105 protein-coding genes and 2 tRNA genes (2 of these 107 cut by a window edge) are annotated in these 115,343 nt (G+C 45.7%); 60 read left to right on the top strand and 47 right to left on the bottom strand.

Features of this window, described 5'->3' with window-relative positions; genetic code table 11:
• Positions 1-1,225, top strand: partial view of an Eco57I restriction-modification methylase domain-containing protein gene (locus FQV43_RS04185; protein ID WP_146339056.1) — the 3' portion only. Its footprint begins 1,070 nt before the window's first position; 1,225 of the gene's 2,295 nt are visible here — the last part of the coding sequence; its start codon lies beyond the left edge, outside the window; it ends in the stop codon at positions 1,223-1,225.
• 368 nt (positions 1,226-1,593) lie between these two features.
• Here FQV43_RS04185 and FQV43_RS04190 read toward each other — a convergent pair whose 3' ends face one another.
• The 6 genes from FQV43_RS04190 to FQV43_RS04215 all read right to left on the bottom strand — a co-directional run bounded on the left by FQV43_RS04190 (position 1,594) and on the right by FQV43_RS04215 (position 7,506).
• A complete protein-coding gene (locus FQV43_RS04190) occupies positions 1,594-1,794 on the bottom strand; it encodes a hypothetical protein (protein ID WP_146338224.1) in 201 nt (66 codons plus the stop codon).
• Positions 1,795-1,961: 167 nt separating this feature from the next.
• The gene (locus tag FQV43_RS04195) at positions 1,962-2,600 is read right to left on the bottom strand and encodes an IS1 family transposase (protein ID WP_146339058.1); all 639 of its coding nucleotides are present in this window, start codon (positions 2,598-2,600) and stop codon (positions 1,962-1,964) included.
• Between the two features lie 509 nt (positions 2,601-3,109).
• A complete protein-coding gene (locus FQV43_RS04200) occupies positions 3,110-4,234 on the bottom strand; it encodes a hypothetical protein (protein WP_146339060.1) in 1,125 nt (374 codons plus the stop codon).
• A 137-nt stretch (positions 4,235-4,371) separates the two neighbouring features.
• On the bottom strand, positions 4,372-6,216 hold the full coding sequence (locus FQV43_RS04205; RefSeq protein ID WP_146339062.1) for an AAA family ATPase: 1,845 nt from the start codon (positions 6,214-6,216) through the stop codon (positions 4,372-4,374).
• On the bottom strand, positions 6,213-6,659 hold the full coding sequence (locus FQV43_RS04210; RefSeq protein WP_146339064.1) for an ABC-three component system middle component 2: 447 nt from the start codon (positions 6,657-6,659) through the stop codon (positions 6,213-6,215). Before FQV43_RS04210 ends, FQV43_RS04205 begins: the two co-directional genes overlap by 4 nt.
• Positions 6,652-7,506 carry an ABC-three component system protein gene (locus tag FQV43_RS04215; protein WP_146339066.1) on the bottom strand — a complete coding sequence of 285 codons (855 nt, stop codon included), beginning with the start codon at positions 7,504-7,506 and terminating at the stop codon, positions 6,652-6,654. Before FQV43_RS04215 ends, FQV43_RS04210 begins: the two co-directional genes overlap by 8 nt.
• An 852-nt stretch (positions 7,507-8,358) precedes the next feature.
• Between FQV43_RS04215 and FQV43_RS04220 the strand changes: the two genes are divergently transcribed.
• From FQV43_RS04220 to FQV43_RS10115, 6 genes are all read left to right on the top strand, one after another.
• Complete coding sequence (locus FQV43_RS04220; RefSeq protein ID WP_146339069.1) at positions 8,359-8,958, top strand: sigma-70 family RNA polymerase sigma factor; 600 nt, start codon at positions 8,359-8,361, stop codon at positions 8,956-8,958.
• 63 nt (positions 8,959-9,021) lie between these two features.
• Complete coding sequence (locus tag FQV43_RS04225; protein WP_146339071.1) at positions 9,022-9,267, top strand: hypothetical protein; 246 nt, start codon at positions 9,022-9,024, stop codon at positions 9,265-9,267.
• A 63-nt stretch (positions 9,268-9,330) separates the two neighbouring features.
• Positions 9,331-9,723: a hypothetical protein gene (locus tag FQV43_RS04230; RefSeq protein ID WP_246846966.1), complete on the top strand. Its 393-nt coding sequence runs from the start codon at positions 9,331-9,333 to the stop codon at positions 9,721-9,723.
• Positions 9,724-10,212 (top strand): DUF2800 domain-containing protein, encoded by a 489-nt coding sequence (locus tag FQV43_RS04235; protein ID WP_146339073.1) that lies wholly within the window; start codon positions 9,724-9,726, stop codon positions 10,210-10,212.
• A gap of 14 nt (positions 10,213-10,226) precedes the next feature.
• Complete coding sequence (locus tag FQV43_RS04240; RefSeq protein WP_146339075.1) at positions 10,227-10,772, top strand: DUF2815 family protein; 546 nt, start codon at positions 10,227-10,229, stop codon at positions 10,770-10,772.
• Positions 10,773-10,789: 17 nt separating this feature from the next.
• Positions 10,790-10,948, top strand: a complete 159-nt coding sequence (locus tag FQV43_RS10115) for a hypothetical protein (RefSeq protein ID WP_168195042.1) — start codon at positions 10,790-10,792, stop codon at positions 10,946-10,948.
• 1,001 nt (positions 10,949-11,949) lie between these two features.
• On the opposite strand, the gene FQV43_RS04245 is transcribed toward FQV43_RS10115, so the two are convergent.
• Complete coding sequence (locus FQV43_RS04245; RefSeq protein ID WP_146339077.1) at positions 11,950-12,918, bottom strand: macro domain-containing protein; 969 nt, start codon at positions 12,916-12,918, stop codon at positions 11,950-11,952.
• Positions 12,919-13,285: 367 nt separating this feature from the next.
• On the opposite strand from FQV43_RS04245, the gene FQV43_RS04250 reads away from it, so the two are divergent.
• The gene (locus FQV43_RS04250) at positions 13,286-14,245 is read left to right on the top strand and encodes an Abi family protein (protein ID WP_146339079.1); all 960 of its coding nucleotides are present in this window, start codon (positions 13,286-13,288) and stop codon (positions 14,243-14,245) included.
• Between the two features lie 6 nt (positions 14,246-14,251).
• On the opposite strand, the gene FQV43_RS04255 is transcribed toward FQV43_RS04250, so the two are convergent.
• From FQV43_RS04255 to FQV43_RS04275, 5 genes are all read right to left on the bottom strand, one after another.
• Complete coding sequence (locus FQV43_RS04255) at positions 14,252-15,160, bottom strand: alcohol dehydrogenase catalytic domain-containing protein (protein ID WP_146339081.1); 909 nt, start codon at positions 15,158-15,160, stop codon at positions 14,252-14,254.
• Positions 15,161-15,177: 17 nt separating this feature from the next.
• Positions 15,178-17,403, bottom strand: a complete 2,226-nt coding sequence (locus FQV43_RS04260) for a hypothetical protein (protein WP_146339083.1) — start codon at positions 17,401-17,403, stop codon at positions 15,178-15,180.
• Positions 17,396-18,073, bottom strand: coding sequence for an ABC transporter ATP-binding protein (locus FQV43_RS04265; RefSeq protein ID WP_146339085.1), 678 nt, complete (start codon positions 18,071-18,073; stop codon positions 17,396-17,398). Before FQV43_RS04265 ends, FQV43_RS04260 begins: the two co-directional genes overlap by 8 nt.
• A 101-nt stretch (positions 18,074-18,174) precedes the next feature.
• Positions 18,175-19,263: a helix-turn-helix domain-containing protein gene (locus FQV43_RS04270; protein WP_146339087.1), complete on the bottom strand. Its 1,089-nt coding sequence runs from the start codon at positions 19,261-19,263 to the stop codon at positions 18,175-18,177.
• A gap of 6 nt (positions 19,264-19,269) precedes the next feature.
• A complete protein-coding gene (locus FQV43_RS04275; protein WP_146339089.1) occupies positions 19,270-20,688 on the bottom strand; it encodes an MFS transporter in 1,419 nt (472 codons plus the stop codon).
• 224 nt (positions 20,689-20,912) lie between these two features.
• Between FQV43_RS04275 and FQV43_RS04280 the strand changes: the two genes are divergently transcribed.
• The 4 genes from FQV43_RS04280 (at position 20,913) to FQV43_RS04295 (ending at position 24,391) form a co-directional block, all read left to right on the top strand.
• Positions 20,913-21,455 carry a hypothetical protein gene (locus FQV43_RS04280; RefSeq protein ID WP_146339091.1) on the top strand — a complete coding sequence of 181 codons (543 nt, stop codon included), beginning with the start codon at positions 20,913-20,915 and terminating at the stop codon, positions 21,453-21,455.
• A 180-nt stretch (positions 21,456-21,635) separates the two neighbouring features.
• Complete coding sequence (locus tag FQV43_RS04285; RefSeq protein ID WP_168195043.1) at positions 21,636-22,289, top strand: ABC transporter ATP-binding protein; 654 nt, start codon at positions 21,636-21,638, stop codon at positions 22,287-22,289.
• Between the two features lie 34 nt (positions 22,290-22,323).
• Entirely contained in the window at positions 22,324-23,106 is a 783-nt protein-coding gene (locus FQV43_RS04290; RefSeq protein WP_146339095.1) for a hypothetical protein, read from the top strand.
• Positions 23,099-24,391 carry a hypothetical protein gene (locus FQV43_RS04295; RefSeq protein ID WP_146339097.1) on the top strand — a complete coding sequence of 431 codons (1,293 nt, stop codon included), beginning with the start codon at positions 23,099-23,101 and terminating at the stop codon, positions 24,389-24,391. Before FQV43_RS04290 ends, FQV43_RS04295 begins: the two co-directional genes overlap by 8 nt.
• Here the strand turns inward: FQV43_RS04295 and FQV43_RS04300 are convergent.
• Positions 24,358-24,798, bottom strand: coding sequence for a hypothetical protein (locus FQV43_RS04300; protein ID WP_146339099.1), 441 nt, complete (start codon positions 24,796-24,798; stop codon positions 24,358-24,360). The genes FQV43_RS04295 and FQV43_RS04300 overlap by 34 nt on opposite strands.
• 201 nt (positions 24,799-24,999) lie before the next feature.
• Here FQV43_RS04300 and FQV43_RS04305 point away from each other — a divergent pair, with 201 nt between their 5' ends.
• The gene (locus FQV43_RS04305) at positions 25,000-25,968 is read left to right on the top strand and encodes an ATP-binding cassette domain-containing protein (RefSeq protein WP_144274779.1); all 969 of its coding nucleotides are present in this window, start codon (positions 25,000-25,002) and stop codon (positions 25,966-25,968) included.
• Positions 25,961-26,833, top strand: a complete 873-nt coding sequence (locus tag FQV43_RS04310; protein ID WP_144274781.1) for a hypothetical protein — start codon at positions 25,961-25,963, stop codon at positions 26,831-26,833. Before FQV43_RS04305 ends, FQV43_RS04310 begins: the two co-directional genes overlap by 8 nt.
• A gap of 159 nt (positions 26,834-26,992) precedes the next feature.
• Here FQV43_RS04310 and FQV43_RS04315 read toward each other — a convergent pair whose 3' ends face one another.
• Positions 26,993-27,397 carry a hypothetical protein gene (locus FQV43_RS04315; RefSeq protein ID WP_146339101.1) on the bottom strand — a complete coding sequence of 135 codons (405 nt, stop codon included), beginning with the start codon at positions 27,395-27,397 and terminating at the stop codon, positions 26,993-26,995.
• Positions 27,387-28,697 (bottom strand): DNA repair protein, encoded by a 1,311-nt coding sequence (locus tag FQV43_RS04320; protein WP_146339103.1) that lies wholly within the window; start codon positions 28,695-28,697, stop codon positions 27,387-27,389. The genes FQV43_RS04315 and FQV43_RS04320 overlap by 11 nt, the downstream gene beginning before the upstream one ends.
• 184 nt (positions 28,698-28,881) lie before the next feature.
• Here FQV43_RS04320 and FQV43_RS04325 point away from each other — a divergent pair.
• Together FQV43_RS04325 and FQV43_RS04330 are read left to right on the top strand one after the other, a co-directional pair.
• Positions 28,882-28,954 (top strand) — tRNA-Glu (locus tag FQV43_RS04325).
• Between the two features lie 230 nt (positions 28,955-29,184).
• Positions 29,185-30,543 (top strand): PHB depolymerase family esterase, encoded by a 1,359-nt coding sequence (locus FQV43_RS04330; RefSeq protein WP_305764147.1) that lies wholly within the window; start codon positions 29,185-29,187, stop codon positions 30,541-30,543.
• Positions 30,544-30,551: 8 nt separating this feature from the next.
• Here the strand turns inward: FQV43_RS04330 and FQV43_RS04335 are convergent, their stop codons facing one another.
• The 7 genes from FQV43_RS04335 to FQV43_RS04360 form a co-directional block, all read right to left on the bottom strand.
• The gene (locus FQV43_RS04335) at positions 30,552-30,863 is read right to left on the bottom strand and encodes an ATP-binding protein (protein ID WP_146339105.1); all 312 of its coding nucleotides are present in this window, start codon (positions 30,861-30,863) and stop codon (positions 30,552-30,554) included.
• Positions 30,864-30,991: 128 nt separating this feature from the next.
• Positions 30,992-31,639: a SprT family zinc-dependent metalloprotease gene (locus FQV43_RS04340; RefSeq protein ID WP_349236856.1), complete on the bottom strand. Its 648-nt coding sequence runs from the start codon at positions 31,637-31,639 to the stop codon at positions 30,992-30,994.
• Positions 31,640-31,697: 58 nt separating this feature from the next.
• Positions 31,698-34,787: a type I restriction endonuclease subunit R gene (locus FQV43_RS04345; protein WP_146339107.1), complete on the bottom strand. Its 3,090-nt coding sequence runs from the start codon at positions 34,785-34,787 to the stop codon at positions 31,698-31,700.
• Positions 34,784-35,965 carry a restriction endonuclease subunit S gene (locus tag FQV43_RS04350; protein ID WP_146339109.1) on the bottom strand — a complete coding sequence of 394 codons (1,182 nt, stop codon included), beginning with the start codon at positions 35,963-35,965 and terminating at the stop codon, positions 34,784-34,786. Before FQV43_RS04350 ends, FQV43_RS04345 begins: the two co-directional genes overlap by 4 nt.
• Complete coding sequence (locus FQV43_RS10195; protein WP_246846967.1) at positions 35,965-36,714, bottom strand: hypothetical protein; 750 nt, start codon at positions 36,712-36,714, stop codon at positions 35,965-35,967. Before FQV43_RS10195 ends, FQV43_RS04350 begins: the two co-directional genes overlap by 1 nt.
• 53 nt (positions 36,715-36,767) lie before the next feature.
• The gene (locus tag FQV43_RS04355; RefSeq protein ID WP_246846968.1) at positions 36,768-38,414 is read right to left on the bottom strand and encodes a type I restriction-modification system subunit M; all 1,647 of its coding nucleotides are present in this window, start codon (positions 38,412-38,414) and stop codon (positions 36,768-36,770) included.
• Between the two features lie 279 nt (positions 38,415-38,693).
• Positions 38,694-39,584, bottom strand: a complete 891-nt coding sequence (locus tag FQV43_RS04360) for a LysR family transcriptional regulator (RefSeq protein ID WP_146339111.1) — start codon at positions 39,582-39,584, stop codon at positions 38,694-38,696.
• 141 nt (positions 39,585-39,725) lie between these two features.
• On the opposite strand from FQV43_RS04360, the gene FQV43_RS04365 reads away from it, so the two are divergent.
• Together FQV43_RS04365 and FQV43_RS04370 are read left to right on the top strand one after the other, a co-directional pair.
• Positions 39,726-40,748, top strand: coding sequence for a zinc-binding dehydrogenase (locus tag FQV43_RS04365; protein WP_146339113.1), 1,023 nt, complete (start codon positions 39,726-39,728; stop codon positions 40,746-40,748).
• The gene (locus tag FQV43_RS04370) at positions 40,745-41,314 is read left to right on the top strand and encodes a sugar O-acetyltransferase (protein ID WP_146339115.1); all 570 of its coding nucleotides are present in this window, start codon (positions 40,745-40,747) and stop codon (positions 41,312-41,314) included. Before FQV43_RS04365 ends, FQV43_RS04370 begins: the two co-directional genes overlap by 4 nt.
• Before the next feature lie 98 nt (positions 41,315-41,412).
• Here FQV43_RS04370 and FQV43_RS04375 read toward each other — a convergent pair whose 3' ends face one another.
• Positions 41,413-42,744, bottom strand: a complete 1,332-nt coding sequence (locus FQV43_RS04375; RefSeq protein WP_144274802.1) for an NtaA/DmoA family FMN-dependent monooxygenase — start codon at positions 42,742-42,744, stop codon at positions 41,413-41,415.
• 18 nt (positions 42,745-42,762) lie between these two features.
• Positions 42,763-43,239 carry a flavin reductase family protein gene (locus FQV43_RS10120; RefSeq protein ID WP_168195044.1) on the bottom strand — a complete coding sequence of 159 codons (477 nt, stop codon included), beginning with the start codon at positions 43,237-43,239 and terminating at the stop codon, positions 42,763-42,765.
• Positions 43,240-43,331: 92 nt separating this feature from the next.
• Between FQV43_RS10120 and FQV43_RS04385 the strand changes: the two genes are divergently transcribed.
• Complete coding sequence (locus FQV43_RS04385) at positions 43,332-43,904, top strand: TetR/AcrR family transcriptional regulator (protein ID WP_146339120.1); 573 nt, start codon at positions 43,332-43,334, stop codon at positions 43,902-43,904.
• Between the two features lie 83 nt (positions 43,905-43,987).
• Here FQV43_RS04385 and FQV43_RS04390 read toward each other — a convergent pair whose 3' ends face one another.
• The 4 genes from FQV43_RS04390 to FQV43_RS04405 all read right to left on the bottom strand — a co-directional run bounded on the left by FQV43_RS04390 (position 43,988) and on the right by FQV43_RS04405 (position 48,765).
• Positions 43,988-44,761, bottom strand: a complete 774-nt coding sequence (locus FQV43_RS04390) for an SDR family NAD(P)-dependent oxidoreductase (RefSeq protein WP_144274809.1) — start codon at positions 44,759-44,761, stop codon at positions 43,988-43,990.
• A gap of 73 nt (positions 44,762-44,834) precedes the next feature.
• The gene (locus tag FQV43_RS04395) at positions 44,835-46,223 is read right to left on the bottom strand and encodes a cytosine permease (RefSeq protein WP_168195045.1); all 1,389 of its coding nucleotides are present in this window, start codon (positions 46,221-46,223) and stop codon (positions 44,835-44,837) included.
• Positions 46,224-46,234: 11 nt separating this feature from the next.
• Positions 46,235-47,722 carry an aldehyde dehydrogenase family protein gene (locus FQV43_RS04400; RefSeq protein ID WP_146339124.1) on the bottom strand — a complete coding sequence of 496 codons (1,488 nt, stop codon included), beginning with the start codon at positions 47,720-47,722 and terminating at the stop codon, positions 46,235-46,237.
• 146 nt (positions 47,723-47,868) lie between these two features.
• Positions 47,869-48,765 carry a LysR family transcriptional regulator gene (locus tag FQV43_RS04405; protein WP_146339127.1) on the bottom strand — a complete coding sequence of 299 codons (897 nt, stop codon included), beginning with the start codon at positions 48,763-48,765 and terminating at the stop codon, positions 47,869-47,871.
• A gap of 201 nt (positions 48,766-48,966) precedes the next feature.
• On the opposite strand from FQV43_RS04405, the gene FQV43_RS04410 reads away from it, so the two are divergent.
• The 9 genes from FQV43_RS04410 (at position 48,967) to FQV43_RS04450 (ending at position 57,886) form a co-directional block, all read left to right on the top strand.
• Positions 48,967-50,223 carry an NAD(P)/FAD-dependent oxidoreductase gene (locus FQV43_RS04410; RefSeq protein WP_146340402.1) on the top strand — a complete coding sequence of 419 codons (1,257 nt, stop codon included), beginning with the start codon at positions 48,967-48,969 and terminating at the stop codon, positions 50,221-50,223.
• 17 nt (positions 50,224-50,240) lie between these two features.
• A complete protein-coding gene (locus FQV43_RS04415) occupies positions 50,241-50,657 on the top strand; it encodes a RidA family protein (RefSeq protein ID WP_144274817.1) in 417 nt (138 codons plus the stop codon).
• Positions 50,658-50,739: 82 nt separating this feature from the next.
• Positions 50,740-51,408 carry a DUF1028 domain-containing protein gene (locus tag FQV43_RS04420; protein WP_146339129.1) on the top strand — a complete coding sequence of 223 codons (669 nt, stop codon included), beginning with the start codon at positions 50,740-50,742 and terminating at the stop codon, positions 51,406-51,408.
• Positions 51,398-52,549, top strand: a complete 1,152-nt coding sequence (locus FQV43_RS04425) for a M20 family metallopeptidase (RefSeq protein ID WP_246846969.1) — start codon at positions 51,398-51,400, stop codon at positions 52,547-52,549. The genes FQV43_RS04420 and FQV43_RS04425 overlap by 11 nt, the downstream gene beginning before the upstream one ends.
• A gap of 186 nt (positions 52,550-52,735) precedes the next feature.
• On the top strand, positions 52,736-53,842 hold the full coding sequence (locus FQV43_RS04430; protein WP_146339132.1) for a hypothetical protein: 1,107 nt from the start codon (positions 52,736-52,738) through the stop codon (positions 53,840-53,842).
• A 15-nt stretch (positions 53,843-53,857) separates the two neighbouring features.
• Positions 53,858-54,739, top strand: coding sequence for a S1 family peptidase (locus FQV43_RS04435; RefSeq protein ID WP_146339134.1), 882 nt, complete (start codon positions 53,858-53,860; stop codon positions 54,737-54,739).
• Between the two features lie 110 nt (positions 54,740-54,849).
• Positions 54,850-56,925, top strand: coding sequence for a hypothetical protein (locus FQV43_RS04440; RefSeq protein WP_146339136.1), 2,076 nt, complete (start codon positions 54,850-54,852; stop codon positions 56,923-56,925).
• Between the two features lie 3 nt (positions 56,926-56,928).
• On the top strand, positions 56,929-57,576 hold the full coding sequence (locus tag FQV43_RS04445; protein WP_146339138.1) for an ABC transporter ATP-binding protein: 648 nt from the start codon (positions 56,929-56,931) through the stop codon (positions 57,574-57,576).
• The gene (locus FQV43_RS04450) at positions 57,569-57,886 is read left to right on the top strand and encodes a lactococcin 972 family bacteriocin (protein ID WP_146339140.1); all 318 of its coding nucleotides are present in this window, start codon (positions 57,569-57,571) and stop codon (positions 57,884-57,886) included. Before FQV43_RS04445 ends, FQV43_RS04450 begins: the two co-directional genes overlap by 8 nt.
• On the opposite strand, the gene FQV43_RS04455 is transcribed toward FQV43_RS04450, so the two are convergent.
• The 4 genes from FQV43_RS04455 to FQV43_RS04465 form a co-directional block, all read right to left on the bottom strand.
• On the bottom strand, positions 57,881-58,762 hold the full coding sequence (locus FQV43_RS04455; RefSeq protein WP_146340404.1) for a dihydrodipicolinate synthase family protein: 882 nt from the start codon (positions 58,760-58,762) through the stop codon (positions 57,881-57,883). The genes FQV43_RS04450 and FQV43_RS04455 overlap by 6 nt on opposite strands.
• A gap of 36 nt (positions 58,763-58,798) precedes the next feature.
• On the bottom strand, positions 58,799-59,704 hold the full coding sequence (locus FQV43_RS04460) for an ATP-binding protein (RefSeq protein WP_246847026.1): 906 nt from the start codon (positions 59,702-59,704) through the stop codon (positions 58,799-58,801).
• Positions 59,589-59,924: an ATP-binding protein gene (locus tag FQV43_RS10200; protein WP_246846970.1), complete on the bottom strand. Its 336-nt coding sequence runs from the start codon at positions 59,922-59,924 to the stop codon at positions 59,589-59,591. The genes FQV43_RS04460 and FQV43_RS10200 overlap by 116 nt, the downstream gene beginning before the upstream one ends.
• A gap of 109 nt (positions 59,925-60,033) precedes the next feature.
• Positions 60,034-60,669: a hypothetical protein gene (locus tag FQV43_RS04465; protein ID WP_146339142.1), complete on the bottom strand. Its 636-nt coding sequence runs from the start codon at positions 60,667-60,669 to the stop codon at positions 60,034-60,036.
• Between the two features lie 117 nt (positions 60,670-60,786).
• Here FQV43_RS04465 and FQV43_RS04470 point away from each other — a divergent pair, with 117 nt between their 5' ends.
• Complete coding sequence (locus FQV43_RS04470; RefSeq protein ID WP_168195046.1) at positions 60,787-62,199, top strand: serine protease; 1,413 nt, start codon at positions 60,787-60,789, stop codon at positions 62,197-62,199.
• 90 nt (positions 62,200-62,289) lie between these two features.
• Here the strand turns inward: FQV43_RS04470 and FQV43_RS04475 are convergent, their stop codons facing one another.
• The 3 genes from FQV43_RS04475 to FQV43_RS04485 form a co-directional block, all read right to left on the bottom strand.
• On the bottom strand, positions 62,290-62,988 hold the full coding sequence (locus FQV43_RS04475; protein WP_146339146.1) for a hypothetical protein: 699 nt from the start codon (positions 62,986-62,988) through the stop codon (positions 62,290-62,292).
• A gap of 122 nt (positions 62,989-63,110) precedes the next feature.
• Positions 63,111-63,797 carry a response regulator transcription factor gene (locus FQV43_RS04480; RefSeq protein WP_144274842.1) on the bottom strand — a complete coding sequence of 229 codons (687 nt, stop codon included), beginning with the start codon at positions 63,795-63,797 and terminating at the stop codon, positions 63,111-63,113.
• A gap of 14 nt (positions 63,798-63,811) precedes the next feature.
• The gene (locus FQV43_RS04485) at positions 63,812-64,570 is read right to left on the bottom strand and encodes a sensor histidine kinase (RefSeq protein WP_146339148.1); all 759 of its coding nucleotides are present in this window, start codon (positions 64,568-64,570) and stop codon (positions 63,812-63,814) included.
• Positions 64,571-64,780: 210 nt separating this feature from the next.
• Between FQV43_RS04485 and FQV43_RS04490 the strand changes: the two genes are divergently transcribed.
• Complete coding sequence (locus FQV43_RS04490) at positions 64,781-65,482, top strand: ABC transporter ATP-binding protein (RefSeq protein WP_144274846.1); 702 nt, start codon at positions 64,781-64,783, stop codon at positions 65,480-65,482.
• A 1-nt stretch (position 65,483) separates the two neighbouring features.
• Positions 65,484-66,905, top strand: a complete 1,422-nt coding sequence (locus FQV43_RS04495; protein WP_144274848.1) for an FtsX-like permease family protein — start codon at positions 65,484-65,486, stop codon at positions 66,903-66,905.
• A 6-nt stretch (positions 66,906-66,911) separates the two neighbouring features.
• Here the strand turns inward: FQV43_RS04495 and FQV43_RS04500 are convergent, their stop codons facing one another.
• The 3 genes from FQV43_RS04500 to FQV43_RS04510 all read right to left on the bottom strand — a co-directional run bounded on the left by FQV43_RS04500 (position 66,912) and on the right by FQV43_RS04510 (position 70,874).
• Positions 66,912-68,258, bottom strand: coding sequence for a PepSY domain-containing protein (locus tag FQV43_RS04500; protein WP_246846971.1), 1,347 nt, complete (start codon positions 68,256-68,258; stop codon positions 66,912-66,914).
• A 106-nt stretch (positions 68,259-68,364) separates the two neighbouring features.
• Positions 68,365-70,077, bottom strand: coding sequence for a dihydroxyacetone kinase family protein (locus tag FQV43_RS04505; protein ID WP_146339150.1), 1,713 nt, complete (start codon positions 70,075-70,077; stop codon positions 68,365-68,367).
• Between the two features lie 17 nt (positions 70,078-70,094).
• Positions 70,095-70,874 (bottom strand): IclR family transcriptional regulator, encoded by a 780-nt coding sequence (locus tag FQV43_RS04510; protein WP_144274852.1) that lies wholly within the window; start codon positions 70,872-70,874, stop codon positions 70,095-70,097.
• A 137-nt stretch (positions 70,875-71,011) separates the two neighbouring features.
• Between FQV43_RS04510 and leuC the strand changes: the two genes are divergently transcribed.
• Positions 71,012-72,484 carry a 3-isopropylmalate dehydratase large subunit gene (gene leuC / locus FQV43_RS04515; protein ID WP_146339151.1) on the top strand — a complete coding sequence of 491 codons (1,473 nt, stop codon included), beginning with the start codon at positions 71,012-71,014 and terminating at the stop codon, positions 72,482-72,484.
• A gap of 35 nt (positions 72,485-72,519) precedes the next feature.
• Positions 72,520-73,110, top strand: coding sequence for a 3-isopropylmalate dehydratase small subunit (gene leuD, locus FQV43_RS04520; RefSeq protein WP_144274857.1), 591 nt, complete (start codon positions 72,520-72,522; stop codon positions 73,108-73,110).
• Positions 73,111-73,172: 62 nt separating this feature from the next.
• Here leuD and FQV43_RS04525 read toward each other — a convergent pair whose 3' ends face one another.
• Complete coding sequence (locus FQV43_RS04525) at positions 73,173-74,183, bottom strand: NUDIX hydrolase (RefSeq protein ID WP_144274859.1); 1,011 nt, start codon at positions 74,181-74,183, stop codon at positions 73,173-73,175.
• 234 nt (positions 74,184-74,417) lie between these two features.
• On the opposite strand from FQV43_RS04525, the gene FQV43_RS04530 reads away from it, so the two are divergent.
• Positions 74,418-75,413, top strand: a complete 996-nt coding sequence (locus FQV43_RS04530; protein WP_146339153.1) for an NAD(P)H-dependent glycerol-3-phosphate dehydrogenase — start codon at positions 74,418-74,420, stop codon at positions 75,411-75,413.
• A gap of 36 nt (positions 75,414-75,449) precedes the next feature.
• Positions 75,450-76,523: a D-alanine--D-alanine ligase family protein gene (locus tag FQV43_RS04535; RefSeq protein ID WP_146339155.1), complete on the top strand. Its 1,074-nt coding sequence runs from the start codon at positions 75,450-75,452 to the stop codon at positions 76,521-76,523.
• A gap of 47 nt (positions 76,524-76,570) precedes the next feature.
• On the opposite strand, the gene FQV43_RS04540 is transcribed toward FQV43_RS04535, so the two are convergent.
• Positions 76,571-77,527, bottom strand: a complete 957-nt coding sequence (locus FQV43_RS04540) for a DUF3515 domain-containing protein (protein ID WP_146340408.1) — start codon at positions 77,525-77,527, stop codon at positions 76,571-76,573.
• Positions 77,528-77,656: 129 nt separating this feature from the next.
• On the opposite strand from FQV43_RS04540, the gene FQV43_RS04545 reads away from it, so the two are divergent.
• The 6 genes from FQV43_RS04545 (at position 77,657) to coaD (ending at position 82,976) form a co-directional block, all read left to right on the top strand.
• Positions 77,657-78,652, top strand: coding sequence for a thiamine-phosphate kinase (locus tag FQV43_RS04545; RefSeq protein WP_144274865.1), 996 nt, complete (start codon positions 77,657-77,659; stop codon positions 78,650-78,652).
• A 6-nt stretch (positions 78,653-78,658) separates the two neighbouring features.
• Positions 78,659-79,327 (top strand): uracil-DNA glycosylase, encoded by a 669-nt coding sequence (locus FQV43_RS04550; RefSeq protein WP_144274867.1) that lies wholly within the window; start codon positions 78,659-78,661, stop codon positions 79,325-79,327.
• 102 nt (positions 79,328-79,429) lie between these two features.
• Complete coding sequence (locus tag FQV43_RS04555; protein ID WP_146339157.1) at positions 79,430-81,580, top strand: ATP-dependent DNA helicase RecG; 2,151 nt, start codon at positions 79,430-79,432, stop codon at positions 81,578-81,580.
• A gap of 63 nt (positions 81,581-81,643) precedes the next feature.
• Positions 81,644-81,862 carry a biotin/lipoyl-containing protein gene (locus tag FQV43_RS04560; RefSeq protein ID WP_144274871.1) on the top strand — a complete coding sequence of 73 codons (219 nt, stop codon included), beginning with the start codon at positions 81,644-81,646 and terminating at the stop codon, positions 81,860-81,862.
• A 10-nt stretch (positions 81,863-81,872) separates the two neighbouring features.
• Complete coding sequence (gene rsmD, locus FQV43_RS04565; RefSeq protein ID WP_144274873.1) at positions 81,873-82,457, top strand: 16S rRNA (guanine(966)-N(2))-methyltransferase RsmD; 585 nt, start codon at positions 81,873-81,875, stop codon at positions 82,455-82,457.
• A gap of 45 nt (positions 82,458-82,502) precedes the next feature.
• The gene (coaD, locus tag FQV43_RS04570) at positions 82,503-82,976 is read left to right on the top strand and encodes a pantetheine-phosphate adenylyltransferase (RefSeq protein WP_185967226.1); all 474 of its coding nucleotides are present in this window, start codon (positions 82,503-82,505) and stop codon (positions 82,974-82,976) included.
• A 17-nt stretch (positions 82,977-82,993) separates the two neighbouring features.
• Here coaD and FQV43_RS04575 read toward each other — a convergent pair whose 3' ends face one another.
• From FQV43_RS04575 to FQV43_RS04585, 3 genes are all read right to left on the bottom strand, one after another.
• Entirely contained in the window at positions 82,994-83,746 is a 753-nt protein-coding gene (locus FQV43_RS04575) for an amino acid ABC transporter ATP-binding protein (protein WP_144274999.1), read from the bottom strand.
• Positions 83,747-83,831: 85 nt separating this feature from the next.
• Complete coding sequence (locus FQV43_RS04580) at positions 83,832-84,734, bottom strand: amino acid ABC transporter permease (protein ID WP_146339159.1); 903 nt, start codon at positions 84,732-84,734, stop codon at positions 83,832-83,834.
• A 33-nt stretch (positions 84,735-84,767) separates the two neighbouring features.
• Positions 84,768-85,703 carry an ABC transporter substrate-binding protein gene (locus FQV43_RS04585; protein ID WP_146339161.1) on the bottom strand — a complete coding sequence of 312 codons (936 nt, stop codon included), beginning with the start codon at positions 85,701-85,703 and terminating at the stop codon, positions 84,768-84,770.
• Between the two features lie 181 nt (positions 85,704-85,884).
• On the opposite strand from FQV43_RS04585, the gene FQV43_RS04590 reads away from it, so the two are divergent.
• Positions 85,885-85,961 (top strand) — tRNA-Leu (locus FQV43_RS04590).
• 92 nt (positions 85,962-86,053) lie between these two features.
• Here FQV43_RS04590 and FQV43_RS04595 read toward each other — a convergent pair.
• Complete coding sequence (locus FQV43_RS04595) at positions 86,054-86,446, bottom strand: MmcQ/YjbR family DNA-binding protein (protein WP_144274881.1); 393 nt, start codon at positions 86,444-86,446, stop codon at positions 86,054-86,056.
• A 92-nt stretch (positions 86,447-86,538) separates the two neighbouring features.
• Here FQV43_RS04595 and polA point away from each other — a divergent pair, with 92 nt between their 5' ends.
• From polA to FQV43_RS04625, 6 genes are all read left to right on the top strand, one after another.
• The gene (gene polA / locus FQV43_RS04600; protein ID WP_144275001.1) at positions 86,539-89,178 is read left to right on the top strand and encodes a DNA polymerase I; all 2,640 of its coding nucleotides are present in this window, start codon (positions 86,539-86,541) and stop codon (positions 89,176-89,178) included.
• Between the two features lie 202 nt (positions 89,179-89,380).
• Positions 89,381-90,847, top strand: a complete 1,467-nt coding sequence (gene rpsA / locus FQV43_RS04605) for a 30S ribosomal protein S1 (RefSeq protein WP_144274883.1) — start codon at positions 89,381-89,383, stop codon at positions 90,845-90,847.
• Positions 90,848-91,016: 169 nt separating this feature from the next.
• Positions 91,017-93,176 carry a glucose PTS transporter subunit IIA gene (locus FQV43_RS04610; RefSeq protein WP_146339163.1) on the top strand — a complete coding sequence of 720 codons (2,160 nt, stop codon included), beginning with the start codon at positions 91,017-91,019 and terminating at the stop codon, positions 93,174-93,176.
• A 41-nt stretch (positions 93,177-93,217) separates the two neighbouring features.
• Complete coding sequence (coaE, locus tag FQV43_RS04615) at positions 93,218-93,811, top strand: dephospho-CoA kinase (RefSeq protein ID WP_146339165.1); 594 nt, start codon at positions 93,218-93,220, stop codon at positions 93,809-93,811.
• A gap of 25 nt (positions 93,812-93,836) precedes the next feature.
• Positions 93,837-95,945 carry an excinuclease ABC subunit UvrB gene (gene uvrB / locus FQV43_RS04620; RefSeq protein WP_144274888.1) on the top strand — a complete coding sequence of 703 codons (2,109 nt, stop codon included), beginning with the start codon at positions 93,837-93,839 and terminating at the stop codon, positions 95,943-95,945.
• Between the two features lie 147 nt (positions 95,946-96,092).
• Positions 96,093-96,533, top strand: a complete 441-nt coding sequence (locus FQV43_RS04625) for a universal stress protein (RefSeq protein WP_144274890.1) — start codon at positions 96,093-96,095, stop codon at positions 96,531-96,533.
• A 67-nt stretch (positions 96,534-96,600) separates the two neighbouring features.
• Here FQV43_RS04625 and FQV43_RS04630 read toward each other — a convergent pair whose 3' ends face one another.
• The 3 genes from FQV43_RS04630 to FQV43_RS04640 all read right to left on the bottom strand — a co-directional run bounded on the left by FQV43_RS04630 (position 96,601) and on the right by FQV43_RS04640 (position 100,775).
• Positions 96,601-98,919, bottom strand: coding sequence for a UvrD-helicase domain-containing protein (locus FQV43_RS04630; protein WP_146339167.1), 2,319 nt, complete (start codon positions 98,917-98,919; stop codon positions 96,601-96,603).
• Between the two features lie 115 nt (positions 98,920-99,034).
• Positions 99,035-99,979: a DoxX family protein gene (locus tag FQV43_RS04635; protein WP_144274893.1), complete on the bottom strand. Its 945-nt coding sequence runs from the start codon at positions 99,977-99,979 to the stop codon at positions 99,035-99,037.
• Between the two features lie 181 nt (positions 99,980-100,160).
• Positions 100,161-100,775 carry an MBL fold metallo-hydrolase gene (locus FQV43_RS04640; protein WP_144274895.1) on the bottom strand — a complete coding sequence of 205 codons (615 nt, stop codon included), beginning with the start codon at positions 100,773-100,775 and terminating at the stop codon, positions 100,161-100,163.
• A gap of 111 nt (positions 100,776-100,886) precedes the next feature.
• Here FQV43_RS04640 and uvrA point away from each other — a divergent pair, with 111 nt between their 5' ends.
• The 12 genes from uvrA to argF form a co-directional block, all read left to right on the top strand.
• Positions 100,887-103,739: an excinuclease ABC subunit UvrA gene (gene uvrA, locus FQV43_RS04645; RefSeq protein ID WP_146339169.1), complete on the top strand. Its 2,853-nt coding sequence runs from the start codon at positions 100,887-100,889 to the stop codon at positions 103,737-103,739.
• Positions 103,740-104,047: 308 nt separating this feature from the next.
• Positions 104,048-104,569: a translation initiation factor IF-3 gene (gene infC / locus FQV43_RS04650; RefSeq protein ID WP_144274899.1), complete on the top strand. Its 522-nt coding sequence runs from the start codon at positions 104,048-104,050 to the stop codon at positions 104,567-104,569.
• Positions 104,570-104,602: 33 nt separating this feature from the next.
• Complete coding sequence (gene rpmI, locus FQV43_RS04655; RefSeq protein WP_144274900.1) at positions 104,603-104,797, top strand: 50S ribosomal protein L35; 195 nt, start codon at positions 104,603-104,605, stop codon at positions 104,795-104,797.
• Between the two features lie 70 nt (positions 104,798-104,867).
• Positions 104,868-105,251, top strand: a complete 384-nt coding sequence (gene rplT / locus FQV43_RS04660; RefSeq protein ID WP_144274902.1) for a 50S ribosomal protein L20 — start codon at positions 104,868-104,870, stop codon at positions 105,249-105,251.
• A gap of 165 nt (positions 105,252-105,416) precedes the next feature.
• The gene (locus FQV43_RS04665; RefSeq protein WP_144274904.1) at positions 105,417-106,238 is read left to right on the top strand and encodes an RNA methyltransferase; all 822 of its coding nucleotides are present in this window, start codon (positions 105,417-105,419) and stop codon (positions 106,236-106,238) included.
• 98 nt (positions 106,239-106,336) lie between these two features.
• The gene (gene pheS, locus FQV43_RS04670) at positions 106,337-107,392 is read left to right on the top strand and encodes a phenylalanine--tRNA ligase subunit alpha (RefSeq protein ID WP_146339171.1); all 1,056 of its coding nucleotides are present in this window, start codon (positions 106,337-106,339) and stop codon (positions 107,390-107,392) included.
• A gap of 84 nt (positions 107,393-107,476) precedes the next feature.
• Complete coding sequence (pheT, locus tag FQV43_RS04675) at positions 107,477-110,002, top strand: phenylalanine--tRNA ligase subunit beta (RefSeq protein WP_146339173.1); 2,526 nt, start codon at positions 107,477-107,479, stop codon at positions 110,000-110,002.
• Positions 110,003-110,073: 71 nt separating this feature from the next.
• Entirely contained in the window at positions 110,074-111,135 is a 1,062-nt protein-coding gene (gene argC / locus FQV43_RS04680) for an N-acetyl-gamma-glutamyl-phosphate reductase (protein WP_144274910.1), read from the top strand.
• A 25-nt stretch (positions 111,136-111,160) separates the two neighbouring features.
• Complete coding sequence (gene argJ / locus FQV43_RS04685) at positions 111,161-112,339, top strand: bifunctional glutamate N-acetyltransferase/amino-acid acetyltransferase ArgJ (protein ID WP_146339175.1); 1,179 nt, start codon at positions 111,161-111,163, stop codon at positions 112,337-112,339.
• An 84-nt stretch (positions 112,340-112,423) separates the two neighbouring features.
• Positions 112,424-113,365, top strand: a complete 942-nt coding sequence (gene argB, locus FQV43_RS04690) for an acetylglutamate kinase (RefSeq protein WP_146339177.1) — start codon at positions 112,424-112,426, stop codon at positions 113,363-113,365.
• A gap of 52 nt (positions 113,366-113,417) precedes the next feature.
• The gene (locus FQV43_RS04695; protein WP_146339179.1) at positions 113,418-114,659 is read left to right on the top strand and encodes an acetylornithine transaminase; all 1,242 of its coding nucleotides are present in this window, start codon (positions 113,418-113,420) and stop codon (positions 114,657-114,659) included.
• Positions 114,660-114,708: 49 nt separating this feature from the next.
• A protein-coding gene (gene argF, locus FQV43_RS04700) for an ornithine carbamoyltransferase (RefSeq protein WP_146339181.1) crosses the window boundary here: on the top strand, positions 114,709-115,343 show its 5' portion. The gene runs 331 nt beyond the window's last position; 635 of the gene's 966 nt are visible here — the first part of the coding sequence; it begins with the start codon at positions 114,709-114,711; its stop codon lies beyond the right edge, outside the window.

The following is a 115,343-nucleotide window of genomic DNA, read 5'->3' on the forward strand; positions in this document are numbered from 1 at the left end:
GCTTCTGAAATCAACGAAGAATCACTCTGGATTCCGAAAGTTTTCAGTTGGAATTTTCCCACAGCCTTACAGAATTGATTTAGTAGAAGATTTTGTTGATGTAAAACCTTTTGAAGGGGTGGCAAATAGGACAATCGTTATATATGGATCAAATGGTAAAGAAACCGAGTATCCCCTTCCATATCGAATCTGGAAGAAAATAAGCCATAAATCTCGCAGTTGTATCTCTAACGATTATCCAATTGATGGCGTCAGAAAAGACCTGATGGCACAGCCCTCAAACATTCAGGATCTAACTTCTGCATGGTCGACTGGTACACGCGAACAGCTGAATATATTCCGTCAACTCGAAGGTACTAATTCCTATCGAGGTCGAACAGGTCTATTTACCGGTGGAGCCAATGCCGTGTTCCATCTGTCTGCCAAATCTCCAGCGGTAGCGAACTCAATCCATGTTGAAAACATTACAGAGCGAGCTAAACGGACAGCTCCTCAAATCACCGCTGAATTGGAAACTGAGTTCATTTACCCTTTTCTACGTGGACGAGACTTAAGGCAATGGTCTTCAGAGGTTGAAGTATTGACCTTGCTTCCACATACTACACTTACAAGGATGCAACCAGTATCTGAAGAAACAATGCATAATGTAGCACCAAAAACCTTAAAATATCTGAATAGTTTTCGCGGTGTCCTTGATGAACGGCGTGGTTTTTCATCTTGGGAGAAACCATTTTTGGAAATTGGTTTCTATGCATGCCAGCGAGTGGGTGACTACACATTTAGTGATTGGAAGGTTAGTTGGAAATATATTTCGAAAAATTTTACTACTGATATTATAGGACCTGTTAGTGTTTTTGGATTAGACACTAAGCCTGTCATTCCTAATGAGAAAATTATGTTTGTTTCTTGCGAGTCCAAGGATGAGGCTTTTTACCTTGGAGGGATATTTGCAAGTGCGCTTATTCGAACACAAGTCGAAAGTCGAATGGTATCTACGCAAGTATCTCCGGGAATAATCGCTGGCTTAAACATCCCTCTTTTTGATAAAACAAATACATTGCATTTAACAATTTCAGATTTATGTTCAGCAGCTTATGACTACGCTAATCACGGCATTTATCCTTCCGAGCTTCTAATGGAACTTGAAGTTGAAGTAGGAAAACTTTGGAATATACCGGAAACTGTAGCTTTAGACATCAATTCGGGTAATCAACTAAATCTATGAATTTTATTGTAAGCTCTAAATCTATACTCATGAAGGGGTGCTCATAAGGTGCTGTGTTCTACCAAAATTGACATAGACTAACAATAAACCCCCTCACCTGCACGAACAGTGATTGAACGAGAAACAATTACCGCAACTGCCCAAGAGTTGCCGAAACCTAATAATATGATTGGTGCTAAAAGGAGGGCATTAAACCCCAACGGTGGGTTGGCGCAGGCACTGTATTGATACTCAATGCTTTAGGCATTCCCTTTTTTCGCATACCTATGATTGCTTCTATAACGTTGTGTAGTTACCACGTATCACAACCATTTATCCCAGCAAGGATTCCTGCACATTAACCAGCTTTGTTTATGGCGTTTTACGTGCTACATCATGCCTGTAATGGTTCGTCGTGTTAGATCATCCATTGGTGGGATATGCTCACTATTCATAGAGCAACGATGAACTGTGTATGTGGATTGGCGTAGAATATCCAGCGTTTCACGTTCTGTGTTGTTGTCGATCCATTCCATCCATGATAGATAGCGGTGTAGGTTCTTGGAGGCGACACTGCTAAAACGCCTCATAAACCGTTTGGTTTTAGAGTGCAGTGCGTTGATTGGCGCAAGTTTGCCGCGGTCATCTTTAGAATGATAAGCCCTGTGGGTAGCACCAAGTTCTTCTAGCGCTGAAACATAGCCTGAACCTTTGTCCGTGATAACAGTGCAACCAGACGTAACAATGTCACCAAGGGCTAGGCGGGCGGTATTTTAGAAATACTACTGTATCCAGCAATTTGATGGAAAATACTTCCCGTAGATGTCACGCCCATAACCACACAAACCAACAACCTTGACTGACTTTTCCCCTTCCTTAACCCGCCGCGCTTTTTAGCTTTAACACCATCAGGCACAGCTGCCCCCTTATAGTTAATAGGGAAAAACGTTTCATCGATATAAGCTAAGTTTCCCCTGTTCACCGTAACTTTTTTAGCATTTTTCTCAACCAGCTCAAGAACACGGTGCCGCATAAAGAAAGCAGTGGCAACAGCAACCCCGCAGCGTTCGGCACTACGACGAACACTTACACCGTCGATAAAACATTCAGCGAACTTCCTCCATGTCTCTAAAGACAGTTTGGAGGTTTTGAGAACTTTGTTTGTGGAGTGTCCAAAGGTGCGCTGGCACCCTTTACACAAATAGCGTTGCCCGCCCTTTGATGTGCCTTTGCGCACAACGGAATCACACTCGCAGCGTGGACATTGTGACAGAATCTCACCATACTCTGGCTCGTGAAACAACTGCTCCAGCTGTTCAATCAAGTGTTGTCGTTCTTCTGGTGTGACTGTGGAAATTATCTCTTTGACTTGGTTAATGATGTCTGTGGTTGTCATGTCTTAAATTGTAAAAACCTCCCCCGACATGAAGAACGGGGTGTTCGTTGTTATGTTCGATGTCAATTTTGGTAGAACACAGCACTCATAAGGGGGAGCGCAGGCTTGGAGAGGCAGGGGTTGTGCTTTCTTCTGAGGGTATGATGGTTAATGCTTACAACAATACGTTGGCCGAAAATGTCAACTGCCCGAATAAGAATGAGCTCACTTATGGTAGTAGCTGGGGGTTTGTTGTAGAGATCCCTAAGTTTGAATTGGAGAGTAAATAAAACGAGAGTAGGTTTCGTTTCATCAAGGGTAAGATTATTGCTGCCAGGTTGAGACGTAGAGGAGGGATTTCAGTGAAATCACTCTGTGCAAGGGATAATTGAAACTTAGTATTTGCTTTGGCGCAAATCGTGGGATACTTCAAAGTGATTCGTTGAAAATCCTCTAGTGTTAGCTTCTCTGTCGGTAAAGGAATTTGCGCCTAAATCCACCTCTAGAAATAATCTCCATACATCCCAATTTTACCTTGCTTCTAACTTTACGTCTGCCCATCCAGCTCGTATTGCATCAGGGTGAAAAGTATCTGAGGGTTGATTATGAAAATTAATCTCGTGGGATGCATATCGTTCATGCATGAATTTAGCGTTTGATGGCGAGTAGTATTTTGGATCGTAGTTAATAGATTCAACCTTGCATAGTCCTAAGCGATGTAGCCCGAGAAATGTCTTATATGCAGAATTGTGCTGAATAAACATATCGAAATTTTCTAGCATTGGGTATATTGTGCCATTAGGATTTTCTGCGTACCCAATTCCATCGATAATTCCCCACATCTCGGGGGCCGCTTCATTGGATTCACGGAACAAGTCTAATTGGCTTCTGATAGCTGCATTTGTTTTTGTTTTATCTACCCCAAACTGACCTGGATCTGATGATTGAACCAAGGCCATGATCATAATTGCAATTTCCCCTTTTACATTAGGGACAAGGATGTCAACACTAAACGATTCATCTCTCGAATGTGGTACCTGTGTAAAAGTAGTAGGTGATATATTTGGGTCATGAGATCCCATGGGATTCCCAGCTTTGTCTTTAGGAATCGTTTCCAGTCCCGCTTTATTGACCAGTAAAGCTATTTCTGCTTCAGCACCATGTCCTCGACGCTTAGCTTCGTTTTGTTGAGCGTCTTTAGGGTAGAGCCAAAGGGATGCAACTTTAGCCTGATCTTGCTTAGTTTGATTAAGAAATAGAATGATAGCATCAATAACTTTTTTTCGATTAAGATAGTTTGCTACAATTCTTGCAATTTCCCTTTTGCGATTATCAGTCCCTTTGCTCATCATTCTTATCAAAGTTTTCGTAGAGTGCTTGAGCATGTTGTCTGGATTGCATCCACATATGGTTTTTGTCCCATCTTCGGGATCTAATGATCGGCTAAAAACATAACTTAAGTCTAAATATAGTCTCTTATCGCTTAGTGAGCCGATTACTCGAAGTGTCTCTAATAGCTCAGGGCACTTAAATAACCATTCGGCTACTTTTGTCACGGAAACCTCTTCTTTATTGTCAATCATTTCACTAAGCTGATCCAATGATTGAAAGGCTTTCGGACTTCCTGCTAGCGGCATCTCATCCTGAGACGCCACATGATACCAGTACTCTTTTTGTGGGGTCCCACACGAGCCGATTGAGAGAGGTGCATCAAAAGTGTTCATTTGTTCATGATGACACAACAGATCTCTTATTGCTGAGCAGCGACACGAGTTTGTACTTGGTGAGAATCTTAGTTGACAGGATGTGTCTTCAACAGACCTGCGCGATCAGCCCCTTCGTCAATTGCACCAAACCTGAGCTCCATAGTGTCTGGCGCAGCGAAATCACTGGTCGGAGTTACCTCAGTGTTGTTCAAGATAATGAGCTGACTTTGTTCTCCGGAGTCAATCATGTGGTCGAAGAGGTTACGCAGTAGCCCCATGGCGGGGCGGCCGGTGTGTTCTTCTCGGCGGGTGACGAGGTTGTCGCCGCTCTTCTGATGTTCGAGCCCCAGGGTCGGAGTATCAAGCACGAATATCCCTGGCTTGTGTTCAGCGTGCTCTGCAAAATATCGTCGTAACGCTAGGAAAACCACTGTGTTGAAGAATGCGCGGTACCCCTTTCCATGTGACCTCTTGGATTTATTTCGCACCACCACATCAAGTGTCTCAGGATCAAAACTGGCAGAGCCTGCATCCTCAAATTGCACCTCTCTGAGGATGTCACGAATGTATTCAGTCATCGAGGTAAAGAAGCTGCTTGCGATGCTCGATGCTGGATCAAAGGTTGAGCTGTATTCTTTGGGACTCCGAACCTCATCAAGCTTGTCACGCATTTCCAAGTATTTTGTTTCAAGGTATGCCAACTCGGCCTGCAACCGTTCGAATTCCTGCACCCCGTTGATGTCGCTTTGCAGCGATTGGATGGCGGGCAGGACTGCATTGCTGAGGTGATCTTCGAGCCTTCGCTGCCTGTCTTTGAGCCCTTCTAGTTGACCTCGCAAAACTTCGATACGAGCGTTATTCCGAGCCTGCACTTCGCCCAGAATAGCCAGTTCATTAATGGTACTCGCGGCTTCTTCCTGCACCGGGCCCGAGTATTCCTCATACTTCTCTGCAGAGAGTTCGTTTTCACAGAATGGGCAGTTAGTTGGGAAGTCAATTTCTTCAGTCGCGGCCTCAGCAGCAGAGACTAGACCTAACCGCGACAAGTTGCCAACATAGATTGACTGCAACTCACCATACTTCACATGCATCATGTGGTGACGTTCCAGCTCAAGATCAGTTTCACGGATAGCAGACATCACGACTGACAGGTCATTCCGTGTTTGATCCTGTCGCCGGACTAGATCGCCTAGCTCAGCTTGGATTTTCTCTTGCTTACTTTGAATTGTTTCAGCGTCCAGATCTTCCAGCTCGTGATGGATTTGTGTCCGACGTTCATCAAGCTTGAGAAGCTGAGAATCTAAGTAAGGAGTCAGCACCTCTTTTGTCCGTTTTTGCTCTGCTGGATCGGGAACCTTCTTAACCAAGGCGAAGTCAGCGTCGTCGAAAAGAACGGCAAGAGCAGATAGGGTCTCGTATTTGTCCTCTTGAAAAATCGACTGTTCAGCAGTGATTTGTGATTCATTGCGGTATAAAGTCCCAGAAAAAGAACGCCAGCTCATCTTTTTCTTGTTGCCATACTGGTTGGTAACGATGTCGACCGGCTGCTTTATTCCGATGAGGTAAAGAAGAATATCTGAAACTGTGAAGTCATCAGGTCGCTTGTCCGTGTTTGCCACAGGGTAGGTGTCTGTGAAGATGCCAAGCGATTGCGCGCCTGACACATCCATTTTTGAGGTGCCCATTTTTCGCTTGAACGTAATCTCGCGTTCACCAGCCTGCACCACCATTTGAATGTGTGTGTAACCGGTTTCTTCGGGAATCGGACGTGTTGCTCCAACAAGCATGTACTCGATTGAGCGAGCAAGGTAGGTCTTGCCGGTGTCTGATGCTCCGTGAATGATGTTGAAGCCCGGTTTGAAGTTAACGGTTGAGGTCTCTACATCTTCACCTGAAAAGGTGATGGATTTGATCCAGAAGCTGGTCGTCATGAGAGGTCTCCTTGGATGTCCATTCTAGTTATGAAATTGAAAACTTGGTCATACGTGTGGGTATCTATGTAGGCAAGCACTGCCGAAAGTTGATGCTCATACTGATCCCGGTAGTAGGTTTCGATCTGCTCAAGGAAACGTTCTCCCTGGTGCGCGAGTGAATAACGGAGCTGCCGCGCCTCAACCTTTGGGGTAAGCAACCCATGAAGTACGGCGAATTTAATGCCTTGCTTCATATGATGAGTGCGGGCAGCCAGCTCTATCGATGGCTTCTCAACATCTCCGTGCAGGTTTAGGTCACCGAGCCCGTAGTGCTGCGCGTGGGTAGCAAGCAGGTCGATAGCAGTGATGACTTTTTCTTCGCGCGTTTGGCTTGACCTAGCGGCCAGAATAATTGCGGCCCTGGTGGCCATTGCTAGAGGCGTGTTGTAGATACTATGCATCGTCTACCCACCTCAGTTTGTTGTCGTTAACAAGCATGTGGGTAGTTCCCTGCCTTTGCTGATTCGAAAATAGGCCCTGCGTGTTGGTGATGTGGGATTGGCTTAGTTGGGCCATGCTTGCTTGTTCGAGTGTGGCCTGCATTCGATCAAAGTCTGAATCGTATCGGCGGCGATGAGTGGGGCGCAGCGCAGCGTACATATCATCCTTGATGCGTGTAAACTCGGCTTCTCCATCAAGGCTCGCGCGAATAAGGGTCATGCGTAGGGATTCGGCGAAGTAATAGCACTCCCTGGCGAAATCGAAGTCATCAAGCTCATCGCCACCGGCATTGCGCAGTTCGCTGAGTACAGGTTTGAGTTGTCGCTTTGTGCACAAAACCTGGATGAGTTGACGAGTGTACTCAGCTTCCTCACGCTCCACCTGCTCAGGAACCGATCGCTCAACCAGTGGAATTGTGTAATCACCGAGATGCAGGGTTCGGCCAATGACTTTGATCTGATCCGGGCCAAGATCGCTAATGCGTGGCTTGGCTGCCATCGGTTTTGCTAATTCTTCAGCAGTGGCATTAATGAGCTGTGGATCCCACTCTCTGTCATTTATCGGCTTCCCCGACGACTGATTTGTTAGACCTGTGAATAGAAGATCACACAAAACTTCGCTTTCGCTGCCATGTGTGACTGGGTAACCGTTGTGTTCAAGGATCGCGTGATAGTTTCCAATCGGCTGAGTGCTTAGATGCCGATCTAGGAAATCCAGACAGCGTTCTTGATCAAAATTCCGCAGCCAGAACTGGGCACATGCTTGCGGAATCTGGCGTTTAGCACCCGTGAACCATTTCTGCCGCAAGTCTCGGTCATTCTTCTGCTGCTTTTTGGTGCGGGTGGAAGGGTCTGCTGTGTTCTACCAAGATTGACATATAGATTTTACCTATAAAATATATAGATATTTTCCTGGTGTTTTACCGATTAGAGAGTGCGTCACCTCCGTCAACAACGTGAAAAAGAGGACACTTTATGCCAGTTTGCGTCCCTGTCTGTGCAGGTGAGGGGGTTCTTGTTAGTCTATGTCAATTTTGGTAGAACACAGCAGGAAGGGTCTGGCGGGTAGAGCTTGTTCTTTCCTGGGCCTTGGAGCTCTCTCTTGATAGTCATGTCCGAGAGCTGAAGCAGAAACTGGCCGCCGCCGTCCTGGTCTGTATCGCAGCAATTTCGGATGAGTTGGAAGAGGTCGCTGAGCTGCATGTGCTTGGCTTACCTCTCTTTCTTGTCCGCCGATGTCCGCTATCTGTCCGCGCTTGTCCGCTGCTCTCTCGTCTTGGTCTGGTTTCTGCCGCAAACTCAAAGTAGTTCAAGTTTTCAGGCGCTCAGATTCAATTTTACTTCGATTTTACTTCGCATAAACACACGAGTGTGGGACTTGCAAAACTTGAGCCGCGGTCAAGTATCAGAGGCCTATGATGCCGAACCGCTGAGCTGCAGTTATCCCTGTTCGCTTGCCTCGATCATCTGGTTGAGGACCTACTTCTAATTCAATACAGGAGACTTCTCGTCGGGCCCGGCGGGTACTCGCACCACTACCAGTCTTGCGCTGGTGGCGGTGCGGGTGCCCGCCTTCATTTTTACCCGGCGAGCTCCTGAACACAAAGGCCTAGCGCAGCAGTCTCCGTGACGCCACTTCGGTGGAGAAACGGAGGCCACGGTGAATAACCACCTTCAGAACAACAACGAAAACCCAGCACCATACTCAGTACGAGTCAAAGCTAGCCACACCCAGATCTACGTGCCATCAATCATCAAGCAAAGTATACAGCAATACGCCTGGATCGAGCTAGTCGATCCGCCCGAAGGTAAACTGCTCGATCTGCTTTACGACCCCTGCTGCATCGCCGACTGGAAGATCGACTACCTGCAACAGGCCTATGAGGAGTTCCGTGATGCTGAGAACGAACGCAAGCGCGGCGGCACCCTCTCATACAGCAACCTCAGCGTGGAGCTGCCCGCACAGACCGGGCTCTACACCACAGTCGCTCTTGAAACCGAAGAACAAGCCGACGCTCGCCTCACTTTGGCTGGTCTTCTAGCTGAGCTCAGACCAGAGCATCGCCGCCACTTCCACCTGCACTTTATAGACAAATACACCTTCGTCGAGATTGCACGGCTAGAAAACCCAGACGCCGACAAGGCAGATATCGACAAACGTGCCAACAGTATCGGCCGGGCGGTAAAGCGCAACTTTGAGAAGCTGCAAAAAAATTCTCAAACCGATTGTCCGGTTCCAGCCCCTCCCACGGGCGGATAGATGCAAAGGCCACTACGGCCACAGCACAAACAGTCCGATCAATTTGAAGTTTTAGGAGGAGCGATGTCAAAGCATCGACTCAAGGTTTCCCTCACTAAGGAACCGGAACGAGACGCCCTGGTCTCAACTAAGCGCATCAGCATCAGTGAACGATTCCTGCGGTTCCTGCTGGGCAACAAGCACGAAGTCACCGTTCTGGTGCCAGGTAACCAGGTCAGCACTTTGGAAATTGTACGGCCTGACGATGACCTGATGGCGTTAGCTGATGCGGTAATGCTTCACCCCGCAGGTAAGAAACAGGAGGCCTAAACCATGAACATCACTGTTTTGAACCAGCTGATCGCTGCCAATAATGACGAGCTGGAAGCCCGCGTGAAGTTTGGCAAGGCTCTTGAGGAGTTTGCTTGGACGCTGATTGAAGATCACGCAGGAATGCCAGGGGCGCGACCGATCGCCGCGGCAGAACTCTACCGCCCAGATTTGGTAGCTGAAGCAGAGGCCTACGAGGCAGCTGAAGCCCAAAATGCACAGGAACAAATCGAAGCTTCCGCATCAGCGGCACCTGCGGCTGAACCGGCAAGCGAGCCAGCAACCACACCTGAGGTAACACTGGTGGAGCTGCGCACCCTGCTATCTGAACTCTCGCAGGCTGGTCTAACTGAGGATGTTAGGGCTTTGCTGGCTGAGTTTGGGTTCGACAAGCTCTCTGCTGTTCCTGAAGACCAGTACGCGGCGCTTTATGCGCGGGCGAAGGAGCTGAAATAAATGGCGCCTGCAGCACACGCAACACTATCCGCCTCAGGTGCCCACCGGTGGATCAACTGCACTCCATCAGCCCTGATCGAAGCAGCAATCCGAGCCGAACACGGCGATGCTTCATCACCTGCCGCAGAGCAAGGAACCATCGCCCACGCCCTAGTGGAGTGGAAGATCCGCCGCCTGGACCACCGGCTACGAGACGGTGCTGGCGAAAAGCCAGTTAGCCCGCTCATTGATGAGGAAATGGAAGATCACACCAGTGACTACGCCACCTTCATTCTGGAACGAGCCACACAAGCCAAAGCCGAAGATCCATCCTTCGTACTGGCTGTGGAGCAGCGACTGGGTAAGAAGCGCTTCACCGAACTTCTTGGCCATCTGGTCCATAAGCCAGCTGGCAAACCTGCACTGGTGCCCGTAACTGACAAACGGCCAGCCCTCACTTTGAGGGATCCAGCCACCGAATTTACAACTATCAACCAGGCGAAAGCCTAGAAAGAAGGACAATCATGTCTGCAACTACTCGTGTTATCACCGGCGTTGTTCGCCTCTCGTACTGCAATATTTGGGAGTCAAAGTCCATCAATGGCTCTGACCCTAAGTACTCAGTGTCCATTCTCATCCCTAAGAGCGACACCGCCACTATTACAGCTATTGAGAAGGCTGTTGAAGCAGCTCTTGCTGCTGGTACTGGCAAGTTCGGTGGCAAGATCCCACCGCGCGGAGCGCTCAAGCTGCCACTGCGTGATGGGGATACCGAGCGTGAAGATGAAGCCTACGCAGGCCACTTCTTCGTCAATGCCAACTCCAAGAACCCACCACAGGTTGTGGACGGAACCCTAGCGCCTGTCTTGGGTCGCGCGGAGGTCTATTCCGGCTGCTACGCACGCGTCAGCATCGAGCTCTATGCCTTTAACACTAATGGCAATAAGGGTGTGGCAGTAGGGCTTGGGAACATCCAGAAGATTCGTGACGGTGAACCACTGGGTGGTGGGAACATCAGTGCCGAGTCCGATTTCGGAGCCTTCACCGCAACCGACGATTTTCTAGCTTAAGAAAGGAGCACAAAACCATGGATACGGGAGTTTACTTGGCCATCGTCGCCGCCTTCTATCCGCTGCTATTCGGCTGGTTCCTCGGTCAAATTTCAGTCTGGGTAACCGAATGGTGGCTGGATCGCAAGCGCGCCAAGCGACTAAAAGAAGCAATTTACCACCTAGCTAAGGAATGACCCTTAGCAGCCGACGGGTGGGAGCAGTCACCACTGTTGGTGGGGCTGCTCCCACCCTTCTCTTTTTTATTAAAACGATTTATGGTGGAACCATTGAAGTAAATGGAACCACCCGGACAATCACGGCTTTTTATGAGCCACAATCAACCTTGTCTTAGTGCATAAACCGCTTCAGAATATGAACCCCAGCTCATAATCAGCGAGTTGGCTGAGTGAAAAGATAACCCACTTAGTCTGAATAAGCACAAAGTTTGCCGGGGCGCTTGGCACGCACAGATCAGCAGTCGTGAATATCAGGGCACATTTCCTTTCTTCGTCCGCGCCTGGGTATAACAAAACACCCGCACCGCCGCAGGCGGGGGTGCAGGCAGGAGATGTTGAGTATATAAAGCTTGGTTAGCTGCGGGCTTTGAGCAGGCGTCTCATTATGTTGTCTGCGAAGTGCGTGCTTGATAGTCGGTGAGGCTGTTTGGTTTCACGATGTCGAAAATTCGTGTCACAGCCTATGTGCCTGTTTACTAAAGCTCTGACTCATTGCTACAAAAGGCACATTATACTCCGATGATGGGGTGTTTGCTGATCGGGTCAAAATTGCTGATTGCTTCCTTATATTGGATAAGGCGAGCAAAAATCTGGGCATAGCCTTAATCAAGCGTGGAGTGACGAAGTTGCTTGCAATCGTGATCTTCAGTCACTCTCATATGTCACGGTAAATCTCGTCCGCGCTGAGCAGGTTGCCGTTGCGTTGCACCGACGCTAGATAAGCGTTTGGTTAGGAATGTGGTTTCTCGACAGGTCACATTGCCAGGGTCGCAGGTTTACGGGTTTTGGGGTGGCGATTTTCAGCATGTGGGCTTCTGTCCCAGCAGTGACCCTGTCCACTGTTGGGGCGGTTTTCGTATTTGTACGTACCCGCAGTTCGCCACGGTTCGTGTTGTCTTTTGCCATAGGTTACGTCGTCTCTTCAAAACGTGTTCCTCTTGGAGGTGACGGACTATATGTTAGTTTCTGAGGTGAGGGGGCTTGGGTGGAGCAGGAAATAAAATGTCTCCGATGCTGAATTTTCCGTCTTCGTCGTAATATTCGGCGTATGCAATCGGTGCAAGTTTCAACCCAGTAGCAACAGCCAGTAATCCTTGGAACCATACCACATACTCACGGTCATTGTCTTTCTTAGCGAGAATTGGCACCTCTTCGAGGATGATATCGGCAGCTTCATCTGGAGTTGTTGCGGCGGTGATGTATCCGCTACCTACCCGTGAGCCAGCAGTCATGGGATATGCCAGCACAGGAGCATCCGACTCGGGAACATATTCACTTTCGCTAAAAGGCCAAGGCTCAAAATACTCTTGTGACGTGATCTGCATACGCCAATGCAATCCAGTTGGCCCCATCCCAGGGTAGATGCGTACACCTTCATAGCCGCGTTGGTGAAGGACACCTACACCTTGGAGAAGACGTAGCCACGTCAACCGCCCAAGTCGATACTCCAGACTGGAACGGATTCGTTCATCCGTCGTGACTATTCTGATCTCTTTGACTCGGGTGGTCGCGGTGGACAGCGTATCTGCTGCCACGTTGATCTCATCGTCTAGTAGCCATTCGTATGAGTCTGTGTTAATCAATGGAAAAGCGATAGATTTAACACCAAGCTCATCTGCTACAGCTAAACAATTCCGATAACTGGATTCCAGCAAACTACGGTCTATTTTCCCAGACTGATAATTTGAGCCTGGAGTGTGAATCACGAATCGGGCGGACAGATTAAAACCGTGCGTCCAACCAGCTTTGCCGGGCTCTAGCCCGTTGGGGAATCGGGCTATACATTCTTCGAGCAGGTCGTGACCTGCTGCCTGATGGATAGCACTATCAACACTGCAACCATCACACGCCTGAGTGTTTGCAGCATTCACGATTGCGTCTACTTCCTGGGTGGTGATATCCCCCTGAACCGCCTTCAAGATTGTCATGTCATACATTCTCCCACATATTGACATCAACAGGGATGTTTTTCTGAGGTAATACCTTGTATGCGCGCGACAGGCTCTAGGCTAACTATGCAAAGATTTCACGGCCCTACGAGGTTTTCAGTGTGCTCGTGTAGCGAAACAACTGCTGAACTCCTGATTAGGGTAGTGTTAAACTTACGAAAAGCAGTGGAATACACCTACACGGGGGTGTTTTATGCTGTTTTCGTGGGGGTATGAATCGATAGTAATAGTTGGATTTAAGCTTTGATGTGATTCTGTGCTACTGTCATCGTAATCGTTCAGCCCGCCCCAACTTTTTGGTTGGGAGTGGGCTGGATCTTTTTCTATAGTTGCAAGGAAGTCTTGAATGTCGAAGGCGGTTAAACCGGCAACCACAATTGTGCAGCAGATCACTTTACTCCGTGACCGGGGTATGGAAGTCGATCGAGATTTAGCTGAGCAATGGTTAGCTAATGTGAGTTACTATCGACTGTCTGCATACTGGTTTCCAGCACGTAAAATTGCGGAATCGGGTGAACGTCTTGACAGTTTCAAGGATGGCATTTCTTTTGCAGATGCTGTTGCGCTTTATGAAGCTGATCGTAAATTGAGAACATTGATCCATGACGGACTTGAGCGTATAGAAGTTACTATGCGTACTAGAGTGGGGGAACAGCTTTGCGTTGTTAATCCCATTTTTTACATGGATTCCGGCAATTTTCGCCCTAATTTCAAGCATGAACGCTGGTTGAGTATCGTACAAAAGCGTATCAAACGAGCTGCGAAACGTAATGAGTCTATCAAACATTATCAAGACAAGTATGGTGCTAATTTTCCATTCTGGGTTCTTGCTGAAGTATTAGATTTTGCTGATATTTCTCGGATGTTTGATGGCATGTTTGCGTCTGATCAGCGTGCTATTGCTGAAGACTTGGGCATACATATTGATTTGGATATATTGTCAGTGAACCAACGACAGAAGGCTAAGAGTAGCCCTCCACTTGCTCGCTGGCTTGAACAGTTAACCATTATTCGTAACTCTTGTGCACACCATAGTCGCTTATGGAATAAATCCTTCACGCCGGCACCGACAGCGGCTTTTAGAACCATAGACGCCTTCGCTGCTTTACCTATTGGTCAGAGTGAGCGAATTTTTGGTGCTATTACTGTGATGTCATACTTGCTGAATGAGACATCACCGGGGACAACATGGCCTGAAAAAGTAACGGATCTCTTGAATCGTGATTTCTTATCGAATCCGATAGTGGAGAAAAATAGTCTAGGGATACCCGATGATTGGAACGGAACTTTCCGATCCTTCATGTGAATCGTGCTACATCCGCAGCAAAATCTTTCCGGGTGTGTGCATTGTCATGCTGGCTTTGAGGGCCTGTTGTACGTCGTCGAAAGCATAATCGGCGGCTATGCGCACCGTGAGTGCGCCTTGGAGCGCATACTCCACGGTGCGCTCAAGCTCATCCTCGGGGTGGCTCAGACCAGGAATTCCGGCGTCGTGAGAATACTGAGTACCCCATACCGTGACAGTGCGCATATCTGGATGCACACTGAGCAGCGCACATGTAGCCTCCGCAGGTTCTTGCCCACCGACGGCGTCCGCCACAGCAGTGGGCTGCGCAATAGCCCGAACATCAGCAATCAGGTTGGGGCCGTACTCAACGGGTATTACCCCTAGCGAGCGCAGAAAATCATGGTTTCTGGCAGATGCGGAACCTATCACCGTCGCACCCTGTGCAATGGCGATTTGCGCAGCAGCTGACCCAACGCTTCCGGCCGCGCCATGAATAAGGAACACATCGTCGGCGGTAATTCCAAGCTGGTGGATGATGGAGTATCCCGCAACTGCTGAGGACGGCAAACCTGCGGCCTGGTCAATCGGTAAACCAGGCGGGAGTGCTACGACGTATCGGGAGTTCACCAGTTGGCGTTCCCTATAACTTCCGGCACGGCTACCGACGATAACTTTTTGCCCTGGTCGGAGATGCTGTACGGATGTGCCAACCTTCTCCACGGTGCCAACACTGGCCCAGCCGGGAACCCCAGGGAAAGGGTGGGGATCCTGGTGCCTGAAAGCCCCAGCAATCATTTTCCAGTCGATAGGATTCACACCAATGACTTCATTGCGCACAATAAGCTCATCGACGCCGGGCTGTGGCAGGCTCTCCTCTTCAATCCGAAGAACCTCGGGGCCACCGTATTCGTAGTAGGCGATTCTGCGGCTCATTTTCCCTCTTTCTTGCACTAATCGCGGCGTAAATCATTAACTTCAGGGTTGGCACGCACAGCTCGCATAGCGATCAGAATATAGAGCGACCCTAAAATACAGGTGATTGATAACGCAATGTTTAATGGTTCTGTATAAGATGACCAACTCATTGAATCGCTTATATCAAGGATATGCACCATAGCTGTATCAGCTACGATAGCAACGATCGCTCCTAGGAGAACTGACGCTAACAGAGGTATGAAGGAATAGAGGATCCATACCCATCGTTGTTGCCATGCACTTACACCGACAAGCCCTAAAGTAGCTACAAGGTTCCTTCTATGAGACGCTGTACTTGCAGCAGCTACAAAGGCAAAAATGGCACACGTTATCACAGTCCACCAGGATACCACACGATAGAGAGAAGCAACTTGATCTGCACTGTATATACGCGCTGCTTTGGCTAACGACGGTGAGTAAATGGGAGCTAATGGTTCAGCAGCGTGTATAGCCTCAATCAGCCCTGGTGTTTCTTTTTCCCACGCAAGATACCAAGTGCTATCAGGTGGTGCTGCAGAAGGGTTACTATTGACTATTTTAGAAATACTGCGGACAAGATTGGGAACCACTAATTGTATGGAAGATTTGTCAATAGTTCCGTCTTTATCGCACGCAATTTTTATTCCAGAATAAGAAGCAAACTTATCACATTCTGTATAAACGTTTCCTTCTTTGTCTTGAGCTAAAAGAAGAGCGTCATATCCAGCTGCAGTGCTTGTTTCTTGATCGTTTGATTGCTTTGTGACGTTATTATTTAGGGAATCGTTGTTATTTAAGGACTCAATAAGCGATTGAGGTTGTGTTGTTTGAGTTAAAACTATATTGCTGCGTTGTTCATCGGATACATTTCCTGTTTGCTCATATGTTATTAACTGCCCTATGAGGGCGGCAGTTAGTGCAGCGGCTAGCACAGCTAGTCCAACAGAGGCAGGTCCTCGAGCGGATTCAGTAGATTCTTCTTCTAGGCGTGCCCCTGCAAGGAGAGGTACGAGGGTACCAGTACGCCGTAGTAGTTTTCCGCTGGAAGAAATGATAAAGGAAAGCATGTGGCGGAAGAATAAAATGCAGATTGCTAATCCAGCCAAACCAAGGAATAGAGTAGCTGCCCGCAAAGAGTGCCGATAGTAGCTGGCTATGGCTATGACGCACAACCCTAGAAAAAACATGAAAGGCGACCATTTAGCGTTACTGTTTTTACGCTGAGTTTTTCGCATAGCGTACACAGTGTTTGCAATGATCATGGCAGCTCCCGCAATAATGACTGGTGCACGTAACACATGGAAGTCATGATTAAACCACTGTGCTTCTGCGGGTAGAGTTGCATTAAGAATGGGGGATGCAATAAATGCCGTAACAGCACCCAGTACCCAACCAAGGGTTGTCATTACACCAATTTCGGTGGCAGATATGATTGATGCTGTTCGTTGTGATAAACCTGCCGAAATCATGGAAGCTAAGACTTTTTTACGGCGCCTTGCCACGATAGAACTAGCAGTTGCCGCCGCTAAAAGACAGGGCAAAGCCGCTACAAGAGCACAGGTGAGTAACAGACCATGAACAGAGGAGTCAATGGTGTGATCGCTTGGTATTTGCGATGTTGCAATTGTTTTGCCCTGCCAGCCAAATCCATGAGCGCGATATTCCCCTCCTGAACTAGCAAAATTTTCAAGAGCTAATTTATTTGAGTTAGTATTTCTGATTTCCTCAGGAGTAACGCCTCTCCAGGCTACAAGTTCATGCGGATTGCGTAGCCCTTCTTCAGAGATAATTCCCTGCGTGGTAGAGGCTGCGGAGGTGTCACTGTGCGAACTTTCAACTACATTTCTTTCTTCCAAGGCAGGAGATATGAATAGTTCCCCTGGTTTAGGTAATCGTTCTAGCCCCGGAGGTGGTGGTACAGCATCCAGTTCACTATTTCCAGAAGCGACGAGGAATTCTGTGTAGGGTTCTCCATCTATAAGGAGAAAACGAGTGTCTGTGAGGACATAGGGTTCTGATTCTGAACTACTAAAGTCATACCGTGGCTGCCGATCCAGATCCCTTATGCCGCGTTCTGTGACAGTGCCAGGTAGAGCCATAGCTATGACAAGGAACATTGAGGCTACTGCAATAGAAAAAATTGCAATGACATGGGACCATGAGCGTCCCCGAAAAGCAATTGTTGCCCCTAGGCTTATGGCTCTGAAGATTGGTTTACTCATAAATTTTCCCACGTTCAATATGTAAAACTCTGTTCATTTTTTCTGCTAAGACACGATCATGTGTGACCGTAATGAGGGCTGTTTTACGTTCTTCAACGCGAGAAAATAAAAGATTGGACACTATATCTGCGGTATCTCTATCAAGCGCGCCAGTTGGTTCATCTGCTAACAGTAGTGGTGGATTACGCAATAAGGCACGAGCAATTGCTGTGCGTTGCTGCTGCCCACCGGATACTTCATGAGGTTTGCGAGAAGCTGTTGCAGGAGAAATCTCCATCTCTGACAATAATTTCAGAGCATTATTCCTTGCTTGTGCTCTATTATCACCAATCAATAAAGAGGGAACCATGACATTTTCTAATAATGTTAGTTCGGGTATAAGTTCGGAGAACTGCATCACGAAACCGACGCTGTTAATGCGAAATTCTCTTTGTTCTTTAGAGGTGAAATTTTTGACAGATTTCCCATTAAAATAAATATCACCAGAATCTGGCTTTAGTAAACCTGCAATGGTATAGAGGAGAGTGGTTTTTCCCTCACCACTTCTCCCTAATATGGCCACTGTTTCCCCGGGCTTAACGTCGAAATTAAGATCAGTGAAAACAGACTCATTTCCTCGACTAACATTTAGATTACGAGCGCTTAGTAGAGGCTGTGTGTGATCATTCATGGAAAGTCTATTCTATTCTTCATTTCATGGTTTGTGCTCGATGTTTTTCTAAAGCGCTTGACTTAAGACTACGTTCCCCAACCACACTATTCAAGTCTATATCAGGAACAATACTCCTCACCCCAGCGCATAATTAGCCGGTCATTACCACAAGCAGCAGATAATGATTCCAGGATTTTCTGTGTAGAAAAACCGCTATTCCTTAGGTCATAAAGAATATGAAAAGCCACATCCCGTGCGCTGCGTTCACTGCTTATGTTCACAGGCTCAGCACCCACCAGCAGGGTAGTGACAGATGTATCCGCGCGCTCACCCTGCATATGACTATCCTGGTTATGTTCCTGAACAGCACTATCCCCGTCGCGCCCATCCCAGCACAGCATCACCTGCGTCGCCAGGCTGATCTCCACCACCTTTGCCCGCCTTAGCGCAGCATGAGCCGCAACTGGCATACCTGCCAATAAATACGTGCCCACCACAATTTCCAGCGCTGTGCGTCGTAAAGCAGCGGGAGCGTGCTGCGTACCAGATAGCGTTTCGACAACCACCTCAGCGGCCTCAGCGCCCGGATTATCTTTCAGCCGCACCACTGCGTCCAGTATTTCCACAGTTTGCGCAGCAACAGGATAAGACACGGTAAGCGAATGAACCGCCAGGTCATCCACCAGATTCCGAAGATTCACAAGGGAAGTAGGATCTGCTAAGGATGCAGCACGCCAGGGGTCGGCATGGTATCCAATGTATTTCGCATGGCTCATCCACTCATTCAGGGGAGAGCCGCCAGAAACCCCAGAGCACCCCGCGGAATGGCCTGCAGAACACCAGCGTTGCGCTCCCTGCACATAAGAATCAGGTGCATAAGAATCCCAAGAAATATGCAGCAGCTCGTCAAAGCTCGCGTCGGATTGCGCAAGACGAGAATCAAAACCCTGCCCGCTCAGAACGTGGGCGTCGATCCCTAAACGCGCAGAAAGACGCAGAATCATCTCCCCACTTGGCGAACTCTCCCCAGATTCCCACCGCGAAACAGCACTGGGGGAGCAGATCCCCAAGGCGAGCGCACGCTGGGATAGCCCACGGTCCAGGCGTGCGTGGCGTAAACGCCGCCCGAAAAACTCAGCATCACCCTGGGCATCCATACTGCTATATGCTAGCCCGTTCGTCTGAAAAGTGCCTATCAACGGGGACATCAGTGCTCATTGCGTACGACGAGCCGCCCGCGCTGTCATCGCAGATAACGCCGCACCACACACTGCGCGCACAGCAAAGACAGCACCCAGACCAGGTGCCGAACCTGCCCACACACCCACCAATACAGTGCCCGACGCCCCACCAAACTGCACCATAAGCCGGCTATGCGCGCTCACCACCGCAGATTCACGCGCATCCACCAGCTCATACCCCGCAGACAACGCCAGGATAGTGCACGCGCCCAACCCAATACCTCGAAGAACACAGCACAGTCCGCACACGATGTAAGTACCCAGTGCGGCGGTACTGCTTATCGACGCAATGGGGAGCGTGCTCAGTGCGGTAATGATAAGCCCAGCGCTGATAATTCCAAACGCATTCTTGCCCTTCAAGCGTCCCACCACAGCTTTGCGCGCATACCACGCACCAACACCCTGCAACGCCAACAGCACACCCGCAATCCACGCTGGTTGGTGCAGATCATGCTGTATGTGTACAGATGTTGCCAAAAGAGTGCCATAAAAAACGGCTCCTACCAGTGCACACAGCAGCATAGCGCTTGCAAAAGGAATGTGCCGATACAACTGCAGGTTGCGGATGAGGGATAGGTGAGGGGTGTGATGAGAGGAGGATTCATCGTGCCGGGAGAGCTGTGGGCGCCGAGGAAGATCCACCAACGCCGCCGGAGCTAACGCAAGAGCTAAAGCAGCAATAGGGACATTGATAAGGAAAAGCCACCGCCAATCAAGAACATCGGCCAGCAAACCACCGCACAGCGGACCTATGGCAGGGGCTATAACAGCAGGTAAACCAATTGTCGCCAAGGCCGTGCGCATATTATTCTTTCCCACCAACTGCGCCGTTGCGTGCTGCACCGTGGGCATAATGAAACCACAAGCAACACCCTGGAGTAAACGTGCGAGGATAAAGAAAGTAGCGTTCGGAGCCAACCCCACGGCAAGAGATGCGAGAGCAAAACCTGCCACAGAAACGTACCAGATAATGCGGCTGCCATAACGCTCAAGGCAACGAGCGGAGAGAATAATACCGACGCCCGCAGCGAAAATATACCCAGAAATTGCGTAGTGAATAGAACCGTAGCCGATAGCGTCTAGGGAAGAAGCTGGTGCTGCTGGGCTTGGGCTTGCCGACGGTGGGCTTGGGCTAAAATCTGCTGCGATATGCGGCAGGAGGATATTGACCAGGCTAGAATCCAGCAACGGCAAAATAGCGGATAAGAGAAAGACAAAGGTTGTTCGAGGGGAGAGCGTACCAGGGGAGATGGGCTGGTGCCGTGGTAGATGAGGGTGTTGGTGATGTGAAGGATTGGGGCGCTGGTGATGTGAGGGATTGGAGGGGCGTCTGGAATTGGCGGGCTGCCTGGTTTTGGAGGGGCGTCGAGAAAAGAAGCGCGAAGCAATCATCAGGTTTTCTTTCGGGCGTTTTAATTTACGATTTTTACTTTGTTCCCTTGATGAAACCTGATTGTGTACGGGGCGGGCAAGTGGTGAGTATCTACCCTTAGGTTATTTCCATTTATGCTGGTAGGTGGTGTTTTTATAGCTTTTTCTCAGTAAAATGTTGCAGGGTTTGCCCCCCATTAGACTTAATGCTGTTGGAGCTGCGCCTAGCTAGATGGTGGTTAATTGTGATCATTCTGATTGCAGAGATTTTATTTTGGGTATTCATCGCCTTGGGAATGACGGCTCGTTATCTGTTTCGTCTCCCTGCGCTTAGTAGATTTTTACTGTGCATGGTTCCGATGGTGGATGTATTCCTGATTATTGTTGTGATTCGTGATCTCCGCCTTGGAGCTCCTGTGGGGTTGGCTCATCAGCTCGCTGGTCTTTATCTTGGTGTTAGTCTCGTGCTTGGTCCAGGAATAATTCGATGGTGTGATGCGAAAATAAGAAGTCTGTCAGGGGGTTACAGTAGCGACGCAGGTTCTAAAACTTTCCGTCAGCAGATGCTTGCCGAGTTGAAGTTTCTTGCTAAATGGTCGCTGGCGATGGGAATCGCATATCTCATAAATCAGTTGTTGGTTTTCTTAGCGGTGAATGAAACTCAAAAGGAAGCTCTGGCAGAGGCTGCTTCTATGCCTTTGAGCTCTATCATTTTTGTGGTTATATTTGGCCCTGGTTGGTTGATTTTATTTGGGAAATCTTCACGTGATCGTGAGAAGAAAAATTAAATAGCACCTTTTATTATTTGGGGAACTACCGACGGCGCATCATAAGAAATCTCATGAACATTATGCGTTTTAGCTCTTTATCTCTTGAGATTATCGTGCGGGGGGGGGGCATAATAGTTTTGTCTGCGCTCATTACATCGTCGTGAGTCTAAGAGTAAACGCAACAGAAAGTGGTGTCTTGTGCTTGAGGTTAAGGATGTAGTTATTCGTATCGGGGGAAAAACTATTATTGAAAAGGCACGTTTTAATGTTGCTCCTGGGAGTCTTATTGCTATTTCAGGGCATTCTGGAAGCGGTAAAACAACATTATTACGTAGCATTATGGGGATTACTCAGCCAGATAGCGGTTGTATTTCACTTGGTGATTTGGTTTATTCTGATCTATCTGCTCAACAGCGTCGAGCTTTTAGGCTAAAAAATATTGGCATTGTAGATCAAACAAGCAGCTTAGTCGAAGAATTAACCTGTGCGGATAATGTTCGCTTGCTTTGTGAAGCAAGCGGGATGCGCTCTCGTGATGCCAAAGATATGGCTTATGATTGTTTATCCAGAGTGGGGATGGCTGATTATGCTTCTCGAGAACCTGAAACACTTTCTGGTGGTCAACGTCAGCGAGTTGCTATCGCTTGTGCGTTAGCGACGAAACCACGTCTTATTGCGGCAGATGAACCGACATCAAGTCTGGATGATTCTTCGACGGAACAAGTTGTGGCTGCTTTGCGGGAAATAGTGGAAAATAGCGACATACCTGGTGTGATTGTGACTCATGATTATCGTGTTAAAGAAAAAGTGGATCAGGTTTTGGAGTTGAGAAATGCTACGATTTGCGGCTAAATTCGCGCAGAAAAACAAAGTGGAAATCATTGTCATGTCTCTTGTGAGTATGAGCGTAGCTCTTTTAGCAGCTTTACCAGTTGCGGGGATTGCAGCGCTATGGTCGCATAATAATCGCATGGAATGGGCACAAAATCTGGAGCAACAACATGGAGGCGTGACTAAGTTTCTGTATGCGGGGAGTTCTCAGGTAACTGTTACGCAGGTCGACCAGGCAACTTTATCCTCGATAGTGGGTAGCTATCCCCAACCATTAAACTGCTTTTTCACTGCCGGAAAAGACATAGATACCATGCAGATAGCGCAGCTACAAGAACGTGGTTGCAAGAATTTATCTACGACGTATTCTGCAGAGGATAACCATACAATTAATCTCGTAGAGTCGAGTGATAACTCAGCATCTGATGAGGTAGCTAATCATTTTATTTCCGAACTTGATGACATAACCCGCTATGTCACCCTTGTCTATTATCTTGTTCTTGTTTTGCCTAGCATTATTGCTTTCTGGCAATTATCAAAGCTTTTCGACGATAACTCACGCTCCATGCGTATGCGGCTCATTATGCGTGGTGTACCAGCTAAAACCATTGGCGTAGTATCGTCGGCAGCAAGTATCTGCGCCCATAGTATTGGCATTATTTTTGCTGCACTTCTTTTGGGAATAATACTGTATTACCTACGAGATATTGAGTGGCTAGCACAAGGTTTCACCGCAACTGACCTCTTCCAAGGCTGGATAAGTGGTTGTGTGATCATCATAGGGATAGCACTATTGCACACAATTCTTGTTACCTACCGGAGGTCAAAGGATGTCTAGTCAAAGAATATCTAGGTGGCAATCATATTCGGGAATACTATTCATTCCATGCGGCATAGTTATCGCCGCAGTATTGCTTTTCCTCTCAGAAATGTATATGGTGCCGATATTGATTCCGCTTAGTTTCCTCGTTGCCTTGGCAGCATTATTGTTGGCAGCACCTGCGATTGCACGTTTGTGCGCGGGACTATATCGGCTTATTTTTAGGACAGGCGTGAAATATGAACTCATGGCTGCTTCTTTAGAGAAAAGGGCACATTCCATTGGGATAAGCGTCGTACTGCTTACTGCTATATCGAGCTGTGCCTCTTTAACAACGGGACTAATACAAACAGGATTAGGTGAAATACCAGAAACAAGCGGATATTGGAAAGCACAGATAAGCACTGCTTCGGTATCACATGGGGTGAGTCGTGAACAAGCTACTGATTTTGTAAAAGATAAAGGGGTGGTACTTGGTGAAGCACGGATTCTGCTTTCTGCATCAGAAACAACGAATGTTTTTATTGGTAGTTGTGCGGATTATGCTGCCTATTCCAATGATGATCCACAGTGCCCTAAGGAAACTGATATGGCACCAGAAACATTGTATGTACCAGCAGATAGTAATAATTCTTATGCGGATGCACAGTTATTCTTTCCGGATATAGATGACACGAAAAAATATGATTTATCCACTGTTCACGTACAAAAAGTACCAGGTTTGACCGAGACTATTTTGTCTACGCATAATCAAGAAATACTTGCGCAAGGACTCCTTTTTGTGCTTGATGAAACTCAGTTTTCTCTGACACAATTCCTAGAGTTTCTATCCCATACTGAGGTGGGGATAACAGACCAGGAGCATATTGACTACACACTGTTTATGATGAAGCATTCTTATGCTGCACTAGGCAAGATATTAGTGATAGTGCTTATGGTTTTTGCCAGTTCGGTAGTGGTTGCGATTGCAGTGTGCGCAGCATTGCGCCGTAGGAAACTCGTGGAGTCTTTAGAATTGCGAGGCGTAAAACCGTCGATAGCAAAAGGAATACTTCGCTTAGAGTGCGTGGGATTAACTTTGCCTTTTGCTTGTGGTGGCATAGCGGTGGGCAGTATTTTTGCCATGCTCATTGCTCAAGCGTCGAGTATGAACTACCGTGATGTTAATCTGCTCTTTTCTCTTGGCGAATGCTTTGTGTTGGTCATTATGGTGTTGGTTGCAACCGAGCTAGTGCTGCGGTTCAGTGAGCGTGCTGTGTCTAAAGGAGATCAGGAACTTATTACTTCTGCAGTGAGCTCATAGCTGCGTAGTTGAGTCTCAAAGTTAATGGTTGTTGTGCCTGCTGAAAGTGATAGTTCTGCTCCTGGCGCCAAGGGGAGTGTAACGTGTTCTTCTGTCCATAATGATTGTGCTGGTAGAAGCAGTGTAACCGGAATATGAGTGCCAACATTATGGATGAACCATTTTCCTTGTACTCCCCAGATTCTTAGTAATCTGCGGTGTAAACCAGGATCGTCGATACCTACCGCAAAATTACCTTGGCGTCCGATAATCACCTCGTTATTTACTTGGCTTTGTTGGCTTCCGACGCTGGCCTCAAAAATCATGCGAGTGCCTTGACGATTATCGAGAATGAGGCGGTGGACAGGTGTATGTCCTGCATCATCGCTACCACTACTTTCAGAAAAACCAGAAAACTCTAAGGACATGATGAGTTGCTCCTTTAGGGTGCGGATTGCTAATAATTTTTTTGCTTATAGGAATTATAGAGAGTGAAAAGATACAAGGTCTACTCCAATATTTTGCCATTGGTTTAAGGGGTTCCGGGGCTTAGCATTGCGTAACGTCGATAAGCAATTGTTATCAAACTGTTAATGCGTAGATTCTTATTTCATGCAACAATAATATGCATGATTACTGTGCAAAACCTTTCTAAACGTTATGGGCGCCAGCAGGTTCTCAACAATCTTTCTTTTAGCATTCCCGACGGTCAGGTCACCGGTTTTTTAGGACCAAATGGAGCAGGTAAATCCACCACAATGCGCTGCATCTTGGGGCTTGATCGTCCAAGTGCAGGAAGCGTCAATTTTTCTGGTGCATATCTGAACGGGCAACCTTATTCAGGTTCTTTTAGCTCTCTGAAACACAAATCCAATGTCGCTGGTGCGGTACTTGATGCGGCGTGGTTTCATCCTAAACGCTCTGGTAAAGGACACTTAAAGGTATTGGCTGACTCTGCCGGGGTACCACGTACGCGAGTAGACGAGTGCCTAGAGATTGTAGGTTTGAGTTCAGCAGCAAAACGTGCAGCTGGGGGTTATTCTTTGGGAATGAAGCAGCGTTTGAGTTTAGCTGCTGCATTATTGGGTAATCCACAACATTTAATCATGGATGAGCCGGTTAATGGTCTAGATCCTGAGGGTGTTACCTGGATGCGCAATATCATTCGCCATCTGGCAAGTGAGGGGCGTTCGTTATTGGTAAGTTCGCACTTGCTTTCCGAGATGCAGATGACTGCTGATCGTCTGGTTGTGATTGCTCGCGGAGAGATGGTAGGCGAGTACAGCATGGATGAGTTTTTGTCCGGCGGAACGTATGTCAGTGTTACTACTGAGTCTCCTGCTGAAAAGTTGATAGAGATATTGCGGGGTTATGGCTATACGAGTTCTATTGATTCTGCAGGAAAAATACGGATCAGCGCTGAGGACAGCCAGCAGTTCGACGAGGCGCAGTTGCGTTATCTTATTGCCCAGATTGCGGTTGAACATCGTTTGTTGATTACTGAGTTGATCACTAAGACTGAAAACCTAGAGCAACGATTCCTTGCCGCTACTTCGGCAAAGCAAGAATATAAGATGGGAGCAACACAAAATGTCTAATACAGCTAACACAGTTACTTCTGATGTTGCAAAGCCTGTGCAGCAGCAGGCACGTGGGCGAATGGTGCCAGCTAACCCTTCTTTTGGCAGTGCTATGAAGGCTGAGTTTACAAAGTTGTTTACCATGCGTAGCACTTTGGTGTGGATAATTCTTTTTTTGGGATGCCAAATAGGAATTTCTGTGCTTAATGTATTTTTCCACCAAATCAATGACATTCCAGCCAGCATAGTTACCTGGTCAGATGCAGCTCAGGGTACATGGATTGCTCAGATTCTTGCGGTTATTTTAGGCGGTGGTGCCAGCGCTGAGATCAGTCATAGGATGACTGCGCATTCATTTTTAACGCAAAATAATCGTTCTAATTGGTTGTGGGCTCGGTTTATTGTTCAGTGGCTTTTTGTATTTGTGCTTAATGCAGTAGCTGTTTTTGGTTCTTTTTTGGTGCTCATTACAGATTTATCGGGTCCATTTGTTTTTGATTCTGCATGGCAGCCGATATTAGTGTCTGTGCTTGGTGTTCCTTTCTATACCACTATTGCGACTGGTTTGGGCGTAACATTACGCAATCGTGTAGCGACAATTGGCTCTTTACTGGTGGTGTTTTTGGTCATTGAACCTATGCTCATTATGTCTGAGAAACTTTCTCCTATTCTTGAGTGGATGCGTAAGCTCAGTGCTGGAACTGTGCTGACCAATATGGGGCAATGGTATGACTCTATGTGGAATGGTACGTTCAATACCGTAGAACAAGGCAGGGAATTGGGATATGTAACTCCAGGTCTTTCAATTCTTGTTCTCGCTGGATGGGTTATTGTGTTTGTTGTGGCGGGACTGTGGTCAAATAAAGCTCACGACGTGCGCTAGGCGTTAAGTATTGTTTGTGGAATAAGCGCGGTGTGCAGTGTAATGCATATCGCGCTTTGTGCTTGTCTGGTGTATGGGTTCGTTGGCCTTGTAGTTTGGTAGTGGTGTCCAGTTCCCGAATCTAGAGGAATGGGGGAAATAGCAACAAGATGTTTATGGTTATGTGCCATTGATGAGGTGCATCTCTTTGATTAGATGAAATGGGATTGTGTGTTCTGCTAGTCGAATGATTTGCAGCGGAATAATTACCTCAACAATTGTATCGCGTATGCTGACATACTTATTTTGGTTACTTTGAGTTTGGGGTGCATAGTAGGTGAGTAGTATCTCATCACCTTTGGTAAGGGTAGTGATGAATTGTGATAGATACCGTGCCTGCTCATCACTGAGTTCTATAAAATGCTCACTGGAGGCTTCTTTGCTTTTTGCTTGTTCATAAAATCCGGCGAGGGCATTAAAAGGCATGAATTGTCGTGCGCGTTGGGCAGAAACGCGTGCGCGGTGTTCTCCATACGTGGCTATGCGTTTATGTATTGCGGTGAGTAAAAAGTCATTATCCTGCACGATGACCACCTATTTGCTTATTTCTTTCTCTGGCAGTGGCTTTCTTGTTGAGACTGATTGCTTTGATGAGGGAGTTTTTGCCATATTTGTCTTTGATATTATTAATCGTTTTCAGCACAGTATGTTCTTTGGCTAGTTGTTCTTCGTCATCAAAAAGTGAAGGTGTGAACGAGGTATCTGGTTCGAGTTCGCCAAAGCCGACGCTGATTCGTCGAATAGGGGCAGTGGTGTGAGTGGTAGTGTCGTAGAGTTCGAGGACTTTCTCTATCAGAGTCTGTGCGGAATTAGTGAAATATCCTAATTTTTTAGTTCCTCCAGTATGGCGATACGTCGGTACCTCGGCAGGGGTTGGAGCGTAGCGAACAGAGAGGAAAACATGAGAACACACTTTTTCTTTTGCGATGAGTTCTAGGACACTGGCATCCGCCATTTCGTATACAACTGTGCGGGCTTCGTCGAAAGTGTAATTGCTGGGCAGAATCTGGCTATGTGATGAAGAATGACTTTTCGGTTTATAAGAGTGAATATCGTCAATAGTGCATGGTTCTTGCCCCCAGGCATGATCGATAAGATATTCCGCATTTTGACCAAACTCTTTATAGAGTTTCTGCGGTGAAGCAGCAACAATGCCACCAAGATTGTAGATACCGAGTCTCGCTAATCGACGAGCAATGCCCAAACCTATTTGCCAAAAGTCAGTGATAGGAGTGTGGAACCAGTACGTGTGGCGAAAAATGTTTTCATCGAGAATGCCGACTCCGTCAGGAGAATGCTTTGCGGTGATGTCGAGAGCTACTTTTGCAAGGAATAAATTAGTGCCAATGCCAATAGTGGCGCTAATGCCGGTTTGTTCAAGGACTTCCTTGAGGATTTTTTGAGCTAGATCTATCTCTTGCGTTTTATATAGTTTGAGATAGCTGGTTGCATCGATAAAACACTCGTCAATGGAATAGAGATAAATGTCTTCGGGGGAAAAATAGCGTAGATATAAAGAATAAATATGAGTAGATACTTCCATATATCGGCGCATACGGGGTAAGGCAACTGTGTAGCGTACGTGTGATGGGATATCGCGAAGCCGACAACGGTTTTTGATGCCAATTGTTTTCATCGGTGGGGTGATGGCGAGGCAAACGCTGTGATCTGTGCGCTCAGGATCTGCCACGACTAGATTGGTGCGTAATGGGTCTAAACCCCGATCAACGCATTCGACACTAGCGTAAAAAGATTTAAGGTCTATACAAAAATATGTTTTTTGGTTACTGCCATTTTGTATGTGATCATGCTTGTGTTGCTTCATAAACCCCACCCCAAGAAAAATATCGAACAATGTTTCGATATTTATATTAGGTGTAGAGTCGTGTTTTTGCAAGAGTGTTGTGTGAAAATTATTTATGGGTACTGAACTGCATATTTGCATAAAAATAAGAGGTTGTTTAGAATTTCACAAGACCACGTGATTGATAGGAGCGTGGTGAATGCTAGCCCCGTTCGTCTAGTGGCCTAGGACGCCGGCCTCTCACGCCGGTAACACGGGTTCGAATCCCGTACGGGGTACAAAACCGCTCAGAAATGAGCGGTTTTCTTTTTGTCCAACTTATCTCTGGTTTTCCTCAAGAATAAGAATGTTGGTCTGGCTTGAGTTGTCAGGTTTTCCATTCGCTAGATTTGTTGCAAAAAAATGGTATATCCCTGCATTTCGGCGTGTCAAAGCTTAAAGTGCTGAGATTCTTGTTGCTAATGTTATCAATGTGCTTAATGTAATTGATGCGAAAAGAATTAAGAATGTGACTATCAGTCTCTCTGCACTGATGATTGGTGCGGGACTGTCGAATGCGCCAGCTTATGCCCAAGAAATTCCTGCACAGGTTTCTCCTCATGCCGCCCCCGCTCCGGCTTCGGTACCAAATACTCCAGCATCACCCCCAGCGTCAGTAGCTAACACACCAGGTACCCCTTCTTTCCCGGTTGCAACCGAGGTACCATCTTCTGCACCTGCTCCCATATCGATAGGAGGTTTGGAAGGAATAGTGCTGCCGCAACCAGATGTCGTAGCGCCTATACCTGCACCTGCACCAGAAGCAGCACCCGAGTCACCAAAACCTGCCCCTGCAACGACCCCTGTTCCAGAGCAAGCAGTACCTGCGCCTAACCCTGCCCCAGAACAACCAGCACCCGCACCAGCTCCTGCACAGGAAAAAGCCCCAGAATGGGCACCACCAGCAGGATTCGTACCAGCGTCGAATATGAAAGACGCACGTCCTGGCACCGTCGCATCGATTGATTTCACACAAAAATCTGGGGCTGCGCGTAATGCGTTAGTTTCCGTGGCTAAAAAATACGACCAATCTAAGCCAACCCCAGTGATCTTCGCTTATGGTGGTCGTGGCGATACCCCGCAGAATTTCCGCAAATACTCCCGCTTGCTCAATATGGCTGCTGGTGATGAGGCTATCGTCGTCTATCCACGCGGTATTGATAATTCATGGGAAGGCGCACCATACGCCGTCACCAAACGAGGAGAAGATGTGGCATTTACCCGTCAAATCCTCACTGAGCTGCAGGGATATTTCAACGTAGATATCAATCGAGTGTACGCACTTGGAATGTCTAACGGCGGCGGTTTTGTTGCCAACCTAGCATGCCAAGCACCAGATATGCTGGCAGGAATCGTGAGCATATCTGGCGCGTTCTACAACCCAGTCAATGAAAACTGTGTACCTGGTATGGTACCAACACTAATTATGCATGGCGACGTCGACCGCCTTACCCATTACGAAGGTGGATTACTACACGACGCACCATATCTATCAGTGCCGACGCTGTACCAGTCCATTCAACAGCGGAATAAATGCACAGAACCGCCACAGGTTAGCCAACTGCCCAACAACGTTGAAGTAACACGAGGAGCAGGATGTGCTGCCGAGGCTGTTCACTGGAAAATACGTGGACAAGGGCATAACTGGTGGTGGGCACCAGATACTCCACAGGTAGCATGGGATTTCTTATCTCGTCAGAACAAAGCAAAACTACCCAAGCCAGAGCCAGAAGTGGCACCAGAGGTAGCTGCGGCGCCGAAGCCTGAAGCAGCACCTGAACCACCTGCGATACCAGAAGCTCCTGCACCTCAAAACGCTCCCCACTAGAAAGCGTCCTAATTCTTTCCCAGCATGGGTAGGGGATCTCCTGCGAGGAAACTGAGGGCATCTACGTGCGTGATAGTCCCTGTTTGGGGTGGGATAAGGTCTGCTGTGATGAGGAAGCAGGGTACTCCTGGGGGTGTGCCGTTGAAGGCTGCAAGTTCACGGTTGAGGGTATCGTCGTTGTTGGTTTGATAAGCAACCTGTATGAAGGCTTCTGTTTCTGCTTGGGTGATGCGAAAATCAATTTCCTTAGAGCCGTTGCGTACTGAGGAAACTTGGTAGCCGCGGCGTAGCGCCTTAAGACTGTAAACTGTAGTTTCCAAAAGTGCTCACCACAACAAAAATGGAAACTATACTTTACAAAAGACGATTATTTTGTGGATGTGGAAAGTACAGTTTCCAGATTTTGTTGGGTTGTCTGAATCCTTGGTGGTGAAGTTGGTTTTAATATTTACCAATTTTCGTCTGCAAGTGGTGCTTCGTTCAGCTCTTCCTGGCGTGACTCCCAGTCTGGTAAGAATCTATCCATAAACTCCATAAAACGTGCGTTATGCTTCCGTTCTAAGAGATGTGTTAGCTCGTGTACCACGATATACTCCAGACATCGTGGATTCTTTTTGGCGAGTTCAGGGTTGAACCACAGGCTTGCTGAATCTGGATTGCAGGTACCCCATTTTGTTTTCATACGTCGGACTTGAATCTTGTCAGCTTTTACACCGATTTTGGGCTCCCATTTGGAGATGAGTCTTGGTAATTCCTTCTTAATTTCACGACGGTACCAACGGTCAAGGATCTTGAAGCGATCTTCAGGGCTTGAATCTTTAGGGGAGTACACCCATAAGGTGTTGCCGGACAGCTCAATCTTGGGAACACCGCTGTGCTTGGATACGTCTAGCAGATAACGTTTTCCCCACACATAGTGGCTTTCACCTGATATCATTTCACGACGAGTTTGCCGTGTAGCTTTTTGGAAACGTTCACGCTCTTTTTTAATCCACGGCACTCTCTGAGTGATGGCCCGACGGATCGTATCCTCATCAATTCGGTGAGGTGCAGCTACACGCACACGCCCCATTGGTGGATAGACCGAGATGTGCATATTCTTGATGCTCTTATATAACACCTCAATCTCTAGGCCGCTTACCGAGATATACCCTCTACTGGAACTCATTGTGTCTTTCGATAACTGATAGTAGATTCTCAATGACTGAGGTTTCTAGTTTTCCAGATGTATTGAGATGGATGGTGCGTGCTAGAGCTTTTCTTTTCGGTTTGCTAGAAGGCCAGTCATGTTCTTTATTCTGTTGAATAGCGGTGTAAAGATCTTCTAAGTCTAGAACAATTCCTTCTGGCCAAGCAAAATCAATAAAAGCCTGACGTGCTTGAGTATTTGCCCAATTTGGATACTCGGAGTCTTCTCCTGAACCCTTACCAACATGTTGCGCTAGTTCAATTAGTTTTTCCAAATATTCTTCGTAGCCTATGCTGTCTTGGTGGCGTTTCTCGATGAGCTCGTCAAGGAGCGAAGACATTTTCTCATAGTACTTCGGGTTCATGGCTTGTTCATCGACGATAGTCTTACGAACATTGTTTACAATTGTTTCTGCTACAGCTCGCTTGTCTTTTTTGGTTCCTTCAGGCAACATTTCGATGGCATCCTTACCACGATCAACAATCAGGCTGACTAAACCTTGTTCGAAAGATGCCAGGGGTCTAGAAGGCTCTGCAGAGACGTAGGTATCTAGAAGCGAACGAATACCAGCTTCGAATTGCTTGATATCTTCATTGTCACCTGCTCCGAGTTTTACCTCATCGTATACATCGGAGTAGAACTCGACTTCTTTGCGGATTTGTTGAGCTTCGGTAGTGGAATAACCGGCTTCTGCCATTTTGTTAGCAATATTAGCAAAAGCCCGCACCAGCTTAGATACCCCTTTATAGAGATCAACTCGCTTCAATTCATTGTCTTTAAGTTGTTGAGCATTGCCGCTGTCCTTTGCACAGAAGTATTGTTGGAATTGTAAGGTGCCACGCGGAGGCGCGACTGGTTCACATAGCGCCTGAACGTATTCAAGAGCTTCTTCGAGATCTCTTCGCTCTTCTTCAACACGATTCTTAAGCAGACCTTCAATGTCTTCTTTCTCGTACTCATCGAATGCTCCGGAAGTATAATCATCGACAGCCGCATTGATAGATTGGAAGAGATCACGATAGTCGACGATGTATCCGTAATCTTTGTCACCTCCATCAAGACGATTAACGCGGCAAATAGCCTGAAATAGACTGTGGTCTTGCATCTTCTTGTCGATATATAGGTAAGTTGCGCTAGGAGCATCAAAGCCGGTTAGAAGCTTGTCGACGACAATGAGTAGACGCATTTGTCCTGGGTGATTGATAAAAGTCTCTTTGACTTCTTTTTCAAACTCAGGGATCCGCTTTACTGCTTCGTCCTGAGAAACACCGAAGTAATCTGACAGCATTTTTCGGTAAACTTCGTACTTAAACATTGCTTCGTTTTGGCCTAACCCGGAATCTTCTTTAGAGATTGAAGCAGCTGTCGGCTCATAGCTTGTGATGATCGCTATTTTTCCAGTTAGAGGACTTTTGGAAAAAATTTCGTAGAACTTGCAAGCCTGGTACACGCTCGAGCAGACGAGTATAGCGTTGCCTCGCCCATCGCTTAGACGTGGCTGACTGTCCATGTCCATAATGATGTCCTGTGCGATCATACGTACTCTAGGTTCTGAGGACTCAATTTCACGGATTGTTGCCCAACGTTGTTTTAAGCGAGACTTTGTTAGATCAGTCATGCCTTTGGTTCGAGCTTCAAACCACTTGTCGATTTGTTGTTGACCAGTTAGGCGTTGTCTAATATCCCTAGCTTCGTACCGTAGATCTAGTACTACTCCATCTGTAACGGCTTCATCGAACTTGTAGGTGTGTATGTAAGAGCCAAAGGTTTCAATGCTCTTAGCTTTATCCTTTTTTAGTAAGGGTGTACCTGTGAAGCCAATGAACATAGCTTCGGGTAGCAGTTCTTTCATTGCTGCGTGGAGTTTGCCGCTCTGGGTGCGGTGTGCTTCATCCACGAATACAAATAGATTGCCTTTTGGTGAAAAGCCCTCAGAACGCGATTTCTTCAGATGCTGGAGGAAGCTTTCAGTGTCATCAGTGGATGTCTCATTGTCACCACGGAATTTGTGTACGAGTGAACAGATTAACCATGGTTGGCTCTTGTTTAGTAGTCCAAGCAGGTTTTTAGCTGAAGATGCTCGTTCAATAGATTCATTGACACCATCGAATACTAATTCGATCTGATTATCAAGTTCAGTACGGTCAGTGATAATTAAAACACGGGCATTCTCCTGATTTTCACGTATCCATTTGGCTAGCCACACCATTGTGAGGCTTTTACCGGATCCTTGAGTATGCCAAATAATTCCCCCCTCACGGGAAGCTATGCGAGGTTGTGCTTCTTTAATAGCGAAGTATTGGTGGTAGCGGCATGTTTTCTTTGTACCTGCGTCAAAGACAATGAAATCGTGAATAATTTCTAGGAATCTGGTTTTTTCCAGCATCTGTAGGATTTCACGGTCGAGAGGTTCCTGTACTTCACTGGTTTCTTTCCATTGTAACCAGTATTTTTCTGATGCTTCTATGACGCCGTAGCGTAAGCCTTCAACGTCATTACCAGCAAAAAGAAGCTGGACGGTTGTGAAGAAAGAACGGATGAACTGTGAACCTTGATTTCCTATATTTTGGCGGATCCCCTCACTAACACTGACTTTGGAGCGCTTGAGTTCAATAACCCCCAGAGCTATACCGTTGACATAGAGAACGAGGTCTGGGCGTTTTGTGTTCTGACCTTTAACTGTTACTTCTTCGGCAACTGCAAAGTGGTTTGCCTGTGGACTTTCCCAGTCAATGAGCTGTACGGTTTCAAATGTTTCAGATGCGGAATGCTGAACTTTGACTCCATAGCGTAAAAGCTCATAGATTTTACGATTGACCTCGTATAGAGATCCGCCAGCGGGGAGTGAAGCTTTTTTCGTGAACTCCTGAACAGCACGACGGATCAGAGTGGTCTCGTAACCACGAGACTCGAGGTTTTGCTGTAGTAGTGATTCGAGGATATTGGAATTATCACGGTCACGCCAATCACCGAGATACTCATAGCCAAGGTTTTGCGTTAGAAGGTTAATGACTTTTCCTTGGGTAACAATTTCTTTTTGCCCTACTTTGTTCATGATTTGTCTCCTGTCGTTAGCCTGGTTCGTCCACTTAATAATTCCTGCATCAAGCCTTGTTTGATTGCTTTGGTGGATTCAAGTTGTTTTTCGAGAGCCTGGATTTTCGCATCAGCAGCGTCTAGGATTTCAATAATCTTAGTTTGCTCAGATACTTCTGAAGGGTATTGAATTTCAATGGGGGATACGTCTTTTGCATGGACGTGGGGTTGTGCACCGCCAGTTTGAGATAGAAAAATCTGATTCTGTTTCAGTTTAAGTAAGTAAAAAGCATATTTAAGTGTGATGTCTTTTGCGTGAGACACAGTTGTGCAATCAGATGCCCAAATATCGGAGTCATGCCAAGCTACATAACCAGCATTCGCCCCTGAGGAGCTAATAGAAATCACAGGTCCTTTTCTGTTTGCTGTATCGATGTAATCTGCAGGTTTAATGCCTGCTGCAATAAGTGGGATCGATCCATGTTTTATTTGGTGAGGAACCGAGGAACCTCGGATGAATTGTAAGACGTTACCAAAAGTAGATATATTCCATTTTTCTGAAAAGCTCGGTAAACGAGTCTTGCCGGTCAGGAGTTCCTGCATCAAGCCTTGCTTGATTGCTTTGGTGGATTCAAGTTGTTTTTCGAGAGCCTGGATTTTCGCATCAGCAGCGTCAAGAATCTCAACTATTTTCTTCTGAATCGGTAGAGGTGGGAGTAGGATTTCAAGATTATTTAAATCAGAAGCATAAATATGATAAACGGTTGAACCCCTTACCAATTTCAAAACTTTCTGTTCGTTATGCCGTATTAAATAAGCAATGAATGGTGCGAATGCTTTGTCTGGTGATAAACGCATGATTAGTATATCGCTGCCGAGGATTATATCCGGTTTCGTTAAAGCACTTGCCTTCGCTAGACCATGTGGTGTTACATCTGATGTTGGCATAAGTACGTCATTGTTGCTTGAAAAAGATTTTCCAGTCCATTCTGTAGTGCTTTTAATTTTATTGATTCTTGCACCGTAGTCAGTGAAAAGTTCACCGTAATGTATACATTTGTTCTTTTTGCTGGTTCCTATTATCGATTTAGGTAGTCCAGTTCCTTTGCTGAAGTCTGCAATATCGCCAATTCGTGTCAAATTCCAATCCGTAGTATCAGTTGGCACATGATTCTTATCGGTCAGGAGTTCCTGCATTATATCCCCATTTCCGCAAGCCAATTGTCTAATACTGCTTTGGTAGCTTCTAGTTCGGCTTCAAGCTCTTCTACCGTCACGGCATAGCGGTTACCGAGTTTTATTAATCTTTCGTTGAGTTTTTGTTGAATCTCAAGTTCAATTTGTCTGAGTCGTTTTTCTATAGAAACTCCCCATTTATCCATCACGACCAGCTGTCGTACCTCATTAGGAGTCAGGATCGGATACTTTTTGAGTACAGCAAAATCTAGTTCGAGTGTAGCTTCCTTCACTTGCTTCTTTGCTTTAGCTTCTGCTGAGAATAACTTGCTTGCATAATTAAGAGCTTCGATCTCTTCAGCATCAGCATTTTCTGCTTTAGCGGCCTTCAGGCGATCAGTAATATCCTTTTTCTTAATGCTGCCATCGTCGTTAACTGCTTCATAAAGAAGTCCTTCCTCAGCAGAGTTCTCGTCCAAGTATTCTGCGAGCTCCTGCACTGCTTGCTCTTGGTGCTGAGTAAGCTGTTCAAGCTCTTCTTGTTCAGCAGGGAAATAGCGGTCAATAATGAGCTGCGGTGGGATTAAATCAGTCACCCAACGTTGAGTCTTCGTGCCAGTGCCGAACTTAATATCTGCGTCTTCGTATTTTGGCTTTTTCTTGTTGTCATAGCCGGTGATGCGAGCCTCACGAGGCTGAGCAGCTTCTTTCCAATCTGAGTGCATAATCAGAGCAACATCATCGTGCATCGTCTCATGCCAGTAGCTCATCAATTGTTCATAGGCACTATACTCACTGATCAGTGGGCGTCTTTTAAACTTTTCTAATAAATCGTCACCAAGGATTTGGATAAGTTCATGCGGGGGGGGGTCTGTGAATCAATGGATTCCAAGGTTTCCCTATGGCTAGCCCACCACTCTTCAATATGCCGCGAATTGATGTCTTGGAAAACCTTTACGTCGTTAGAGCTTTCAATAGTCTCAGCGACTTCTTCTGTTTTAACAGTTAGTTCAACATAACCATCACGGAGAGGCTTAAAGAGCTCTTGTCGAAGATTTGGAAAAGCCTGCCAGTAGTCATCCAACGCATCAATATCTCGAATAGGAATACCACCGTTGAGATGTCCTCCCAAATCTTGGATGTCCTCAGGTTCTGAACTATCAATGTAACGAGGAATATTGAGATTGTAATTATTTTTTGGATCAGCGATTTCTGAAATCGGAACCATACGAGAATAGCGTTCCTCCTCAATAAGACCCAAGTAAGTGTCCGTAATTTTACGCATATCTCGTGAACGGAGACGGTTTTTAGCCCCGTCCTTTATAAATCCCTTTGAGGCATCAATCATGAAGATCCCCTTACGGTTTGCAGCATCATTTTTATCGATCACGATGATAGAAGCCGGGATACCTGTGCCGTAGAACAAGTTGGCAGGTAAACCAATAATGGCCTTGATGAGACCACGCTTAATGAGTTCTTGACGGATAGTCGCCTCAGCATTGCCGCGGAATAATACACCATGTGGCAAAATTACTGCACCACGACCATTAGGTTTGAGAGATTTCAACATATGAAGAAGGAAAGCATAATCACCATTCTTCTCTGGAGGTTCAGCGAAACCATCAAAGCGCCCGAATTGGTAATCGAAACCATTCTTCCAAGTCTTAACGGAGAATGGAGGATTGGCTACGAAATAGTCGAAAGTCTGAAGTTTATTACCGTCATGAAACTTAGGGTTTGCTAAAGTGTCACCTTGCCTGATTGTGTGTGTTTCATTATTATGCAAGATCATATTCATGCGAGAAAGAGCCCAAGTAGCGTTATCTTTTTCTTGACCATAAATAGTCAGACCATTCGGAGATTCGTCAGCAACTTTGATTAGCAAGGAACCAGAACCACAGGTCGGGTCATAGACTGTTGTAGATTTTGGAGCATTACGTGGAATCTCAAGAAGTTTAGCCATAACACGAGAGACTTCAGCTGGGGTGTAGAACTGCCCCTTGCTCTTGCCAGATTCCGTAGCGAAATGGCGCATAAGATACTCGTAAGCATCACCAAGAAGATCATCCCCCTCTGCTCGCGAACCAGAGAAATCGATATCTTCGAAGATACCAATCAAATTACTCAAGGTGTCCTGCATTGACTTACCTTCACCCAGCTTGTTTGGGTCATCAAAATCAGCGATGTTAATGACTCCTTGGAGATCATTAGCTTCAGCTAGGAGACGAATAGCTTTGTTAATTTCTTCACCAATATTGGTTTTGCCTTTGAGGGTGATTAAATGATCGAAAGAAGCACCTTCGGGTATATCTATAAGGCTAAAAGGGTCGCTTTTAGCCTTATCGGAAACATACTTGACGAAGAGTATCGTCAGTACATAGTCCTTGTATTGACTGGCATCCATACTTCCGCGAAGTTCATCTGCACTTTTCCAGAGCGAACTATACAGATCGGACTTTTTCAAGGCCATTACCACGTCACCACCTTTAGAACCTACAGGTTATTTTTGCTCATACTTACTGTACTTTTATCTTCAGCTATCACTTGTTTGACTCGCTTACAGGATCGAACACAATGCTGTGATGCAATGTTCAAATTATATTCTGCGAATTGGTGTTGTGCCTGAGAAGTTAAGAATATAGGTAGTGCCGTATCATTTTTGGACGGTATGTGTGGTGCGCATCCAAACGTTGCCTAGTCCCTTCTCTTCTGATGGATCTTCACTTTAGGTGGCACTAGTGGAGAACAGTTACGAACTCTCCTTTATGATGCTCTGCACTGTCTCCACGAATGCTTGCTCCGTAGGGGATAGTAGCTTGTGTCGTGGCCATGCCAGATGAAGGCGTGAAACAATCGGTGGGTTAAAAGGGATGAAATGTACATCCGGGCGGTGGTCATTCAACCCGCCAATGCAAATAGCTACCGCATTGCCTGAAGAAACAAAAAGGCTAGCGTTGAACAACAAATTATATGTTCCACAGACTTTCACATTGCCAGATATGCCTAACCACTGGGATAGCCCTTGCGGAGTAACAACATTTTCAGGGACAAGAACCGGGTATTCTCCAAGCTCATTAAGCCCAATGCTACTGCGTGTCCTGAGGGGAGAATTGTGAGCAACAAGGACACCCCATTCATCGGCATCAGGTATTTGTATGCTGTGATAACGGCTTAAAGGCCACGGCTCAATAAAAAGTCCAAAAGAAAAAGAACCATCATTAAGGCCATCTTCCACAGCACGTCCACCGCCAGAATGAATAGAAAAACGGACAGAGGGATTCTTTTCCCTTATCCGGTGGGCTGCAGTAACCAGGTATCGGAATGTTGCACTTTCTGCAGCGGCAACACGTATTTCACCTGCCAGGGTGCCAGATGAAGGATTTAATTCTTCAAAAGTTCCTTCAGCAATGGATAAGAGCGTTCGGGCACGTTCTTGTAATAATGCTCCTGCAGGTGTGAGTGTGATTTCTTTATTAGATCTGATGAGTAACTGTTGACCTATATGCTTTTCTAGGTTGGACAATTGCCTGGATACTGCTGGTTGGCTGAGGCCTAATACATCAGCTGCGGCACTCATGGTTCCCTCATCAATGACGGTGAGGAAGGTTTGTAGCTGCTCTAAGTTTAACGGAGTGGTCACGGTATCTATTCTGCACCATCCTATGCAAAATACGCATAATGATATATGAAATATACTTATTTGTTTTAGATCTGGGTGGGAAATAGCCTTGAAAATGTCTATTCATCACATCAGTATTCACCTGTTAAGTAAGGAGAAAATATGCGTGGAGTTATGATGCGTGGCGCAGGAAACCCCGTCGTGGAAGAACTACCAGATCCAGTTATCGAACACCCTCAGGATGCAGTGATTTCTATTGTTGTTGCCTGTATTTGTGGCTCAGATCTATGGCCTTATCGTGGGCATGAAGATGCAGAAAATCTCCATATGGGGCATGAATATGTAGGCCGAGTAGAGGAAATTGGTTCCGACGTTACCACCGTAAAACCTGGTGATTATGTTGTGGGTTCCTTTGTTATCTCCGACGGAACCTGCGACATCTGCCAAGCAGGGTACCCATCACGTTGTGTAAACGGCTCTTTTGTGCATGGAGGTATTGGAGTCCAAGCTGAAAAAGCTCGTATCCCTTTTGCCGATGGAACCCTCGTTGCACTACCGGATAAACCCACTGAAGAAATGCTACCGAGTCTCCTTGCGGCTTCTGATGTATTAGGGACAGGATGGTTTGCCGCTGAGGCTGCAGGTGCGGCACCGGGGAAAAGCATCGCTGTTATAGGAGATGGAGCAGTGGGACTCATGGGCGTACTTTCAGCCAAAGAAATGGGTGCCGAACGCATCATTATTTCTTCTCGTCACCCGCAGAGACAAGCATTGGCTCGGACACTAGGAGCAACGGATGTTATTGAAGAGCGTGGTGATGAAGCCGCAGAGAAAATACGTGACATGACTGGTGGTTTGGGTGCGCATGGTTCTATCGAAGCTGTAGGAACCCAAGAATCTATGATGCAAGCTATTCATTCCACTCGACCAGGTGGTTCTGTTGGTTTTGTAGGAGTATCACATAACCAAGAAATTCCAGGCATGGATCTATTTTTCTCACTGATTCACTTACATGGTGGTCCCGCGCCAGTGCGTCGTTACCTTCCCAAACTTATTGAAAAAATCTACGCCGGTGATATTAACCCAGGCCTAGTGTTTGATAAAGAAATTAATCTTGACGATATTGCAGAAGGCTATCGGTTAATGGATAGCCGTGAAGCAATTAAGGTTTTGGTGCGTCCATGAGCATAACTCTTAAAGAATTACGTGAATTTCTTGCCACCGGTGGAGTAATGGTGCCTGGTTCCCCTGAATGGGAATTGATGAATAACTATGCTGCACAGGCCCGGGATACGTGTGTTCACCTGAATAATGCTGGCTCAGATATGACCGCCATCCAGGAATGTTTCTCTGAGCTGACCGGCCATGAAACACCAAAAACTTTTCGCCTTTTCCCACCTTTCACCGCAGATTTTGGGAAGAACATTCGGGTAGGTGAAGATGTATTCATTAACTCCGATTGCTCTTTCCAAGACCAAGGTGGAATTGTCATTGGTGACCGCACCTTGATTGGCCATAAGACAATCATCGCAACCCTGAATCACGGAATGAACCCTGATAAGCGGGCTAATCTGGAACCTCAACCGGTGACAATAGGATCAGATGTGTGGATCGGATCTGGCTCTATCATCCTCCCCGGAGTAAGCATTGGTGATGGGGCTATTGTAGGGGCTGGTTCTGTAGTGACACGCGATATTCCCCCTCGCGTAGTTGTGGTGGGTAACCCAGCAAAGATCATTCGTGAACTTTAGTCAGATTTTCTATCGTGTATCGTGGCGCTGTAGTACCAAGATACACGTTGCATAGTCCTCAATGGGATCTTTGTAAACTCAAATGCTGCTGTATCCTGCTACTGTATCCGTGGATCCAAACCATACTGCTCTGGTGCTCCGAGGTGTTCCCGCAGGGTAGAGCCTTCGTAGTCAGTGTGGAATAGTCCTCGCTCTTGTAAAATAGGTACGACGTTATCCACAAAGGCGTCGATACCGTCTTCATAAGCATCAGGGGAATACCAGAAACCATCTACGGCTCCTGCCTCAAACCATTCGGTAAGGTGATCAGCCACTTCTTCTGCAGTTCCCACTGGTGATGGGTGGAAATCAATGATTCCGTGGTAAAGAATATCCCGTACACTCCACCCCTGGCGTGCAATCTCTAATGCCTTGGCAGAACGAGGATCACCAGGGTGTGCATGAGCGTTTTTCAGTACAGCGGGATCAATAGGGGAATCAAGATCTTTTCTGGTGAGAGTAATCCCCAACATGGCGCCTAAGTAATTAACGCGCTGTAAAATATTGGGTTCCACAAACTTACCACGGCGATCCAACGCCTCGCGTTTTGTTGGAGCAATAGTTGGCATTACACCAGCAAAGAACTTAATCTCATCAGGATTACGGCCTGCGTCTTCAGCAGCTTTGCGTACTGCATTACGCTGGCGGATAGAATCCTCAATACTGAAGGTTGCGCCGATAACGGCATTGGCATAGCGCCCTGCGACCTGGAGGCCATTAGGTGAGCCACCTGCCTGGAAAATAACAGGCTGTCCTTGCGGAGAAGGTGGAATAGGCAATGGTCCTGCTGAGGCAAGGAACTCTCCAGCCATGTTGATAGGGCGGATTTTGTCGCGTCGTGCAAAGATACCTTTTTCTTTATCAAGAACCAAGGCATCTTTTTCCCATGATCCCCAGAGAGCTTGCACAATCTGAACAAACTCGTGGAGTCTGCCGTAGCGGTGAGCGCTGGATTCCATATTCTGTCCAAAGTTTGCTGCTCCACGAGGATCGGAGCCGGTCACAGCATTCCAGCCGATACGTCCACCACTGATGACATCGAGAGTTTTGAGTTGGCGGGCAAGATTATAAGGTTCATTCCATTGGGTAGACGCGGTGGAGGCTAAACCAATTTTTGATGTTCCGCGTGCTATGGCTGCCATAGTGATGAGTGGATCCATAGTCATTTGAGGAGCTTCTTTATCGGATCCCATCGTCTGATTAGGGGAGTCTGGGAAGAAGATGAACTGGAACTTTCCGCGTTCTGCCTTTTGTGCATAGCGAACGTGCGAGTCAACGTTGCTGTAGTTGTGTGGATCTACCCCATCGAAGTTCCAGGCAGTGACTTGTGATCCGTAGCCGTTGCCTAGCTGCATGCCGATGATCATTTTCTTTTGAGTGTTATTGGACATGATTGTACCTTTCTGGATTTATAGAGTGTTTATGTGACCTTTGTGGAATACAAGTGGATTATGGTGTGCATTGTGTATATGGTCGGTGACTTTCCAGAGCGTGAGTGTGTGGTCGCCGGCTTCTATTTCTTGTTGCTTTTCGACGAAAATCTGAGCCGCTGCATCGGGCAATACTACTGCACCAGTGTTGTGGGTGATTACTTCAACTCCATCAAAGCGTTGTGCAGTGGGTCGTTTGAGCAGTGTGGCTGTTTCAAGATTGTGAGCACTAAGAATACTAATGCCGATATGATCCAGTTGTTGCAGTTGTGGCCATGTAGTTGAGGTGTGTGCAAAGCTCAGACTGATGAGAGGTGGATCGAGGGAGATGGTTGTGAATGAATTAGTGAGCATTCCTATGGGGGTGCCGTCGAGATGCCCTGCGGTGAGGGCGACGCCGGTTGGGTATAATCCGAAAGTTTTTCGTAGTTCCATCGGATCAAGGTGTGGTGTCATCGTGACCCCTTTCTCGTTAAGTGGAGATGTATTCCGTTTATGAAATGTATAATACGGAAGGGTTCTCCACTTTTCAAGTGTAAGATGAAAGTATGGAGCAAAAAGAACATACGGAACAAAAGAAAAAAGCACGTAAAACACGTGCTGACGCCCAAAAAAATCGCCAAAGAATACTTGAGGTGGCTGCTCAAGCCTTCGACGAAAAAGGCGTAGAGGTACCCATGGAAACCATCGCAAAGCGTGCGGGGGTTGGGGCGGGAACATTGTATCGCCATTTTCCCAATAGGGAAGCGTTAGTGGCTGCTGTTCTGGCAGAAAAAGAAGAAGCCGCGATATTAGTGGCAGATGCTGCAGGTACAAACTCCCTCGAATGTTTATTTGCGCAGGTTCATGCGCTCGGGCAATGGTTTGGTACCTATAAAGGATTGACGGAACCTATGCGCTCGGCAGTATCACAAACGACATCGCCATTAGGAATGCAATGCCATGATGTCATTTCCGTGCTAGATGATCTTATACAACAAGCTCGGGAGGACGGATATATTCGCCCAGGTGTGACTGGGCGAGATATATATTTACTTACTTTGGGGACTGCGTGGGCGGCGCAGCACGTAGATGATCCAGAACCATTATATGAGCTCATGGCACATGGATGGATGGCGTGAGCGGTTTCTTGGAATTTTGGGATGGGGTATATAGAAAAAGATCCAGTTGACTCTTTACGAACTGGATCTTTTACTTGTCGAAGTTATTTAATCAAGAATCCTCCATCGACTGGTAATGCAACACCAGTGATGAATGCTGAGTCTGAAGATAATAAAAATGCAATCGCAGCTGCGACATCGCTTGGCTTTGTTAAATGTCCCATAGGAATTGGTTTTGCCAATTCTGCTTTTCCTGCGTCCAGCTCTGCTCCTGTTGCGCCCAAAAGACCGTCAATCATAGGGGTATCGGCATCTGCTGGACAGATTGCATTGACACGTATTTTATCGGAAGCATGTTGAAGAGCCATCTGACGAGTAAGGTTAATGACAGCTCCTTTGGAAGCAGCATATGCACATTCATCATTATTGACCACAAAACCAAAAACGCTAGCGATATTTACGATGGATCCACCACCATTTTTAAGAATATAAGGGATACCATATTTTCCAGTTAGGAAAATACTTTTTACGTTAACTGCCATCATCTTGTCCCACGCACTTTCAGAGCATTCGACGACACCTCCTTCGCCTAAAGCTATGCCCGCACAGTTGACAATTCCATCAAGTTTTCCAAAGACTTCTACAACGTGTTTAATACTGGCTTGGACTGCTTTTGCATCCGTGACATCAGCTTGGACCGCAAGAGCAGATTCAGATTTGAGTGTGTTTAATTCGGAAACTGTGCGTTCGGCTGAGGCCAATTGCAAGTCAACCACTGCAATTTTTGCTCCCTCAGTAACCAAGCGAATTGCAGTTGCATATCCGAGTCCTGATCCGGCACCAGTGACAATATATACGTTATCTTTAAGACCGTTCATAATTCCTCCATGTGTGTTATGTGACGAGTAGTGTTGCAAGATATGAAAGATTTTTATCAGTTTCAATAGCTCATCATGAACCTCCTTTTGTTTCACTATGAGCGTCAGATCTTTTGTCTTTGCCTACTGTCATGAAGGCGCAGTACAAAAGACCTGGTAGTACAAGTGCGATAATCCATGAATAGTCAGTGTTTCCTATCCGCTCATAGATGAATCCCGTGAAAAAATCTGTTTTTGCAAAGGGAAGTTCCACAAGTAAAGTGAGGATATAGGCAGATATAGCTTTGGTATTGAAAGCTCCATATATACCATGTGGCGTGTATATATCTGGGATAAAATACTTTCCTTTGCGGACGAAAAAGTAGTCAGCTAGGTTTATACTTGTCCAAGGAAACAGTAGATATCCCAGCACGATTAGTAGATTTCCGAAGAAAATCATAAATTCCCCAGATGCCAGGGTTGCTATTCCCATGGAAGAAATAAATACTATAAGGAATAGAAATAAACGCAGAGATAGCGAATTATTGATTTTTATAAAAGTGTCGATAATTGTGGTGAGTGCCATGAACGCCCCATAAAGGTTGAGAACATTTGTTGCAATAACCCCAAGAACTACGAACACATATACTCCAGATGCCCAGGATTCAGGGAACATACCAGCAATAATTTTGCTTGGAGAACTACTATAGGAACGGAATTCGGTTGCAAGAATTGCTCCTAGGATCATCAACCATGTAGTGCTGACGACGAGTCCACTGTAAGTGTAAAAAGTTAATTTTTTTCCACTGGTGTTTGACGGTAAATATCTTGTGTAATCAGCAATATAAGGTGCAAATGTTAATTGCCAGGCGGCTGTTGCCGCTATCAATGATAAAAATGCAGATAAATTAAAGTCGGTAATGGATAAAGCGTTTTCTGGAAGCCCTTTCTTCAGCGCCATAATAGTGACACCGACAAACCCGATACCAAGAAGAACTGCTAATATCTTTTCTGTTTTTTGGATGAGATTGAAACCATAAAAAGTGATGATGAGAACAATGATTCCAGAAAATATGATGCCAAAGAAGATATTTATACCACTTGCATCGGCTATGGCTTCACCAGCTATTACTTGGTTACTAGCTACGTAACCAATATACATAATGAGGGTCGCAATTAGAGGGAGTACTGCACCATAATAGCCAAATTGTGCTCTACTTTGGATCATTTGTGGAATACCTAAGTGAGGTCCTTGAACTGCATGGCCTGCAACAAAGAGTGCTCCAATAAAATTTCCCAAGATTATTCCGACAGAAGTCCAAAAAACATTGAGCCCAATGGTGATCCCAATGCTTCCAGTTAGTGTGGTAAGAACCATCATATTCACGGAAAACCACAGTGGAAATTGCTCAGCTGGATGACCACGTCGTTCAGATTCGGGAATAAATTCTATGGATCGTGTTTCTAATCCTTTGATATACATTGTTTTCTCCCTTAGCCCCATTGAAACCATGTTGTTTTAAGATCTGTGTAGTTATTAAAAGCATGAACAGACAGATCTCGACCAAAACCGGATTGCTTAAAACCACCAAAAGGAGTAGTAAAACTCAAGGCATCAACCGTATTTACAGAAACTGTCCCAGCGTTAAGTACTGCCGATACTCTATTTGCTTTGGACAAGCTATTTGTCCAAACTGATGCTGCTAATCCGTATTTAGTGGCATTAGCAGCATCTATAGCATCTTGTTCTTCTCTAAACGAAGACACGATAGCTACGGGACCAAAAATCTCCGTTTGGTGTAAGAAGTGATCGCCTGGAAGATTACCGATTATTGTTGGTTCAATATAGCAATCTGATCCATTGATTTGTAGCCGCTTTCCTCCTGCAAGAATTGTGCCATCGCTTTGAGCAGATTTTATTGCTGACCATACCTTTTGAGTATGTGACTGGGATACTAATGATCCTGTTCCACAGGAGGGGTCTAGAGGATCGCCTGGTTTGTATGCCTTACTTTCCTCAATAAATTTTTCCACAAAGTGTTCATATATTGGTTCTTCCACAAAAATACGTGAATTAGCAGAGCACACCTCTCCTTGATTGTAAAAAGCGCCGAATGCAGCTTTTTGCGCAGCAAGTTGTAGATCTTCACAGTCTGCAAAGATTATGTTTGAGCTTTTGCCACCCGCTTCTAATGCTAAGCGCTTTAGATTCGATTCTCCTGCATAAATTTGGAGCAGCTTAGCAACTTCGGTAGACCCTGTAAAAGCTATCATATCCACGTCATTGTGTCGGGAAAGGGCTTGACCTGCTTCCTCTCCTGTGCCGGGAACTACGTTGATAACACCAGGTGGGAAACCTGCTTCAGTGGCAAGTTCAGCTAAACGCAGAGCTGAATAGGATGCCTCTAACGGCGGCTTTACTACAACAGTATTTCCTACTGCTAATGCTGGGGCAATTTTCCACGTCAGAATTTCAAGTGGATAATTCCATGGAACAATTACTCCTATGACTCCAAGCGCTTCTCTTGTGACTTGAGCTGTTGCTTTAGGCGGTGTAACCGGGATAGAATCTTCCATTTTTTCTATAGCTTCTGCATAGAAACGGAAAAGAGCTGCGGCTCCGGGTATATCTATTGTTACCGCTTCTCGAATGGGCTTTCCCATTTCTAGACTATCGAGTAGTGCGAGTTCTTCAGCATTTTTATCAATTAAGGCTGCAAGGTTAGTTAGTAATTCTTTTCGATAAGTAACTCCATTTGTGTGCCATTGTCCTTGAGAGAAAGCTTGGCGAGCTGCAACCACTGCTGCATTGATATCGCTTGCTTCAGAGAGGCTTAAAGAGCCTATATACTCATTGTTTGCTGGATTTATTTTCTCTGTTGTTCTTTTGGAATCTGTTTCGATCCTTTGTCCGTTGATAAATGGTCTTCCGTCGAAGTGCAAATTGCTTTGTAAATTGACCCAGTAGGCTTTTGTATTCATCTTTGTTTCCTGTTCGCTGAAAAGTATTAGATATCGAATACCTATTGATTAACCATTATTTTGGTTCATTTCAGTTGTGTAAAACAGAAAAATAAGAATTAGGGTATCTCCAAAATAGATTTAGAAGGATAAAATTATCTAGAAAACTATAGGTGATGTGAATTTACCTGCATGAAAACATGATGGAATGAGTCTCTAAAAGCTTTTCCCTTTCGTGAAAGCGGTTCATCGTTCCGGGATATAATGCCAATTTGTAGATCACTGGAGTACCCCTCAATGGGGATCATGTTAAGTGGAAGTCCTTCATTGGTAAGTCCATGTGTTGGACCTTGATTGAGAAGTGCGTATCCATAACCTCTGGCAGCCATGGAGCGTACGGCTTCGAAACTCTCAAATTTGTAGGCGATTTGTGGTATTAAGTTTGCGCGATCAAATACAGACAAGAAATAGTCTGCAGATTTTCCGAGATTGAGGAGTATGAGTGGATCTGAAATCAATTCTTCCAGTTTTATGCTGGTACGTTTTGCCAACGGGTGTTCTTCGGAAAGCCCTGCGAAAAGATCGACTGTGCCAATTTCTTCGAACTTTATATTGGGGCCATAGTCAAAGTTATAAGCGATTGCTGCTTCTATTTCTCGTGTAAGTAATGCAGATTCCAACTGGACAGCATTGTATTGACGCATTTCAACCGTTAGACCTTGATGTACGGAATTGAGTTGTTCGATGACAGGCGGAATCCAAAATTGTCCGAGTGTTGTAAAGCAGCCTGCTGTCAAAAGGCCAGATAGTTCCTCAGAGGAAATGTTTTCTACAGCTTCATCAATTTGTCGTAGTCCTTGTGTGACCATTTGGTAGAAACGTAATCCCTCGTCGGTGAGAGATACTCCTTTTGATCTTAAACGGTGAAATAATTGCTCTCCAACAGTACTTTCTAATTGGGAAATTGCTGTTGATATAGCGGATTGTGCAATGTACATATCGTCTGCGGCTGCGCTCATTGATCCCAATTCAGCAACTCTTGTGAAATAGCGAAGCTGAGTCATGGTAAGTCGTGTTGTGTTCAATGAAAACCCTCTTATTAATTCGCCTTGTTTTATATCGTGGAGGAGTATTTATCACTTTTTCAGATATAGACTTTCGGAAAATGATAGTTGATATATATCTATTAGACAATCAAAATTGTATTCACAGCACATAAAAAGCGAAACACTATCCTAGTGATTTCATGGAATGGAGCGTGAATGATGAAGAATATCATGACTGAGGTTGTTGTGGTTGGTGCTGGTCAAGCAGGAATAGCGACAAGTGAGCATCTCAAAGAAAAAGGTATTAACCATGTAGTTCTTGAAAGAGATTGTATTGCAGCACGCTGGCGGAAAGAGCGATGGGACTCCCTGGTAGCCAACGGTCCTGTTTGGCATGATCGTTTTCCTAACCTTGCATTTGGAGGCGAACAAGATCGTTTTGCTTCTAAAGAAGAAATTGCGGATTATATGGTTGAGTATGCGGAAAAGTTTGATCTGCCCATTGTCGAAGGAGTGGAAGTACTTCAGGTAACGCGTAAAAATAGACAAAGTGGTTTTGTCGTCAGCACGTCTCATGGAACCTATGAGTGCGGTTATGTAGTTGCTGCGACGGGTGCCTTTCAGATTCCAATAATTCCACCGATAGTTCCTGAAAAGAGCCATATTGCCCAAATCCATTCTTCGGATTATCGCAATCCGAATAGCATCCCTGAAGGTGGAGTTCTTGTTGTTGGTGCTGGGTCTTCAGGCGTACAAATTGCAGAAGAGCTTCGAGCTTCTGGAAGAGAAGTGTATTTATCGGTAGGACCACATGATCGTCCACCACGTAGTTATCGCAATCGTGATTTTGTTTATTGGCTAGGTGTTCTCGGTAAATGGGATATGGTAGCCCCTCAAGAGGAGACGCAACACGTAACTATTGCAGTAACAGGAGCAAAAGGGGGGTATACCATTGATTTTCGTGACCTAGCATCTGCGGGAATCACTTTAGTTGGGCGTACTGTTTCTTTCAAGAACGGAATTATATATTTTGCGGGAGATCTTGCGCAAAATATTCGTTCAGGAGATGAAAATTATCTTTCCTTATTGCGAGAAGCAGATGCATATATCGCAGAGCATGGCCTACAACTTCCAATAGAACCTGAGGCCTATGAACTTGGGGAAGATCCTGATTGCGTCAAAAATCCTGTCCTTGAACTTAATTTGATCGAATCAGGTATCTCTACCATCATTTGGTCGACTGGTTTTGGCAGAGACTATACCTGGTTAGATGTTGATAAAGCGACCGACGAAGAAGGAAAACCTAACCAGACACGAGGAATTTCTGAGGCACATGGTATCTATTTCGTTGGTTTACCATGGCAGTCTCGACGTGGTTCATCATTTATCTGGGGTTCTTGGCATGATGCGAAATTTGTTGTCGATCAAATAGATATTCAACGGAATTATCGTGATTACGCTAATCCAAAAGATTAAAAACATAAGGAGAGAACATGAAATATACCCGTATTCGCCCGTTTAATACTAAAGACACATATCCTGAACAAAATCTTTCTAACGATCTTTGCCAGGCGGTTGTTGCGAATAATCTGGTCTTCTTACGTGGACAAATTGGTCAGGATCTTGATACTCGGGAGTCTGTTGGCATTGGTGATGTTAAAGCACAAGCAGAGAAAGCAATGGCAAATATCAATTTGCTGTTGTCGGAGGCAGGTGGTTGCCTTGAGGATATTGTCAAAATTACTGTTTATTTAACAGATATTCGTTATCGAGAACCTGTTTACAACGTTATAGGTAAATGGCTCAAGGGAGTTTTTCCAGTGTCGACAGGTCTTGTAGTTGATGCACTTGCTCGTCCAGAGTGGCTGGTGGAAATTGATGCCACTGCCGTACTTTCTGACAGTAATTAGTGCCGTATCACATAGTGGTGTGCAAAAACAATAATTGGATTGTTTTTAGAACATGGTCAAATGAAATTTTAGGAGAAATGGGTTGACATTTTCTATTATTGCTAGAGATGAAACCGGTGCACTGGGGCAAGCGGTAGCATCTTCTTCACCTGCTGTTGCTGCTCGATGTATGCACTTACGCGGTAATGTGGGCGCAGTGGCATCACAAAATATTACTGATCCACGTTTTGGTAGTTTTTTATTAGATCGACTTGCCGACGGATTTTCCGCGTCTGATGCGTTTAGACAGCTTGCAGCGCTTGATAATACATTGAGTTATCGGCAAATTACTATCTTGCCATTTTCAGGTTCTGGCTATGCATATTCAGGTAAAAATACTTTAGGTATTCATCATCAAATTATCAGTGATGATTGCGTGGTGGCAGGGAATATGTTGGCTGGTGAGGATGTTATCTTGGCTATGCTAGAAGCCTTTGAGAAAGCCCCTGGTGAATTAGAATACCGATTGCTGAAAGCAATGAAAGCAGGACAATATGCTGGAGGAGAAGCTGGACCAATACATTCGGTTGGCTTGGGTGTTGTACGTAAAGCAGGGTGGGTTGAAACTGATTTACGCGTCGATTGGTCTGAGGTTCCATTAGAAGATCTGGAATCACTCTTGAATGTATGGATGCCTCAGCGTGATGATTACGTTATACGTGGGGTAAAACCACATGTAGCACCTGCTTATGGAGTTCCTGGTGAAAAGTAAATTAAAAAGCATTGCTGCGGAAAAAGTAAAGCAAGAATTGTATTTATTAGTTGAACTGTCCGAGTGGCTTCATGCACATCCTGAAGTAGCATGGCAAGAATATGAGTCGTCAACTCGTTGCACTGAATATCTACGTCAAAAGGGTTTTTCTATAGAAGAAAAATATGTTGGCATCGATACTGCTTTTCGTGCTGTTAAAGGAACTGGTACTCGACGTATTGGGGTCATGGCTGAATACGATGCATTACCTGGAATCGGACATGCATGTGGCCATAACCTGATCGCTAGTATGTCTCTAGGGGCTGGTCTAGCATTAGCGGAAGTTGCAGATGAACTGGATATTACAGTTGAGGTTTATGGCACACCAGCTGAAGAAGGGGGAGGCGGAAAAATTGAAATGCTTGATCGTGGTGCGTTTGCAGGTCTTGATTTCGCAATGATGGCTCATCCTGCACCAGTTGATGTCAGTAGAGCACAACCCTTTGCAGTGATGCATTGGCAGATAAATTTTATAGGGAAAGCATCTCATGCAGCTGCTTATCCCAGTGAGGGAATAAATGCTTCAGATGCGTTTATTATTTCTGAAGTTGCTCTTGGCCTTTTGCGGCAGCAACTTCCTCCTACAGTACGCGTGCATGGCATCCTTACTAAAGGAGGCGATGCCCCTAACGCAATACCGCATAGAACACAGGGGCGTTGGTATGTGAGAGCTTCTACTATGACTGAGCTCAAAGAAACAGCTGAGAAAGTAAAAAATTGTTTTCAAGCAGGTGCTTTAGCGACTGGTTGTGAGTTATCCATTATCGAAGAGTCAAAACCATATTCAGATTTTCTGATAGATGAGCCAGCACTGGCTTTTTATGAGAGAAATGCGAAGGCACTGGGGCGAAAATTATATAGAGATGGACCAGAGACACATATGTGTCAGGCCTCCACTGATTTTGCAAATGTTTCGCATATAACACGAGCTATTCATCCATACATAGGTGTAAATTCTTTTCCTGTTCTTAACCATCAGGCTGAATTTGCTGATGCATGTATTGGCTCAGTGGCAGAACAAGCACTTTCTGATGGAGCGACAGCGCTTGCTTGGACTGCTATCGACGTGGCTTTGGAATGGAAGAAAGATACTACTGATTAACATCAGTAACACAATGGAAAATTTCATAGTGTTGAGAAGGGATAGCCTTCTGTATAGTGCACATTATTTTGTTCGATACAAAAATATAAAGAAATTTTCTTTCCCCAGCTACTTCCCATAAACACTCCAGTGGATCTTCAGGTATTCTCCACGTTCTTCTCATGTCGCAACAATATGGTGAGTTGCGTGCAGATAAAAACTAGAAGCAATAGTGCTTATATTCATGGAAAGAATAGTCATAAATTAGGTAAATACCTGAGGAAGAGCAGTGCTACCGCACTATTTTCTCAAAATCGCATCATCGGTCTAGACCTAGCCCGCGCTTTAGCGCTAATGGGTATGATCGTTGCTCATCTTTTTTCGGCAGAAGGTTCAGCCAATTTCATTTTTCACGGTTTCCCATCAGCGTTATTTGCCATTTTGGCTGGCGTTTCGCTTGGACTGATGAGTGATAAAGCAGTGAAGGCTGGTGGACAAGAGCTGACGATTATGCGTCATCGTTTAATGGTCAGAGGAGTGCTTTTGTTCTTGTTGGGAGTGATATTGGAGCCGTTATCGGGAAGTATTCTGGTGGTTCTGCAAGTTTTTGGATTGTGCTACATTGCTTTGTGTTGTGCCCCACGCTGGCAAACCCGAACTCTTGTTGTTGTCGCTATATGGCTACTTGCTATCACCGTAACAGCGCAGGTAGTTGCTGCAGTTTATACGCAGCCATTTGAGGTTCTTTCTTTCCCTTATCCTGCTGCGGCTTGGGCGTTTTATATGGTTATTGGTATTATCGCTTACCGATTTATGCTTGATAATTCTCGCGTACTCTATTCAATCATTGCTATAGCCATTCCAGTTGTATCTCTGGGTGTGTGGTTGCGCCATGCTTTTGATTGGGAGACATTAGTGAGTTCAAGCGATAAGAATATTGCTTTTGTTGCAGCGGCATTGAATGCAACATCACACTCGGGGGCATTGATAGATGTGCTTTCTACCACTGTGGGTGCTTTAGCTTTGTTATCTATGTGCTTGTTGCTATGCCAGGTGCCATATGTAGCTAGAGTTGCGTATCCTCTGCAGTGTCTTGGTTCTATGCCGTTGACTTTCTATGTCCTACATCTCCTTAGTGCTGGACTTGCTGAAAAATTATCGCTAAATATGACGACTATTGGGTGGAGTTCTCTTTTGGGATTCCTTATTCTTGCGACGATAATGCGTCGCTTTTGCAGGCAGGGCCTTTTAGAACGAGCAATAAAAGAGGCGATCCTGACAGCAACAAACACCACACTTCCTGCACGATTCTAAAGAAAGGACAGAGTTATGTCTATAACGCTACGTCGATGTGCTGCATATATGACTGTGATGACGATAGGTGCTTTTACCACGTTTTTCCCTAGCGCTCGAGCTATGGAGAGCACAACCTTTGCTCCGGATAATACGGAGAGTAACGCTGTGGTTGCCACGCAGATAAGCGATCGGGGAGACAAAGACGGTGATTGCACTGGTACAGCTATTACACCGCGATGGGTGATTACGGCACGTCATTGTGTTGATGGATATGATGAAGACGGTACTGCAAAACCTTCGGGAAGTATTCGTTTAGGCCAAGGCGATAAACAGTACCGTGTGGGAGTTGATGGGTGGTACTGTGCGCCAGAAGGAGATATAGCACTGCTGCACACTACTGAGGATATGAAACTCGGCTCATATCCACAGCTTGCTCAACAGGTGCCGCAACCTGGGTCGGAAACTGTGACTTATGGTTGGTCACCGGATGGTTCAGGAGGAACTACTCGCCTTCCTATGGCTGTGGGACAGCTAGATCGGTATGAAGAATTATCTCTTTATGGTGGTAAAAATGTGGGGGTGGTAAACCTCAAAGGTGGTGCAAAAATTCAGCCAGGGGATTCTGGTAGTCCCACATTTGTTCAAGGTAGACTGATCGGTGTTAGTACAGCATCACCCGGAGATGATGCTGATGGAAAAGCATCCCAGTTATATACCAGCCCTGTAGCGAATGTGTATGGGTGGATTGCCGGTATGATTGCATCCGACGAACTTCCTCAGGATACTAAGCAACAAGGGAGTGGCAAAGAGAAAATTCCTGTAAAGACTCCTATTTTGTTGGGGAGTATTGCAGTATTAGTGTGTGTTTTCATCGGCGGCGTGTATGTGATTCGCAGCGGACGAGAAAACACTTGACCATAATAATTTGGGCACATTTTAGTTAATTTCTCCTTAAAAGTCTTGCATTTTTCTCACGGGGGGGGGGCAAGATTTTGTGTTAACTGCAAGGGTTTTAAGGAGGCGTTATGTCGCAAAGCACCACGGGTGAGAAACGGCTGTTTTCTGTGCATAGTAATGCTAGCTCTGGCACGATTCTTATTCGTTGTGCTTTGTTTCTCGCACTGTTGTTAGGTGCAATACTGGGTTACTGGGCGAGTACAACGATGGAGCAAGAGGGGCTTCCAGGTGTCAATGCTGTGGTAAGTGTGAGGAGTCTTGCCAAAACACAAAAGCAACCAGAACAGGTATTAGAAGATTTATCGCAGATCGCTAGACAACATCGAGCGTTGTTAATGGTGCAGTTTCCTGACCCACAAGGGCGTATTGTGTATGGTGCTGGCGGCAAACTTGATGTATGGCACAAAAATGGCTATCGCGGATTACCAGGTACGCCGTCGACGGTTGTTAAAGAATTGACTGATATTCCGCATGAAGAATATCGCCAAATGTTTGAGCTTTCAGGCTCCAAGAAGTTTCACGAGGCTGTGTTTGCGTATCTCGATAGCCAGGGAATAAGCCATCAGCAATATCCTTTGACAGAGTGGACTTTTTTACTTACCGGTACTGCACTGGGTGAGCTTACCGCCTTACTTCTTGTTTTCTGCATAGCCTTTTGTCTCATTGGTGTCATTCTCAATGCGCACGCTGATTCTGTACGCGCTTTACATGGTTTTGGTTTATGGCGTAGTGCTCAGTATGAGTTGCATAGGGCATTTTCTAAGAGCGTGTTGATAATTGCAGTGTGTGTTGTAGCTTGTGTTGGGGTTTTTGCTGCGTTGAGTAATTCCCAATCTGCTATGCAACTAGCGCATTATCAAGCAATTTTTGTGGGTATTGCTCTTTGTGCTTGTGTGCTTTCTGTTTGGTTAGGGTTGTGTGCATTGCGCTGTGCTTCCATTGTTTCCCTGCTATCAGGAAAGTTGCCAAGCAAGGCAGTATTGGGCAGTGTTTTTCTTATTCGTATTGGTGCTTGTATGTGTGTGGCATCGTTGAGTATAGGAATTTTTAACTACAGCAGTGAATGGTGGAAACAGCATAAGGAAGTACCAGTTTGGGTGTCGGAAAGCACGGTATATAGCGCTAGTGTTACTGGGGCTCGTGAGCTGACAGAGATGCGTGAGGCATGGGAGTTATTATCACGGCAGCTGCGAGAAATGTCTGCGCAAGGAAGTGTCCTCTATGCGAAATATCTTGATTATGCAGTGGTGCCGAACTCGCAACTTAATCGAGATCTGTTGTTTTATAATGAATCGGCTGCACGACGATCATTGGATGGTGCATTGGAAAAAGCATATCGCAAGTCGCCTTATGATAGTGAAACTAGGGTATTTATTCCTGATTCGATACCACAAAATTTAGATATAACATCAGAGCTAGAACGATATGGTGTTTCTGTATCCCAGGCACGCATTAGCACGTATGCATCGGGTAGCAGTCATGGAAAGTCATGGGAAGTTGGTGATAATGAGTGGATAAACCGTGCATTGATTGCTGATCCAATAGTGGTTGTATATCCAAATAATTTAGAACAGATAGGTGATCGTAATCTTGTTGCAGCTCTTACTCAGAAAGATGTTCTGTTTACGCAGTATTCACATTTTCAAGAGCTGGCTGAGGATCCACTGATAGGTAATTTCATAAGGTCAGCGGAACTTATGAGTCAACAATGGGCACAGCATCATCAAACTTTGGGGAAAGTAGTCTGGATTTATGCTGGTGCATTGATTGCTGCTTTGTTTTTGAGTGTGGTCACAGCTTTAGCTGTATGGTATAGCTGCTTAAAAGTTTTTCATCAACGATTGCGTGCAACCTATATACATGGTGTGATTCCCACGGTTCTTTTTAGTGTCTTATTGGCAATAGAAGCTGGGATAGTTGTTCTGGTAGCGGGATTTTTGTGGAGCCGTGCAGCCCGTTTCCGAGCTTGGTCGGAAGGCGGGGCATTAGCAGGTGCTGCAGATCCATCACTTATGGCTGCTTTTCATGTATCAAACTTTTCCTGGTTGTGTTCTCTCATAATCGCTGTGGTAACAGCTTTGCCAATTACAGCTTTATGGTTGCGCCATGTAAGCACAGCTGAATTGATACATACAAGGAGGTAAATAATGCGAATTACAGTAAGAGACGCAAAGAAGACAGTGGGGACTCGTTCTCATAATCGAGTTTTATGGGAAGGTATCAATGTGGATATTGATACTGGTGAGCGGGTATGTATAACTGGTGAATCTGGTTGTGGTAAAAGCACTTTGCTTAATTGTATTGGGTTATTGGAAAAATTTGATGCAGGTCAGTTATTTCTCAACGGAGTTGACCTGACGCAAGCCTCAACGCGCACTAAAATGCGCTTTCGACGCGAAACCATTGGTTATTTATTCCAAGATTACGCGCTGATTGATAATGAAACGGTTGCGCAAAATGTAACTTTAGCGGCGCGCTCGAATGCTAAGAAATCACCCCAATCTTTGCATACTGCTTTAGAGATTGTCGGTTTGCGGGGGAGAGAACAAGAGAAGGTTTATCAACTCAGTGGAGGCGAGCAGCAACGAGTAGCAATAGCAAGACTTCTCGTACGACAACCTGACATTGTTCTTGCGGATGAACCTACTGCCTCTTTAGACAGGGGAAATGCTACGACGATTCTCGAACAGCTCGATATATTAGCGGCTAAAGGCGCGTCGATAGTGATAGTAAGCCACGATCCGTGGGTTGTAGAGCAATGCGATAGAACAGTGGAGTTGAAGAAAAATGTCTAAAAAATCTTGGATTATCAGCGGTGTCGGAGCAGGAGCGCTTATTATTGCTGGCGCGGGAGCACTAACAATAGGCGGCGAAGTCGTACCTACCACTATCAACCCAGCGGAGGGCGGGGAATGGAGTTATGGCGCTTCTGGCGGGAGAACCTGGTCGTATTTTCAGCACGAGAAATCCCATAGTGCTTCGGTACAAGGACATGATTATGTTGATACAGGTTGTTTAGATGGCAGAACCTGGGCAAGAGCACAAACCCACTCACGCTGGATCAGTATCCTGGGAAATGAACAAGACAAAGAAGTGTGCTCATAACCCAAGATTGCGTGCCATGTCCGCAACCTTTGCATAGTCATGTGCTGTCATATCGTGCAGCGGCAGTGGTAGGCAAGCAGGAGAGACTAGGCCCTTATACTGAGCAATGGCTGTGATTACGCGCAGACTTGAGTGCTCGTCGAAAAGCTCCCAGAGCGGGGTAAGATCGTGTGATTTTTTGATTCTTTCCTCGGAGTGAGCGTAGGCGAGCGCATGGGCTGTGTCGGGAATAGTTCCAGCCATAACTGAGTACCAAATATCACACCCAGCATTGAGTCCGCGTGCTGCGTGGCTATCAGTGGAAATCCCTAAAGTCACCTGTTCGGGAATGAGAGCGCGAATAGTATCAATATGCTGGCGAGCGGCTTGTGAACCCTCTGGCACACCTGGCAATTTAATAGAGGCGATATGCGGTAATTCAGCAATATCCCTATAGAGTTCAGGAGTGAATTGGAAATGCGTGGTGCCTGGATTGTCATAAAGAATGATGGGGAGGTGGGTATGCTCACTAGCACTTCGATACAGCTCGAATACTTCCGTATCTTTTAGCGGTTGATAACACATCGGAGCTAGAAGTAACCCTGCAGCACCAGCTTCTTGTGCCCAATCGATATTGCGCAATACGTCGTATGTGTTCAGTGCTCCGACCCCAACAAAAACTGGTTTATCTCCGCAATGTTCTAAGGCAAGCTGTGCGACGTGAGCGCGTTGTGCCACAGATAAATAAGCATAAGAGCCGGTAGATCCTAAAACGGTAATAGAATCTACCTGTGATTGCGCCAGCATGCTAATAATCCTGATAAACGCACTGCTATCAAGCTCGTTATTGCGTAGCGGGGTAAGCGGGAAGGCACTGAGTCCGGTGAAAATACTCATGGTCATACTTTCAGGCAAAAGAAGGACAGAAAATTATCATATGGATTCAAGATACTCCACCATATAAGGCAGACAGAACTCTAAATAGCCACGAGAATGCGCAGATATTATTTCTCGGTGAATAAGTGCTTGTCGTGGTCGTGAAAGAGCAGTAGTATCTGTTCCTAATTTTTCCGCAATATCTCTTAACGCAATAGGCGCATCAGTGGTTTTACACAGTTCTGCCATGGCGTACAAGAAGTCCCATTGTCTCTGACTAATACCGTGCAAAGAGGGTTCATGGACTTGCCTTCCTAAACGGTTTATTGCTTCTGGCAGGGCAGAGCGTACATGGTCTTCATTAATAACATCAGAGTTATCTATTTTTGCATAAGCCCAAGAAATGGAACCTATCACTTGTATCAAATACGGGTACCCGTAGCTGTTTTGAGCTGCTAGTTTTAGAGCACTATCCTCAAATGTCTTTTCACCTTGATTAGCTGTATCTCTAAATAATTCTTGAGCGACTTTTTCTTGTAAAGTGCTCAAATGGATTTTTTCTGCTCTACGTAGAAAAGTAGTTCCGTCCATTTGGAGCAAGTCGTCAATGCCACTGGGTAAACCTGCTGCGAGGAATGCAATTTCTGCATCATCCCGGTTGAGGTCTTGAATAGCAACAGCTAATTCTTGTAAATGCTCAGTATGTGCGCTTTGTATTTCATCAACAGTGATCAAGATTCCTACCGCATATTTATGCGTCATTGCAGCAAGATCATGTAGTTGGCTTAGCAAATTAGGTTTTGGTTCTACGCTGGTATTTTCTACTTGAGTTGTTATACTCAGTGGGCTAAAACCAATGCCAGTGACATGGCGTTTGCGGGTTGGTGGATGAGTATCTAAAGTTCTCATTACTCGGGGGATAGTCGTTTCGCTGAGGTCGGAAATCATGTTTTTTTCCAACATGAGCGCGCACAGTTACCCATCCTTGAGCTGCTGCAGCATTTTCTAATTGGTTGAGTAGAACTGTTTTTCCAATGCCTCTTGTCCCTGAGATAAGGGCAGTTCGCCAAGGGTTACTGGGACCTTCAGCTAGAGCTAAGGAAAAGGAATTAATTTCTGCTTTTCTGCCAGCGACGACGGTAGGGGAACGCCCAAAAGTTGGGTGAAAAGGGTTCGGATTCATGTTTCAAGGATAAGTATGCATAAAAGTAAAATCAATACATAAAGCGCATAAAACGTAGGTAAAATGCATAAAACTTTTAATTGGTCTCGAATCACGCTATGGGTATGTTTTATGAGTGAGTACGCCTATCACGGGAAATGGAACGGATAACCATGATTGTGCTGTAGATGCCAACTACAAAAAGCAGAGCACTAACAATGCAAATAGATATATGATCTGGATCAAGGCAGCTCATAGTGCAGGGTAGCTCAAGATATATTTTATACATTGATTCGACTAGGGCAATGAGTGGAAGTGTAAACCGTGCACTATAGCCGAAGAAATCATGTCGCGAGGCGATAGCGCCCAACCAGCCAATAGGGCCGCATAACACAACAGCTGCGATGAACCACTGTTCATTGCCTGACCATATCCTGCTGTCCATAAAACCAATAAGTACCCCTAAACCATAATGCACAATAAGAGTGCACTCCATTGCTAGTATCGCAATAACCGGTGCATACCAATTAGTCAGGCGCCCATTCTTGAAAAGCCAGCCAACATCGAAAGAAAGTGCTGCCCATAACACGCCAGCATTGAATATTCTGCTGAAAAAGAAATGCCAAAAATTAAGGAATTCGTGCCTACCATCGTTCAGATACACACCGATAGCGTCGCTCAGCAGAGAAACAACTGCTAGTACGATGACTCCAACAGCTGTATAGAGGTAACGTCGAGGCGTAGCGTGTTGTTGGCTATTAAACATGGTTTCTCTTTCAGTAATGTAGGTACACCTTTTCACTGCAATACAGTGGGACTGCTACACTTAGTGAAAAATAAGAATAACTTATTGCAGAGTATATATTAGATGGAGATACACTCAATGAATGCTATGAAAAAGCGTGCCATAGTGGTTGCGGTAGCTACTTCTTTAGGGCTTGGCATGGGCTTTTCCCCTGCACATGCTCAACCAAAAGAACCACCGCTACCCCAACCAGATCCTGCCGGTTCTGTGCTTGATGGACGGCTGTCAGAGATGAATGAAAATGGTGCGTATTTTGCACAGAAACCATACTCTGAGCACCCCGTTTCCCGCGCAGTGGCACGCTTTATCAATGGCGGTTCCATGTGTACCGCCTCTGTGATTGATAGCGAGTCTGGCCTGCTAGCCATTACCGCAGCACACTGTATTGCGAAAGCTGACGGCCCTGTGTGGAAAATTACCGACGCAACACGCAACAACATAGCAGCTGGTAAATCCATGATTACCCCCGCATTCGATGGCACTTCCAATGACCCTGCGGTGCGTAACCCTTATAAAAGCTGGAAGGTAGCGGACGCTTTTGTGCCAGAGAATTCCTCTGCCGATGTTGCGATTCTGAAATTAGCGCCTAATGCAGAGGGAAAAACTATCCAGGAAGTGACTGGTGCTTTTGGTATTCACCCTGAGCTAGCTGAGGGTGAGCAGGTACAGGCTTCTCTTATTGGTTACCCAGGACCTGCTCCTTTTAACGGTCAATCCCAGTCTGTGTGCGTGGGTAATTACACCCGTTATCCGGGGCAGAATAACCGAGAAATCCACAGAGTCCCTGATGAAAAGGAATGTTGGGTTGGTGGCGGTGCCAGTGGTGGACCGTATGTTACTGCCAGTGATGACCCCAATTTAGCTGGTGAAATCATCACGGTATTGAACTCTAATGGTGGTGCGAATATCGCCGCCGTGATTGATGAACTTGTTACTAAGGCTGAAGGTGGTGCGGAGAACACACCTGAGCAGACAGTCCCTACTTCAGCGGAGTCTACAACAACTGAGGCGACCCCAACCACAGAGGCAACAACTTCGGAAGAACCATCCCCAGAAGCAACGACCACGCCTGCAACAACAGAAGCAACCACAACAGAAGAGGCAACCACTGAGCCAACCACAACGGAAGAGGCTTCTGCTGAAACTACTCCAATGCCGGAACCAGCACCTGAATCTACAGAACCTGTTGTCCCTATAGAAACTACTTTCCCTGCAGATGATCCAGTATCACCATCACCATCGATGTCAACTGTACTGAGCCCATCAACTTCAGAGCCGGTAGCCATCACCTCTGCATCGCAACCACAGAGCACTGCGATGACAACTCCTGCGATGGTGAGCACTGAAACTCATACAGTTGTTGTGAAGAAGAAAGATGAGGCTACGAACCGCTCGATGAAAATCGTCGATAGTGTCAAGAAAAATGCGCATAAAACTGCTAAGAAAAACCGACCAAAAATTACTACAGGTGGGGTTTTGCTTGCTAAATAGCTAGTGGAGAATGCAATTCCAAGTTAAAGCTCCTGAGCGATAGTGCTCAGGAGCTTTAACTTTTGGGTCTTTGACTGCTTTTAGCGGAGATTATTGTGGCTGATTGATAGTAGCAGTGATGATTAAGTTTTCTGCAGCATTAGGAACGCAAGTAACAAAGAAAAGAGTTCCTGGAGTTTGTGACCAAAGTTCTTCTTTATCCGTTATTTCAGTTTTTGGAATTTGCTCCACCGCAGTAATGGTAAAAGCATCACCACCAACATTGATCTCACTGCCAGCGTGTACTTTTGCTTGACGTGTAGCAGAGTCCCATACAAAATTGCCAGGTGCCATTCCCGCACCGTCGAGAGCATGAGCAACGATCATGACAGACCCGTTATCGGGATCATGGTAGCCAGGTGAAAAATCGCCAACAACATAAGCATGGGTAAAACCAACTGGCTCGATTACACCGTTGTATGAGTTCATCGTTCCTAGGGGCACATTCATACCAACCTCAGGAATTTCAAGGTATTCGGTATTCTCACCATAATCAGTTATTTGCTGAATATCCTCTGGACTATGACCAGCGTAGTCTGCATTTTCCATGTCAACCGCTTGACCGTTGAGATCTACACCAAGTACATCTGCATCCCAGGTGTCATAGCCGGTAGCTTGTTGCACAGAAGTGGAAGCATCTGGGGTGTTGGATACATTATGGGAGCTACAAGAAGATAAAGAAAGTGCACAGATCACACCAAGCGCTGCAGCAGTTACTTTAGCTTTGTGACTCTGAGATTTAGCCACCATAAGGAGATATCCTTTCACACAAAAGTAGTAATTCTCTCCTATTCTATTTCATAGGAGAAAACACAGTTATGAGAAACATCATACATCTAGAAAGAAGAAGTTTCTTATTTACGGAATAAGGCCTAGATTGGTTGGGCAAGATATTCGAGAATTGCTTTGACTCGACGATTTTCTTCTGTCGCTGGCAATTGTAGTTTCATAAAAATACTTGATACATGTTTGGCAACAGCGGCTTGAGAAAGAACAAGTTCTTTGCTGATTTCTCTATTTGATTGTCCACGAGCCATTAAACCAAGGACTTCTTTCTCTCTAGGCGAAAGACTACCAAGACCAGTACGCTGTGCGGATATCAATGCACCAGCAACAGTCGGATCAATGACTGTTCCTCCCGAAACTACCATATAAAGTGTGTCGAGAAAGTTCTTTACTTCAGATACTCTATCTTTGAGCAAATAACCTGTACCACTTGTAGCTTTATCAAAAAGTTCAACAGCATATGTGTGCGCGACATACTGACTCAGTACGATTATTCCTAGTTGAGGCCTAATTTTTCTAATTTCTAGTGCAGCACGTAGTCCGTCGTCGGTCATATTCGGTGGCATACGCACATCAGTAATCAATAGATCTGGTTCGCATTCATGGGATTGATCCTGAGTAAAAAACTCAAGCAATTCAGTAGCTGTACCTAGTTGCGCGATTACATGATGCCCACGACGCTCTAATAGTCCAGCTAATCCTTCTCTTAACAAGACGGAATCATCAGCAATAACAATTGATAGCGGTTCAGTATGTATCTGTGCAGTATTCATGATTAGTGATGTCCTTATGTGTCCATATATGGCGTGAAAGAAGAAATAGCGCTTTGTCCACGTTCGAGCAAGAGGGGAATAGTGCCGATTATTTGGGTGGGACCACCTGATGGTGAGTTTAAGGTGAGCGTACCACCAAAAGAATCAAGTCGTTCTGCTAAACCATGAATTCCACGACCAGGAATAATGCGTGCGCCACCTGATCCTTCGTCGACAACAGAAATTTTTAGATCTTGGTCTGTTGTAATAAGCACAGAAACACGTTTATTTGGTGCATATTTGGCAGCATTAGTGAGCGCTTCAGTGGCAAAGAAATAGCCAGCAGCTAGAACACTAGGCGATAAAACTGGAAGAGGATGAGGGGCATAAACATGAATATGATTGCCATATTTACTCGCGGCTTCACTAATTGCTGCCACTAAACCACGATCGCGCAAAATGTGCGGTGGAATACCACGAACAGTTTCACGCAATGCGGCAAGACCATGATGAATATCATTTTTGGCCGCTTCAATTAATTGAGCACTTTCTCCCTGAGCGTCTAAGGAGGCTTCTCCTAGTTTTATAGCTGCTGCAACGAGATACTGCTGTGCGCCATCATGGAGATCACGTTCGATGCGTTGGCGCTCGCGTTCATAGGCATCGGCAATTTTACGGCGCGAGGCAGTTAGTTCCGCTATTCTTTCTGCTTGAGTCTTTTCTGCAGAGTATGTGCCTCGACCATCGACATTGCTTAATCGACGATCTAACAAGCGATTGAATAGTCGCAGCATATTCCTCCTGCCTATGTGCCCTTATGCCGTTGATAGTTGCGAGTTATTCTCGTTACTTTTCTTAGAATCTAAGGATAATGCTATTGCGCATTTAGATTTATTACACCACACAGCATCATAGTCATGAACATGGGGGTAGTGCTGGCACTACCTAAAAAATAATTGTGAGCAGTATGGCGCAAGGAAGGTTTTTCAACTGAAATAGGGGTCATGAGTCAAACACTTCAACTACATGAGCTCACCAAGGAATTTGGTGGTGGTCCGGTACTATCCGGTATTTCTTTAACGATTAACGCTGGCGAGAGCGTAGCGATCATGGGTCCTTCTGGTTCGGGCAAATCAACCCTGTTGCATTGTATGTCAGGTATCTTGGTTCCTAGCAGTGGTTCTATTACTTTTGGTGATACTCAGATCGGCACGATGACTGATAAACAACGCAGCAAAATCCGATTGCATAACTTTGGTTTCGTATTCCAGGATGGGCAGTTACTCCCTGAGCTATCTAATATGGAAAATGTTGCATTACCAGCAATGTTGGCAGGAGTAAGTAGAAACAAAGCAAAACAACATGCCCAACATCTACTTGACCAACTGGGCATCGGAAACTTGGCACAGCGTCGTCCTGGTCAGATCTCCGGCGGACAAGCACAACGCGTAGCCATTGCGCGTGCGCTAGTAACACAACCTGCAATCATCTTTGCTGATGAACCGACCGGTGCATTAGATCAAAGTACCGGTCATGAAGTAATGCAGCTATTGACCACCATGACTAAGACAACTGGGTCAACATTAATCATGGTGACCCATGATGCAAACGTTGCGCAATGGTTAGATCGGCTTGTTGAAATTCGAGACGGCATTATTCACTCTGATCGTCGATTAACTCAGCGTACTGTGCGACAGGAGAACTGAGATGAAAACTGCGCAATTAGTTTGGGATCTCCAAAAAGCTAGTATCCGTAATCGTGAAGGCACAGGGCTGATTAATATATTCGCCATTGTGTCAATGATTGTTAGTGCTTTTTTCTCGTTTATCGTTGTTGGCGGCACCTGGATGTTTTACCAGAGAATGAATCATCCAGAAGCAGCAAGTGCAGCAATGAAACAAATGTGGGCAGAGGATCCTAAAGACGCACGTATATTTCTGGCTATATTCTTATGGTTAGCTGTCATAGCGTGTAGTTTTCTCTTTCCAGCTATTTTCAGTCTTACGGCGCAATCTGCAGTATTGGGGGCTTCGGCACGTGAACGTCGCTTAGCTGTGTTAAGGCTCGTCGGTCTATCCGCAACTGATATTACGGCTATGGCACTGATAGAAGCAGCCATCCAGTCTTTCATTGGTATTTTTCTTGGCTTTTTACTGAGCGTGGTGTCGCTACCGCTGTTTACGAAACTGTCTTTCCAAGGCAAAAATATCAGTGTTTCTGAGATGCTTCTCCCTTGGTGGGGTGATGTTTCAGTGGCGGTTATTTTAATGTTGCTCAGCGTCGTTGCTTCTTTTATCGGCATACAACGAGTGCGAGTAACTCCTTTGGGCGTTGCAAAGCGAGAGATACCTGCAGCAATGAAAGCATGGCGGTTGTTTGTTTTTATTGCACTTATTGTGATTGTGTTCGTCGTCTTAAACAGCATAAGTATTGGAAGGCCATCAGCATGGGCGATGATGATCTTTTTCTTGATGCTGCTGATCAACGCGCTAGGCATAAATCTTGTTGTGCCATTCATTTTGCAGTTCCTTGCTTATCTTGCTTCCTTCTTACCAGGAACTGCGCATTTTATTGCTTGTCGACGTATCAGCGCTAATGCTCGGTTGGTGTGGCGTCGTAGCAGTGCTCTTGCATTCTTTGGCGTGCTATCTGGTTATATGGTGGGTTCGCCGCTGGGAGATGGAAACATTTCTGATTTGCTAGGCGAAGACAATACCAGTGGCAGAATCATGTTTGGTGATATTAACACTGGTATCCTGCTCACACTTGCTTTTGGTTTTACCATCAGTGCAGTATCCATTTTCCTTGGACAAGCCAATGACATCTTTGAGCAAGCAGAATTATCGCGTTCTTTGCAACTAATCGGAATGAGAAAATCCCTGCAATCTGCAATTGCCTATGCAAATATCATGGGGCCAATTATCGTAGTGAGTCTTTTTGGTTTTTGCATTGGAGCGCTGTTGAGTGTCGCCATTTTTTCCAATAGTATGGGCACCGATGATTTCCATCTACAGTTAATCAACGCTGGGGTATTACTCGGGCTTGGTTGGCTCACCACATTTTGTGCGGTATTAGCCACCCAACCCTTGCGTAATAGAGTGCTGCGAAAAATGGACAGAAAAGAATAAGAATAATTATGTGCGCTTTATTCGCCTAATGGCAGCGTCGATAAGCAAGAATAATAGTAGGCTTGCTGCAAAAAGTGGAGCTAGAGCGCAGTAACATAAGAGAAAAACAGTCCAGGCGATAACTAAACCAGTGGGTATATTTTTTAGACCGACTGGTTGTGGTAGTCGTCCTGGCTTTTTGTTTTTACCTCGATGCCACCACATTCGGTACCCTTGGAAAATCATGTAGAGCAATCCCAGCGCTGCCACAGCCAGGACAAGCTGGTTTATCAGCCCGAAGAGCATACCCATATGCAGTTGGATAAGCCAATTTGTTAGTTTTGCGGCAAGTGGAATATCTGCGTAATTTACCTTATCGACAAGCTGCGCAGTATGCGGATTAACAGAAATAGTAGAGTTAGCAAGTTTATATGGCTGACGTGTTTCTTTGATAGTCCAGGCTTGTTCTGGTTCCCCAATGCGAATATCGAGGATGCCCTTTAAGTGCTCTTGGCGCGCAGTGCGTACCATATCATCGACTCGCATATATTCTGCAGGCGAACTTTCGATGTTTTTCACTATGTGATCCTCGTGGCAAGATGCGCCAGCAGGAATTTCATCTAGAGCTACCACAGGTTTTGGCTCCACCCAATTCAGTTGTGTGCGTAGGAGAGCGATATTATTTCCTGCCACTAATGACCAGGTCAAACCAGTAATGGTTAGGAAAAGAAAGATAGGTAGTAACCATAAACCAAGCCGTGAATGTGCTGTGACGAGTCGTTTGCGCTGCGATAGAGGGCGTGTGTGGTCTTTCTTTTGTTTCTTAGTGCTCAACCATAAAAATAAGCCGAGGATACTGAGCATTCCCAACCATGAGGCAGCCGTTTCTGAGTAGAGGCGCCCAAGGTCGCCAAGCCATAGATTGCGATGCCCTTGTGAAAGCCAGGTGCGAATGGGCAGTGCTCGAGAACTACCATACTGAACCAGATCCCCTTTGATAGCAAGATCACCTGGATCGACAAAAACTGCTTGGGTGTAACTAGGACTAGGTAGACGAGGATCATGGAACAATACTCGAGTGGTGTCGCGTGGGTTATCAGATACTTGTATTCCGGCAAAGGAAAGCTCAGGATGAACTTTTTGTGCAGCTGCAATTTGAGCAGAAAGCGGTTGTGCTTGATGCGTGGAACTAGCAGTTAGTTGCTCTCGGTACACAATTTTTTCAATTGACGGTGCTAGTGCATAGAAAAAACCGCTGACCGTAGCAACTATGAGCAGCGGTGCGACGAAAATCCCGGCAATACTGTGCATACGCGCTAATCCAGCGCGAAATCGCATTGCTTGGGGTTGGGAAAAAGATAAGAACGTAGACACGTATAGATGTCGGATAGGTGTAGTGAAAAGTTCCCAACTAAAGCTGGTCGTAAAAAGTTAGGTAGAGAAAATTATGCGTACAACCAGCGTAGGGGCCGTATCGTGATTATGTGAAATCGCTTACCTTTCCGCTGCCGCCGAGGAGCCAAGACATCACAATAGCTCCTGGATCGACGACTCCTATGGCAGCGTCACCAACATAACTAGCGCGACCTTTCTTTGCTGCCATATTACGAGTGCTCTTAGCACCTTCCGTTGCGGCACGATAGCAGTGTTCTAGCAATTGAGCAAAATTGGTGCAGCCTTGTTCTTGTGTTTGTTTAGCTGTATGGGCAGCAGGTGCTAATGCGTCTACCAAGGTATTGTCGCCGGGTTGAGCTCCGCCGAGCTCGGTAATAGCGTTGAGTGCTGCGCTAAGGCCAGTGCTAAGACCTATAACGTCATTATGCGCTGTATGCATTGCAGCAGCTAGTTCTCGGAAAAGTGTACCGAATACGGCACCAGATGTGCCGCCCGCGCGGATGAATAATCGCTGTGCTAGTGCTTCAAGAACATCGGCATTGCTGCCTCGAAGTGGTAAATCAATAGTGCCAAAGGCTGCTGCCATATTGTCACCGAAGTCGCCGTCGCCAGCTAAGCGATCGAGTTCGCTAAGTTGAGAAATAGCGCCTTGAACTCTACTAATAAAGTTGCTCAACCAAGTATTTTCAGTACCGTCGGATGGTAATGCGTCGTCGAAGTGCATAGTTGCAGCGCTATATTCAATAGGGTGTTCTTTGTCGCCGGCAATCACTCGTGGCCAATTTGGGGCGCTAGTAGGGGCATCAAGCAGTTGGATGATTTCATCTGTGCTGCGCGTTAGCGTTATGGAAACACCTGCCATATTCATTGCAGTAACATAACTGCCCACTAAGGCACGGCGAAGATGAATGCCTTGGGCAGCTAATTGCTCTACGACGCAGCCAAAAATAAGTGATAGCTCTAATGCTGTTGTCCCGCCCAAACCATTGACAATGCAAATAAGTTCTTTCTCATCGTGATTGAGTTCTAGCCCACGCATGATGTCGTCGAGAAGCTGTGCAACGATTTCTTGAGCGGCTTTGCTGTCAACGCGTTCCACGCCACGCTCACCGTGAATACCTACTCCGACCTCCATTTTTCCATGAGGAAGATCAAAGGTAGTGCGACCATGAGTTGGATTGTGTCCGGGAGCGAGCGCAACTGCCATACTACGAGAATTATCGGCAACCCATTGTCCAATGCGTGCTACTTCACTCAGGTTATCTCCACGCTGAGCAGCAGCACCAGCAATTTTTTCTACGAGGATAGTTGCTGCGGTACCGCGTCGTCCTGGTCTAGTATCGTCATCACCCAGGTCGGTAGCAACATCATCAGCGACGAGAATGACGGCGGTATCTACGTCGTGTGTGGCTTGGCGTGCTACATGAAAATTCATGACATCACCGGTGTAGTTTTTGACGATGTGCACTACACCAGCACCTTGGTCTGCCCACCGTGTTGCTTGAGTAATCTGAACTGCATTTGGTGAAGTAAAAAGTAGACCTGGGCACACGGCGCTGAGCATGCCGCTACCGAGAAATCCTGCGTGCAGTGGTTCATGCCCAGAACCACCTCCTGACACAAGCGCTACAGCCGGTGCACCAGCATCGGTAGTGATAGGGGAGGTACGACCAATAAAACCATTGTCATGCCAAGATGCATCGGGATGTCCAGCAATGAAACCGCCTAATGCCTCAGGTAGAAATTGTGCAGGATCATTGCGAAACGATGCGGTCGATTGATTGTGCGAGGTGTTCATACCCTCCGAGAGTAACACTACTGCGCTAAGAGCGCAGTAACATTATTAGCTGCTTGTATGAGTTGTTCTGCCCACAGTTGTCCCGGTGATGGCTTAAGCCTTTCCGACGGACCGGAAATGGATAGCACAGCGATAAGTTGTTTGGCGGAGTCAAAAATTGGGGCAGAGCAGCTCGCTAAACCTATTTCTCGTTCGGATATTGATTCTGCCCACCCTTTCTGTCTGATTGTTTCCAAATCACTTGGAGTGATGTGCTGTGCAGCAGGTAGGATGCGTTCACTGAGTTCTGATGAACCATAAGCGAGAAATACTTTTGCTGCGGAGCCTGCTTGGAGGGTAAGTCGTGTACCTACCGGTACTGTGTTTTGCAATCCTGAGTCTGGTTCTTGAGCTGCAATACACATTCGTGTTGTACCAGCTAATTGATAGAGTTGTACCGATTCATGAGTGGTGTCCATGAGACGGGTCATTGTGTTATGCGCGGCGTCGATAAGCCTGGTGGAGTGCTGATTAGTCAGTGATGCTAATGCAGTACCAATGCGCCATCGACCATCGCTACCGCGAGTAAGAAGATGATGTGCTTCGAGGGCAGTAGCTAAGCGATGCGCTGTTGCACGTGGCAATTGTGTCTCTTGTGCAAGTTCAGCGAGGGAACGCGGTTGCCCGGCAACGCTAAACATAATGAGAACTGCTCGGTCAAGCACTTTAATTCCACTTGTCGCATGTTCAATATCGGCAGATATGGCAGTGCTGTCATGATGCGTGTGTTTCTCGGAAGGTATGTTAAGCTGTCCCATATTGTGATATTATATATCTCAATATATGGGATTAGCAATTGGTGAGTACGCAATAAAAGAGTCTCGCTATGAGCACAATCCCAGGTTCATTATAAAAGACAATAACAAGACGTAATGAGATGAATGAGGTGCTTTCCATGACCAGCCCCATGGATTCCCATGATAATACACATAAGCCAGGTCAAGAGGGGAAAAATAAACTAACCCTTGCTGAAAAAGTATGGCGCGATCATATTGTTTCTCAAGGCAAACAGGGCGACCCTGATCTTATTTTCATTGACCTGCAATTATTGCATGAGGTTACCTCACCACAAGCCTTTGATGGTTTACGCTTGGCAGGGCGTACAATACGTCACCCTGAATTACATCTAGCAACCGAAGATCATAATGTGCCTACCACTGGAATTAAGGTAGGAGCATTAACAGAAATTAAAGATGCCACCTCTCGTACTCAAGTAGAGACATTGCGTAAAAACTGTGCAGAGTTTGGTGTGCGATTGCACCCAATGGGGGATATTAAACAGGGAATTGTGCATCAAGTAGGACCACAATTAGGAGCTACGCAGCCAGGGATGACCATTGTTTGCGGTGATTCCCATACTTCAACGCATGGTGCGTTTGGAGCTATGGCCTTTGGTATAGGTACGTCAGAGGTAGAACACGTTATGGCTACCCAGACATTATCGCTGAAACCATTTAAGACAATGGCGATTAACGTCAGTGGTCAATTGCAGCCCGGGGTATCAGCTAAAGACTTGATTTTGGCGATCATTGCCAAAATAGGCACAGGTGGTGGACAAGGGCACGTTATCGAATATCGCGGCGAAGCCATTAAAAAATTGTCTATGGAAGCACGAATGACCATATGCAATATGTCCATTGAAGCAGGTGCGCGAGCAGGAATGATTGCTCCCGATGAAACCACTTTTGAGTATCTCAAAGGTCGTGAGTTGGCACCTCAAGGTGCTGACTGGGATGCTGCTGTTTCGTATTGGAAAACATTGCCCACAGATGAAGGCGCAGAGTTTGACACCGTGGTAGACATAGATGGTAGTGCTCTAACTCCGTTTGTTACGTGGGGCACTAACCCTGGTCAGGGATTGCCACTCGATGCCACAGTGCCGTCACCAGAGGATTTCACCAATGATAATGACAAAGCAGCTGCAGAAAAAGCCTTAAAATATATGGATCTCATTCCGGGAACACCGTTGCGTGAGATAAAAATTGACACTGTATTCCTTGGCTCTTGTACGAATGCGCGTATCGAAGATTTGCGTGCGGCAGCACAGGTATTGGATGGTCGCAAAATTGCCGATTCGGTGCGCATGATGGTTGTGCCTTCGTCGGCGATGGTTAAGCAGCAGGCAGAGGAAGAAGGGCTGGATAAAATTTTTATTGCGGCAGGCGCAGATTGGCGAACTGCAGGGTGCTCTATGTGCCTTGGGATGAATCCAGACCAGCTTGCTCCAGGTGAGCGTTCTGCTTCTACCTCAAACCGTAATTTCGAGGGGCGGCAGGGTCCAGGTGGGCGCACCCATTTAGTTTCTCCAGAAGTAGCAGCTGCTACTGCTGTTCGAGGAACATTATCGTCTCCAGCTGATTTACTCTAAAAGTTTTATCTTTAGGAAAATGGTGAAAAGTCATTATGGAAAAATTTGAGACACATACAGGTGTTGGAGTCCCACTGACTCGTTCTAATGTAGATACTGACCAGATCATTCCAGCGGTATATCTCAAGCGAGTAACCCGTAGTGGTTTTGAGGATGGACTCTTTAATAACTGGCGTAGTAATGAGGCAGACTTTGTGCTTAATCAGCCTGCCTATGCGCACGGTACTGTTCTTGTCGCAGGACCTGATTTTGGTACTGGATCATCACGTGAGCACGCGGTGTGGGCACTCATGGACTATGGCTTTAGAGTGGTGTTATCGTCTCGTTTTGCTGATATTTTCCGTGGAAACTCTGGCAAAGCTGGTTTGCTGGCAGCCCAGATGAATCAAGAAGATATTGAATTATTGTGGAAACAGCTTGAGCAGGAACCAGGAAAAGAAATTACTGTCGATCTGGTGCACCGAACAGTCAGCTGTGGTGAGAATGTCTATTCTTTCGACGTCGATGACTACACTCGATGGAGGCTAATGGAAGGACTTGATGATATCGGCCTGACCCTGCAAAAGGAGCAAGAGATTAAGGCTTTTGAGCAACGTCGTCCCGCTTTTAAGCCTCGAACACAGTAAGCACAGTAAATAGGCACATACAGACCTGGTTGTCATGGAACAACCAGGTCATCTCCTGTATTTCATTTCACTGGCAGTGGGCTTTCGATGTAATCCGCTCCGATTAATTCCGAACCATGAAAGGAAAGCACCCATACACTAGCTTTCTTAGCGCGAATATGCTCGAGTGGCAGTCGTCCCCGAGCAGACAGTGAACCAAGCATATCTGGGATTGTGAGCCCTTGACTACAGACAACGCTTACACCTCCTTGAGCGACGATGTCGTCAAAGGCTTTCTTTGCGCCTTTCATATTTTCTAACCAGCCATCATCACCCAAAAGCTCATCAATGTGCACTTCAAGAGCTAAATCTTCGGCAAGTGGGCGTACTGTTGTCTGGCAACGATCGGGCAACGCAGAATAAATTACCTCTGGTTTATACGCCTTGAGCAGCGGAACCAATAATTCAGCTTGTCGACGTCCTTTCCGATCCAAAGGTCGGATATTGTCGTTACCCGCCCAGGACGAGCGCTTATGGGCATGAGCATGGCGAACATAAAGCACTCGTGCAGTCGTAGGTAGACTAAGACGTTTCTGTGCCTTTTCTAATATGTTGCGATCAACGTCATAACTCAGCAGTTTTTTGGCTTCTTCGACGCTTAACCAGCGAATTTCATCGACCTCATTATTTGGCTCAAACTCTCCACCAACAACCTCTGCTGTCCAGTAGTACACAATCTTCATACGGTCGCCCACTGGATAATGCACTTTACCTAGTAGTTTTTCAAGCCGAACATCAAATCCTGTTTCCTCTTTGATCTCTCGCACTGCCGTCGTGGCTAAAGATTCACCAGGATCGACTTTTCCTTTGGCTAAAGACCAATCATCGTAATGTGGACGGTGAATGATTGCTACTTCATGTGACTGTGGATCAGCTTTATCACCGCGCCACAATACTGCACCAGCAGCAATAGTAGAGCGCTTATACTCTTTAGCTGGTTGTGCATCAATTTTTTGATAACGTCCGGTTATTGCTAATCCAGATTGATTATCTTTTGTAGTTTCGTGTGATACCTGTTGTAGCTTTTTGGTCATAATTACTTACCCTATGCACTCGTTAGCCTTTTCATAAACGTTAATCTACATTTGCAGCTCTAGCCTGCATAGGCACGCCTAGATATCTAGGTAACTGGATAAGTGGGAAAAACGTCGACCGCATCCCCTACAAGGACGCATGGTTTTGTATGATAGACAGCATTGTTTGTCGCATGGCATTCTGCTACGCAGGTCTACAATGCGATAACACCTACAAGCAAGGAATGGGAAAAGATGAGAGTTGCCATAATGGGCGCAGGTTCTTGGGGAACTACAATAGCAAAGGTTTTTGCTGATGCAGGGTGCCAAGTATGCATATGGGCGCGAAGAACCGAAGTAGCTCAAGAGATCAATCATAACCACCGAAACTCTGCGTATTTAGCAGACATTGAGTTACCGCATAACCTCACAGCTCATCATGATGTACTGACAGTGCTCGCAGATAGCGACATTGTTGTGCTAGCCATTCCCTCACAGCAGTTGAGAGCAAATCTGTCTCAGTGGGCAGAGGCAATTCCTGAGGAAGCAATTGTGCTGAGTCTTGCCAAAGGCATTGAGCAGAATACGTATTTACGCATGAGCGAAGTTATCGCTGAAACTATACGACGACCTGTAGAAACTATTGCGGTGTTATCGGGACCAAACCTGGCACAGGAGATAGCACAGGAACAGCCTGCAGCAACTGTGATTGCTTGTAATGACCAGCGACGAGCACAAATAGTACAAAGAGCATTAGATTCTTCTTACTTGCGTCCCTATACCAATACAGATGTTATTGGGTGTGAATTAGCAGGTGCGGCAAAAAATGTTATTGCACTGGCGTGTGGCATGGCACTTGGACGAGGACTAGGCGAAAATACGCTTGCCACGCTTATTACTCGTGGCTTGGCAGAGATTACTAACCTTGGGCTTGCTATGGGAGCGGATGCTCGTACTTTTGCCGGTTTGGCTGGTCTAGGTGACCTGGTTGCTACATGTTCTTCTCCTTTGTCGAGGAATCGCTGTTTTGGGCAGCGACTAGGAGCGGGGGAGACATTAGATGCTGCTCGTGCTGCCACTCACGGACAAGTTGCCGAGGGGGTTATTTCTTCCCAATCAATTTTTATACTTTCGCAAAAGTATCATGTGGATATGCCTATTACTGAGGCGGTATATGGGGTGTGCCATCAGGGAACACACGTCGATGAGCTCATAGAGGCTCTCATGGGACATTCGATGAAAGCTGAATAACAGCGTTGTCATGAGGAAAAGGGTAAACTTACAACGATGAAAACTCATGAAGATTCTCGCATAAAAATTGCTGTTATCTATGGTGGGCAGAGCTCAGAACATAGCGTATCGTGTGTGTCGGCAGGTGCTATCATGGCACATCTTGATCCAGAACGATATGAGATTTATCCAGTAGGCATTACCAAAGATGGTGTGTGGACAATAGGGGAGAGTGACCCTAAGAAACTACAGATCGTCGATAGGCGTATGCCTGAAGTGACTTTAACGAAAGAACTGAACTTATCAGTAAATCCACAGACCAAAGGAAAATTCCGCTTCAACGACGGGCAAACCTATGCTGATGTGGATGTTGTTTTCCCAGTGCTGCATGGAAAGTATGGGGAGGACGGTACCATTCAAGGAATGCTAGAGCTATCTGGGCTACCTTATGTAGGTACTGGAGTGCTCAGTTCTGCTTGCGGAATGGATAAGGAATATACCAAAAAACTTTTGCGAGTGGCAGGGCTGCCCATTGGGCGAGAAGTGATTGTATCTGGTGCAGATACGCTCACGGCTGAGGACAAAGAATATCTAGGCTTGCCAGTGTTCGTGAAACCTGCTCGGGGTGGTTCCTCCATTGGTATTTCTCGAGTAGAACAGTGGGATGATCTCGAACAAGCTATAACTCTTGCCCGTGAGCATGACGATAAAGTCATCGTTGAGGCAGAGATTATCGGTGCTGAAGTAGAGTGCGGTGTATTAGAAAATGCACAAGGGCAATTACTTGCCTCGGTACCAGCACAATTGCTTGATACTAACGAAGGCGAAGAAGGCTTTTATGGTTTTGACACCAAGTACCTTGATAATATCGTTCAAGCAAAAATACCCGCTGACTTGCCTGAAGAAACTATAGAGCTTATTCGTTCACTTGCGCTTAGAGCATTTCGTGCACTTAATTGTAAAGGCTTGGCTCGAGTAGATTTCTTTGTTACGGATTCCGGTCCACTGATTAATGAAATAAACACAATGCCAGGTTTTACACCAATATCAATGTATCCTCAGGTACTGGCAGCGAGCGATATTTCCTATGAAACGTTGCTTAACGAACTAATCGCTAACGCACTGGCATAATCTGCATATCTGTCTCAGCCCAGAATAAGAGCATGTTAGCACGTGCTCTACCGCACAGGAATAGTCTCGTCAAGGGCTTGGGTTATGGATACAAGTGCAGCATTACCACTTGATTGTGGTACTGAAACAGCTACAGTTATACTGCGATCGACGGCAAACCAGGTCGACGCAGTGGTGCTATTTTCTGCACTCGTATCCTCAAACCAGGCAACATTATTGACCTGTTGAATTTGTGCTCCTGCTTGGTATTTTTCAGGAAACTCTACTCCACAGCGAACAACAATAGGTTCATAGCCATCCACAACCCACGCTGCCATATTATTTACTGCCCGTTGAGTTAATTTTGCTTCAGGTACAGCAGAATATTGTGGTTCGGTTCCTAAGGTAGGAGGTAATGCAGCTAAAAAAGCAGAACATTGTTGCTGCTGTTGATCAGTCAGTTGCGCCGGGACAAGGTTATTTAATGCAATCGGGTAAGGCTGCACTGTATTCTTTGATAATTTATTCAGAGCATCCTTGAGTTCTGCAGGGTTGAACTCTTTGTTTAATGCCGGAGCATCCGCAGAAATAGCAATAACCGGCGACCTATTGGTGCTGTACCAGCTTTGCATAGAGGATTGTGGGGTGGGATCAGCTACACGCAACCATTGTGTGTCACCATAATTTTGCAGTGGAGAAAGTTCACTATATTGCAAGGGTAAATTTACGCCACAGCGTAGGGTTATTCTTTCTGTGGAACTTGACTGCCATGCTGCTACTCCAGCAGGAACAGGATCGGCAATCGTCGCTCGGCGATGACCAAGGAAAGTATCTGGTAATGCAGAAATAAAATCAGCACATTCAGTAGATTCTGCTTCTGGAGAGTCTATTACCGGCATTGCAACTGGTTGGTGTGCTGCACGGTGTGCCACAACACGCGCACCAACTAACACAGCAATAACGAGCGCAATAGCTAAAACCAGAGCAATAACAATGGGAATGGTTTTATAGTGTTCATTCTGCATTTTGTTTTCTGTAGTGTGCGTATTCACTCAGCCCAGTGTAGCAATACTGGGTATTTTATGTTTGCGAATATGCGAGATTATCACCATAGTTCTCCCAAACCGACTAATCGTATTAAGCTCTAAGACACTATGAGTAGTTACTCCGCGACACCAGCTAAGCCGCTCAACCCTACTGTGGCAGAAGTGGGCGAACAGGCAGCAATTAATGTGATTGTGGCTCATGCACCGAGTTCAAGGAATGGTGATGATGCCGCAGTCCTAGCGCATGGCGCACCAAACTCTCGTACTGTTGTCAGTACAGATATGTTGGTTGAAAACCGTCATTTCCGTCTAGATTGGTCCACTCCAGCAGAGATTGGTCGTAAAGCGATTACCCAAAATTTTGCCGATTTGGAAGCAATGGGTGCTCGTCCGGTAGCTGCACTATTGGCCTTATCGGTGCCAGGATACACACGCCTTGGTTTTGTTTCTGAACTGGCACGGGGTATCTCGCAGCGAGTAAGTGATTATGGTGCAGAATTAGTTGGTGGTGATATTACCGACGGGGAAGCTATCGTTATCTCTATAACGGCGATTGGGCAATTAGGTGGTTCGTTACCGGCGTTAACTCTTGATAAAGCAAAACCTGGGCAAATTGTGATTGCTTCTGGTGCTATAGGCGAATCAGCAGCGGGATTGGCATTGCTCAATCGTTGTAATCGTGAGGAAATTCCTGCAGAGTTCTATCCACTGCTACAAGCTCATTGTTCAGGTGTTATTCCTCCTGGACGTGGTTTTGTTGCCAGAGCAGCTGGAGTAAGTGCTTTGACTGATAACTCAGATGGAATCATTGCTGACCTTTCTACGATGGCTGCTAAATCAGGTGTAAGCATAAATCTTGATTCATCAGTGCTCGCTCCTACTGCGTTGATGTATCAAGCTGCGGAATTTCTTGATGCAGATCCGTGGGAGTGGGTGCTTTGTGGTGGGGAAGACCATACACTCATGGGAACCACTGATTATGATCCGCCAACTGGTTTCAGAAAAATAGGGGTAGTGGAAAAAAGCAATTGCGAGCTACTGGTGAGCGTCGATAAGCAACAACCGGTTTATGATAGTGGTTGGACAAGTTATGGAAAGAGATGAGTATTCATGAGTAAAAAATCTTTACCCGTGCATGAATCTTGGTTAGAACCACTAGCACCTGTGGAAGAGAAAATACATTTAATGGGGGATTTTCTTCGCGCAGAAAATGCTGCTGGTCGTGGTTATTTGCCTAGTGGATCGTCAGTATTGCGCGCTTTTCATTATCCTTTTGACGAGGTAAAAGTGATTATTGTTGGGCAAGATCCTTACCCAACTCCTGGACACGCAATGGGATTGAGCTTTTCGACGCAACCTGGAGTCCGTCCACTGCCGCGTAGTTTAGTGAATATCTTTAAGGAATTATCCGATGACCTAGGTATTCCTGCTCCAACAGATGGCGATCTTACCCCTTGGTCAGAGCAGGGGGTAGCTCTTTTTAATAGAGTGCTTACTGTACAACCAGGTAATGCAGGTTCTCACCGTGGGCGTGGCTGGGAAGAAATAACAGAAACTGCATTGCGTGCTTTAGCACAGCGCAATAAGCCATTAGTAGGATTGCTCTGGGGGCGTGATGCTCAAGCAACCCGTGCTTTTCTCGGTAAAACTCCTTGTGTTATGTCTGCCCACCCTTCACCTTTATCGGCGAGTCGAGGTTTCTTTGGATCGCGTCCTTTTAGCCAAGTCAACCAATTATTAGAGCAACAAGGTAGTTCTCCAGTAGATTGGCGACTATAAAATATATGTCGATGGCAATTGCTACAGAGGCATATGTGCGAGAGCAAAAAGCAGTATCGCAAGATACACAAGGTAGTAGCTCTTGGGAAAAGGAGTCGAATAATGCTGGGCTGGCATGATGATCGAAAATTGACTACCTTATTGCCTGAATCAGAAGCAAAGGCACTAGCAAAAAAATTTGGCTACCATACTGTAGAAGATTTGTTAAGACACTATCCACGCCAGTATGCAGCTCAAGGCGCAGATATTGCCTCAGGAAAAAGCACAGATGGGGATATTGCGACTCTCATCGGTACAGTTGTTCGCGCAGATGAACGCTATGACAAAAACGGACATCTCATTTACAGTATTCAGATTGATGATGGATGTTCTCGCATAGCAGCTACTTTTTTTAGAATTAAATGGCTCCCGACGGTGTTGCCTGTGGGAGTACGTGCGATGTTTACCGGGAAAGTGAAACATTATCAAGGTAAACCACAGCTGCAGCATCCGGATTATATGGTGATACCCGAGCGCATTTCTCCTGCCGATAAAAACCATAAGGATGGCGTCGCAAAGAAAGCACGTGGTTCTATGCGCGCACTATCGCACTATGGCGATATTGAAGATATTTCTCGTGTGCTATCTTCCTTGGATTTCATCCCAATTTTCCCGGCTAAAGTCGGGATGCCTACATGGCGTATCCTTGGTGCGATTCATCAGGTATTAAGTGTTACTCCACCCTATGCTGAACCACTGCAAAAATATGCGCCACAAGATCTCCCCAGCTTTGATACTGCACTGCGAGGTGTACTCGAACCAGACAAGCGGGGGGCACAGCCGTATATTCAGCGCATGAAATATAATGAGGCGCTAGAGCTTTCCCTCATCATGGCACTGCGCAAGCATGAGGCGCATACTCGTCGTGCTGCTCTCATGCCGGTTCACCAACAAGGCTATCGCCAGAAAATTCTGGATAACTTGCCTTATCCGCTTACTGCTGGGCAAGAAAAGACACTGGAAGAAATCGCTGCTGATTTAGCGCATGACACGCCGATGATGCGGTTGCTTCAAGGCGAAGTCGGATCTGGGAAAACAATTGTCAGTATTCTTGTCATGTTGCAAGCGCTAGATAGTGGTAAACAAAGTGCTCTTCTAGCGCCTACTGAAGTCTTAGCTGCACAACACGCTCAGAGCATGCAAAAAATTTTTGCTGATAGTGGCGTGGATATTCACGTTGTGGTTCTGACAAGTTCATTAAGCACGAAAGAAAAACAGCAGGCGCTATTAGATATAGTCTCTGGACAAGCACAGATCATTATTGGGACACACGCGATCTTGCAGCATAACGTGGAGTTTTTTGATCTTGGCCTGAGCGTAGTCGATGAACAGCATAGATTTGGGGTAGAGCAACGTAATTATTTGCAGGCAAAAGGCAAAGCGGGGACCACGCCTCATTTATTAGTTATGACCGCAACACCTATTCCGCGTACTATCGCGATGACCGCCTTTGGTGATCTCGAACTCTCTACCCTCAAGGAATTGCCAGGTGGGCGCAAAGAAATTAAGAGTTTTGTGCTCCAGGAGAGTAATTTTGAGTGGATGCAACGTGCGTTTGAGCGAATGCGCGAGGAGATGCGAGTTGGTCATCAGGTATATATTGTGTGCCCTCGTATTCAAGGCGCAGGCGGTGTGGAAGAAATATATCAGCGTTGCAAGGATATTCTTTTCTCTGATTTTCGAGTGGGTATGCTTCATGGTGGGCTTGCCCAAGAAGAAAAAGAAGACGTTATGCGCGCTTTTAACCAACAACAATTGGATTTGCTGGTCGCAACAACTGTCATCGAGGTCGGTATCAATGTGCCTACTGCAACCATTATGATGATCTGCGAATCAGAACGTTTTGGTGTGTCGCAATTGCATCAGTTACGTGGGCGTGTGGGCAGAGGACGCAATGCTTCTATTTGTTTTTTCCATGTTGGTGCTCAAGTAACTGAAGAAGCGATGTCTCGCATAGCCGCTATAGCAGCTACTAATGATGGTTTTGCTTTAGCGGAAATTGATCTTGTGCATCGGCAGGAAGGTGATATTCTCAGTACACAACAATCAGGTAGTTCTAAGCGTCATAAGTTTTTGAGTATTATCCACGATAGCGACATTATCGAAAGAACACGAGCAGACGCTCAGACTATAGTTAGTGCTGATATTGAGCTAGCACGTCAGTTAGTTAGTGATATTGATAGCTATACTCAAGATTTTATTGATAAGACTTAATCACTGATGCACTGATAAAAGTCGATATAGTGCTGATGTAAAAGGCTGATATAAAAGGAAGAGATGAATATTTGTGCCCCCTTTGCCGGTATCGTGCACTACAAGGTACGGCTTGGCGATCAAGTAAAAACAGGACAAGAACTCGCAAGTGTTGAAGCACTGAAGTTAGAATCAAGCATCCTGGCACCTGGACCTGGGGTGGTAACACAACTGGGTTATGATGATTTCGATGATGTCGTCGGCGGGGCAACATTAATGACCCTTGCACAGTTGGGAACATAAAGATATGGGAATGACAAGAATAATTTCTGGTACTGCGCGAGGCAGAAAACTTAAAGTCCCACCTTCTGGTACTCGTCCCACATCGGATAGAGCAAAAGAAGGTCTTTTTTCTTCATTACAAGTACGTTTTGGTTTTCAAGATGCTGTGGTGCTTGACCTCTTTGCTGGCTCAGGAGCGTTAGGTTTAGAAGCAGCAAGTCGTGGTGCAGCACACGTGACTCTGGTGGAAAATAACCCTAGTGCCGCGGCAATTATTCGACACAATGCTGCACTGATTAAACATCCAGATATTGTCGTAGAGGAGATGAAAGTATCAACATATGTCAAGACTGCACCTCAGCGTCATTTTGACATTGTGCTAGCAGATCCGCCTTATGAGCTTGACACACAATCTGTTGTCGAGATGCTGGAAGCACTGCAACCATTGCTTATCGACGGAGCAGTAGTCGTGGTAGAACGCCATGTGGATTCAGAGCATACTCCGTGGCCGCGTGGCTATGAACCAACTCCGCAGAAGCTAAAAAAGCGCACCTTTGGTATTGCGCGCATGGACATGGCTGTTTTTGATCGAGCAACGGCAGTGCAAGAATCATAAAAGCATAAGAGAAAAGACACAATAACAATGAATAATGGCGATAGCGTGCGTGCAGTATGCCCAGGATCTTTTGATCCCATCACGATGGGACATGTCGATATCATTAGCAGGGCAGCGGCGTGTTTTAGCGAAGTGACAGTCCTGGTAACAGCTAATCCCAATAAGCCCACTGGGTTGTTTAGCATTGAGGAGCGCAAGGAACTTATCCGTGAGGCATTATCGGGGTTGCATAATGTAAAAATTGATCATTGGGGTGGACTGCTTGTGGATTACACTAATGCTCATTCCATTAGTGTATTAGTCAAAGGGCTAAGGAGTTCTTTGGATTATGAGTATGAACTCCCTATGGCACAAATGAATAAAAATCTTTCTGGTATTGATACTTTCTTTTTAATGACTGATCCAAAATACGGATATATTTCCTCGACTCTCTGTAAAGAAGTAACAAAATATGGAGGCGATGTATCCGATATGCTCCCAGCAGGTGTGCAGGAAGCCATGAAAAAGAAATATCGCTAACCAAGATGGTTCTGAGCTTAGAGCAGACTAGATAAGAATGCTTTTGTGCGTTCCTCTTGAGGATCGTCAATAACTTGAGCAGCCTCGCCGCGCTCTACGACGACCCCATCTGCCATAAAGACTACTTCATTGGCAACTTCACGTGCGAAGTTGATTTCATGCGTAACAATCATCATGGTCATGCCGTCGGCAGCAAGTTCACGCATAACTCTCAATACCTCGCCGACAAGTTCTGGATCAAGAGCTGAGGTAGGTTCATCGAAGAGCATTAGTTTAGGCTTCATTGCTACAGCGCGAGCAATGGCTACTCGTTGCTGTTGTCCACCTGATAATTGAAGTGGGTAGGCTTGTGCTTTGTGCTTAAGACCAACTTGATCCAACAGTTCTAAAGCTGTGTGTCGCGCTTCATCAACTGAGATCCCTTTGACATGAACTGGTGCTTCGATGATGTTCTCGAGGACAGTCCGATGGGGGAAAAGATTAAAATTCTGGAAAACCATCCCGATTTCACTGCGCTGGCGGGCTGCTTCCTTTTCGGAAATCTCATGGAGCACGCCATTTTTCTCCCGGTAGCCAATCAATTCGCCATCAACATAGAGCCTTCCAGCACTAATTTTCTCCAAGTGATTGACACATCTGAGAAAGGTAGATTTTCCTGATCCAGATGGGCCAAGCAAACAACTGACTGTTCCGGTGGGGACTTGGAGATCGATACCTTTGAGAACGTGCAGATTTCCATAAGATTTACATACCTGTTGCGCGTCAATCATGATAGCCGGTTGTGTCTGCTCATGCGCTGTTTGCGTGTGTAGCTGTGTAACCATAGTAAAAATTCCTAAGACCAGTGTTGAACAATTATGGGGAAACAATATCGACATTGCGCGGTAGCGTAGCTTCTGCATCAGCAAGGGCAGCTAGTTGCCTAGAAGTCAATTGTTTTGTCACACCTTTAGCAAAGTGTTTTTCCAGGTAGTGCTGTCCGACCATGAGTAAGGAAGTAATGACGAGATACCATGTTGCAGCTACTAAAAGCAGTGGCACTGGGTCGAAAAGCGCGGCAGCAATATCTGTGGATCGTCCATAGAGTTCTGCGGTATAAGGAATTGCTACAACCAAAGAAGTGGTTTTTAGCATGGAGATAAACTCATTGCCAGTAGGGGGAATAATAATGCGCATTGCTTGAGGTAAAATCGTGCGACGAATAGTCATCCACCAGCTCATACCTAGTGCCTTTGAGGCTTCTGCTTGTCCTTCAGGAATTGCTTGAATACCAGAGCGAATGATTTCTGCCATATAGGCTGCTTCATTAAGACCTAGACCGACTATGGCAAGCAAAAACGTATTAGAAAGAAGTGTCTCTAAGGATATCTGAGTAATACCTAGATTAATCGTTTGGTATATCGAACCAAGAAGACCCCAAAACACTAATTGGACATAAATCGGAGTGCCTCGAAAAAGCCAGAGGTAGAGCCAAGAAACACTACGCAACACTGGATTAGGAGACATCCGTAGGACCGCGATTATGGTGCCAAGGACAACTCCAAGCAGCATCGAAAAAATTGTTAGCAGCAATGTGTTTAATGCAGCTCTAGCGATACGAGTGTCAAAAAGATACTGACGGTAGGTATCCCACCCATATGCATCATTGCGAGCTGCACTGATGAAGAAGAGAATGAGAAGGACAAAGATAATGCCTGCTGCGATCCAACGCCCAGGGTGGCGTAAGGGACGTGCATGAATCGGTTGTGGAGAACTCATGATATTTTTTCTTTCTTGCTCAATCGTCACTCATTAGCTTGCTATGGTTTCTGTTTCAGGCTGAAGTGGTCCATTGACTTGTCCTTTGTCTAAGTGCCCTTCTTTAACACCCCAGATATTGAGGATTCTTTCATAATCGCCAGTGTCCATAAGGTGTTGTAGTGCTGCAGCAATAGCAGGACCTAGGGGAGAATTTTTTGGCACTGCAAAACCATAAGGTGCAGCTTGGAACATTTCGCTTGATGTCTCTAGTGCTCCGTCGGAACGCTCAATTGCCCATGCTAGGACAGGGGAGTCGGAGGCGAAAGCATCTGCTCGTCCTAATACTAATGCTGTTGCTGCTTGGTCAGAAGTCGCATAGCTGAGGATTTCAATTGGTTTTTTCCCTTCTTTAACGCATTGCTCACTCAGTGGGCGAACATCATCACTTTCTGCGACTGTAGTGCGCTGCACAGCCACACTGAGTCCACAGGGATTATTTCTGTCTACTGGCTTATCGACGCGCTGTCCCCATTGAATACCCGCGTAAAGAAAATCAATGAAGTCATAGTTTTCTCTGCGTTCGATGGTATCGGTAAAACCACTTGCACCTAGGTCAATGGTTCCTGCTGATAGCGCAGGTAAAATCAAGGAAAAATCAAGTTGTTTTACTTGCCATTCCAATCCCATAACGTGAGCAACGGCACGAGAAAGATCCATCTCCATGCCAATGATTTCGTTGCGTGAATTCTTAAACATGAAAGGGGCGTAGGGTGGGAAAGCTGCGACGACAAGGGTGCCACGTTGTGCTAACTCATTAGGAACTAAAGCGGCAATTTCTGGTACTGCAGCAGGTTGGATGTCTTCCCAGTTTTCCGGATAGCCTTGTTCCTCATTTGTGACACAAGCACTAAGGTTTAGTGATAAAACGATTATCGCAATAGTGCTTATCACGGTGGTGATAATCCGAGAGCGTCCGGCTATATTCATAGAAGAAGTATCACATATTATTGAGTTTTATGCATAATTGCTGTTTGGTGACTGGCTTGAAGGGTCTGTAAAAAAGATCGTGAAAGAATGATGATTTATGGCGTTGTCTTTATGTGAAAAATGCCCTCTAGCTGTGGATTAACTTTTTTTGTGATGATGGGTTACTATAGTCATCTGTACCGCCCCAGTAGCCCAATTGGCAGAGGCAACGGATTCAAAACCCGTCCAGTGTGAGTTCGAGTCTCACCTGGGGCACCATTATCAGCGTGAATGCTGGGTCTAGAGGCATGAAGCGGCATACAATTTTGTGAAGTGCCCAAATGTCTTTATTATTTCTCTTTATTGCTGGCTTATTCTGAGTTCTGCGGTAAATGTGCAGTCCATCCCAATGGTCGATATTTCTTCGGTAGTTTTTCTACCACCAAAAGATAAGAATCAGTGATTAATTCTTCTAATAATTTTTCCGATATGCTCGGACCTGCTTGCACGGTGTACCAGTGCTTTTTGTTCATATGATAGCCAGGAAGAATATCGGCATAAGAAAGCTGTAGTGCCTTAACATCTTCAGGTGTGCCTTTAAGAATAAGGATTCTTTTACCTTTCAGAATGGTTGTGAGCATAAACCATTTTCCTGCAACTCGTGCTGCTTGGAAATTGTCGCTAAAAGGATATAACTGTGCATCGGTAAGACTCGTGCTTACCTGGCAAGCAAAATCATATAGACGCTGGTCAGTAAGTTCCATAGGGTCTATTCTAAAAGAAACTCACATGGAGCAGCGAACTTTCATTAGACTAGAAGATTGTGACTAACGCAAACACTTCTCGCAAGCACTTGATGCTTATCGACGGACATTCCATGGCTTTCCGTGCTTTTTATGCATTGCCAGCAGCAAATTTTGCCACCTCGGGCGGGCAAGCCACAAATGCTGTGTATGGTTTTTTATCCATGCTTGCTAATGTCATCGAGGAGCAGCAGCCCACCCATGTGGCGGTTGCGTTTGATGTGGGGCGGAAAACTTTTCGTTCTGATCTCTTTCCTGAATATAAGGCGCAGCGTGAAGCAACTCCACCTGAGTTTAAGGGGCAGGTGCCACTGATTAAACAGATTTTGGCTACTTTGGGAGTTGTATGTATTGAAAAAGAAAATTACGAAGCTGATGATATTATCGCTACGCTAGCTACTGCTGCTGGCGTTCTTGGTTTCCGAACTTCTATCTTGACTGGTGATCGCGATTCTTTCCAGTTAGTTAATGAGAAAACAACAGTTCTTTATCCGCTTAAAGGTACATCGTCGATTAAGCGTTTTACTCCAGAAGCGGTAAAAGAGAAGTATCTGGTGACTCCGCAGCAGTATCCTGATTTTGCTGCATTGCGAGGTGATCCATCAGATAATCTTCCTTCTATTCCAAAGGTGGGGGATAAAACTGCTCAGAAGTGGATCGTTCAGTATGAATCTTTGGATAATCTCATCACGCATGCTGATGAAATTAAGGGTGTCGTCGGGCAGAATTTTCGGGAATCTATTGAACAAGTAAAGCTCAATCGCAAATTGACTGAGATGGTCAAGGATCTTGCGTTGGCTGTCACTCCAGATCAATTGGAACTTAGCACTGTTGATATAACCGCAATGGGGGAAAAATTTGATGAACTCGAATTTGGTACCAACTTGCGTGAGCGTGTGTTACGTGCTTTTGCTGCGGACAATCCGACTCCTGTAGCGGTTGAAGGTATGGAAACAACTATCGACGCTGATCCTTTGATGTCCTGGCTACAGCCTCGTTATGAATCTTGTGAGCCTCTAGCAGTTTTTGTTGAAGGTGAAGGAATACCTGCAGGGGGAGACGCATGGCGCTTAGGGATTGTCGATACCCAACGACATGGTATTGCCATTGATTTGGCAGAAATTGGTCCTGAAGAAGAGAAACTTGTTGCTGCATGGTTAGAAAGTGAATCGCCAAAATATTTTCACGATGCAAAAGCAGCATTCCATATGTTTGATGCGCGGGGTATCGCGCTTAACGGAATCGCACACGATACCGTTCTAGGAGCCTATTTGTTGCGTCCTGGACAGCGCAGCTATGAGCTAAAAGATGTCTATCAGCGCCATGTGCAGCGTGTATTACATATTGAGCAATCAGAGCAGTTATCGCTTTTAGACATGGTGAGTTTGGATCAGTTGGTGTATAACGCGGCAGCTGTGCTCGACCTTGTTGAAGTATTGATTGTGCAGTTGCAAGATATTGATGCGTATGAGTTGTATTCCGATTTGGAATTGCCCTTGTTAAGTATTCTGGCGCGCATGGAAAAGGCAGGAATTAGCGTCGATGTTCCAACTTTAGAAGAACAACTAGAGATTTTTGTAGAGCAAGTACGCGAAGAAGAAGCTGCGGCGAGGGAACTTGCCGGTGCCCCTGATCTGAATTTATCAAGTCCAAAGCAGTTGCAAGTTATTTTGTTTGATACGCTCGGCTTGCCGAAAACCAAGAAGACTAAGACTGGCTATTCCACTGCGGCTAAAGAAATTGAGATGCTGGCGCTGAATCATCCACATCCTTTTTTGGATCATCTATTGGCGCACCGAGAGTATCAGAAAATAAAGACTACTCTTGAAGGACTTATTAAAGCAGTTAATTCCGATGGCAGAATTCATACAACGTTTAAGCAGACAGTTGCTTCTACCGGACGGTTGTCTTCTACGGAACCGAATTTGCAAAATATCCCAGTGCGTACAGCTGCTGGGCAAAAAATTCGTTCGGCTTTTTGCGTTGGGCAAGGTTATGAAACGCTTTTGACTGCTGATTATTCTCAAATTGAAATGCGAGTCATGGCGCATCTTTCTAAAGATCCGGGGCTTATCGACGCCTACCGCCAGGGCGAAGATCTCCATAATTATGTGGGCTCACAAGTGTTTGATGTTCCGGTAGATCAAGTGACCCCAGAGCTACGACGCAGGGTAAAAGCCATGTCTTATGGTTTGGTGTACGGTCTGTCTGCTTTTGGCTTATCGCAACAGCTCAATATCCCTCGATTAGAGGCTAAAGAGATTATGGAAAGCTATTTTGAGCGGTTTGGTGCAGTCAAAGAATATCTTGATCAGGTAGTTGTTCATGCACGTAAAGATGGTTACACGTCCACGCTTTTTGGTAGGAGAAGATATTTACCAGAGTTATCGTCACCTAATCGTGTGGCACGTGAAAATGCTGAACGGGCTGCCCTGAACGCACCGATTCAAGGCACTGCGGCAGATATTATTAAAGTCGCTATGCTGCGAGTGGATAAAGAATTACGTCGTGCGCAGACAAAATCCAGAGTCCTACTGCAGGTGCATGATGAATTAGTAGTAGAAGTGGCACATGGAGAATTAGAAACAGTGCGTTCCATTGTGGAAACTCAAATGGATAATGCGATCAAGCTGAGTGTACCGCTTGAAGTTTCAACTGGAATTGGAAAAAACTGGCAAGAAGCCGCACACTAGAGCATTGTCCGAGACACGCCAAGGATTCTATTTGCTCTAGCAGGAGATATAGTCTAAAATCGCACAAGCGTGTCTATGTAATTTTTTCCTTGTCTTCAGGTAGGAGGAGTACGAGGTGAAAATGCGGGATCATAATATGTGTAATGCGTTATGAGAGACACAGAACTGTCCATCAACTATTCCTACATTTTCGGAGCATTTAATGCCAACCAATAATGTCCCTCAGGTAGCCATCAACGATATTGGTTCCGCTGAGGAATTCCTCGCAGCAGTCGACGCAACCATCAAATACTTCAACGATGGAGACATCGTCGAAGGTACCGTGGTGAAAGTTGATCATGATGAGGTGCTGCTCGATATCGGATACAAGACCGAAGGTGTCATTCTATCCCGCGAGCTATCAATTAAGCACGATGTTGATCCTGAAGAGGTTGTTCAGGTCGGCGATAAAATCGACGCACTTGTTCTCACCAAAGAGGATAAAGAAGGTCGTCTTATTCTTTCCAAGAAGCGTGCACAGTACGAGCGTGCATGGGGCGCTATTGAAGAGCTACAAGCTAAAGGCGAGCCAGTTACTGGTACCGTTATTGAGGTTGTTAAGGGTGGTTTGATCCTTGACATTGGGCTTCGTGGTTTCTTGCCAGCGTCTCTTGTTGAGATGCGTCGTGTTCGTGATCTTGATCCATATATCGGTCAGGAAATTGAAGCGAAGATTATCGAACTTGATAAGCAGCGTAATAATGTTGTTTTGTCTCGTCGTGCATGGTTGGAGCAGAACCAATCTGAGGTTCGTTCTGACTTCCTCCACAAGCTACAAAAAGGTCAAGTACGCAAGGGTGTTGTTTCCTCTATCGTCAACTTCGGTGCGTTCGTTGATCTTGGCGGTGTAGACGGTCTTGTTCACGTTTCCGAGCTTTCTTGGAAGCATATCGATCACCCAACTGAGGTAGTTACCGTTGGCGATGAGGTCACTGTTGAGGTTCTTGATGTTGATCTCGACCGTGAACGTGTTTCTTTGTCACTCAAGGCTACCCAAGAGGATCCTTGGCGTGTATTCGCACGTACTCATGCAGTTGGACAGATCGTTCCTGGTCGTGTTACCAAGCTCGTTCCATTCGGTGCATTCGTTCGTGTTGAAGAAGGTATCGAGGGACTCGTACATATCTCCGAGTTGGCACAACGCCACGTTGAGGTTCCAGATCAGGTTGTTACTGTTGGACATGAGGCAATGGTTAAAGTTATTGACATTGACCTCGAGCGTCGTCGTATTTCTCTCTCCCTCAAGCAGGCTGACGAGGACTACACCGAAGAATTCGATCCATCCAAGTATGGTATGGCTGATTCTTATGATGAGCAGGGCAACTACATCTTCCCAGAAGGATTCGATCCAGAGACTAATGAATGGCTCGAAGGCTTCGAGGAACAACGTGCTGATTGGGAAGCTCGTTATGCTGAGTCTGAGCGTCGTTTCCAGCTCCACACTGCACAAATTGAACGCAACCGTGTAGCTGCTGCCGCTGCTGCTGAAGCAGGCGAGGATGCTAACTACTCCTCAGAGTCTAAAGATGACGCTGCTACTGCTGATACAGCAGAGCAAGCTGCAGATGCTGGTTCATTGGCATCTGATGAGCAATTGGCTGCATTACGCGAAAAACTAGCTGGTAATTAAGTTCCAGTTTTTGCGATAGAACGCATGAAAAATGACCACATTTTATGTGGTCATTTTTTGTTTTTTTCTACACTTTTTGCGGTATCTTAGATTCTGTTCACATCGATTTTTATTGATGATAAAGATATGTCAGTGTAACTATCTTGGTAACTATCTTAGGAGGTATCGCATGGCAACAGCCGTAGCACAGACGGCTGAATTTATCGTAGAGCATGTTGGTGGCGCAGATAATATCTCTTCGCTCACGCATTGTGCAACTCGATTGAGATTCCAGCTTAATGATCGCTTACTTGTGGATCGAGAAAAACTCGATCAGCATCCAGATATTCTTGGTGTCGTAGAACAAGGAAATAATGGGTTGCAAGTAGTTATGGGAGGTGGCGTTGCGAATTATTATCAGCAGATTGTGCAACTACCAGGTATGAGTAGTGCGATCAAAGATGATGATTCACAGCGCACATCAGCTACACGCACTAAAAAAGAATATGGTGGAGTCCGGGAAAAATACTCATGGCTCGACTATTCTTTTGAGTTCTTATCTGATACTTTCCGTCCAATACTCTGGGCATTGCTGGGTGCGTCACTTATTATTACTCTTCTTGTTATTGCAGACACCTTGGGATGGCAAGAGTTTCGTGCTGACTTGTCGACGCAACCTGCTGGTTACCAGCTACTTCATGCAATGTATCAGTCAGTATTCTACTTCCTGCCGATCATGATTGGTGCTACAGCATCAAAGAAACTAGGCGTGAATGAATGGGTTGGAGCAGCAATTCCTGCTGCATTATTAACACCAGAGTTTATAGGGCTAAGCGATATCGCACAGAAGATAAACTTTTTGGGTGGACAAGCTCAAGCAGTAGAGATTTTTGGTATCCCACTGATACTCAATAGTTATAGTGGGCAAGTTTTCCCACCTATTTTGGCAGCTATAGGGTTATTTTTTGTGGAAAAGATATTGCGAAAAATTTTCCCTGAAGCAGTACAAATGGTTTTTGTACCGTTCTTTTCATTGCTTATTATGATTCCGCTCACGGCGTTTCTTCTTGGTCCATTTGGTATAGGTATCGGTAACGGTATTTCCCATATGCTCAATGCGATTAATTCTTTCTCACCATTTATTATGGCGATCATTATTCCGTTGCTGTATCCATTCTTAGTACCGCTTGGGTTACACTGGCCACTTAACGCCATCATGATCGTTAATATCAATACACTTGGTTATGATTTCATTCAAGGTCCGATGGGGGCATGGAACTTTGCATGCTTTGGTGTGGTAGCAGGAGTATTGTTGCTATCAATCCGAGAAAAAGATACCGCAATGCGTCAAGTTTCTTTTGGTGGCTTAATGGCAGGTCTTTTTGGCGGTATTTCTGAACCATCACTGTATGGTGTTCTTCTTCGATTCAAGAAAACCTATTTCAGCTTGTTGCCTGGCTGCTTCATCGGTGGCATAGTGATGGGTATCTTTAACGTAAAAGCCAACGCCTTTGTGTTTAGTTCTATTTTCTCAGTGGGTGCAATGACACCCGGCGGTGGATATGCACTGGGATTACTTGTGGCTTTCTTTACTTCCTTCTTCTTAGTGGTCTCCTTTGATTACCGTGCCAAAGCAGAAAAACAAGAAATTTTGGCACGACTAAACCAACACAACAATGCTGAACCTCATAAGCTAGAAACAAAACCTACTGCTGCCAATAGCGAGAATAAGCCCACCTCACACCTGGTGGACAATGCTAGTCAAGAAAAAATGGATACGAACCACGTGCAGCATAGTCAATCGGATGTCGAGTCTGGTACAGCTGCGGAACAATCAGTATCTCTGCAACCAGCGGTAAAGACTGCATTGGTTCCTGGAACACAGACTGATATTTCTAGTCCGCTTGAAGGCGAGGCAGTAGCACTTTCTCAGGTACCAGATCCTATTTTTGCTACTGAAAAACTAGGCAAAGGAATAGCGATTAACCCTACGGGAAATCAGGTAGTTGCACCTGCACCAGCGACGGTCATCAGTGTGCAAAAGAGTGGTCATGCGGTAGGACTGAGACTTGATAATGGGATCGAACTGCTTATCCACATTGGCATTGATACGGTACAGCTAGGCGGGCGGGGATTTGAGGTACACGTCGAACGCAAAGAAAGAGTAGTGGCTGGTCAAAAACTTATTAGTTTTGATCCTAAATATATTAAAACAGAAGGCTATGACTTGATTACGCCGGTACTTGTGGTCAATACAAAGAAATTTGCCGAAGTTGTGTCTTTTCCTGCTGACAGTGTGGATGACTCCACTACGATTATCCGCACTACTGCTCCTGAACGTGCAGAATAGTATTCAAGAAAATATCGCAGTTGTCTGAGTAGTATGAAGATATGAAGCGTATTGGGCTAACTGGTGGAATAGGAAGTGGAAAGTCTACAGTTGCAAAAATTTTTGCCGAACGTGGCTTTCCTGTGATTGATGCAGACAAAATTGCACGAGAGATTGTCGAGCCTGCCAGCCCTGTGCTGGCAGAACTCGCAGATCACTTTGGCAAAGATATTATTACTGCAGACGGTAGTTTGGATCGGGGATTGCTTGCTCAGCGTGCTTTTGCCGATGAACAGCATACTGCTATGTTGAACTCCATTACGCATCCTCACATCATGCAACGTACAGCACAGTTATTCGCAGAAGCAGAAAGCAAAGGCTATGAGTTAGCAGTGTGGGATATGCCCTTGCTGGTGGACAAGGGCTATCACACAGACATGGATAGTGTGATCGTGGTGGATGTTACTGTTGAGCTGCGTATCCAACGACTCATGAAGTACCGAGGCTTCAGTCGAGCCGATGCTCAACAGCGTATTGATGCTCAGATAAGTGATGAGCAACGTCGGCAAGCGGCAACATATGTGATTGACAATAATGGTTCGCTTGAACAATTACGCGAGCAAACTCTCGCTGTCATCGACAAACTGGTCGAATAAGCCTTAGTATCGGTACACTACAGGTATGGCTTTTGCTGCAGAACACCCAGAAGATAGCACTGCATTACATCATGTGGAAGATGTAGAACGAGCACCTGGACAATTCCAGGTGGTATCTGAATATCAGCCAGCTGGGGATCAACCACAAGCAATTCAAGAATTGGATGAGCGTCTTAACCGCGGAGAGCGCGATGTAGTGCTATTGGGTGCTACTGGTACAGGTAAATCAGCAACTGCCGCATGGCTCATTGAGAAACAGCAGCGTCCTACTTTGGTCATGGCGCCTAATAAAACACTTGCTGCACAGTTGGCTAATGAACTACGGCAATTATTGCCACATAATGCAGTTGAGTATTTTGTGTCTTACTATGACTATTACCAGCCTGAGGCATATATCGCGCAGACAGATACGTATATTGAAAAAGATTCTTCTATCAACGATGATGTAGAAAGATTGCGTCATAGGGCGACGAGTTCTTTGCTGTCTCGTCGAGACGTGGTAGTGGTGTCCTCTGTATCGTGTATCTATGGTCTGGGTACACCGCAATCTTATTTAGATCGTTCTGTGACTCTTAGCGTTGGAGAAGAAATTGAGCGAGATCGTTTTTTGCGTCTCCTAGTCGATATTCAGTATGAGCGCAATGATATTGGTTTTACTCGAGGAACTTTTCGAGCCAAAGGCGATACTGTTGACATTATCCCAGCTTATGAGGAACTAGCAGTGCGCGTAGAGTTCTTTGGGGATGATATTGACGCCTTGTATTACATTCATCCGCTTACTGGCGACGTTATCCGCCAAGTAGAAAATATCCGTATTTTTCCTGCGACGCATTATGTCGCAAGCCCTGAACGTATGGAAAAAGCAGTTCGTGATATTCGTGAAGAATTAGCACAGCGGCTTATTGAATTAGAAAATCGTGGCAAGTTATTAGAGGCGCAGCGTTTGCGAATGCGCACTGAATATGATCTCGAAATGATTGAAGAGATGGGCTTTTGCTCTGGAATCGAGAATTATTCCAGGCATCTTGACGGTCGTGGAGAAGGTAGCGCACCTGCTACATTGTTGGATTATTTTCCTGAAGATTTCTTGACAATTATTGATGAGTCCCATGTGACTGTGCCACAAATTGGTGGAATGTTTGAGGGAGATATGTCCCGCAAACGCAATTTGGTTGAGTTTGGTTTCAGGTTGCCATCTGCACTTGATAATCGGCCATTACGATGGGCTGAGTTTGAGAAGCGGGTGGGGCAAACTGTTTATTTGTCAGCAACTCCTGGTTCTTATGAGCTAGAAGCAACTGGGGGAGAGTTTGTTGAGCAAGTGATTAGACCAACAGGTCTGGTTGATCCACAGGTACGTGTCAAGCCTACCCAAGGGCAGATTGATGATCTTATTGATGAGATCAGACAACGTACACAAAAGGATGAACGTGTTTTGGTCACTACTCTTACCAAGCGTATGGCAGAGGACTTGACCGATTATCTTCTGGAGAATGACATTAAGGTTCGTTATCTTCACTCTGATATTGATACGCTGCAACGAGTTGAATTACTACGACAATTACGTCTTGGCGAGTTTGACGTATTAGTGGGTATTAACCTGTTGCGCGAGGGCTTAGACCTGCCTGAGGTTTCTTTAGTAGCCATTCTTGATGCAGATAAAGAAGGTTTTTTGCGTTCAACTACGTCGCTTATTCAGACCATTGGTCGTGCAGCTCGTAATGTTTCTGGTGAAGTAATCATGTATGCGGATCGAGTCACTGATTCTATGGCACAAGCTATTGAAGAAACGCAGCGTCGTCGGCAAAAGCAAATTGCCTATAACGAGGAGCATGGTATTGATCCACAACCATTGCGTAAGAAAATTGCTGATATTTTGGATCAAGTTAATGAGCAAAAGCAGGATCACAATGCTACGTCAAGTGCCTCAGGGGCTCAGGCAGATGTAGCGCTTGGCGATAAACCTGATATTAGCGCTATGCCTACACAGAAAGTTCAAGAGCTTATCGACGATCTGACAGCGCAAATGGGTGACGCAGCGCGTGAATTGAAGTTTGAGCTCGCGGGTCGGTTGCGTGATGAAATAGCTGACTTAAAGAAAGAATTGCGTGGACTCAAAGACACGGGTTTGTGATGTATGTTAAAAGTGTTCGGCAAAACTAATCAACAACATACTCTGGATAAGTCGAGAAAGCTGATAAGGGATATTTTTGCTGTTAAACTAGGTAACAATAGCCTTGGCTTGCTGTAGAAAATATAATTTCGTATTTGGAAGGTTCTCATGAGTGATTATTCCACCATTGTTGTAGGTACTGATGGATCAAAGTCATCATTGCTTGCTGTTGAGCGAGCTGCACGCATTGCTGCGGCTTTTGATGCAACGCTTGTTATCGGTTGTGCCTATTATGAGAGCAAAGAAGATGCTTCCAAGACATTGCGTCAAGACTCCATCACTGTTTTAGGTACAGATCCAGCTCAGGAAAACTTAGATAAAGCCGCTGCACATGCCAAGGAAGTGGGTGCAGAAAAAATCAGCACTGCTATTCGTCCTGGTACTCCAGTGGAGGCACTCATGGCGATTGTTAACGAGAATAACGCTGATCTATTAGTAGTAGGTAATCGTGGTATCAATTCGCTTACCGGTCGATTGCTTGGTTCTGTGCCAGCGGATGTTGCCCGTCAATCTGATTGCGATGTGATGATTGTACACACAGTAAGCTAGCAGTTCTTTCTTATGAACAATAAAGGCGTGCCGTGACCTGGCGCGCCTTTTGCGTATGGCTTGCGTATTAGCTTGCTACTGGAAATTTTATTGGAAAATCACCAATGATCACCAATGACTGGGTTGCTCGTGTTAAGGCGACATAAAGATTCTGCCAGCCTTGCGGAGACTGTTCCACAATTTCCTGGGGATTAACTACTACAACGTGATCAAATTCTAATCCTTTAATATCACTGACGCTGTAAGTATTTTCCTGACTGATATCGTCGCTGTCTGGAACAATGATGGCGCACAATCTGCTTTCATCTTGTTCTTGGAGTTGTTGCACCACTTCATGAGGGTCGGTATGTGCAGCTAAGAAACGTATGGGAGTAGCCATATCTGCTTGCCGCATTGATAGTGGTTTCTTTGCGTCAGGATTGATGACCTGTAGCACTGCATATGCAAGATCCATAATTTCAGCAGGCGTTCGATAATTAACACTTAGTTCGTGTATCTTAAAACGTTTCTTCACAAATGGCTCCAAGGTCTGTGCCCAGGAATCTACGCCAGCTGGTGCAGATGTTTGTGAAGTATCGCCAACAACAGTCATCCATTTGGCTGGACATCGTCGCATAATCATTCGCCATTCCATAGGCGTTAATTCTTGAGCTTCATCAATGATCACATGACCATATGCCCAGCTATAATCGGCTTTCGCTCGTTGCGCAGTGGTACGATAATCTTGTTGTTGCTGTCGACGTGCTAGTTCCTTGGCATCGATAACGTCGAACGCAGAAAGAACCTCAGCTTCTGTTTCATCATCGAGGTCAGAGTTGGCAGAGCTGGCGAGAATGTCTAAGGCCTCCTGTGCATCAGCGATATTTTCTTCCCATCGCCTTTGTTCTTGTTCACGCTCTTGCTCTGGAGTCGCCAAGCCAATGAGTACGGCTAATTCATCTAACAGTGCTGTATCACTGTGTGTCCACTGCGTACCATTTTCACGCCACAGTGCTGTTTGAGTTTCTACGTCATAGTCATAAGCAACAGTTTCGATGAGTTTCTTACTCTCAAAAAGGCGTGCCAGCACAGTTTCAGGATCAAGTAATGGCCAAAACTCCTCGACAATCTGATCAATAGCTTTTTCTTCAGCCAATTCATCGTGAATATGGGCAAGATCAGCGTCGGAAAGCAAATTATTGCCACCAAGTGGATCTGCACCAATACGTTGTACCATTTGTTCTGCTAGTTGGCTCAGCAGAGATTCCTTAAATAAGGATTGAGATTGGTTATGTGGACGTCGCCCACGCCGTGCTCTGGTGCGGGCAGTTTTAATTATTTCACTATTTATTTCTAGAGCGATTCCGTCAATGAGAATGCTTCGTGGGCTATGCGGAATGGTTTGATAAGTCTTGATCGTTCGATCAAGAATAACTAGCATTTCTGTGCTGCCTTTGACTTCTTGAGCCAGTAAAGAATCGACAGAATGAGGCGTTACTCCTGGAAAAAGCTCGCCTATGGTAGAGAGCACAACGCCAGTTTCGCCTAGTTCAGGTAATACTCGTGAAATGTAGTTTAAGAATGATTGATTAGGACCAATTATCAAGACTCCCGTGCGAGAGAGTTGTTTGCGCCAAGTATAGAGCAAATAGGCAATTCGGTGGAGTGCTACAGCTGTTTTGCCAGTGCCAGGACCACCTTCGACAACCATGACACCACGGGTAGCGTCACGAATAATTTTGTCTTGTTCACGCTGAATAGTCTCTACAATTGACGCCATGTGACCGGTACGAGCACGCTGCATGGCATGAAATAATGCATTTTCACCGGCAATGCCCATGTCATGGGGATTGTGTTGAGTGAAAAATTCATCATCAACTCCAGTTACCACTCGACCAGTGGTGCGAATATGACGACGATGCACGACATCGCTTGGGTGCGCCGTCGTCGCTAAATAGAACGGACGCGCTAGGGGAGCGCGCCAATCGAGTAGCAGTGTGCGGTAATCATCAGCACGGTCATCAAGACCCATACGTCCGATATAGCGCCTATCGATATTTTCCATATCTGGAACGAGATTATCCGCAATACTAGGGTCGGATACGCGTACATCAATTCGACCAAAAACAAGACCAAGGCCAGCGACATTGAGGCGATCAATTTTTTCGTTGAGGAGATGGTACTCAGTTTCACGTTGAATCAACACTTCTGCCTCAGGGTGAGCAGGATCGATTCCAAGTTGTACCTGTCGTAATTTTTCTTGTGCCTGAGCTACTTCTTGATCCAAACGCCCAAAAAGAAAATCAACATATTGTTGTTCACGAGCAATTTCTGCTTGAAGTGGTGCATGGCTATGATTTTCGCGCGCACCTGTGGCAGCAGTATTCTCATCATTCGCTAGCGACATGGGATAATTGTTCCTTGAGTGTCATGTTATTTTCAGTCTAGACTCAAGGCCGCCTCAAGGAATACACATGAGGCGGCATAATATAGGCTCAAACTTCGTCAAAGAAAAACACTAATTAAGAAAAGTTTTTGATTTTCTTTTGTGCTTTTTCGATAGCTTTTGTAGCTTCTTTACGAAGTTTTTCAGCATGCTTGTGCGCATTCTTTGATGAACGCCCAGAGCGCTTTTCTGCTTTGGCCAGAGCTTTATCCGCGCGTTCTTGCGCTTTTACCGCAGATTTTACGAGGCGCTTTTTAGCTACCTTTGCGTTTTTCTGCGCAGCAGTTAGCCAATCTCCACTGTTATCCTTGAAGAAATCTTGGGCAGAATCAGCCACCTGGACAAGCGAAGCACGCGCAGATTGGGTAGCGTCTTGGGCTGTTTCTAGCCAGTCTGCCTTATTCTCGTCAACATAGTCCTGAACACGATCAGCATATTCCGATACTTTTTCAGTTGCCTCGCCAAACCATCCTTTTGCAGTTGACGCAAAGGCAGCGGCATTTTCTGAAGCAGCCTCGCTGAATTTTTCTGTTTCAGATTTTCCTGGAAGGGCCTGCTTTACCTGCTTATTAGCTCGAGAAACGGCCTTATTTGCGCGCCACTTTAGACCAGGCTTACCAGCGGTATCCACAGAGGTAATAGCGAGACCACCAAGAAGGGCAACATTAGTGATGAAACCTTGACGCTGGGCTTGTTTCTGCTCTTTATTTTGTGCAGTCCAGAAGGAATGACGAGTGAAAAGGGTAGGGACGCTCAAAAGGGCTAGCGTTGCGGCAGATAAGCGTGGTGCCTTACCAATAGCAAGAAGAGAACCTGCACCAACCTTAGTAGCGCCAAGTGCTTTGGTAATAAGCTCAGGATCTTCAGGAAGATATTGAGTATATTTACGCGGCAGTACAGTGCGCGCTTGCTTAACAAGAGCCTGTGTTTCTTCGAGATGCTCTTTAGAATTAAGAACAGTATCTGCTCCCTCTGCAACATATACAGAAGCAAGCATAGGACGTGCTAGTTTGCGGATCATGATAAAAGATCGCTCCTTATTTCAATACTTATCGTTATGATTCACTAAACGAATCCGTTTTTTAGCTTACTCAATCTCTTTTCATCGTAATGCTCTAGCATGATAAAAAGACGAAGATAGAAAGCGTCCTTTTTAATTTTACCCATTTTCTTAGCAAAGAGGCAGGAAAGTTATCAACCCGTTACCAGCGACGTTCCCACCAAGAATCAAGCTGTGGTCGCTGTTCTCCCAGGGTGGTGCTTTTGCCATGACCAGGATAAACAATTGAATCATCTGGATAAACATCGAAGATATATTTGGTGACATCATGAAATAAGCGCTCAAAATCGCTTTCACTTGATGTTTTTCCTAAACCTCCTGGAAAGAGACTGTCTCCAGAAAAAATACTTGTTGTTCCCGCAATGGGAGCAATGAGTGCCGCACCGCCTGGGGTATGTCCACGAAGAATCACAATGGGGAGGTCATGTCCAGCAAACTCAATAGTATCGCCATAATGCAGCTCGACATCAGCGGGAACCGGTAGCGCAGGGGCATCAAGATGCGGTGCGTAGTGGGTTGCGCCAGTTGCTTTGATGACATCAGCTAGTGCCCTGCTATGATCCCAATGTCGATGAGTGGTTAAGACTTTTGTAATAGTGACACCTGCGTTATGAGCTAATTCTAGGATTTCTTGTGCGTTATCTGCTGCGTCAATGAGTAATCCTTCATTATTAGCGTGGAGTAAATAGCAGTTATTATCCATCTCCGAAACACTTATATGTGCAAGTGATAACGGATGAGCGATTTTATTATTCATAGTTTACTAGGATAACCGAAAATAATTCGCTGGTATGTTCGATTCTGATATAGTGTGGTTAATTAGTAGATATTTTTAGATAAAATCTCAAGGCAAGAAAAGAGCAATTTCATGGCTGAGCGCTTAGTTGTCCGAGGAGCACGAGAACATAATCTCAAAGGTGTAGATATAGATTTACCTCGTAATTCATTAGTTGTATTTACCGGTTTATCAGGTTCTGGAAAATCCTCTCTTGCTTTCGACACTATCTTTGCTGAGGGGCAACGTCGTTATGTTGAATCGTTAAGTTCATATGCACGAATGTTCCTTGGGCAGATGGATAAACCTGATGTGGATTTCATTGATGGGTTATCACCTGCAGTATCTATTGATCAGAAATCAACTAATCGCAATCCACGTTCTACTGTGGGCACTATTACTGAAGTATATGATTACTTGCGTCTCTTGTATGCGCGAGCGGGAACAGCATATTGTCCACAATGTGATGCAAAAGTAGAACGGCAGACACCGCAACAAATTGTTGATCAGGTTCTGGATATGCCTGCGGGGGAAAAATTTCAAGTTCTTGCTCCAGTGGTACGCACGAGAAAAGGCGAATTTGTTGAGCTATTCCAAGAGTTAGCTGCTCAAGGGTACTCGCGTGTGCGGGTAGATGGGAAAAACTATTCTCTGTCGGAACCACCTACATTAAAGAAACAAGTTAAGCATGATATCGAAGTAATTGTTGATAGGCTGCAGGTTAAGCAATCGCAAAAACAAAGATTGACTGATTCGGTGGAAACTGCACTTAATTTGGCAGATGGTGTAGTTATTTTAGAATTCGTCGATAAGCCAGAAGATGATCCACAGCGCAATAGACGTTTTTCAGAGAAAATGTCTTGTCCAAATGGGCATGTACTGAATGTTGATGAGCTAGAGCCCAGAGCCTTTTCTTTTAACTCGCCTTATGGTGCATGTCAGGTCTGTGACGGAATTGGTACAAAGACAGAACCGGACATTGAGTTACTCATTCCTGATGAGGATGCTCCCATTATTCGATGCGTCCAGCCTTGGACTTCAAGCCCAAACGCCCGATATTTTGAGAAATTAGTGGGGGGCTTTGCTGAGTCCTTGGGGATTGATCCCAAAACTGCTTATAAAGATTTGAGCAAGCAGCATAAGAAAGCTTTTCTTTATGGTAGTGATGAGATCATCACTGTACGTTATAAGAACCGCTATGGTCGGATACGTAATTGGAGTGCGCCTTTCGAGGGCGTTATGGGGTACCTGGAACGTAAATTAGAGGCAGCTGATTCTGATTGGTCAAAAGAAAGGCTATTGGCATATACCCGAGAGGTCGCGTGTAAAGCCTGCTCTGGAACCCGGTTACGTCCAGAGATTCTTTCAGTTCGTTTGAGCTCAGCCGGACATGGTGAGCTCTCTATTGCAGGATTATCACAATTATCTGTGGACGCAGCTGCGCGTTTCTTGGATAATTTGATGCTGGGCTCGAGAGAAAAGATGATCGCAGCGGCTGTCTTGAAAGAAATACAAGCCAGACTCAAATTTTTACTTGATGTTGGTCTTAATTATCTGACGCTAGACCGTGCGGCAGGTACGTTGTCAGGTGGGGAAGCCCAACGAATCAGATTAGCAACGCAAATCGGTTCAGGCTTAGCAGGAGTGCTTTATGTTCTTGACGAACCGTCGATAGGCTTGCACCAGCGTGATAATCAGCGGCTTATCAAAACTTTAGAGAATTTACGTGATATCGGAAATACGCTCATTGTGGTAGAGCATGATGAAGACACTATTCGGGCGGCAGATTGGCTCGTTGACATTGGTCCTCGGGCAGGAGAATATGGCGGGAATGTTGTTTACCAAGGGAAACCAGAAGGCATATTAGAAAATAAAGAATCGTTAACCGGTGCATATTTATCGGGACGAAAAGAACTTGGTGTCCCTCAACAACGTAGACCTATTGACAAAGAACGTATGCTCAGGATTATTGGTGCCAAAGAAAATAACCTGAAAAATATCAATGTCTCTGTGCCATTAGGGGTATTGTGCTGCGTAACAGGAGTATCTGGATCTGGTAAATCAACAGTAGTCAATCAAATTTTGGCAAAAACCCTGGCAAATAAACTCAACAAAGCACGGCAAGTTCCTGGGCGAGTGCAACGTGTTGAGGGGGTAGAGCATTTAGACAAATTGGTTCAGGTTGACCAATCGCCGATTGGTCGTACCCCACGTTCTAATCCTGCGACCTATACAGGAGTTTTCGATAAGATTCGTACTCTTTTTGCTCAAACTACTGAAGCAAAAACTCGGGGTTACAAACCTGGTCGATTTTCTTTTAATGTTAAAGGCGGACGATGTGAAGCCTGCCAAGGAGATGGCACGCTTAAAATCGAAATGAATTTCCTGCCTGATGTATATGTCCCGTGTGAAGTATGCCAAGGTGCGCGCTATAACCGAGAGACACTCGAGGTGAAATACAAAGGTAAATCCATCGCAGAAGTTCTTGATATGCCTATCTCTGAAGCAGCAGAGTTCTTTTCTGCGATCACATCGATTCATCGTTATCTCAGTACGCTAAGCGACGTCGGCTTAGGCTATTTACGCCTTGGGCAAGCAGCAACTACATTATCTGGTGGGGAGGCGCAACGAGTAAAATTAGCGTCTGAACTGCAGAAAAGATCCAATGGGCGTACGGTGTATATTCTTGATGAACCTACTACTGGTCTCCATTTTGAGGATATTCGCAAACTAATGTTGGTCATCCAGGGGCTAGTAGACAAAGGAAATTCTGTCATAATCATTGAACATAATTTGGATGTGATTAAGTCAGCAGATTGGATTATCGATATGGGGCCGGAAGGTGGATCTGGTGGCGGTACTGTGATTGCACAGGGAACACCAGAATCGGTTGCACAAGTACCAGAGTCATTTACCGGTCAATTCTTGGCTGATATTCTTGCGTAGCACTTGGTTGGATCCAATGAATGGGGACATATAAGATCGATTTTGGTTTGTGCACATTCTTGTGATAGCATCCAAGTTACTACCGCCCAGTGCGTATTACTATGCACTTGGGTCGCAAGTGGAGATCTTCCCACCTTATTCCGCTTTTGGCTGGATATAGGTAAAAGGTATTGGTTAATGTTTTCATTTCCAATGTGGTGTGATCTCCCGTTATCTCTATCGAGGTGACGGGTTTTCTTATGCCGCCAATAGGGGATCCAGCTTTCGACAACGGTATGTCATATCCATCTGCTACTTGAGGAGTCCCCATTAGCGCTGAAGCTCGCATTAATGAGCGTATCCGAGTACCTGAGGTGCGTCTTGTTGGTCCTAACGGAGAACAGGTTGGCATTGTGCGCATCGATGATGCTCGTAAGCTCGCTTATGATGCAGACCTAGACTTAGTTGAGGTTGCACCTAATGCTAAGCCACCGGTTTGCAAGATCATGGACTACGGTAAGTTCAAGTACGAACAAGCGCAAAAAGCGCGTGAGGCTCGTAAGAACCAACAACAAACCGTGGTGAAAGAACAAAAGTTCCGTCCTAAAATTGACGACCATGATTACGAGACAAAAAAGAACAATGTCGTTCGATTCCTGGAAAAAGGATCGAAAGTCAAAGTGACCATTATGTTCCGCGGTCGTGAGCAATCTCGTCCTGAACTTGGTTTGCGCTTGTTGGAGCGACTTGCTGAAGACGTTGCAGAAGTTGGGATTGTTGAGGCAAGGCCAAAGCAAGATGGTCGCAATATGACCATGGTTTTGGGGCCAGCTCGTAAGAGCAAAAAGTAACATACCTAGAGAAGAAGTCAAAGGATATATTCCATGAAGCAGAAAACCCATAAGGGCACCGCTAAGCGAATTAAGACCACTGGCTCCGGCAAATTGCGTCGTGAGCAAACTAACCGTCGCCACCTCCTCGAAGGTAAGCCATCAACTCGTACTCGTCGTCTGAAGGGTACTGAGGATGTAGCAAAGGCTGACACTAAGCGTGTTAAACGTCTCCTGGGCAAGGCTTAATTTTCGTTAATTTTCTTCCCAATTTTTATCCAAGAATTACCAACCATTTCATCAGTTAGGAAGTATCACAGTGGCACGTGTAAAGCGCTCAGTGAATGCTAAGAAGAAGCGTCGCGTAATCCTCAAATCAGCTAAGGGATACCGTGGTCAGCGTTCTCGCCTCTACCGTAAGGCTAAAGAACAGTGGCTACATTCCATGACTTACTCTTACCGCGATCGTCGTGCGCGTAAGTCAGAGTTCCGCAAATTGTGGATTACCCGTATCAATGCTGCAGCTCGTATGAATGACATCACGTATAATCGTCTTATTCAGGGGCTACGTCTTGCAGAAGTAGAGGTAGACCGCAAGATTCTAGCTGAGCTAGCTGTTAATGATTTTGCTGCTTTCTCTGCAATTTGCGAAACCGCAAAGGCTGCATTGCCAGAGGATGTAAACGCACCTAAAGCTGCGTAACAGTATCTAGTATTAAAACTCCGTTTATTCTAAAGTCGAGAAGGCTTGAAAATAAACGGAGTTTTCTATTTTCTCGCTTTGTGAGTGCTAGAATTAGGCGTTTAGATTTCAATTATAGCCATAGTGATTCGTCCAAAGTATTATGCGCCATGTTCTAGGATTTTTATGTTGATAGATTTCAGCCAACCTTTTACTGAAAAAACACCACGCATTGTTCATGCAGCTAAGCTGCATCGATCTGCTACACGTCGTAAGCTGAAGCAATTTATTGTCGAGGGGGAGAATTCAGTTGATGCTGCCGTCGCTACTGCTGCAGCAACAGATATCTTTGTTACACAACAAGCTGCGCAACGTTTTAGCGAAATTATAGAGACAGCAGGACATTTGGGGATTTATGTTCATCCTATATCTGAGAAAGCAGCTAAATACTTAGCTGATACAACTGCACCAACGGGTATTTTTGCTGTGTGCAAAACGGTGTTGTGGTCTAGTCGAAAGGCACTAGGGCATACGCCAAGGATAGTAAGTATTCCGGTGGAAACAAATGATCCAGGAAATGCTGGAACACTGGTGCGTATCTCAGATGCAATGGGGGCGGATTCAGTTATTTTTGCTGGAAATTGTGTTGATCCTCAAGCCTCCAAAGTGGTTCGCTCATCTGCAGGTTCTTTTTTCCATATACCTGTGGCCAAGAATCCTGATGTTGCGGAAGTGCTAGAACAAGTCAGAGCAAAAAATATGCAGATAATAGCTACGTCGGCTACCGGTGAAGTTAGCCTGGATGAGGCAGATGAATTGTTGGCACAGCCGACGGCATGGCTTTTCGGAAATGAAGCACATGGTCTGCACCCAGAGTTACTTGCACAAGCAGATTATCGAGTTCGCATTCCTATTCGCGGCCGTGCCGAATCGCTTAATCTTGCTACCGCTGCCGCTATTTGTGTTTATGAAACTGCAAAAGTCCAGGCATCTCAGCGTCGAGTCTGATTGTGTAGGTAAGTGTATATAAGATAGACAATGTCTTTGTGCACGCTAGAATAGCTAAAGATCGAAAGAATAAAGTAAAGACAAGAAAGAGTCATTAAGTGTCTGATATTGCTGATAACTCACCCATTGAACTAACTGAGGAAAGCCTGAATGCTGCTGCAGATAGCGCAATAGCAGCATTTGAGGAAGCTCGTAATTTAGAAGAGTTATTAGAGGCTCGCAAAGCACATCTTGGTGATCATGCACCTATTCCTTCTGCACGTAAAGCATTGGGAAGCATTGAGAAGGAATTGCGTAAAGAAGCGGGTCGTATCGTAAATATCGCTCGCGGTAAAATTGAGAAAAAATATGCCGAAACAAAAATAATTTTAGAGCAAAAGCGCAATGCAGAAGTGCTTAAAGCAGAGCGTGTTGATGTTACTGAGCCGACTACCCGACGCAGTGTTGGTGCACTTCATCCGATTACCACGTTGAGTGAAAATATCGCTGATATTTTCCTTGCTATGGGCTACGAAGTTGCTGAAGGGCCGGAAGTAGAGGCAGAATACTTTAATTTCGATTCCTTGAATTTTATTCCGGATCATCCAGCACGTACTTTGCAAGATACTTTCCATGTATCAGAGCCTGGCTCCAAGCAAGTATTGCGTACGCATACGTCACCGGTACAGATGCGCACTATGCTTTCTCGTCAATTACCTATCTATGTTGTATGTCCTGGTCGTGTTTTCCGTACTGATGAATTAGATGCTACGCATACTCCTGTGTTCCATCAGATAGAAGGGCTGGCTGTAGATAAGGGGCTTACTCTAGCGCATTTGCGTGGTACTTTGGATCACTTGGCGAAAAGCCTTTTTGGTGAGAAAACGAAAACTCGTATGCGCACTAATTATTTCCCTTTCACAGAGCCATCTGCAGAAGTTGACGTGTGGTTTGAGAATAAAAAGGGCGGAGCTGGCTGGATTGAGTGGGGTGGTTGCGGCATGGTGAACCCAAATGTATTGCGTGCAGCTGGTATTGACCCCGAAATATATTCTGGTTTTGCTTTTGGTATGGGATTGGAACGTACTTTGCAATTCCGCAATGGACTCAACGATATGCGTGACATGGTCGAGGGCGATATTCGTTTCACACAGCCTTTTGGTATTCGGGCCTAAAAGTGTACTGATTCTTGATAGCTTGCCGACGCATAGCTAGACGAAAAGCAAACTAACATTTCTGATATTTAAGGAGAAAATATCGTGCTTATCACGCAAAAATGGGTAACCAAATTATTGAACCAAGCCAATTCTGGTTGGTCAGTTAGCTCTGCAGAACTAGATAAAGGTTACGTGCGTGTTGGTTTTGAGACGGAAGGCTATACATCGATTCCAGAAACCACAGGTCCATTAGTTCTAGGTCGTGTCGAGCAGATCGAAGAACTTACTGGTTTCAAGAAACCCATTAGATTTTGTCAAGTAAATGTTGCTGATGCTAATGGCACTGGTGATTTACAACCTATTGTGTGCGGGGCACGCAATTTTCAAGAAGGAGATTTGGTTGTTGTTGCTTTGCCAGGCACGGTACTACCTGGCAATTTCGAGATTAGTGCTCGGAAAACTTATGATCATATTTCTGCTGGAATGATTTGTTCTGCAGCAGAATTAGGTTTAGCCGATAAACAGAATTCGGGAATTATTGTTTTAGATGATTCTTATGGCGTACCAGGGGATAGTGCATATGAAATCCTTGGTCTTGATGACACTATTTTCGATGTGAATATCACTCCAGATCGTGGCTATGCGTTATCTGCTCGTGGCTTGACTAGAGAACTAGCGTCTGCTTTCAACCTCGCTTATACTGATCCAGCTTACGACGCAGCTACCGCAGGTATTGATCTATCTGTAGTACCAGCTGTGCAAGGGGAGTTGCTTGCTATATCAGTATCGGAAGCAACTAAGGCACGTCGATTTGGTTTGCGCAAAGTTAGTGGTATCGATCCAAATGCACAGTCTCCTTTTTGGTTGCAGCGTGAACTTATGTTGAGTGGCCAGCGACCAATTAATGCAGCAACTGATGTGACAAACTACATCATGTTGTTGCTGGGGCAGCCGATGCATGCTTTCGACGCCGATAAAATTGTTGGTGGGCTAGAGATCAGAACTGCTCGCGAAGGTGAGAAATTTGAGACTCTCGACCATGTTGAACGCACGTTAAATAGCGAAGACGTTGTAATTTGCGATGAGCAAGGTATTCAATCTCTCGCTGGTGTTATGGGCGGATTATTGTCTGAGATTTCCGAAAATACCACCAATGTGTACTTTGAGGCTGCTACGTGGGATCAGATTACTACGGCACGCACTTCTCGTCGGCATAAGTTAAGCTCGGAGGCATCTAGGCGCTTTGAGCGTGGGGTAGATCCAGCATTAGTAGAAATTGCTCTCGATTATGCTTGTGCTTTATTAGTTGATATTGCTGGTGGCACAGTCGACAGCGCTCGTAGTATTTACGGAACAGCAGAATCACGCCCAAGTATTTCTATGGAGATAACGCGACCTGGCACTGTTGCTGGTGTGGATTATCGCCCAGAGACAGTGATCCAGCGCCTTGAAGAAATTGCTTGCGATGTTCGTCGCGACGCTCAAAACGGTGAATTACTTGAGGTAACGCCACCAACATGGCGCCTTGATCTTAATGAAAAAGCGGATCTTGTGGAGGAAGTGTTACGCCTTGAAGGATTAGAGGATATTCCGTCACTTATGCCGCAAGCACCAGTTGGTCGTGGATTAAGTCCTGCTCAAAAGCGTAAACGAGCTATAGGGCACAGTCTTGCGTATAACGGTTATGTGGAGGTCATTCCTACGCCTTTTATTCGTAACGATATTTTTGATATTTGGGAGTTAGCGGCTGATGATCCACGTCGTAAGGTCGTGAAGGTACAAAATCCACTAGATACAGATTATTCTGTGCTGGGTACTACGCTGTTGCCGTCTTTGTGTGAGACTGTAGGTCGCAATATCGCTCGTGGTCACAGTGATGTCAGCATTTTTGGTATGCAGCAGGTGGCTTTTGCACATAAAGAGTCTTCTCCGATGCCTAGTGTGCAGCATCGCCCAAGCGAGGCAGAATTAGCGCAGGTATTGGAATCCCTACCAATTCAGCCGCTGCATGTGGCTACTATTGCTACTGGAAAAATTGATGCTGAGGGTGTGTGGGGAGCTGGTCGTGACTACACATATGCAGATGCTATTGAATCAGCACGTATTGTGGCTCGTGCGGCAGGAGTCGAGCTTGAGGTTGCCAATACTGATGAAAATGGTTATTTACCTTGGCATCCTGGTCGCTGTGCCCAATTATTGGTTGCTGGTGAAGTTGTTGGTTATGCAGGTGAATTGCATCCACAGGTGCTTGATCGTTTAGGACTGCCTGCGCGTGTATGCGCTATGGAGATGAATGTGAGTGCTATGCCGCTGCGCGAGCCTATGCCAGCGCCTGTGCTTTCTGCTTTCCCGACGCTTAACCAAGATCTTGCTTTGGTTGTTGATGAGGAGGTTCCTGCGGAACAAGTTCGTCGTACGATTCATGAAGCAGCTGGGGATCTTCTGGAGAAGGTGGAACTTTTTGATGTGTATCGTTCAGAACGTTTGGGAGCAGAAAAGAAATCTTTGGCTTTCTCCTTAACTTTCCGTGCTCCGGATCGGACACTAACCGATGACGAATGCTCGGAGCGTAGAATGGCTGCGGTTGAATTAGCAGCACAGCGTTTTGGGGCTGAAATGCGTGCGTGATATGTAACCAACACATATTGCATATTATTCATTCATTTGCATAAAAGTGTGTGGTGTGGCATACTTCCTGCATGAGCATAAAAATTGCAGTCGCAGGCGCTAGCGGATATGCAGGCGGAGAGATTCTTCGCCTGCTTTTGTCTCATCCTGCCTATTTATCAGGGCAACTAGAGATTGGCGCCTTGACAGCAGCAACGAATGCTGGGATACCGCTTGTTCAAGCGCAACCACAGCTTTCCCAACTTGCAGATCGTGTGCTTGAAGAAACAACTTCAGAGATACTCAACGAGCATGATGTTGTTTTTCTAGGGTTGCCACATGGACACTCTGCAGCAATTGCACAAGAACTTGATTCTCATGTGCTCATCATTGATTGTGCAGCTGATTTTCGACTTAAAGACGCAGCGGCATGGAAAAAATACTATGGCAGCGAACATTCTGGTAGCTGGCCCTATGGCATCCCAGAAATGCCTGGTATGCGTGAAAAATTACAGGGTGCTCGTCGAATAGCGGTGCCAGGTTGTTTTCCCACGGGAGCAACTTTAGCTCTATTACCAGCAGTAACAGCTGGATTGATTGAACCAGAAGTATCTATTGTCTCAGTGACTGGGGTTTCAGGTGCCGGGAAAAAAGCCTCTGTTGCTTTACTGGGCGCAGAAACCATGGGCTCAGTAAAAGCGTATAACATCGCTGGAACACATCGACACACTCCAGAGATTATGCAAAATCTTTATGAGCTAAGCGGAATTGAGCATAGAGTATCTTTCACTCCAGTATTGGCGCCACTTACCCGAGGCATTCTCAGCACTGCCACGGCACCGGTGAAGCTGCTTGATGGAGAGCATATTTCTGACTGCAGTGCCCGAGTTCGCGCTGTATATGAGCAGATTTATGCTAATGAACCATGCGTGCAATTGCTACCGGAAGGGCAGCAGCCGCAAACTCAGTCAGTTCTCGGATCGAATCTATGCCAGGTGCAAGTGGCGGTCAATGAACAAGCCCATACCCTTTTCGTTACGAGCGCTATTGATAACCTCACTAAGGGCACAGCTGGTGCTGCGGTGCAGTGCATGAATATCGCTCTTGGCTGGGAAGAAACCCAAGGATTGCCGCTGGTAGGCGTCGCACCATAACATAAGAGAAAGTAAGGCGAGAACAGTGACTTTTTTAGAGCATAGTGCCCATACTGGAATAACTACTCCCCAAGGATTCCGTGCAGCTGGTATATCTGCTGGTATCAAAGAATCTGGAAACAAAGATATGGCGTTAGTGGTTAATGCTGGTCCTGAGTTTCATGCAGCAGGTGTGTTTACCCGCAATCGTATTGTGGCTGCACCAGTAAAAATAACAAAAAAAGTGCTTGCCGACGCCCAGCTCAAGGCAATTATCTATAACTCAGGGAACGCCAATGCCTGTACTGGAAAGCAAGGCGACGAAGATGCCACGGGTATTGTGGAGGAAGTAGCAAAACAACTGGCAATGGATACCACTGATGTTGCTATTTGTTCTACAGGACTCATTGGTGAGCCATTGCCAATGCCTAAACTACTGCACGGCGTTGCTGAGTTGGTTCCTCGTCTTGATCGCAACGGGCATGATGCTGCGGAAGCAATAATGACCACAGATACAGTTGCGAAAGAAGCTGTTATTGATATGGGACAGTGGACTATTGCTGCAATGGGTAAGGGAGTAGGTATGATGGCTCCGTCTTTGGCAACGATGCTGGTGTGTATTACCACAGACGCTCATGTGGAAAAAGACTTTTTGCAGCAATGCTTAGCAAAAGCATGCGATAAAACATTCAATACCATTGATATTGATGGTTCCACCTCTACAAATGACACTGTATTAGTTATGGCTAATGGTGCTTCAGGCGTTAGTCCGTCGGACGCGGAGTTTGAGCAGGCATTAGAAAAAGTATGTGCGAATATAGCTGATCAACTACAAGCTGATGCAGAGGGAGTAACAAAGCGTGTGAGGATTACTGTGACTGGTGCACGTGATGACCAGCAAGCACTTAATGCTGCACGTACTCTTGGTCGGGATAACTTATTTAAGTGTGCAATGTTTGGTTCAGATCCCAATTGGGGTCGTGTACTAGCAGCAATTGGTATGGCAGATGCTGAAATGGATCCAGATAATATCTCAGTTTTCTTCAATGATCACGCAGTGTGTTTATCTTCATGTGGTACCGCTGATGCAAGAACCGTCGATCTCAGTGGTAGCGATATTGCAGTTCGAGTTGATCTAGGCACTGGTGGCAGCGGGCAAGCTTTTGTACGTACGACAGATCTTTCTCATGCGTATGTTGAAATCAATTCAGCTTATTCAACTTAATGCTGTTGCGTTAATTGCTTTTACAGGTCACCGACACTGGCTTTAATTTCTTTTGAGCAACGTGTTCCAAAGAAAGGACACATTATGACAGATTCAGTAGCCTCAGCATCACATTCACTCAGTGCAGCGCAAAGAGCAACGGTTCTTGCCGAGGCTTTGCCGTGGTTGCAGCACTATCGCGATAAAATTGTCGTCGTTAAGTATGGCGGAAACGCTATGGTTGATGAACGCCTTAAGGCTGCTTTTGCTGCAGACATGGTATTGCTGCGTACCATTGGGGCGAAACCAGTAGTTGTGCATGGTGGTGGACCACAGATTTCTGCCATGCTCGATAAACTTGGGCTTGTTGGTGAGTTTAAGGGTGGGTTTCGAGTTACAACGCCAGAGGTAATGGATGTAGTTCGCATGGTGCTGTTTGGACAAGTGGGCAGAGACTTAGTCGGACTCATTAACTCTCATGGACCCTACGCAGTGGGAACATCTGGTGAGGATGCTGGACTTTTTCGAGCCCATAAGCGCTTAGTCGAGGTTGATGGAGAACCAACGGACATTGGTTTAGTGGGCAATATCACGCACGTGGATGCCAGTAGCTTAATGGATATCATCGAAGCGGGACGTATCCCTGTTGTCTCTACCATTGCGCCTGGCGACGATGGGCAAGTGTATAACATCAATGCGGATACTGCAGCAGGTGCCCTTGCTAGTGCTATAGGCGCTGAACGCTTAGTCATTCTTACCAATGTTGAAGGGTTATATACTGACTGGCCCGATAAGAGTTCTTTGGTATCGCAAATATCGGTGAGCGAGCTTGCTGCCATTTTGCCTACACTGGATTCTGGCATGATCCCGAAAATGGAATCGTGCTTATCAGCAGTCAGTGCGGGGGTTTCGGCGGCACACGTTATTGATGGGAGAACAGAGCACGCTGTAGTTCTTGAGTTACTTACTACTGGAGGAATCGGCACAATGGTCTTGCCTGATGAGTATCAAGATAAACTCCATGCCACCACTATTTTCCGCTCGTAATGTAGCTCGTAATTTAGTCGCATAACGGATAAAACCTCAAAGGAATATGAAAATGAATCAACACATTACACATGAGGCTATTGCTCAGAATTCTTATTCACAAGCATGGACAGATAGCTTGATGAATACCTATGGAACTCCGGAGCTAGAACTTGTTGGTGGTTCGGGTGTCATGGTGCGCGATAGTCAAGGTCGTGAGCATATAGACCTGCTTGCTGGAATTGCAGTTAATGCTTTAGGACACGCACATCCTGGGATTATTGAAGCAGTTAATACGCAATTGGGAACTCTAGGTCATGTTTCTAATCTTTTCATTTCAGCTCCAGTGGTGCAGGCAGCACAAAAAATTATTGAACGTTTCGCATCGGAAAATGAAAAGATTATGCAAGAAACTCGGGTTTTCTTTTGTAATTCTGGTGCAGAGGCCAATGAAGCAGCCCTAAAAATAGCTAGACTCACTGGAAAGAAAAGAGTTCTTGCTGCTCATCATGGTTTCCATGGAAGGACTCTTGGTTCATTAGCCCTTACCGGGCAACCAACAAAACGTGCTCCTTTTGAGCCTTTGGCTGGTGGGGTGGAGTTCTATCCTTATGGCGATAGTGAATACTTACGAAAGTTGGTTGAGCTTAATCCTGCGGATACTGCCGCCATTATTTTGGAGCCTATTCAAGGAGAAACCGGTGTTATTCCTGCTCCTCACGGTTTTCTAACACAAGTGCGGCAGCTATGCGACGAGCACAATATCTTATTCATCGTTGATGAGGTGCAGACAGGCGTCGGCAGAACTGGCGATTTTTTTGCGTTCCAACATGAATATGTGACCCCTGACGTCGTTACCTTGGCTAAAGGCTTAGGCGGTGGGTTACCTATTGGTGCGACTATTGCTACTGGTGCGGCGGCTAGTTTGCTTACTCCGGGAAGTCATGGAACAACTTTTGGTGGTAATCCAGTGGTGTGTGCAGCTGCGAATGTAGTTCTGGACGTAGTAGATCAAGATTTTTGCGCTGAAGTTGCTGCCAAAGGGCAGCGATTCATCGATGGGCTGTCTGCTTTAGCAGGCGTTGCGCATGTGCGTGGACGTGGACTTATGCTTGGTGTTGTGCTTGATAATACTGTGCTGGAAAAAGCAACTGCGCAGCAATTGGTGGCAAAAGCTACTCAGTATGGGTTGATACTTAACGCTCCTCGTGCAGATGTTATTCGGATTACTCCGCCATTAATCATCAGTACGGCAGAGATTGATGATGCTTTAGAACGTTTTGCGGCTTTATTAGCAGATGTTCATGCAGCATGAAAATATAGAAAAATATGGATGTGTAGTTTTAGAACAGGAAAGTAACAAAATGGAACAACAAGTAAGTACACAAGTACGCCATTTCTTAGCTGACGATGATCTTAGTCCAGCAGAGCAAGCACAAGTTATTGAACTTGCTTTGGAATTAAAAAAGAATCCTTATGTGAAGAAAACTTTTGCGGGACCACAATCAGTAGCGGTGCTTTTTGATAAAAGTTCGACTCGTACTCGTTTTTCTTTCGGCGCGGCAATCGCAGAATTGGGTGGCAATGCAATCATGGTCGAACCTGGTTCCACTCAATTGACAAAAGGCGAGACAGCACAAGATACTGGTGCGATTTTGTCTGGCTATACTTCTGCGATTGTGTGGCGTACCTATGCTCACCAAAACTTAGTTGATATGGCAGAAGCTGCAACTGTTCCAGTCATTAATGGGCTTTCCGATGATTTGCACCCTTGTCAGATTCTTGCTGACTTAGTGACCTGCGTGGAAAAGCTCTGTCCTGAGCAAGGTGTTGCAGGATTAAAAAATAAGCGGGCGGTCTATCTTGGCGATGGCAATAATAATATGGCTAATTCTTATTTAATTGGTTTTGCGACGGCAGGTATGGATATCACAGTCATTGCACCGGCTGGTTTCCAACCCCAGCAGTCTTTTGTCGATAGAGCACGGCAGCGCGCTGA

This window comes from Corynebacterium sp. sy039 (assembly GCF_007904105.1).
Lineage (GTDB): Bacteria > Actinomycetota > Actinomycetes > Mycobacteriales > Mycobacteriaceae > Corynebacterium.

Coding starts and splice junctions, on each gene's coding strand:
- FQV43_RS04410 (WP_146340402.1), top strand. CDS start 48,967: ATGAAGAATATCATGACTGAGGTTGTTGTGGTTGGTGCTGGTCAAGCA.
- FQV43_RS04350 (WP_146339109.1), bottom strand. CDS start 35,965: ATGCAGGAACTCCTGACCGATAAGAATCATGTGCCAACTGATACTACG.
- FQV43_RS04475 (WP_146339146.1), bottom strand. CDS start 62,988: ATGGTGGCTAAATCTCAGAGTCACAAAGCTAAAGTAACTGCTGCAGCG.
- FQV43_RS04450 (WP_146339140.1), top strand. CDS start 57,569: ATGTCTAAAAAATCTTGGATTATCAGCGGTGTCGGAGCAGGAGCGCTT.
- FQV43_RS04540 (WP_146340408.1), bottom strand. CDS start 77,527: ATGCAGAATGAACACTATAAAACCATTCCCATTGTTATTGCTCTGGTT.
- FQV43_RS04465 (WP_146339142.1), bottom strand. CDS start 60,669: ATGTTTAATAGCCAACAACACGCTACGCCTCGACGTTACCTCTATACA.
- FQV43_RS04190 (WP_146338224.1), bottom strand. CDS start 1,794: ATGAGGCGTTTTAGCAGTGTCGCCTCCAAGAACCTACACCGCTATCTA.
- FQV43_RS04385 (WP_146339120.1), top strand. CDS start 43,332: ATGGAGCAAAAAGAACATACGGAACAAAAGAAAAAAGCACGTAAAACA.
- FQV43_RS04195 (WP_146339058.1), bottom strand. CDS start 2,600: ATGACAACCACAGACATCATTAACCAAGTCAAAGAGATAATTTCCACA.
- FQV43_RS04640 (WP_144274895.1), bottom strand. CDS start 100,775: ATGAATAATAAAATCGCTCATCCGTTATCACTTGCACATATAAGTGTT.
- FQV43_RS04625 (WP_144274890.1), top strand. CDS start 96,093: ATGAGTGATTATTCCACCATTGTTGTAGGTACTGATGGATCAAAGTCA.
- FQV43_RS04370 (WP_146339115.1), top strand. CDS start 40,745: ATGAGCATAACTCTTAAAGAATTACGTGAATTTCTTGCCACCGGTGGA.
- FQV43_RS04210 (WP_146339064.1), bottom strand. CDS start 6,659: ATGCATAGTATCTACAACACGCCTCTAGCAATGGCCACCAGGGCCGCA.
- FQV43_RS04585 (WP_146339161.1), bottom strand. CDS start 85,703: ATGAATATAGCCGGACGCTCTCGGATTATCACCACCGTGATAAGCACT.
- FQV43_RS04525 (WP_144274859.1), bottom strand. CDS start 74,183: ATGACCAAAAAGCTACAACAGGTATCACACGAAACTACAAAAGATAAT.
- FQV43_RS04275 (WP_146339089.1), bottom strand. CDS start 20,688: ATGATTGCTTCGCGCTTCTTTTCTCGACGCCCCTCCAAAACCAGGCAG.
- FQV43_RS04365 (WP_146339113.1), top strand. CDS start 39,726: ATGCGTGGAGTTATGATGCGTGGCGCAGGAAACCCCGTCGTGGAAGAA.
- FQV43_RS04240 (WP_146339075.1), top strand. CDS start 10,227: ATGTCTGCAACTACTCGTGTTATCACCGGCGTTGTTCGCCTCTCGTAC.
- FQV43_RS10200 (WP_246846970.1), bottom strand. CDS start 59,924: ATGAATCCGAACCCTTTTCACCCAACTTTTGGGCGTTCCCCTACCGTC.
- uvrB (WP_144274888.1), top strand. CDS start 93,837: ATGGCTTTTGCTGCAGAACACCCAGAAGATAGCACTGCATTACATCAT.
- FQV43_RS04665 (WP_144274904.1), top strand. CDS start 105,417: ATGTTGATAGATTTCAGCCAACCTTTTACTGAAAAAACACCACGCATT.
- FQV43_RS04295 (WP_146339097.1), top strand. CDS start 23,099: ATGTCTAGTCAAAGAATATCTAGGTGGCAATCATATTCGGGAATACTA.
- FQV43_RS04545 (WP_144274865.1), top strand. CDS start 77,657: ATGAGTAGTTACTCCGCGACACCAGCTAAGCCGCTCAACCCTACTGTG.
- FQV43_RS04205 (WP_146339062.1), bottom strand. CDS start 6,216: ATGACGACCAGCTTCTGGATCAAATCCATCACCTTTTCAGGTGAAGAT.
- FQV43_RS04235 (WP_146339073.1), top strand. CDS start 9,724: ATGGCGCCTGCAGCACACGCAACACTATCCGCCTCAGGTGCCCACCGG.
- FQV43_RS10115 (WP_168195042.1), top strand. CDS start 10,790: ATGGATACGGGAGTTTACTTGGCCATCGTCGCCGCCTTCTATCCGCTG.
- FQV43_RS04250 (WP_146339079.1), top strand. CDS start 13,286: ATGTCGAAGGCGGTTAAACCGGCAACCACAATTGTGCAGCAGATCACT.
- FQV43_RS04340 (WP_349236856.1), bottom strand. CDS start 31,639: ATGCACATCTCGGTCTATCCACCAATGGGGCGTGTGCGTGTAGCTGCA.
- FQV43_RS04535 (WP_146339155.1), top strand. CDS start 75,450: ATGAAAACTCATGAAGATTCTCGCATAAAAATTGCTGTTATCTATGGT.
- FQV43_RS10120 (WP_168195044.1), bottom strand. CDS start 43,239: ATGACACCACACCTTGATCCGATGGAACTACGAAAAACTTTCGGATTA.
- FQV43_RS10195 (WP_246846967.1), bottom strand. CDS start 36,714: ATGAGCTACTGGCATGAGACGATGCACGATGATGTTGCTCTGATTATG.
- FQV43_RS04595 (WP_144274881.1), bottom strand. CDS start 86,446: ATGGAACTTACTGACCAGCGTCTATATGATTTTGCTTGCCAGGTAAGC.
- FQV43_RS04255 (WP_146339081.1), bottom strand. CDS start 15,160: ATGAGCCGCAGAATCGCCTACTACGAATACGGTGGCCCCGAGGTTCTT.
- FQV43_RS04550 (WP_144274867.1), top strand. CDS start 78,659: ATGAGTAAAAAATCTTTACCCGTGCATGAATCTTGGTTAGAACCACTA.
- FQV43_RS04435 (WP_146339134.1), top strand. CDS start 53,858: ATGTCTATAACGCTACGTCGATGTGCTGCATATATGACTGTGATGACG.
- FQV43_RS04270 (WP_146339087.1), bottom strand. CDS start 19,263: ATGTCCCCGTTGATAGGCACTTTTCAGACGAACGGGCTAGCATATAGC.
- argC (WP_144274910.1), top strand. CDS start 110,074: ATGAGCATAAAAATTGCAGTCGCAGGCGCTAGCGGATATGCAGGCGGA.
- FQV43_RS04265 (WP_146339085.1), bottom strand. CDS start 18,073: ATGAATGATCACACACAGCCTCTACTAAGCGCTCGTAATCTAAATGTT.
- rpsA (WP_144274883.1), top strand. CDS start 89,381: ATGCCAACCAATAATGTCCCTCAGGTAGCCATCAACGATATTGGTTCC.
- FQV43_RS04560 (WP_144274871.1), top strand. CDS start 81,644: ATGAATATTTGTGCCCCCTTTGCCGGTATCGTGCACTACAAGGTACGG.
- FQV43_RS04290 (WP_146339095.1), top strand. CDS start 22,324: ATGTCTCTTGTGAGTATGAGCGTAGCTCTTTTAGCAGCTTTACCAGTT.
- FQV43_RS04555 (WP_146339157.1), top strand. CDS start 79,430: ATGCTGGGCTGGCATGATGATCGAAAATTGACTACCTTATTGCCTGAA.
- FQV43_RS04460 (WP_246847026.1), bottom strand. CDS start 59,704: ATGTTGGAAAAAAACATGATTTCCGACCTCAGCGAAACGACTATCCCC.
- FQV43_RS04245 (WP_146339077.1), bottom strand. CDS start 12,918: ATGACAATCTTGAAGGCGGTTCAGGGGGATATCACCACCCAGGAAGTA.
- FQV43_RS04415 (WP_144274817.1), top strand. CDS start 50,241: ATGAAATATACCCGTATTCGCCCGTTTAATACTAAAGACACATATCCT.
- FQV43_RS04405 (WP_146339127.1), bottom strand. CDS start 48,765: ATGACTCAGCTTCGCTATTTCACAAGAGTTGCTGAATTGGGATCAATG.
- FQV43_RS04225 (WP_146339071.1), top strand. CDS start 9,022: ATGTCAAAGCATCGACTCAAGGTTTCCCTCACTAAGGAACCGGAACGA.
- rsmD (WP_144274873.1), top strand. CDS start 81,873: ATGACAAGAATAATTTCTGGTACTGCGCGAGGCAGAAAACTTAAAGTC.
- FQV43_RS04260 (WP_146339083.1), bottom strand. CDS start 17,403: ATGAGTAAACCAATCTTCAGAGCCATAAGCCTAGGGGCAACAATTGCT.
- leuC (WP_146339151.1), top strand. CDS start 71,012: ATGACCAGCCCCATGGATTCCCATGATAATACACATAAGCCAGGTCAA.
- FQV43_RS04440 (WP_146339136.1), top strand. CDS start 54,850: ATGTCGCAAAGCACCACGGGTGAGAAACGGCTGTTTTCTGTGCATAGT.
- FQV43_RS04345 (WP_146339107.1), bottom strand. CDS start 34,787: ATGAACAAAGTAGGGCAAAAAGAAATTGTTACCCAAGGAAAAGTCATT.
- polA (WP_144275001.1), top strand. CDS start 86,539: ATGCTTATCGACGGACATTCCATGGCTTTCCGTGCTTTTTATGCATTG.
- FQV43_RS04635 (WP_144274893.1), bottom strand. CDS start 99,979: ATGATCCGCAAACTAGCACGTCCTATGCTTGCTTCTGTATATGTTGCA.
- FQV43_RS04495 (WP_144274848.1), top strand. CDS start 65,484: ATGAAAACTGCGCAATTAGTTTGGGATCTCCAAAAAGCTAGTATCCGT.
- FQV43_RS04305 (WP_144274779.1), top strand. CDS start 25,000: ATGATTACTGTGCAAAACCTTTCTAAACGTTATGGGCGCCAGCAGGTT.
- rpmI (WP_144274900.1), top strand. CDS start 104,603: ATGAAGCAGAAAACCCATAAGGGCACCGCTAAGCGAATTAAGACCACT.
- FQV43_RS04395 (WP_168195045.1), bottom strand. CDS start 46,223: ATGTATATCAAAGGATTAGAAACACGATCCATAGAATTTATTCCCGAA.
- coaE (WP_146339165.1), top strand. CDS start 93,218: ATGAAGCGTATTGGGCTAACTGGTGGAATAGGAAGTGGAAAGTCTACA.
- FQV43_RS04300 (WP_146339099.1), bottom strand. CDS start 24,798: ATGTCCTTAGAGTTTTCTGGTTTTTCTGAAAGTAGTGGTAGCGATGAT.
- FQV43_RS04470 (WP_168195046.1), top strand. CDS start 60,787: ATGAATGCTATGAAAAAGCGTGCCATAGTGGTTGCGGTAGCTACTTCT.
- FQV43_RS04445 (WP_146339138.1), top strand. CDS start 56,929: ATGCGAATTACAGTAAGAGACGCAAAGAAGACAGTGGGGACTCGTTCT.
- FQV43_RS04575 (WP_144274999.1), bottom strand. CDS start 83,746: ATGATTGACGCGCAACAGGTATGTAAATCTTATGGAAATCTGCACGTT.
- FQV43_RS04355 (WP_246846968.1), bottom strand. CDS start 38,414: ATGGCCTTGAAAAAGTCCGATCTGTATAGTTCGCTCTGGAAAAGTGCA.
- FQV43_RS04630 (WP_146339167.1), bottom strand. CDS start 98,919: ATGTCGCTAGCGAATGATGAGAATACTGCTGCCACAGGTGCGCGCGAA.
- FQV43_RS04530 (WP_146339153.1), top strand. CDS start 74,418: ATGAGAGTTGCCATAATGGGCGCAGGTTCTTGGGGAACTACAATAGCA.
- FQV43_RS04455 (WP_146340404.1), bottom strand. CDS start 58,762: ATGAGTATTTTCACCGGACTCAGTGCCTTCCCGCTTACCCCGCTACGC.
- FQV43_RS04490 (WP_144274846.1), top strand. CDS start 64,781: ATGAGTCAAACACTTCAACTACATGAGCTCACCAAGGAATTTGGTGGT.
- uvrA (WP_146339169.1), top strand. CDS start 100,887: ATGGCTGAGCGCTTAGTTGTCCGAGGAGCACGAGAACATAATCTCAAA.
- FQV43_RS04510 (WP_144274852.1), bottom strand. CDS start 70,874: ATGGGACAGCTTAACATACCTTCCGAGAAACACACGCATCATGACAGC.
- FQV43_RS04610 (WP_146339163.1), top strand. CDS start 91,017: ATGGCAACAGCCGTAGCACAGACGGCTGAATTTATCGTAGAGCATGTT.
- FQV43_RS04505 (WP_146339150.1), bottom strand. CDS start 70,077: ATGAACACCTCGCACAATCAATCGACCGCATCGTTTCGCAATGATCCT.
- FQV43_RS04485 (WP_146339148.1), bottom strand. CDS start 64,570: ATGCTGCGACTATTCAATCGCTTGTTAGATCGTCGATTAAGCAATGTC.
- leuD (WP_144274857.1), top strand. CDS start 72,520: ATGGAAAAATTTGAGACACATACAGGTGTTGGAGTCCCACTGACTCGT.
- argB (WP_146339177.1), top strand. CDS start 112,424: ATGACAGATTCAGTAGCCTCAGCATCACATTCACTCAGTGCAGCGCAA.
- FQV43_RS04580 (WP_146339159.1), bottom strand. CDS start 84,734: ATGAGTTCTCCACAACCGATTCATGCACGTCCCTTACGCCACCCTGGG.
- FQV43_RS04390 (WP_144274809.1), bottom strand. CDS start 44,761: ATGAACGGTCTTAAAGATAACGTATATATTGTCACTGGTGCCGGATCA.
- FQV43_RS04695 (WP_146339179.1), top strand. CDS start 113,418: ATGAATCAACACATTACACATGAGGCTATTGCTCAGAATTCTTATTCA.
- FQV43_RS04400 (WP_146339124.1), bottom strand. CDS start 47,722: ATGAATACAAAAGCCTACTGGGTCAATTTACAAAGCAATTTGCACTTC.
- FQV43_RS04480 (WP_144274842.1), bottom strand. CDS start 63,797: ATGAATACTGCACAGATACATACTGAACCGCTATCAATTGTTATTGCT.
- FQV43_RS04320 (WP_146339103.1), bottom strand. CDS start 28,697: ATGAAGCAACACAAGCATGATCACATACAAAATGGCAGTAACCAAAAA.
- FQV43_RS04375 (WP_144274802.1), bottom strand. CDS start 42,744: ATGTCCAATAACACTCAAAAGAAAATGATCATCGGCATGCAGCTAGGC.
- FQV43_RS04310 (WP_144274781.1), top strand. CDS start 25,961: ATGTCTAATACAGCTAACACAGTTACTTCTGATGTTGCAAAGCCTGTG.